This is a genomic window from Romboutsia timonensis (assembly GCF_900106845.1).
Lineage (GTDB): Bacteria > Bacillota > Clostridia > Peptostreptococcales > Peptostreptococcaceae > Romboutsia > Romboutsia timonensis.
On record NZ_LT629849.1, the window covers coordinates 1 to 115,343 of the forward strand.

Below are 115,343 nucleotides of genomic sequence, written 5' to 3' on the forward strand. Positions count from 1 at the left end.
GGTTATTATAGCAAAGAGGATACACCTGTTCCCATACCGAACACAGAAGTTAAGCTCTTTAGCGGCAATGGTACTTGGTGGGCGACCGCCTGGGAGAGTAGCACGTAGCCACGTAATCTTTTTTTATTTTATCTTATAATATTGTATGTGTATAACTTGTAATTTTATAACTGTTTTGAGCAATCCATGTACCCGTAGTGGTAATAAGGATATACAATTAACAAAACAAAATAATTCATTTATACCAGCTTTAAGTGAAGAGAATTTTTTTAAATTAATGTATATAATTCAGGGGATTGGAAATAATTATATTGTAAAACTTAATAATAAATTACTCAATCTCCCCCATTTAAAAGACCTCTATAAAATAGAGGTCTTTAATTTTATGTTCAAATTTATATTATTAATAAAAAAATATAATAAGGTTCAAAGTAACTTATATTGGGTAAAATATGTAAAAACATTTATATAGATAAAGAATTAAAAAATATTGAGGATAATATAAGTAGAATATATTTTATGATATAATTACATTTATTGGAATAGTGTTCGGATGAAGGAGTGATATATTTGGATTTTGAATTAAAGTCAGATTTTAAACCTACGGGAGATCAGCCAGAAGCTATAAAATCTATAGTAAGTGCTATAAATAATAATGAAAAATATTCAACATTATTAGGTGTTACAGGATCAGGAAAAACATTTACAATGGCAAATATAATACAAGAGGTAAAAATGCCAACTTTAATACTTGCTCATAACAAAACCTTAGCAGCTCAACTTTATAGTGAGTTTAAGGAATTCTTTCCAAATAATGCAGTTGAATATTTTGTAAGTTACTATGATTATTATCAACCAGAAGCATATGTTGCTCATAGTGATACATATATAGAAAAAGATGCAAGCATAAATGATGAAATTGATAAACTACGTCATTCAGCAACTGCAGCAATACTAGAAAGAGATGATGTAATAATAATATCATCTGTGTCTTGTATATACGGCTTAGGGGATCCAGAGGATTATAGAAAGCTTATGTTATCATTAAGACCAGGAATGGAAAGAGATAGAGATGATATTATAAAGAAATTAATAGAAATACAATATGAAAGAAATGATATAAACTTTACACGTGGTACTTTCAGAGTAAGAGGAGATATATTAGAGATATTTCCAGCTAGTAATGATGAAAGAGCTATAAGAATTGAATTTTTTGGTGATGAAATAGATAGAATAACTGAGATAGATTATGTAACGGGAAAAATTGTAGGGACTAGAAATCATGTTGTTATTTTCCCTGCATCTCATTATGTAACAACGCCAGAGAGAGTTGAAAAAGCTGTTATTGAAATAGAAAAAGAGCTAGAGGAGAGAGTAAAATCATTTAAAGATGATGATAAATTATTAGAAGCTCAAAGAATAGAGCAAAGAACTAAATATGATATAGAAATGCTTAAAGAAATAGGCTTCTGTCAAGGTATAGAAAACTACTCAAGACATATAACAGGAAGAAAACCAGGAGAAAAGCCATATACATTAATGGATTTTTTCCCAAATGATTATTTAATAATAGTAGATGAATCACATGTAACGGTTCCTCAAGTTAGAGGTATGTATGCAGGAGATAGATCAAGAAAAACATCACTTATAGATAATGGATTTAGATTGCCTTCTGCTTATGATAATAGACCATTAAACTTTGATGAATTTGAAGAGAATATTAATCAAATACTATTTGTAACAGCTACACCAGGATCTTATGAATTAGAGCATTCAACGACTATAGCAGAGCAAATAATAAGACCAACAGGGCTACTTGATCCTATTGTTGAGGTTAGACCTATAAATAATCAAATAGATGATTTAGTAGTTGAGATAAATAAGGTAATAGAAAAAGATGAAAGAGTTTTAATAACTACTCTTACTAAAAAGATGAGTGAAGACTTAACTAACTATTTAAAAGAAATAGGAATTAAGGTTAAGTATTTACATTCAGATATAGATACTTTAGAAAGAGTAGAAATAATAAGAGATTTAAGACTTGGAAAGTTTGATGTACTAGTTGGTATAAACTTACTTAGAGAAGGTCTAGACATACCAGAGGTTTCATTAGTTGCAATACTTGATGCAGATAAAGAAGGATTTTTACGTTCTGAGACATCTTTAATACAAACAATAGGTAGAGCAGCAAGAAACTCAGAAGGTAAGGTTATAATGTATGCAGATAAGATAACTAGATCGATGGAAAGTGCTATAGCGGAGACAAAGAGAAGAAGAGAAATACAAATGTTATATAATGAAGAGCATAATATAACACCTACAACTATCAAGAAAAAAGTAAGAGATGCTATAGAAGCTACTGTAGTAGCGGATGAAGAAACTATTTATGGAATTAAAGAGACAGATAATGTAGAAGAAATTAAAGAAAATATAGCTGCACTGCAAGCTGAAATGATGGAAGCTGCACAAAATCTACAATTTGAGAGAGCAGCAGAGCTTAGAGATAAAATAAAACAACTAGAGGAAAGGATAAATGGTTAAATGGAAGATAAAATCATAATAAAAGGTGCAAAAGAGCATAACCTAAAAAACGTAGACTTAGAACTTCCAAGAAATAAATTTATAGTATTTACCGGATTATCAGGTTCTGGTAAGTCATCATTAGCATTTGATACTATATATGCAGAAGGACAAAGAAGATATGTAGAAAGTCTATCTGCATATGCTAGACAATTTTTAGGACAAATGGAGAAACCTAATGTGGAATATATAGAAGGATTATCTCCAGCTATATCTATAGACCAAAAAACTACATCTAAAAATCCACGTTCAACGGTGGGGACTGTTACAGAGATTTATGATTACTTAAGGCTACTATTTGCTAGAGTAGGAGAAGTACACTGTTCTGTATGTGGAGCTAAAATAAGTCAAATGACTATACAAGAAATCGTAGACAAGATGATGGAGTTTCCTGAAAGAACGAAGTTACAAATATTATCGCCAGTAGTTAGAGGACAAAAAGGTACTCATAAAAAACTAATTGAAAATATTAAAAAAGAGGGCTTCGTCAGAATAAGAGTAAATGGAGAAAATTACGAAGTTACTGATGAGATAGATTTAAGTAAAAACAAAAAGCATAATATAGAAGTTGTTGTAGATAGAATAGTAATAAAAGATGGTATAGAGTCTAGACTTACAGATTCTATAGAAACTGCAGTAAAATTATCTGATGGGCTTGTTATAGCTCAAATAATAGATGGAGAAGAAATACTTTATTCAACTAAATTTGCATGTCCAGAGCATGGAGTAGGAATAGAAGAATTATCTCCAAGAATGTTCTCGTTCAATGCCCCATTTGGAGCTTGTGAGACTTGTAATGGACTTGGTGAAAGTAAAGAGGTTGATCCTGATTTAGTAATACCAAACAAAGACCTATCTATAAAACAAGGTGCAATAGCAGCATGGGGTTCAGTAGGAGTAAATGATGATACATATTATAGTAAAATGGTTCAAAGTTTAGCAAATCATTTTGGTGTATCAATAGAAACTCCAGTAAAGGATTTACCTGAAGAATTTGTACATGAGTTACTTTATGGAACTAATAATGTTATGGTGCAATTTATATATGAATCAAAATATGGTGGTAGAAGAGAATATCAAGCTTATTTTGAAGGTGTTATACCAAATCTAGAAAGAAGATATAGAGAGACAAACTCAGAATACTCTAGAGATAAAATTGAAGAATATATGGCTGAAACTCCATGTCCAAAGTGTAAGGGAGCAAGGCTTAAAAAAGAAGTATTATCAGTTTTAGTAGATGGAAAAAATATAATGGAGGTTACAGATTTCTCTGTTAACGAGCTTGTAGAATATATAGAAAATATAAACTTAAGTGAAAAGCAAAAGTTTATAGCACATGAAATATTAAAAGAAATAAGAGGAAGAGCAATTTTCCTAAGAGATGTTGGTTTAGATTACTTAAACTTATCAAGAAAGGCTGGAACATTATCAGGAGGAGAAGCACAGCGTATAAGACTTGCTACTCAAATTGGTTCGGCTCTTGTTGGAGTTTTATATGTACTTGATGAGCCGAGTATAGGTCTTCATCAAAGAGATAATGACAGGCTTATAAAAACATTAAGACATTTAACTGATATTGGGAATACTCTTATAGTTGTAGAACATGATGAAGATACAATGAGAGAATGTGATTATATAGTTGATATTGGGCCAGGTGCGGGAGTTCATGGAGGACAAATAGTTGCTCAAGGAACTTTAGAGGAAATACTAGATAATCCAAATTCTATAACAGGTCAGTATTTAAGTGGTAAAAAAGAAATACAAATACCAGAGATAACTAGAGAAGGAAATGGAAACTTTATAGAAATAGTTAAAGCTAATGAAAATAACCTAAAAAATATAAATGTAAAATTCCCTCTAGGTAAATTTACTTGTATAACTGGAGTATCAGGTTCAGGAAAAAGTACATTAATAAATGATATATTATATAAAGGGATAGCAAGTAAAATAAATAAGCTTAGAGATAGACCAGGAAAGCATAAAGAAATAAAAGGAATCGAGAATATAGATAAAATAATTAATATTGACCAAAGTCCAATAGGAAGAACTCCTCGTTCAAATCCAGCGACTTATACTGGTGTATTTGATATGATAAGGGATTTATTTGCATCAACTAATGAAGCAAAAGCTAGAGGATATCAAAAAGGTAGATTTAGCTTTAATATAAAAGGTGGTAGATGTGAAGCTTGTAAAGGTGATGGTATAATAAAAATAGAAATGCACTTCTTGCCAGATGTTTATGTACCTTGCGAGGTATGTAAAGGAGAAAGATATAATAGAGAAACTTTACAAGTTAAATATAAAGATAAGACTATAGCTGATGTATTAGATATGAATGTAGAAGAAGCTCTTAAGTTCTTTGAAAATATACCTAATATAAAGAGAAAATTAGAAACATTAATGGATGTTGGACTTTCATATATTAAGTTAGGACAACCATCAACTCAATTATCTGGTGGAGAAGCTCAAAGAATAAAGCTAGCTACAGAGCTTAGTAAAAGACCAACAGGAAAGACTTTATATATACTAGATGAACCAACTACAGGTCTTCATATGGCTGATGTAGATAAGTTAATTCAAGTTCTTCAAAAATTAGCTGATACAGGAAATAGTATAGTAGTTATAGAACATAACTTAGATGTAATAAAGACTTGTGACTATATAATTGATTTAGGTCCAGAGGGTGGAGATAAAGGTGGTAAGATTGTTGCTACTGGAACTCCAGAAGAAGTTTCTAAGGTTGAAGGTTCTTATACAGGAAAGTTCTTAAAGAAATATTTTGAATAAATTCAAAAAGCCATATCTACTAATTAGATATGGCTTTTTATTTATATACATTAAGCATTTGATTCTTTAGCACTTAACTCTTTTTCATAATTAGCTAATTCTGATTTAGAGCCATATATAAAGTGGCCAGGTCTTATTTCAACCCATTCAGGACTTTCAGTAGAATAGTCGTGAATGCTAGGGTCATACTTTATACGTTCTCTAGTTTTCTCATAATCAGGGTCAGGAAGAGGTATAGCTGATAAAAGTGATTTAGTATAAGGATGAAGTGGATTTTCATATAAATCATCTGAAGATGCTAACTCAACTAATTTACCTTTATGCATAACACCTATTCTATCGCTTATATATTTAACCATTGAAAGGTCATGTGCTATAAATAAGTATGTAAGACCATTTTCTTTTTGTAGTTTTCTAAGAAGATTAACAACTTGAGCTTGTATAGAAACATCAAGCGCTGAAATCGGCTCATCGGCAATTATAAACTTTGGCTCAACAGCTAATGCACGTGCAATACCAATACGTTGTCTTTGACCTCCAGAGAATTCATGTGGATATCTATTAGCATGTTGTTCATTAAGCCCAACAGTTCTTAATAACTCATAGACTCTTTGAGTTCTTTCTTCTTTACTTTTACATAGACCATGTATATCTAAACCTTCAGCTATTATATCCATAACAGTCATACGTGGATTTAAACATGCCATTGGGTCTTGGAATATCATTTGCATATGTTTATTAACATATATTTTATCATCTTTAGGAAGCTTTTTATCAGATATTACTTTATCATCAAATATAACCTCTCCACCAGTTGGGTCATATAAACGGATTATAGTTCTTCCAGTAGTAGATTTACCTGAACCTGATTCACCAACTAATCCAAATGTTTCACCTTCATATATATGAAAAGATACATCATCTACTGCTTTTACAACACTTTTTCTTCTTAAAGGGAAGTATTGTTTTAAATTTTTAACCTCTAATAAAATTTTTCTACTCATTTATATTCACCTTCTTTCTTCCTACATTTACAGGTCTTTCAATATTTGGAGCTAATGGATGTAAAAGCCATGTAGCAGCATAGTGAGTATCACTAACTTTAAACATAGGAGGCTCGGCTAAATGGTCTATTTTCATTGCATATGCACTACGAAGTGCAAATGCATCTCCTTTAGGAGGATCCATTAAGTCTGGAGGGGTTCCAGGTATATTATATAAATCATTATCTCCGATATCTAATGTAGGCATTGAGCCTAAAAGTCCCCAAGTATAAGGATGTTTAGGGTCATAGAATATATCATCAGAAGTTCCGTATTCTATGATTTTTCCAGCATACATAACTGCAACTCTATCTGCCATATTAGCAACGACTCCAAGGTCATGAGTTATGAATATAACTGCTACACCAGTTTTTTCTTGCAAATCTTTTATAAGCTCTAATATTTGAGCTTGTATTGTAACATCAAGAGCAGTAGTCGGCTCATCAGCAATTAGAACTTTAGGATTACAAGCTAAAGATATAGCTATTACAATACGTTGTCTCATACCACCAGAAAATTGATGAGGATATTGCTTAAATCTTTTTTCTGCATCAGATATTCCAACTAATTCAATAAGCTCTATTGCTCTTTTTCTAGCATCTTCTTTACTAAATCCTTGATGCTTTATAATAGGTTCCATTATTTGTTTACCTATAGTCATAGTAGGATTTAGAGAAGTCATAGGATCTTGAAATATCATTGCAATATCTTTACCTCTAACTTTTTCCATGTCTTTTTCGCTTATTTTAGTTAAATCTTTACCGTCAAATAAAATTTGACCGTCTTTTATATAGCCGTTTGATGAAAGGATTCTCATTATAGTTTTACAAGCAACAGATTTACCAGAACCTGATTCACCAACTATAGCTAATGTTTCTCCTTTATGTAAATCGAATGTAACTCCTCTTACAGCTTTAACTTCTCCACCGTAAGTACCAAAATTAACACATAAATTTTTTACTTCTAGTAATTTTTCCAATAAACTCTCCCCCTTACTTATTATTGATTACGCATTTTAGGGTCAACAGCATCTCTTAGACCATCTGCTAGTAAGTTTAAGCTGAATATTAATAAACAAACTACAATAGATGGTATAAACATCATATATGGATAGTTTTGTAATGCCTGGAATCCTTCATTTATAAGAACACCAAGAGATGCATAAGGTGGTTGAAGACCTAAACCTATAAAACTTAAGAATGCTTCATAGAATATTGCGCTAGGTAATGAGAACATTATTGCAACAACTATGTTTCCAATAATATTAGGGAAAAGATGCTTTAGTATAAGTCTAACATCAGAAGAACCTAAAGTTTTTGAAGCTAAAACGAATTCTTGATTTTTAAGTCTTAATACATGAGAACGTACAATTCTAGCCATTCCAGTCCAGCCAGATACTGCCATAGCCATAGATATAGACATGATACCAGGCTCAAACACCATTATAAACAGTGTAACAACAACAAGGCTTGGTACACCTGAAATTATTTCTATAATACGCTGCATGATAATATCGACTCTACCGCCATAGTAAGCAGATACACCACCATATGTAACCCCTATTAGAAGATCAAATACAGCAGCAAGTAAAGCTATAAATAAAGAAACTCTTGCACCAGTCCAAGTACGAGTCCATATATCACGACCTAGAGCATCAGTACCAAATAAATAAGTTTCTTCAATTCCTTTTTCTTCATATACATCAACACCATATGAATTTTTACCATCCATAATACCTAGAGAAGAGACTATAGGCATTTTTGGTGGAACTTTTGTATGTCTTATATTTTGAGTTTTATAATCAAATTTAGAAAACATAGGTGCAAATATTGCCATTAAAATAATACAACATAATATTACTAATCCAGTAACAGCACCAGGATTTTTAAATAATCTTTTTCTTGCATCTTGCCAGAAAGTTAAACTTGGTCTAGATATAGCTTCATTATCTCCAAAATTTGCAGGAGCCATTTCAAACATATCTTTAGTTAATTCAACTTGCTGACCATCAATCATAACTTTATCAATCATCTTAATTACCTCCTGCTAAACGTATTCTAGGGTCTATAACTCCATAAAGTACATCTACAATCAATATAACTGTTATATAGAATGCACTATAGATTATAGCTACACCTGAAATTATAAATAAGTCATTAGTATTTATTGCGTTAACCAATAAATCACCTATACCAGGAACGGCAAAAACTTTTTCTACAACTAGCGAACCTGTAAGAAGACCTGCAGCTAATGGACCTAAAACTGTTATAACAGGTATTAAAGCATTTCTAAGAGCATGCTTTAATATTACTGTAGATTTAGATAAACCTTTTGCCTTAGCTGTAATTATGTATTCTGAATTTAAAACTTCAACTAACTCAGTTCTAGTAAAACGAGCAACATTTGCAATTGTAAAGAATGATAATGCTATTGATGGTAAGATTGTCCATATATATCTGAAATCAGAACCTAATGGAACACCCCATGTTATTGGGAAAAGACGAAATTTAGCTCCTAAGTATAACTGTAATGTTGCAGCAACTACGAATGATGGAACTGATACACCTAGTACACATAATATAGTACATAAATAGTCCCAAATTGAATTTCTATTAAGCGCGGCGACTATGCCCAATATAAGCCCAACTACAGAACCTAGTACTAAAGCTTGAGTTCCAAGCATAGCAGATGGTCCTATACGAAGTTTTATAATACCTTCGACAGTTTGACCTGCTTGTTTAAATGAAATACCTAATTTACCTTGAAATACTCCAGTTAAATATCTTACATATTGAACAGGAACTGGATCATCTAATCCATATTGAGCTTGAAGTTGAGCGATTTGCTCTGCATTTAATTTTTCTTCATTAAATGGCGTACCTGGAAGAAGTCTAACTAAAAAGAATACTACTGAGATGACAATAAATAAAGTTATAAACATATAACCAATACGTTTCATTATATAGCGAAACACGCTATCCCCCCCTTTTTTAATTTATTTATATGTATAAAAAACTTATCATAATACACAAACTTGATATAAACCCACCACAGCTTAACAAGTTACTAGTTAAGAAAAATTTATTTTTTCTATATACGTAATCCTTCAAAGTAACATTGTCGTCGTCTGTTAATAAACCCTTTCTTTTTTGTATTTCATTATTTATTTTCTTAAATGAAAACAAAGTTATATTAAAAAAACCTTTTTCCCACACATAACATAAGGAACCTGCTAGAAAATAGAACATTCCTATAATAAAAGCACAATTTATGAATGCGAAATTATTAGAATTTTTTGATATTATATCATAAAAAAAACTAATTAGTAAATCAATTGCAAGTAGCAGTGAAAAATTCTTCAATTTTCTTTCCCCCTTTAAAACGAGTTTATTAAATTATTGTAATAGTATATATTAGTATTTTCAATAAAAAATAAATAATTTAATAAAAATTTTTTATATGTGAGAAAAAATTCAGAAAATTTAAAAAAACAAATAATTTTTTTGAAGTAGTGTTATATAATTAATTTTAAATAAATATTTTAGAAATATAAAATCGATTAAGAGGGGGGAGTTTTGTTATGTTTTTAAGAAGAAAATTAACAGTAATGGCAACAGTTGCATTATTAAGCACAAGTTTACTTGCTGGATGTAGTAGTTCAGGGGAGAACTCAAATGGAGGAAGTAATGGTGGAGGAACTGCAACTGCAGCAAAAGTACTTGCCAATAAAAATGCAAGAGCGGCTATATCTATGATAATAGATAAGCAAGCTTATTGTGATGTTATATTAAATAATGGTTCAATACCAACATCTACATTTACACCAAAGGGGTTAGCATTTGACAACGGAAAAGATTATACAGATTTAACTGAAGGTATGGGTTATGAGTATAATGAAGAACAAGCTAAAGAACTTTGGGAAAAGGCTAAAGAAGAAGTAGGGTTTGATACTGTTGAAATGGAATTATTAACATTTGATCATGATACAGGTAAGAGGACAGGAGAATATATACAGTCAGAATTAAGTGACTTAGAAGGCTTAACTGTAAAAGTTTCTAATTTACCATTTAAACAAAAATTAGAAAGGGAAACTAATGGGGAATTTGATTTGGCATTCTCTGGATGGGGAGCAGATTATCCAGATCCATTAACATATCTATCAACAATGCAAACTGGAAATCAATTTTCTAACCAAGTTGGATATAACAGTGAAGAATATAATAAATTAATAGAAGAAGCTATGAAGCTTCCAATAACAGAAGGTTATGCTAAATATGCAGAAGCAGAAAAGTTAATGCTTGAAGATGGATATTTAGCACCTATATATCAAAAGGCATCTGCATACTTAGAAAAAGATTATGTATCAGGAATAGTAAATAACTCTTGGGGTGCTGATTATACATACACTTATGCGGATGTAGATAAGGATGATAAAGTACTAAACTTGGCAACATCATCAGATATACCAACTTTAGATTTAAGTAAAGCAACAGATCAACAATCTTTTCAAACAGCTAATACAACTATGGAAGGTTTAACTAGAGTAGATGCAGAGGGAAAAGTTCAACCTGGGGTAGCTGAAAGTTGGGAAACTTCAGAAGATGGATTAACTTGGACTTTCAAATTAAGAAAGAACTCAACTTGGTCAAATGGAACACCTGTAACAGCACATGACTTTGAGTATTCTTGGAAGAGAACTTTAACTCCAGAAACAGCATCAGAATATTCATATATAATGGCTGATATAGCTGGATCTAGTACAAAAGAAATAGAAGCTAATGGTGTTGATGGAGTAGGAGTTAAGGCTTTAGATGACTATACTTTAGAAGTTAAATTAAATAGACCAGTTGCATATTTCGCAGAATTAGTGTCATTCCAAGTATTCTTCACACAAAACCAAGCGTTTGTTGAATCTTGTGGAGATGCATATGGTTCAGCTGCAGATAAGCAATTATATAATGGACCATTCACTTTAACTAGTTGGAAGATGGAAGATCAATTTACAATGGAAAAGAACCCTAACTATTGGGATGCAGCTAATGTTAAATTAAATAAAATAAATACTAAAGTTGTTAAAGATACAGGTGCAGAAGTTAGCTTATATGAAGCTGGTCAAATAGATAGAGCTATATTAAGTTCTGATTATGTTGATAAATATAAAGATAGTAAAGAATTAAAAACTAGAGAAGTAGCAAGTGTATTCATGTTACAAGTAAATGGTGGAAATAATAAATAATAACTAGATAAAAGAGATACTTCAAATACAATAATTATATTTGAAGTATCTCTTTTTTAGCTTTGTAAAATTATATTTTATAAATTATAGATAATTATGGGTATAATTAAGATATAACTATAATATTGGAGGTAAAATAATTGTTTGACATACAGGAACACTTAAAACAACTACCAGCAGAGCCTGGTGTTTATCTAATGAAAGATAAATTTGATAATATAATATATGTAGGGAAAGCAAAAATACTAAAAAATAGAGTTAGACAATACTTTCAATCTTCAAAAAATCATTCATCTAAAGTAAAATCTATGGTAAAAAATATTGATAAATTTGAATATATAATTACAGACTCAGAATTAGAAGCATTGATATTAGAATGTAACTTAATAAAAAAATATAAGCCTAAATATAATGTTTTACTACGAGATGATAAAACTTACCCATATATAAAAGTTACTACTAACGAAGATTTCCCAAGAGTATTAAAAGTTAGAAAAGTTATAAAAGATAAAGCTAAATATTTTGGTCCATATACTAATACCACGGCAGTTAATGATACATTAGATATAATAAAAAATATATATCCAATAAGAACTTGTAACATAGACATAGAAAGAGCTATAAAAACTAATATGAGACCTTGTTTAAATTTACATATAAAAAGATGTGTAGGGCCATGTACAGGTAATGTTACTAAAGAAGAGTATAATAAAATGATAGAAGAAATAATACTATTTCTATCTGGAAAAGAAGAAAAGTTAATTGATATATTAAAAGAAAAAATGAATAAATGTGCGATGGACTTTAATTTTGAAGAAGCTGCAATATATAGGGATAAGATAAAGAGTTTAGAAGATATGATGGAAAAACAAAAAATAGATACATCTACATCAGACTTAAATCAAGATGTTATTGCAATGGCAAGAGCACATGATGAAGCTTGTGTTCAAGTTTTCTTTGTAAGAAATGGAAAAATAGTAGGAAGAGAACATTTTATACTAGAAGGAGTTATGGATAGCACAAGAGAATCAATATTAGGATCATTTGTTAAGCAATTTTATATGGAACAAGAATATGTACCTAAGGAAATAATAATAGAGGATGAAATAGAAGATAGCTTTATATTATCAGAATGGCTATCATCTAAAAAAGGTCAAAAGGTAACTATAAGAGTACCTCAAAAAGGAGAAAAGAAAAGTTTAATTGAATTGGTAAGAAAAAATGCAATAGAATACCTGGAGAAATTTTCTGATATGAATAAAAGAAAATATGAAAAGAGTATAGGTGCATTAGAAGAGTTAAAGCAAATATTAAATCTAGATAATATACCAAAAAGGATAGAATCATTTGATATATCAAATATTCAAGGGGTAGACTCTATTGGATCTATGGTTGTATTTACAAATGGTAAAAAAGATAAAAAGGAGTATAGAAGGTATAAAATCAAAACTGTCATAGGTCCTAATGATTATGATTCTATGGCTGAGATAGTTGAAAGAAGATTAAAATATGGTGATTTCCCAGATTTAATGTTATTAGATGGAGGAAAAGGTCAGGTTAGTGCTGTAAAAAAGGTTTTAAATAAGTATAATGTAGAAATACCTCTATGGGGAATGTATAAAGACGATAAACATAGAACAAAGGGACTTATTTCCCAGGAAAAGGAGATAGAGCTAGATAGAACTTCTAATTTGTATAGATTTGTCGCAAGTATTCAAGAAGAAGTACATAACTATGCTATATCTTATCATAGAAGCCTTAGGAACAAATCTTTGACAAAATCTGAATTAGATGATATACAAGGTATAGGGGAAAAAAGAAAAAAGGCACTATTAAATCATTTTAAGGATATAGAAGCTATAAAAAAAGCAACCTTTGAAGAGTTATTAGAAGTAGAAGGTATGAATAAGACATCTAGTGAAAGTGTATATAATTATTTTAGAAAGGGATGTTAAAGTAAATTATGGAATCAGTTGAAAAAGTATCAATAAGGGATATAGTAAAAGATCTAGATTTAAAAATAGTACATATGCCAAAAAATAAAGATTACTATGTATATTCACAAGATATAAATAGACCAGGGCTACAATTTGCTGGGTATTTTGAAGATTTTGCATATGAGAGAATACAAATAGTAGGTAAGACAGAGTACAATTATTTTGGATATATAGACGATGCAACTAGAAGAGATGTTTTAGATAAATTCTTTTCTCATGAAATTCCTGTTCTTATTGTATCGAGAGATTTAGAAGTAAAACCTGATGTTATAGAATTTGCAAAGAAATATGATAGAATCGTCGTAAGTACAAAGAGAAATACAACAAGACTTATAAATAGATTATCAAATTACTTAGATGATAAGTTAGCTCCACGTACAACGATACATGGAGTATTAGTTGATATATATGGGATAGGAGTTCTTATAAAAGGTGAGAGTAGTATAGGTAAATCTGAGACTGCTTTAGAGCTAATCCAAAGAGGTCATAGACTTGTAGCTGATGATGCTGTAGAAATTAAAAAATTAGATGATAGTCTTTTAGTAGGACAAGCTCCAGAAGTACTAAGACACTTTATGGAAATAAGAGGTCTGGGTATAATAGATGTTAAAAGCTTATATGGAGTAGGAGCTACTAAAACATCTAAAATGATAGATTTGGTAATCCATCTAGAAGGTTGGGATGAAAATAAATATTATGATAGACTAGGATTAGACAAAGAATATGAGCAAATATTAGGAGTAAGTACAGAAAAGCTTGTGGTACCTGTAAAGCCAGGTAGAAATACAGCAATGGTTTTAGAGGTTGCAGCTATGAATTATAGACAAAGAGGAATGGGCTATGATTCTGCACATGAATTTACTAAAAAGTTATCTCAGTTAATAGATAATAAATAAAAGTTGTTTTGCGCATATCGCCAAGGATATATCCTTGCTTAAAACTCGCTCTACTTGAGACAATTATCAGTTAAATACTGAATTATATATGGAATAAATAAAGCCTCTAAAATTGAATTATCAATTTAGAGGCTTTTATATTAATTTATATATTATAGTTATAAAATAATATATAAAGATATTAATTATTCATTAGTAGTTAAACTTTCTTCGTTTTTATAAATTTTACTCTTATTAAAATAATGAGTATGAAGGTATTTGTGAGCAATGTTGCTACATGGTTTATCTAAGAACTCATTATATAAAGTAATTATAGATGGATTTTCATGAGATTTACGAAGTTTTTTGATTTCATCTATATTATAAAGACCTTGAGCACGTTTTTTAATAATATCATAGTCGCCATGATGATATGGTTGCCCTCCACCAGCTACGCATCCACCAGGACAAGCCATTACCTCTATAATATGATATTTAGATTTACCTGAAATTACTTCATCCATAATCTTTCTAGCATTTCCTAATGTACTAACTACACAAACGTTAACTATAGTACCATCAACATCAATACTAGCTTCTTTTATTCCTTCAAATCCTCTTATGGAAGAAAAATTTACATCTTTTAATTCTTTATTAGTTATCCATTCATATGCAGTACGAAGAGCTGCTTCTAAAACACCACCAGTAGTACCGAATATATCAGCTGCACCTGTGGATTCTCCAAGAGGGATATCAAAAGGTTCTTCATCTAAATTAGCTAAATCTATGCCAGCTTCTTTAATCATCTTAGCTAATTCTCTAGTAGTTATAGATATATCTACATCTGGAATATTATCTTGACCTAATTCATTTCTTGAACATTCATATTTTTTAGCAACGCAAGGCATTACTGAAACAACATACATATTTTTAGGCTCTATATTTAAAACTTTTGGAGCGAGATAATTTTTAGCTATGGCACCGAACATTCCTTGAGGTGATTTACATGTAGAAGTAAGGTTTAGATGTTCAGGATACTTCTTTTCAATGAAGTTAATCCATGCAGGACAACAGCTTGTTAATAACGGTAGGTTTTTATTTTCCTTGAATCTGTTTATAAATTCAGCAGCCTCTTCCATTATTGTAAGGTCTGCACCAAAGTTTGTATCAAACACATATTTAAATCCTAAAGACTTTAATGCAGCGACCATCTTGCCTGTAGATATAGTACCTGCTTCTAATCCAAATTCTTCGCCTATTGCAACCCTAACAGAAGGAGCAACTTGAACAATTACAGTTTTCTCATTTTGATGTAGGGCATCCCATACAAGTGGTATATTATTTACTTCGGTTAAGGCACCAGTAGGGCATACTGAAATACATTGACCACAGAATGTGCACTCTGTATCACATAAATTAGTATTAAAGAAAGTACCAACTTTAGTGTTAAAACCTCTATTAACTCCAGATAAAGCACCTACAGTTTGGATATCATTGCACATTGTTTCACATCTTCTACAAAGTATACATTTATCATAATTTTTTATGATTGATTTAGTAGAAGTGTCTGTTTTAGCAAATGATTGCTCTCCTTTAAATCTAATTTCTCTAATTCCTAAATTAGCAGCAATAGATTGTAATTCACAATTACCGTTTTTATCGCAAATTAAACAATCCTGAGGATGGTCTGATAACAATAATTCAACAACACGTTTACGTGCATTTATAGCATCCTTAGTATTAGTTTGAACATTCATACCTTCTTTTGCCAGAGTTCCACAAGCTGGAACTAATCCTTTACCAACGCTAACCATACATACACGACAAGATGAACATTGGTTAACAATATTTACTTCACTCATATTAAGATGACAAAGGGTAGGAATTTTTATATTTAATTTTTTGGCTGCATCTAGTATAGTAGATCCTTTAGGTACAGATACAGATTTATTATTTATAGTTAAATTAACTAAATTCATTAATATACCTCCTAAAATGAATTATACCTTGATAATTGCATTAAATTTACAATTACTCATACAAGTACCACATTTTAAGCATTTTTTAGTATCTATTTCATGTTTTTCCTTAGGTTTTCCTGTTATACATTTAGCAGGGCATACTCTAGCACATTTTGTACAACCCTTACAAGCATCTGTTATAATATAGTTTAATAAAGATTGGCATTTACCTGCTGGACATTTCTTATCTACAACATGAGAAAGATATTCATCATAGAAGTTATTAAGTGTACTTAAAATTGGATTAGGAGCGCATTTTCCAAGACCGCATAGAGAAGTGTTTTTTATAGTTGTAGCAAGTTCTTTTAAATTATCTAAATCTTTTAAAGTAGCTTTTCCATCAGTTATCTTAGTAAGTAGTTCTAGTAAACGCTTATTTCCTATACGGCAAGGGGTACATTTACCACAAGATTCATCTACAGTGAATTCAAGAAAGAACTTACAGATATCAACCATACAATCAGAATAATCAAGAACAAGCATACCACCTGAGCCCATCATAGACCCTATTGAACTTAATGATTTAAAATCTATAGGAGTATCTAAATTATTAGATGTGATACACCCACCGGATGGGCCGCCAGTTTGAACTGCTTTAAACTTACGTCCATTAGGTATACCTCCACCTATTTCATAAATTATTTCTCTTAAAGTAGTTCCCATTGGAACCTCTACAAGACCAGTATTATTTATTTTGCCACCAAGAGCAAATACTTTAGTTCCAGGTGAGTCCTCAGTACCGTATTTTCTAAACCAACTAGCGCCGTTATTTATTATTGCAGGTATATTAGCAAATGTTTCAACATTGTTCAAGCAAGTTGGAGAATTCCATAGACCACGCTTTGAAGGAATATATGTTTTCATTCTAGGTTCACCGCGTTTACCTTCTATAGAATTTATAAGAGCAGTCTCTTCTCCACATACGAAAGCTCCAGCACCATATTTTAGCTCTATTTTAAAATTAAAGTTAGACCCAAGTATATTGTTACCTAATAATCCAGCATCTTCAGCTTGAGAAATTGCAATTTTTAATCTTTTTATAGCAAGGGGATATTCAGCTCTTATATATATATACCCAGTGTCGGATCCTATAGCATAACCACATATAGCCATTGCTTCTAGCACACTATGAGGATTACCCTCAAGTATAGATCTATCCATAAATGCACCAGGGTCACCTTCATCAGCATTGCATACAACATATTTTTGACCTGGAGGAGTTTGAGATGCAGACTCCAACTTTATACCTGTAGGAAAACCCGCACCACCTCTTCCTCTAAGTCCAGATGCTTTTATTTCTTCTACAACTTCAATAGGAGATAACTCAGATATACATTTACCTAAAGCTATATATCCGTTACATCCTATATATTCAAAAATATTTTCTGGATTTATATGACCACAATATCTAAGGGCAACACGAGATTGCTTTTTATAGAATGACATATCATTATGTTTTTCTACCTTTTTATGATCTAGAGTAGGTTCTTCGAATAGTAATCTTTCTACAACTTTATGATTTATTAAGTGGCTTTGCACAATTTCACTAGCATCTTCAGGTTTTACCTGTGTATAAAATATATCATCTGGATAAACTTTAACTATTGGTCCTTTTGCACAAAATCCAAAGCATCCTGTTAAAAGAACCTCAACACTACCTTCAAGGTCTGCTTTTTTTATTTCATTTCTTAAATTTTCAATAATTTGTATACTATCTGAAGAAGTGCATCCAGTACCACCACAAACTAAAATTTCTCTTTTTTCAGGATTTTCTTTAGTATGATTTTCTCTCATATAAAGAATAGGTTTTAACTTATCAGCAAAATCTTTTAATTCATTAAATGACTTTATTTTACTCATGATTTATCCCCCTTAGTAACCTAAATATTTAATAAAGATTTAAACTTATACAGTAGTATTTTCTAAGGATTTATAATAATCTAAAAGTTCACCAACTTGATCTAGCTTAAACTGACCATATACTTTACCATTTACAACGACAACAGGTGCAAGGCCACATGCTCCAACACACCTTAATCCATCTAATGAGAATAAAAGGTCCTTAGAAGTCTGCCCAGCTTTTATTCCAAGTTGTTTTTCGAACTCAGATAATATTTTATCTGATCCTTTAACGAAGCAAACTGTACCTAAGCATACGCTTATTTTATATTTTCCTCTGGGTTCAGTAGTAAAATAAGAATAAAAGCTCACAACACCATAAACTTTAGCAGGAGCAATATTTAATTTTTCAGATATATATAGTTGAACTTCTTTAGGAAGATATCCAAATATACCTTGTGCATGATGTAGTACTTGAATTAAAGAACCATCTTTAGTTTCCAGCGAATCAATAAAAGTATCTAGTTGTTCGAATAATTTTTTGTTACGTAAGTAGAAATCGCACATACAAATCCTCCTTTTAATTTTAGAATTAATTTTAATAACTATTTAGTAAAATAAAAGCATATTAAAATTTTATGAATGCATAAAAATTTAAGACTAAAAATATGAAAAAAATAAGAAATGTTCTATGATAAAGTGGGGATGTTTATTGTTGTGTTCGAGGAACCATTTTTGATTAAATATATTATAGTATATAAAAAGTTGAATATGGAAATTCAAAAAAACTAATATAAAAATAAATAGTAATAAAGGGAGAACTTAAAAATAATAATGCTTTAAAAGTAAACCCTTTATTATTGATTTTACAATATAGGAGAAAGTAATCTAGATATAGACTCTTTGAGTCTCATATAACGAGATCTAGAATTATACATATCTAATGTTATTTCTTTAGATTTTAAAATATCATTTTCAAATATAGCTCTTTGTTTTTTTGCAACTTCTGAAGAATACATAAAAGCATTTATTTCAAAGTTAAGTTCAAAACTTCTAATATCCATATTTGCAGTTCCTATAGAGCATACACAGTCATCAACTACTATAGTCTTAGCATGTAGAAAAGCATTGTGGTCATAATTGTAAAGTTTAGCACCATACTTAAGTAGTTCACCTGCATATGAAGAAGATGCCCAATAAACAAAAGGATGGTCAGGTTTAGACGGAATCATTATTCTTACATCCACACCTGAGAAACAAGCTATTTTCAATGTGTCTGTAAGGGTTTTATCTAAGATAAAGTAAGGTGTTTGTATATAAATATATTTTTTTGCTTTTTGTATCATTTTTATATAACCGTACTTAATCTCATCTAATTCAGTACTATCAGGACCACTAGAAACTATTTGAATACCGATATCTTTACATGCTTTAGAATTAGATAGCCTTAGAGTTTCATTTCCAAAGTATTTATCTAAAACTAAGTCTTCTTTAGTCGTATATCTCCAATCTAGTATAAATCTTATATTAAGATCTTTAACAGAATCACCAGTAATTTTTAAGTGAGTATCTCTCCAATATCCGAATTTAGGATCTTTACCTAGATACTCATCTCCAATATTATTTCCACCTATAAATCCAACCTTACCATCTATTACAACTATCTTTCTATGATTTCTGTAGTTAAGATTAAAGTTTATAACTTTCATAAAAGAAGGGAAAAACGCACCAACTTTTACTCCAGATTTTTTTAGTTTGTGGATAGATTTATCACTGAATAATCTGCTACCTACAGCATCATATAATAGTCTTACTTCAACACCATTTTGAGCTTTATCTATTAAAATATCTATTATTTTATTTCCTATTTCATCATCTTTAAAAATATAAAATTGTATATTTATATGATGTTTAGCTTTTTTTAATTCTTCTAATAAAGACTCAAAGAAATCATTTGGTTCAGGAAAAATTTCTACATCATTATTAGTTGTAAAATGAGAATTATTTGAATTAGCTAAAGCATATATCATATCTTTATACCCAATTAAATTTGGTTCAAAATTATCATTACGATCTAATTTAATTTGAGTATCTATTATATTTTCCTTTAAAATCTTATCTTCAGCTTCTTTAATTTTGAACATGTTATTTTTAGAAATGCCTCTACCGACTGCTATATATAAAATACAACCTATAGCTGGAGCAGTAGTTAATACAAGAACCCATGCCACAGTAGCTTCAATACTTCTTTTTTCTCTAAAAATTAAGTTTATAATTGCTAAGAAGTTGATTATATATATGGTAGTAACTAATATTTCATACCAAGACTCTTTAATAAGGCTGTGCATAATTAAAACCTCCTTTTATTTAATATATAAATATATTTTGTATATAATAGTATAAATATTAATGCGATATAAATAAAGAGATTGAACTAAACTTATAGAACAACCTCTTTTAAAAAATATATTACTAAAGACTATGCTGTTTTCTTTTCAGCGATAGAATTTTCTTTTTTATTAACAAATAGGAAGTAGTAAATTCCTGCAACAAATATTGCACCACCTAATATATTACCTATAGTAACAGGTATTAAGTTATTCATAAATATATTAGGTATGTTTATAGCAGCAGCATCAGCAGCTGTTTTGTGAGCCGCTTCTAAATATGCAGGGTTTGCTTTACTAAATAATCCAGCGAATAAGTATGCCATGTTTGCAACACAGTGTTCAAATCCAGTACATACGAATAAGAATATACCAAAGAATCCAGTTAAAACTTTTCCAGTTACATCTTTAGCTCCGTAAGTCATCCAAACAGTAGCACAAACTATCCAGTTACATAATATACCAGAAGCTATTGCAGCAACCCAAGTAAATCCAAGTTTACCCATAGAAGTTTTAACGATAACTCCACCATATAAACCATTACTCCAATCAAATACGCCAGATAAACTTACAAGATACGCTACTAAAGCTCCTCCTAGTAAGTTACCAATCCAAACTAAAGCCCAGTTTTTGAAAGCTTGTCCCCAAGTTACTCTTTTCTTTAGAGCAGCAAGAGTTATTAATATGTTACCTGTAAATAAGTCTGCACCAGCTATTAGTACAAACATAAGACCTGCAGGGAACATAAGACCTGCAACCATTTTACCTAAACCGTAAGTATCAGGATTTGCTAATAAGTTGTAAGCTGCACCAACTGATCCTAATGCACCGAATGCTATATATGCACCAGCTAAGAATGCAGATGCTAGAACTTTTTTATTTGGTGTAGTAGCTTTTTTTACACCAGCTTCAATAGTATACTCAGCTATTTCAGCAGGCATAAGCATTTTTTTATCTGCCATTTATAATTCCTCCTTAAAAAATTGTTAATTAAATATAAAATATTGACATATAATTTTAAAAATAATAGCAGCTAGTAATTTAGCAGCATTAACAATTATACACTAAAATATATACTTTGTATACATTAAACAAAAAAAGACAAAAACTTATATAGAATAATATTTTTATGTATGAAGTGTACATAAAAATATTATTCTATAGAGTATAAACATTTGAAATGAAAGGCATTAATTTTCTTGAAAGCTTATTAATATTAGGGGGTAGACTTATGGACAAAAGATTCTTAACACCCGAAGAAGTAGCAAATGCTACTATAAATGCAAGTATTAAAAAAGCTAGCCTAGATACAGCTAGTTGTATATGGTTGGGTATACTTGCAGGAATTTTTATAGGCTTAGGAGGAGCAGGAAATATATTAGCATCTCAAACACTATCTAATATAGATGCTGGTTTAGCTAGATTAGTTGGAGCTACTGTGTTTCCTGTAGGACTTATGTTAGTAGTTATATGTGGTGCTGAGCTATTTACTGGTAATAACTTAATGACATTAGCTGTTATGAATAAAAAGATAACATTAAGAGAACTTTTTAGGAATTGGTCACTAGTGTATATTGCAAACTTTATAGGTTCAACGCTTTTAGCAGTAGCAATTTTCTACGCAGGTACATTTAATGGTGATGCATCAAATAAAGTAATATCAATTGCACAGTCAAAATCAACGCTTACCATTTTAGAGGCTCTTATAAGGGGTATATTGTGTAACATGATAGTTGTTTTAGCCGTATGGATGGCAACAGCAGCACAAGATATAATATCTAAAATTTTTGCTTGTTGGTTTCCGATAATGCTATTTGTACTATGTGGATTTGAGCATAGTGTTGCAAATATGTTTTTTATACCAATGGGTATGCTATTAGGTGCTAATGTAACTATAGGACAATTAATAACTAATTTAATAGTTGTAACAATAGGTAATATGATAGGTGGTGCTATTTTAATTCCATATATGTATAATAAAATATTTATACGAAACCAAAGTAGTGAGAAAGCGGCACATAATAAGTAAAATTATATATTATAGAAAATAGTGCGTTGATATAGTAATATCAACGCTTTTTTAATACTTTTAAGACCTTTTTATATTGTTATTTTTTTTTTAATACATTATTATATTAATTATATAAAAATAATATAGTGTAAATGTAAGCGATAAATTAATAAATATTTTAATTATGGAGGAAATTTAATGAATAAGAAATATATATATGAATGTTTGTTAAATATAATAGATAAAGAAAATATAAAATTAGATGAGCCTATGAAAAAGCATATTTCTTTTAGAGTAGGTGGACCGGCAGATATATTAGTTAAACCTAGAACAGAAGAACAAATAGCGAAAGTTGTAAAGCTTTTAAAAGAAGAAAATGTACCTTATATTGTAATAGGTAATGGATCTAACCTTTTAGTGAAAGATGGTGGAGTTAGAGGAGTAGTAATAGAAATATCAGATAACTTCAATGATTTTAATATCGATGGAAATATAGTAAATATACAATCTGGTGCATTACTTTCGTTTGTAGGAAAATCTGTATTAAGAGCTGAACTAAAAGGATTTGAATTCGCGGCTGGTATACCAGGAACTCTAGGAGGAGCATTAGCTATGAATGCAGGTGCTTATGGCGGAGAAATGAAGGATATAGTTAAGTCTGTCAGACTTATGGATACAGATGGAAATATACTTGACTTTACAAATGAACAAATGGAGTTTTCTTATAGAAGAAGTATACTTTCAAGAACAGATTATATAGTATTATCTGCTCAGATAGAGTTAGAAAATGGAAGTTATGATGAAATAAAAGCAACAATGGCTGATTTTACTCAAAGAAGAGTTACAAAGCAACCTTTAAGCTTACCAAGTGCAGGAAGTACATTTAAAAGACCAGAAGGTCATTTCGCAGCTAAATTAATAGATGATAGTGGATTAAGAGGACTTACACTAAGAGGTGCACAAGTTTCTGAAAAGCACTGTGGATTTGTTGTAAATTTAGGGAATGCTAAAGCTAAGGATATTTTAGATTTAATGTATATAGTTAAAAGTACAGTAAAAGCAAAATATGGAATAACTTTAGAGGAAGAAGTCAAAATACTTGGAGAGGATTAATAAATGCAAATACTAGCAGATTATCATACTCATACTAAATATAGCCATGGGAAAGGAACTATAGAAGAGAATGTATTAGAAGCTATTTCTAAAGGTATTAAAACAATAGGAATATCAGACCATGGATATAAACATTTAGCATATGGAATAAAATTAAATGATATTTATAAGATGAGAGAAGAAATAGATAAATTAAATGAAAAATATTCAAATATAGAAATTCTTCTTGGTATGGAATGTAATATTTTAGATAGTTACGGAAATATAGACATAAATGATAAAATTATTGAAAACTGTGACTATATTATGGCTGGATATCATTTTGCATCTACGCCGACATCTTTAAAAAGTATGTTTAATCATTGTAATAACTACATGATAAAAAATGAAAAATCTAAAGAGTACAATACTAAGGCTATAATAAATGCTATGAAAAATAATGACATATTCATAATAACTCATCCTGGAGATAAGGGTGATGTGTATATAGAAGAAATAGCGAAGGTAGCAAAAAATACAGATACAAGATTAGAAATAAATAGTAGTCATGGATTTTTAAATAGTAGTCAATTAGTTAAAATAAAAGGCATAGGAAATAAATTTATCATAGGGTCAGATGCTCATATACCTCAGAATGTAGGTAACTTCGATTTAGCTATGAAAATTGTAAAAGAAGCAAGTGTAGATTTATCATTAATAGAAAATATAAAAATATAGGTGAAAAGGGGGAATATTATGAAATTTGTAATTGTAACAGGACTATCAGGTTCAGGAAAAAGTGAAGCTATGAGAGCTTTAGAAGACATGGGTTTTTACTGTGTAGATAACTTACCTCCTGCCTTAATAACTAAATTTGCAGAGTTATGCTATCAACCTAATTCTAGTATAGATAAGGTTGCTTTAGGTATAGATATAAGAGGAAGAAAGTTCTTTGAAACGCTTTACGAAAGTTTAGCATATTTGGAAAAAGAAAATTATCAATATGAAATACTTTATCTAGATTGTTCAGACGATGTTTTATTAAAAAGATATAAGATGACAAGAAGAAATCATCCATTATCTAAGAATATACAAATACCAGAAGGTATAAAAATGGAAAGAAAGATATTAGAGCCTTTAAGGGAAAAGGCAAGTTGTATAATAGATACAACAAATATGAAGCCTAAAGATTTAAAAGAGGAAATTGGAAAAATATACTCTATAGGTGAGAATAATCCTAAGCTAACAATATCAGTAGTATCTTTTGGATTTAAGCATGGAATACCATCTGACTGTGATCTTGTATTTGATGTTAGATTCTTACCTAATCCATATTATATTGAAGATTTAAGACCTAAGACTGGTGATGATAAAGAAGTTAGAGATTATGTTATGAACTCTAAGATTAGTGAAGAGTTTTATGCAAAACTTACTGATATGATACAGTTTTTAGTTCCTCAATATATTGAGGAAGGAAAACAACATCTAGTAATAGGAATTGGATGTACAGGAGGAAGACACAGATCAGTTACTATATCAAATCTTATATACGATGATTTAGTTAATAGAGGTTATAGAGTGGTTAAAAAGCATAGAGACTCTATGTTAAGATAGTATGGAGGCAAAAATGACAAGTATATTTATGGTCATAGGAATTGTAGGATGGATTGCTTTATTAACATCTATATATGTATATAAGAAGGCGAAAGATGAAAGATTAAAATCGATTACGATAGATGATAAAGAAAGTACGGATCCTAATGTAGTAGTTATCGGAGGAGGAACGGGTCAATCTGTTTTTTTAAGAGGATTGAAAAAGAGAACTCGTAATATAACTGCAATTGTTACTGTTGCAGATGATGGTGGAGGATCTGGTGTACTTAGGGAAGACTTGGGTATGTTACCTCCTGGAGATATAAGAAACTGCTTACTAGCTTTAGCTAATATAGAACCAACTATGAAAGAAGTTATGCAATATAGATTTACAGAAGGCGCTTTAAAAGGTCAGAGTTTTGGGAATTTATTTTTAGCTGCTATGAATGGATTATACGGAAACTTTGAAGTTGCGTTATATAAAATGAGTCAAATATTTGCCATAACAGGAAAAGTTCTACCAGTAACTTTAAATGATATAAACTTGATAGCAAAGCTAAAAAATGGGAAAATAGTAAAAGGTGAATCTAGAATACCAAAAGAGGTTAAAGATGACAAAACCTATATAGAAAGAGTATATTTAGATGAACAAGATGCAGTACCTTTAGATGAAGTAATTAACTCTATAGAAAATGCTGATATAATTATTATGGGTCCAGGAAGTTTATATACGAGCATAATACCGAATTTATTAGTAAATGGAGTGGTCGATGCAATTGAAAAATCTAAAGCTCCTAAAGTGTATATATGTAATATAATGACTCAACCAGGAGAAACAGATGACCATAATGTTTTAGATCATGTCAATGCTATAGTAAAGCATACCAATAAAAATATAATAGATTATGTAATATCTAATAATGAAGTTTTGCCTAAAGAAATGATTGATAGATATCAAAAAGATGGTGCAAAACAAGTTATATTAGATGATAAACAAAGAAAAATATTAAAAACTATGGGAGCAAAAACTATAGAAGAAAATCTAATTGAAATAAAAAATAATTATATTAGACACGATGCAGGTCATATTTCAGATATAGTAATTAATTTGGCACTACGTCATGATAATGACAAAGATAAGTAAAAAAGGATTTTAAAGATTTATGTAGAAATTCTTATTATTATGTTAGTTTTAAGGAGTGAACATCTATGAGAGAAGAGGTTAGTGCCGGTGGTGTAGTGCTTTTTGGCAATGCTATACTTTTACTTAGAAAATTCAATGGAGATTGGGTTTTACCAAAGGGAAAGGTAGAAGAAGGAGAGAATAGACAAGAAGCAGCACTTAGAGAAGTACTAGAGGAAACAGGAGTAAAAGCAGATATATTAAAGTACTTAGGAGAAATTCATTACACATTTAAAGAAAACTGGGATGAAAATAGAGCTGTTCATAAAACGGTTTTTTGGTACTTAATGCAAGCAAGAAATATGAATACAGTTCCACAAAAAGAAGAAGGATTCATTGATGCTAAATTTATACACTTAGATAGAGTTGTTGATTTGGCTAGATATGATGACGAAAAAGAAATAATAAAAGTAGCCTTGCAAGAAATAAAAAAAAGGCTAAAAAAGAACTAGTAAAATAGGTGATAGATATGTCTTTTTCAGCTGAAACTAAAAATGAATTAGCAAGGGTTATATCTAATGATGATTATTGTAATATGACTGAATTAGCTGCAATAGTTAGATTAGCAGGAAGTATACAGATTGCAGGTTATAGAAAATTGAATTTAAAGATTACTACAGAATTAAATTCTGTAGCAAGAAAAGTATTTAAATTACTTAAACAAAATTTTGGTATAAATACGACTATATCTGTAAATAAGAATCAAATGTTAAAAAGAAATAATAGTTATGTTCTTATAGTAACAAGTGAAATGGGATCAGAAAATTTATTAAGAGAGCTTGGAATATTAGAACCAGGGGATGGATTTTATACTGTAAATAAAGTTCCTGAAAACTTATTACAAAATGAAGAGTGTATAAGGTCATTTATAAGGGGCGCATTCATAGGAGGCGGGTCTATAAGTGATCCTGGAAAAAACTATCATATGGAATTTGTAACTAATAATGAGGATTTTGCTAAATCTTTAAAAGATTTAATAAATAAATTAGGATTCAACTGTAAGGTTGTTTCAAGAAAAAATAACTTTGTAGTATACTTAAAAGAAAGTGAACAAATATCAGATTTACTTAGTATAATAGGAGCACACAATGCCCTTTTAAGCCTACAAAATACGAAAATAGTGAAGGCTATGAGAAATAATGTAAATCGTATAGTTAATTGTGAAACTGCAAATCTTTCAAAAACTGTAAATGCATCTGTTAGACAGATAGAAAATATAAAGCTTATCCAAGATACGATAGGTATAAGTAGTCTACCAGAAAATTTACAAGAGATAGCTAGAATTAGGTTAGAGTGTGAAGACATGACCCTAAAGGAATTAGGAGAAATGTTAGAACCTCCAATAGGAAAATCTGGAGTTAACCATAGACTAAGGAAAATAGAAGAAATAGCGAATGACTTAAGAAGTAAGCAAGAATAAATAAAAAGGGGATATATTTTGATATATCTCCTTTTATTTTGGGTAATTACACTTTAACTAACTAATTAGATTAAGATTATTTAATCATATAATCAATAAAATATATTAATCATATTTGATTGGTATATTAATATCATATCGATAGTAATATGATGTATTTTATTGATACATCGCTCAAGATAAATAAATTTTATGGTAAAATTAAAGAATAATCTAGGAGGTGATAGGATGAGTAAAGATTTTGCACATCTTCATGTTCATACTGAATATAGCTTACTAGACGGTTTTTCTAGAGTAAAGAACCTTATAAGTAGAGCAAAAGAATTAAATATGAGTTCTGTTGCCATAACAGACCATGGATGTATGTTTGGTGTAATAGATTTCTATAAAGAAGCTAAAAAACAAGGAATAAAACCAATTATAGGTTGTGAAGTATATACAGCTCCACGTAGCTTGAGAGATAAAGATCCTAACTATGATAAAAGACAAGGACACTTAATTCTTTTAGCTAAAAATATGGATGGATATAAAAACTTAATTAAAATGGTATCTACTTCATATGTAGAAGGATTTTATTATAAGCCTAGAGTAGATATAGATGAGTTAAAAAAATATAGTGATGGAATAATAGCACTATCTGCTTGTTTAGCAGGAGATATTTCTCAGGCTCTAATGGATAGGAATTATGAAAAGGCTAAAAATATAGCCTTACAATATAGAGATATATTTGGAGAGGGAAATTTTTATTTAGAAATACAGGATCACGGTTTACCGGAACAAAAAGAAGTCAATGCAGCTTTAGTAAAATTATCTAAGGAAATTAATATACCATTAGTTGCAACTAATGATATCCATTATGTAAACAAAGAAGATTCTAAAATACATGATGTACTAATGTGTATACAAATGGGAAAAACAGTTAATGACCCAAATAGAATGAGATTTGGTAGTGATGAGTTTTATTTAAAATCAAGAGAAGAAATGGAGGAATTATTTCCATATGCACCAGAGGCTATAGATAATACAGTTAAGATAGCTGAAATGTGTAACATAGAATTTGATTTTAATACAATACATCTTCCTAAATATGATGTACCAGAAGGATATACACCAGATACTTATCTAAGAGAGTTATGTTTTAAAGGTCTTGAAGAGAGGTATGATAATCCAAGCCAAGAAATTATAGATAGACTTAACTATGAGTTAGGTGTAATTGAGAAGATGGGTTATGTAGAATATTTTTTAATAACTTGGGATTTTATAAACTTCTCAAAAGAAAATAATATAATGGTTGGTCCTGGAAGAGGTAGTGCTGCAGGTTCTATAGTTGCATACACATTAAAGATAACGGATATAGACCCTATAAAATATTCTCTTCTATTTGAGCGTTTCCTTAATCCTGAGCGTGTATCTATGCCAGATATAGATATAGACTTCTGTTATGAAAGAAGAGAAGAAGTTATAGATTATGTTAAAAGAAAATATGGAGAAGACCATGTTGCTCAGATAATAACATTTGGAACAATGGGAGCAAAAGCGGCTATAAGAGATGTAGGAAGAGTTTTAGACATACCATATAATAAAGTTGATAAAATAGCAAAGGAAATACCTTTTGCACTTGGTATGACTATTGATAAGGCACTAGAAACTAATCCAACACTAAGAGATTTATATCAACAAGATAGAGAAACTAGAGAAGTTATAGATATATCAAAGAGAATAGAAGGTATGTTAAGACATGCATCTACTCATGCAGCAGGTGTAGTTATATCTAAAAATCCAGTAGATGAATATGTTCCACTTTATAAACATCAAGATGCTATAACAACTCAATTTACAATGACTACACTAGAAGAACTTGGTCTGCTAAAGATGGATTTCTTAGGACTTAGAACTCTTACAGTAATAAGAGATGCACTTAACTTAATAGAAAAGAATCATAATAGAAAAATAGATTTTTCAAAGATGGATTATGATGACCCCAAGGTATTTGAACTTTTATCTTCAGGAAATACATTAGGTGTATTCCAGTTAGAAAGTGCTGGTATGAGGGTATTCATGAAACAATTAAAGCCAGATAATTTTGAAGATATAGTAGCGGGAATATCTTTATATAGACCAGGTCCTATGGATTCCATACCAACTTACATTGAAAATAAAACTAATCCACAAAATGTAACATACTTACATGAAAATCTAAAACCTATCATGGAAGTTACCTATGGATGTTTAGTTTATCAAGAACAAGTTATGCAAGTTGTTAGAGAATTAGGCGGATATACGTATGGACGTAGTGACTTAGTTAGAAGAGCTATGGGTAAGAAAAAAATGGACGTAATGGAAGAGGAAAGAAGATACTTCGTTTACGGAAAAGAAGATGAGAATGGAAATATAGAGATAGCTGGGTGTATAAGAAATGGTGTACCAGAAGATATAGCTAATAAGATATTTGATGATATGATAGACTTTGCAAAGTATGCATTTAATAAATCGCATGCTGCGGCATACGGTGTTTTATCGTATCAAACAGCATATTTAAAAGCATATTATCCAGTTGAATTTATGGCTGCTTTAATAACTAGTGTAATGGGAAATACAGATAAGGTTGTAGAATATATAAGAGAATGTAATGCATTAGGTATAGAAGTATTAAAGCCAGATATAAATAAAAGTTTTTCTAAATTCTCGGTTGAAGGAAATAATATAAGATTTGGACTAGCAGCAGTTAAAAATGTTGGTGTAAATATTATAGAAAATATAATTAATGAAAGAAATCTTAATGGTGAATTTGTAGATTTCTCAGATTTAGCTAAAAGATTAGATTCAAAAGATACTAATAAGAGAGTTATAGAAAGTTTAATTAAATGTGGTGCTTTTGATGAAATAAGTGAAAATAGAGCAAGTCTAATGGCTGGATATGAAAATGTCTTAGATAGTATATCTATGGATAGAAAGAAAAATGTACAAGGTCAAATATCATTATTTGATGTTTTTGGAGCTAGTGAAGAAAATAACTTACAAGAGACTAATACAATACCTAAATTACCTGAATATCAAGAAAGAGAAAAACTTAGTTTAGAAAAAGAGGTTTTAGGAATGTATGTAAGTGGACATCCACTATCAGAGTTCAAGGAAATTTTAACTAAGAATACATCGATAGATAATGGAAAATTAAATTCCTTAAAAGAAGATGAAGAATCATACTTAAGTCTAGATGAAAGAGATGTAATAATGGGCGGTATGATAGCAAATAAAACTATAAAAACTACGAAACGTAATGATATAATGGCATTTTTAGACTTAGAAGACTTGTATGGAAATATAGAAGTTATAGTATTCCCTCAAACCTTAAAAAAATATAACCAAATTCTAAATGAAGATAGTATAATCTTTATAAGAGGAGTATTAAATATAAAAGAAGGGGAAGAACCTAAGATTGTAGCAAGAGATATTGTAGATATAGATAATGTATATCAACTAAATAGAGGAATATATGATTCAAAAAAACATATTAATAATACAGAAAACCATAGAAAAAACTCGAAAAATGGTTTATATTTAAAAGTAGATTCATATAATAATGTAAATATGATGGAGAATATATCTAATATATTAAAGAGATATCCAGGAGAAGAAAATATATTTTTATATGCAGAGGATACTAAAAAATTATATAAATATAATGGATTTAGTGTAACTATTTCTGATAGATTAATTACTGAATTAAATAATATACTTCCAAAAGAAAATATAAAGATAAGATAGTTAATAAATATAAAAAAATTAGGATATTAAAATAAAAATTTTATTATATAATATTAATATAAAAAAATTGGAAAAATTATGTTATAATATCATAAAATGGACATTTTAGTAGACCTAATTTTTTTACTCATAATGGGATAAAAAAACATAATAGGGACTAAAAATGTCCCTAAGGGTGTTAATATAGAGAATATAGGAGGTAAAGCCATGAAAACTATAGGAATATTGACAAGTGGAGGAGATGCTCCAGGAATGAATGCAGCTATAAGAGCTGTTGTTAGGTCAGCAATATACTATGGATGTAAGGTTTATGGTATCAACAGAGGATATAAAGGATTAATAGAAGAAGATATACAAGAAATGAATCTATCTTCTGTTGGAGATATTATACATAGAGGTGGAACAATATTAAAATCTTCTAGATGTGAAGAATTCAAAACTGAAGAAGGAAGAGCAATAGGAGTAAAAGTTCTTAAAAAGTATGGTATTGATTGTCTAGTTGTTATAGGTGGAGATGGATCATTTAATGGTGCTCAGAAACTTAGTGATCTAGGATTTCCAGCTATAGGTATTCCAGGAACTATTGATAATGATTTAGCTTATACTGATTATACTATAGGATTTGATACAACTCAAAATACAATAATAGATGCTATAGGTAAAATAAGAGACACATCTTCTTCTCATGAAAGGGTTAACATAATAGAAGTAATGGGAAGACACTGTGGAGACTTAGCTTTATATGCAGGTCTTGCAGGGGGGGCAGAAACTGTAATAGTTCCAGAAGTAGACTTTAAAGTAGAAGATGTATGTAATAAATTAAAGACTACTCAAAAAAGAGGAAAAAGACACAGTATAATAGTTTTAGCTGAAGGTGTTGGAAATGCTCAAGACTTAGGAAAAGAAATAATAAAAGAGACAGGAGCAGACTTAAGGGTAACTGTACTTGGACATGTCCAAAGAGGTGGTAGCCCAACAGCATTTGATAGAATATTAGCAAGTAGAATGGGAGTAAGAGCAGTAGAGCTATTATTAGATGGTAAAGCTGCTAGAGTAGTAGGTATAAGAGACAATAAAATCATAGACATGGACATACATGAAGCTTTATCAATGACTAAAGAATTTGATAAGGATACTTATGAAATGGTAAAAATACTATCTATATAATTTAGGAGGAATATATATATGTTAAAAAACACTAAGAGGACTAAAATAGTTTGTACATTAGGACCTGCATCAGAGAAGGAAGAAGTACTAACTGCATTAATTGAAAATGGATTAAATGTAACTAGAATGAATTTCTCTCATGGTTCACATGAAGAACATAAAGGAAGAATGGATTTAGTAAAGAAGGTTAGAGAAAAGTTAAATAAGCCAGTGGCTCTATTACTAGATACAAAAGGACCAGAAATAAGAACTGGGAATTTTGATCAACCAGAAGTACTATTAGAAGAAGGTCAAAAGTTCACTATAACAATGAAAGATGTTATGGGAACAAAAGAAATATGTACAGTAAGTTATAAAGGACTTGCAAATGATGTAGTTGCTGGGGATACTATATTAATAGATGACGGATTAGTTGGTCTTAGAGTTGAAGAAGTAAATGGTGATGACATACTTTGTATAGTTGAAAACTCAGGAATAGTTAAAAACCACAAAGGTGTAAACGTACCAGGAGTAAAAATAAACTTGCCAGCATTAACTGATAAGGATATAAGTGATATAGAATTTGGTATATCTCAAGGAATAGATTTTATAGCTGCATCTTTCGTTAGAAAAGTTTCTGACGTATTAGCTATAAGAGAAGTTTTAGAAAGAAACAATGCAACAGATATACAAATAATATCTAAGATAGAAAACCAAGAAGGTGTAGATAACTTAGATGATATAATAGCTGTATCTGATGGTATAATGGTTGCTAGAGGGGACCTTGGAGTTGAAATACCAACAGAAGAAATACCTGTAGTTCAAAAAATGATGATAGCAAAATGTAATAAAGCAGGAAAGCCAGTAATAACAGCTACTCAAATGTTAGATTCTATGATGAGAAATCCTAGACCAACAAGAGCAGAAGTTACAGACGTTGCAAATGCTATATACGATGGAACAGATGCAATAATGCTATCAGGAGAAACTGCTGCTGGTAAATATCCAGTAGAAGCAGTAAAAATTATGGCTACTATAGCAAAGAGAACTGAAGAAACTTTAAATTATGATAACTTATTAGAAAAGAATTCTAGAAATAACGAAACTGTTACAGATGCTATAAGTCATGCTACTTGTACAACAGCAGTTAATTTAAATGCTTCAGCTATAATAACTTCAACTTCATCAGGACATACTGCTAGAATGGTATCTAAGTGCAGACCTAAGTGTCCAATAATAGCTACTACAAATGATGATAAGGTAATGAGAAGACTTGCTCTTACTTGGGGTGTTTATCCAGTTAAAGCTGAAGTAGCAGGAAATACAGATGAGGTTATAGAAAACTCTATAGAAACATCTAAAAATGCAGGATACATAAATAATGGTGAATTAGTAGTTATAACTGCTGGAGTTCCAGTTGGAATAAGCGGAACTACAAACTTAATAAAAGTTCATGTTATAAGTGAAGAAATAGTAAAAGGTATAGGTGTAGGATCTAAAACTGTAGAAGGTAAAGTTCGTATTATAAAAGGTAACGAAGATTGTGTAGAATTTAATGAAGGTGATATATTAGTTACAACTATGACTGATATAGAAATGAACTCTCATATAGAAAAATGTGCTGCTATAATAACTGAAGAAGGTGGAATGACATCTCATGCAGCTATAGTAGGTATAAGCTTAAATAAACCAGTTATAGTATCTGCAACAAATATATTAGAATCTGTTAAAGATGGAGAAATAGTAACTGTAGATGCATCTAGAGGAGTAATATACAGAGGATCTACAAGAGTTTTATAAGAAATACAAATATAAATTAAGATTTTAATTTATATTAAAAAATATTGAAAAACAATATAATATTGTGATACTATTCTTTTAAGAATATTAAGTTAGCCACTAAGTTTATCAAATAAACATAGTGGCTATTTCATAAAATAAAATTTTCGGAAAATTCCATATAGACTGAAAATTGAAGTAATAAATATGTTAAAAATAGTATACATATAAAATAAAGGGGGAATACAAAATGGATGAAAGTAGAGGGAATTGGGGATCTAAAGTAGGTCTTATACTAGCAATGGCAGGTAATGCTGTTGGTCTTGGGAACTTTTGGAGATTTCCATATGTAGCTGCTTCAAATGGTGGAGGAGCATTTATGATACCATATTTCTTTGCATTAATAGTGATAGGTATGCCGTTAATGATGGTTGAATGGAGTATAGGGAGATATGGAGGAAAATATGGACATGGAACTATGGGTCCAATAATGTATTTGCAAGCAAAACAGGCTATGACTCCTAAAAAAGCAATTATAGTAGGTTCTTTATCTGGTATGATAGCATTTGGTGTTACTATATTAGTTAACTCTTATTATAATCAACTTATAGGATGGTCATTGGGATATGGATTTAATTCTTTAACTGGTGGTTATATGGATTCAAGTATATCAACAGGAGAATTTTTTGCATCTTACATACAAAATCCATCAAATTTAATATTTTGGATAATATCATTATTAGTATTAGCTTTTGCAGTAATGAAGGGAATAGAGAAGGGAATAGAGTCTTGGGCAAAGATTATGATGCCTGTTTTATATGCATTTGGAATCATATTATGTATTAGATCATTAACTTTAGGAGCACCAGTAAATCCAGATTGGAGTTCATTAAAAGGGTTAAACTTTATATGGAATCCAGATTTTAGTCAATTATCTTGGGGATCAGCAATAGCAGCGTCTGGTCAAATATTCTTTACATTGTCTTTAGGTATGGGGATAATTCAAAATTATGCATCTTATCTTAAACCAGATGAAGATATAATAACTGCTTCAGTAGCAACAATATCATTAAATGAATTTGCAGAAGTTATATTAGGTGGTACAGCAGTTATACCTATAGCATATGCATTTTTAGGTGAAGAAGGTATAAAAGGAAGTATAGGCCTTGCTTATATGGCATTGCCTAACGTATTTAGAACTATGACAGGCGGAGGAATATTTGGAGCAGTTTGGTTCTTATTATTATTCTTTGCGGGTATAACATCTGCAATAGCGATGTATAACTATTTAGTTGCATTATTAGAAGAAGATGCAGGAATAAATAGAAAAAAAGGTGCTTGGATAGTATTCTTTGGATATATAATAGTAGGTCTTCCTGTTGCGTTAGAGCCAATACTAACAAAAACAGCAGAGTTAATATACTTTATGGAAGTCGATAACTGGATAGGTAACTATTTATTAATAGTATTAGGATTAATAGAAATAGTTATAATTGGGTGGTGTGTAAAAGATAGAGCACTTGAAGAAATGAATAAAGGTGGTTTATGGAAGGTTCCAAAGTGGTACTTTAGACTATTCCATCAATTCTTGACTCCTATAACAATAATAACATTTTTAATATTCTTTACATTAGATTATGCTAAAGCTGGAAACTTTAATTTGGTACCATCTTACGTTGCCAATATGCCAAGTCTAGTTATATGGGTTAATCTAGGTAGAATAGCCGTTATAGGTGTTTTAATAGTAGGATATATTCAATCATATAAGGCAATTAAAAATAAATATAAATATGAAATAGATGGTATTGTTGAATTTTCATAAAAGGGGGCGATGTAATGACTAGTGCAGCATGGATGTTCTTGGGTTGTATATGGACTATTATATTTGTGACTATAGGTATTTCTATGAGAAAGATAGTGAAAAATCAATAGAATATAAATATACATTAATGAAGAGTTTTATATAATGTGAATATAAACTGATAAGGGGACAATAGGAATGAAAGGAAAATTAGCTGCAGCTAATATAACTCAGATAATAAATGAGTTAAAAAAAATAAGTAGTTTAAATAAAAGAAAGAAAGATAAATATATAAGTAAGCTAGAAGAATTACATAAGTTATATATTAATATAGAAATCGATGAAAAATTTAAAATACAATATAATCGAATGAATGAAAAAGGGAAAGAAGTTATAAAAGAATTAAAATCGACTAAGGAAAAAAATAAAATAGAGTCAGTAATAGAAGTTTACACAAGATATCTAACAGCATCATTATGTGACTTTCAAGGTAAAACTATAAACCTTAGAAAGTATATAACTAGCTTCTTATTTTGTGCAATGCTATTTTTAGCTTTAACTCCTCAATTCTTTGGATTCTTTTTACCTATATTATTTTTTATACCGATATATATAGGATTAAAGGGAGTTAAACAAAGAACGATAACAGGGTTTTACATGACCATGAGTGTAATACCAGTTGCATTTATGACTGCTGTAACATGGATAAGATATGGTATAAATGTAAAGCAAGATTATGTAGCTTCATTAAAAATGATAGTTGATAGTGGAATATCTCAAAATTTAGCAGAAATTCTTATAGTGACAGGTCCAGTACTTGGGTTTGTGCTATTTATATTTGCATCAATACAATTATATCAAGGGATTAAAACTAAAGATTTATTTATATAAGGGCTTTAAAAGCTCTTATTTTTTTGGTAAAATAAAATATTGGATTTAAAAAAATAAATGTACGGAGGACTAACCTATGTTATCAAAAAATAAAGAGTATGTTGTAGATATAGTTGATATAGGTCAAGGTGGAGTAGGAATAGGAAAATATGAAGGTTTTACTGTTTTTGTAGAGGGCGGATTAATACAAGATAAAGTAAAAGTAAGAATAAACAAGTCTAAAAAGAACTATGCAGTAGGAGATATAGTTGAAATAATTGAAAAATCACCATTTAGAGTTGATAGAATCTGTAGTGATGATTTAAAAGACTGCGGTGGATGTCAAATACAAGAGTTAGATTACAATAAGCAACTTGAGTTAAAAACAAATGAGGTTAAGCAAGTTATATCTAGAATAGGAAAATTAGAAAATGTTGAAATACATGAAACGATAGGTATGCAAAGTCCTTGTAGATATAGAAATAAGGCTCAATTTCCAATACAAAATATAAATGGTTCAACTGCTATAGGTTTTTACAAAAAGAAGAGCCATGATGTTATACCTACTGATATGTGCGTAATACAACATGATATAAATGATAAAATAATAAAGATAATAAAAACTTATATTCAAGCTTATAATGTAAGTATTTATAATGAAACTACTCATACAGGAGTTTTAAGACACTTAGTGACAAAGGTTGGTTTTACAACTAATGAGGTAATGGTAGTTTTAGTTGCTAATGGAACTAATTTACCACATCTAAATGAGTTAGCTTCTGTATTAAAAGAAAATATACTAGGATTTAAGACTTTAGTTCTTAATGTTAATAAAGCTAAAACTAATGTAATATTAGGAAAAGAAAATAAAGTTATATATGGAAATGGAAAGATAAATGACTACATCGGAGATTTAGTATTTGAAATATCTCCATTATCATTCTTCCAAGTTAATCCTGTTCAAACTGAAGTTTTATATAATAAAGCATTAGAATATGCAGAGTTAAAGGAAAATGATACTGTATTTGATATATACTGTGGAATAGGATCAATATCTCTATTTTTAGCACAAAAAGCTACTAAGGTATATGGTATTGAAATAGTTGAAGATGCTATAAAAGACGCTAAAATTAATGCTAAATTAAACAACTTAAATAATGTGGAATTCTATGTTGGAAAAGCTGAAGAAGTCGTTCCTAAAATGTACAGTGAAGGAAAAACTGCAAATGTAGTTGTAGTAGACCCTCCTAGAAAAGGATGCGATGAAAAGGTATTAGATACGATAGTATCAATGAAACCAGATAGAGTAGTGTATGTTTCATGTAATCCATCTACTTTAGCTAGAGATTTAGCATACTTAGATGAAAGAGGGTATAAGTGTGTAGAAATACAACCTGTAGATATGTTCCCTCACACAATGCACGTTGAATGCTGTGCGAAGATAGTTAAGAAGTCTGATTTATAAAATCAGATAAACATATAGATGATTCCGAGAATCGGTAATAGATTCTCGGAGTACCATCTTCAGACACTTCAATTTTATCTATTAATCGATTTACTACATCGGGTGTTAAATCATTTATATTAGAAGCTATACTTTTAAAATAGCACATACCACTACTTAGGTTAGAATTTAAATTAGTACTCATAGTACTTTCAAGCAACAGTTTTTCACTTTTTAATTCATTTAGTTCTGAGTTAATACTTTCTACAAGATTATCGTAATCATCTTTACTGATACAATCATCGATGAATTTATTAAGAGCATTATTTTTCCTTGTAGTTAGCTTTGAAATTTTAGTTTCTATGCTATCTAATTTATTTTTACTAGATTTAGATTCTTTATTTAAATTTGAACTAATATTATCTAAAAATGATTTATTAGATATAGTGGTTAAGATAAAATCTATATCAGATAGAATTATATCTTTCAGATTTTGTTCACGTATTATATGAGAGCTACAAGCTTTAATACCATGCTTATTGAAGCTACCACAGATATATCCTTTTCTATTCTTTTTAAAATGCATACCATGACTACAATCTGCACATATAAGAATATTACTAAATATATGAGTACTTTGAGCAGGTCTTTTTCTTCTACGAGAAGATATTAGTTGTTGAACTGCATTAAACTCATCCTTAGAGATTATAGCTTCATGGGTATTTTCAATAATAATTAAATCTTCATTAGAAGCAGTATTTCTTTTAGTAGAAGTAACACTTTTAGTTGTAGTCCTTCCTTGAACTAAATTACCTATAAAATGAGGATTTTCTAGAATACATCTTACAGATGAGCCATTCCATTTAGATGAGGCACTTTTAATACAAGCAACTTGACTAGGAGTAGGTATATCATCATTGTAAAGATTTCTAGCTATAGCATCAAAACCTATACCACTTAGATATTCTCTAAATATTCTTCGTACAATACTAGGTGTGAAATCATCTTTTACAAATAATTTCCCATTCTCACAGTAATAAGCTTTAAGAATGAACTACATGAAAAGTATTATAAATATAGACTTGGTAAAATAAATGAAGATGATAAATATATTTGTTCTGCATACTATATTCTTTCGTCGATGGAGATGTTTTATAATACAGATTTACTATTAAACAATAATTTAAATAGAGATATGATATTAAAAAGATTTGAAAAGTCATCTAAATCTGAAAAAACTCTAATAAGGATAGCTATGAATCTATATAGAGGTTGTATAGATGAAGATTTTAATATGGCAAGGATTTTAAATTATATATTAGATGAGGAAAATACAGATATAGTTTTAAATGCATATAAGGCATTTAGTGCATAAAATGATTTAACATATAACTATAATAAAGCAAGATAATGTATCATGAGCTTAAAAAACTAAATTGAACAAGTATAACAATATTTAATAGGAAGTCTTTTATGACTTTCTTTTTAATTACACAAAACTATAAATATAGTGCTTAGATAATGAGAAATGCTATAATAACCATAAGGCATAATTATTGGTTAATTTATAATTGAAATAAACCTAACATAATAGAATAAAATATGTGAGGAGATGGAGAAAAAGAATGTTTACTATAATGATAATAGAAGATAATGAACTAATAAGAAATGAGATTCATAATTTATTAGATTTAAATAAATATAAAACAATAAAAATACATGATTTCAATAACATTACAAATCAAGTAAAAGAGTATAATCCAGATTTAATACTGTTGGACATAAATTTACCAAATGATGATGGATTTAAAATATGTACAGAAATAAGGAGTTTTTCAAAAACACCTATAATATTTGTAACAAGTAGAAGTACAAATATTGATGAACTTATGGGAATAACTTTAGGAGCAGATGATTTTATAACAAAGCCATATAATACACAGATACTTTTAGCAAGAGTAGCTTCAGTTTTGAAAAGAGCATATCCTAATGAAAAAATTACAGATAATATCGAACATAATGGTATAACTTTAAATATATTAACAAACACAATACAGTACAATGATAAATCAGTAGAACTTACTAAAAATGAATTTAAAATACTACATTACTTACTGATAAATAGAGGAAAGATAGTTTCGAGGGTAGATATATTAGACTACTTATGGGATAGTGCATTATTTGTAAATGATAATACACTTACAGTTAATATTACAAGAATAAGGAATAAGATGGAAGAATTAGGGATAAAGGATTATATAAAAACTAAAAGAGGACAAGGTTATATGATATGAGTATACAAGAGTATCTAAATAAAAGGATTGGAGTAATTAGTTTAAATATTATATCTTTAATAGTATTGTCTGTATTTCTATTTAGTTCAGGAAATACATTTGAAGTCATAAAGATTATATGGATTACATGGGGAATGGTATTATCGATGTATCTCTTACATGAATATAAGACCATAGAGAAGCATTTCTATAAACTAAATAAGTATATTGAAAATACAGATAAAAAGTATCTATTAAGTGAAATAATAGAGCAACCTAAATACATAGAAGCAATACCATATTACTATATTTTGAAAAAAGCTAGTAAGTCTATGAGAGAAGAAATAAATACAATAAAAAATCAAAAAAAGGATTATAAAGAGTACATAGAAAAATGGATACATGAGGTAAAAACACCTATTTCAGCTATTAAGTTAATAGAAGAGAACAACAAAACATCTACATCAAGGTTAGTATTACAAGAATTAGAAGAAATTGATAGATATGTAGAGCAAGCATTATTCTATGCTCGAAGTGAAGATGTTGAAAAAGACTATTTAGTAAAAGAAATCTCTTTAGAAAAATGTATAAATAGTGTCATCACTCGAAATAAGCAAGTACTTATACTTAATAGTATTGATATAGAGATATATGATATTTGCGAAAGTGTATATAGTGATAGTAAATGGCTAGAGTTCATATTAAATCAAATTATAGTCAATTGTATAAAATATAGAAAAGAGAATGAAAGTACTATAAAAATATATACTAAAGAAATAAAAAATGCAGTTGATTTAACTATTTATGATAATGGAATAGGGATACCTAGTGATGAGATAAGTAGGGTATTTAATAAAGGGTTTACAGGAAATAAAGGTCGTGTAAATTATAAATCAACAGGCATAGGATTGTACTTGTGCAAAAAACTGTGTGATAAGTTAGGTTTATTAATAAAAATTGAATCAGAAGAAAATGAGTATACAAAGATTAATATTATTTTTCCAAAGGGGAACTTTTCTAAGGTTTAGGAAAATACATCTCTATGTTACAATATCGTAACATTAATGAAAGGTTAAATCGAATCAAAGTAGAGATAAATCATATAAAATAACCTTGAGGTGATAAATATGGGTGAAATATTAAAGATTGATAGTATAGAAAAATACTATGGAAATAAGGGTAATATATTAAAAGCAATTGATGATGTAAGCTTCGAGGTACAAAAAGGTGAATTCGTAGGGGTTATGGGACCATCTGGTTCAGGAAAAACAACTTTGCTAAATGTTATAGCAACGATTGATGAGGTAAGTTCTGGTCACATTTATTTAAATGGAAAAGATTTAACGGAAATAAATAAAAAGGAAATAGGTAGATTTAGAAGAGAAAATTTAGGATTTATATTTCAGGATTTTAACTTGATAGATACTTTGACAATACATGAAAATATAGCTTTAGCACTAACCATAAATAAAACTAATAAAAATGAAATAGATGGTAAGGTAAATTCAGTAGCAAAAGAACTCGGTATAGAAGAAATACTTACAAAATACCCATATGAAGTATCAGGAGGACAAAAACAAAGAACAGCTTGTGCAAGAGCGTTAATAACAAATCCAAAGTTGATACTTGCAGATGAGCCAACAGGAGCATTAGACTCAAGGTCAGCTCAAATGTTGATAGAGATGATATCAAGTTTAAATAAAGACTTTAAAGCTACAATACTAATGGTAACTCATGATTCTTTTACGGCGAGTTATTGTGATAGGATTTTATTTATTAAAGATGGAAAGATATTTACAGAATTAGTAAGAGGTAATAATACACGAAAACAATTTTTTAATCAGATACTAGATGTAGTTGCATTGTTAGGTGGTGATGTAAGGGATGTACGTTAAACTAGCCATAAATAATGCAAAGAAATCTATTAAAGATTATTTGATATATTTTATAACTATAACAATGTGTGTAAGTTTATTTTATGCTTTTACATCTTTATCAAGTTCTAGTTATGAACTGATAACAGAGGATTCTTATAATTTTGAACAATTAAAGAAGATGTTAAAGTATTCGACTTATGTAATCACAGCTTTACTTGCAATACTTGTTGCTTATGTAAGTAAGTATATGATTAGAAGGAGACAAAAAGAGTTTGCAACATATATCTTATTAGGGGCTGAGCAAAAAAGTATAGCACTTATGTTTTTTGTAGAGATGTTAATAGTAGGTATACTATCTGTAGTTTGTGGAATATTTGTTGGAACACTTTTTTCACAACTTGTTACAGCATTAGTTTATATAAGTGCTAAACAGGAAGTTGTATTTTCGTTCAAGCTTTACTTTGATACTATTTTTATAACATTTGCATTCTTCATTAGTATGTTTTGTATAGTAGGTATACATAATATAAAAGTTTTAAATAAATCAAAACTTATAGATATGATGAATAATAGCAAGATAAGTGAGTTTAAATTTAAGAAAAGTAAGAACGTTTATACGGTAATATTTTTAGCATCATTAATATTATATAGTATATTTGCATATTCAGCTAAATTCATATTAGACACTAAAAAGAATATGAGTATTAGCAATTATGTAGTGAGTACTCAACAAATGGTATTAGCAGAAGTAGTTTCGCTGGTTTCATTTATATTGGCTACGTATGCTTTATTTTATTCTATATCCTATATTGCTATAAGGATAAAAGAGAAATACGTGAATTTCAAATATAAAGGGACGAATTTATTTTTGTTAGGAGGTATATTATCTAAAATAAATACAACTCCTACTCTGATGGCGACTATATCATTGACATTTTTAGGAGCTTCAATAAGTTTTATAGTTACATTATTAATGTCTCAATGGTCTTTAGGATATTTAGATTATAGAGTTCCATTTGATATAGAGTTAAGAAGTGGGTACTTGGATAAAAATAACGATGAAAAATATAGTATAAATAAAATAGAAGAAATTCCTAAATTCCAATATTCAGATATAATAAATTATATAAAAGATTATGGTGTGGATATAGATGAGTATGAAGAAGTTGAAAAGTATTTCTTAAATGAAGAAGATTTTTATAAAAGGGATGATATGAGCATACCACCATTAGCTATAAGTTTAAGTGACTTCAATAAATTAAGAAATATGCAAGGGTATGAACAAATAAATCTAGCAAATTACGAATACACAACTCAGTGGGATGGTAATACTGAAGATAGTGAAATAGAGAACTATATAAATCAAAATAAATTTTTAAATGTAAGTGGAAGTGATATGAAGATTAGTAAAGATGGATATTATAAGGAAACATTAGGTGAAGGAATTTATAATTATCCTGCTAAAAATATCATTATACTTCCTGATGAAATATGCAAAGGTCTTGTAGGAGCAGGAGTAGACTTATTTATTACAACAAATAATGAAATGAAGTATGAAGATGCTCTTGAATTTGAGTATGAATATATACCTACATGGTTTGAAAACAATAACAAAGATTTGATGAAAAAATATGATTCATCTTATCAATTTATTGTTGGAAGGATTAAGTCAGCGGAAACTAGTGAAATATTAAATGCCAGCTTAGGAATGAGGATATTGGGATTATATTTAGGTACAGTTTTACTTATGATAAGTTTAACAGTGCTTGCGCTTCAACAACTCACAGATTCCATTGAACATAAACAAAGATTTAATATTTTACGAAAGCTTGGAATAGAAGAAGGTGAAATCAATAAAATTGTATTAAAGCAAATAGGAATCTACTTTGCAATTCCTGTGACAATAGGTGTAATAGGGTTTGTAGTATTTATATATAACTACTACCATATATTTGAAACTCAGATGAGTTCATATGTGGGTGATAAAATGTTTATATTAAATATGATTATAGGAATAGTGCTTATGATTATAGTATATGTAAGTTACTTCTTAGGAACATACTATACGTTTAAAAGAAATATAAAAAATTAGCTATAATCTTTACGTTATATCAATAGAAGTACTGATTTAGACACAAATTTGATGTAATATTAGTTTTAAAAGGTAAATAATACTACATACATTTTTAAAATAATGTCTACGCTCAGCACTCAAGGCACGTTGAGACTGTAGCTAAACTAAGAAGAGTAGTATAATTAATATAAGAACCAACTTAACTATTGAGTTTAATAGTAAAGTTGGTTTTTAGATATATTTTATATAAGTAAACACTCAATATAATAAAACTTTTAATAATTTAATATCTTAATAAATATTATTGTACTAAATTATAATTAAAAGTCCCAAATGTTGAAAAATATGGTATATTTATATATATTATAAAACACTAAATAATAAGGAGATTATAAAAATGGCTGGAGATAAAATAATTTGTCATTGTAAACAAGTAAGTTACATAGATATAAGAAAGGCAATGATAGCAGGTGCTCGTACAGTACAAGAGATAAAAGATATGACTGGAGCAGCTACTGGATGTGGAAGATGTGTAGGAGAAATAGAAAAAATATTAGCATCAGTATGTGGATGTAAGGGAGTTTCTCTTGAAGATGTAGTAAATGCAGTTAAAAATGGTGCAGAAACTACAGAAAAAGTGGCTGAAATAACAGGAGCAGGTTCAGCTTGTGGAAGATGTAAAGCTCTTGTTCAAAATGTAATAGATATAAAAAGATAGTATTTAATCTAAACAATTGGATAAAATACTATTAAATAAATGTATCTTACACCTCAGATTAATATCATCATAGTTTGCATACATTTATCTTAAATAGATTAAGTCCTTCAATTTTGAAGGACTTTTTACTTTTATAGTAATAATAGCATTATTAAAAATATATCCTTATATAGGGGTGAAGTTATGAAGGTTTTATTTACTAAGGATTATGGAAAAGAAAAGTTTGATAAAATAAGGGAATTAGGATATGAAATTATGTATTATAATGAAAATATTGTAACTAATAATGAGGATGTAGATAGTGCTGATATATTAGTTACGTATAATCCATTTAGGACTCTAGATATAAATAAAATGGAAAATTTAAAATATATACAGACAACTAGCATAGGTATAGATCAGATACCCGTAGATAAAATTTTAAATAGAGATATTGTCATAGCTAATAACAAGGGTGGTTATAGTATACCAATAGGCGAATGGATAGTTATGTCTATATTAGAAATATATAAAAATAGTAAAAAGTTCCACGAACAACAAATAAATAAGAAGTGGAAAATGAATTTTTCTATAACTGAATTAAGTGGTAAGAAAATTGGATTTATAGGAACAGGGACATTAGCTACAGAAGCAGCTAAAAGGTTACAAGGGTTTGATGTTGAAGTTTGGGGAGTTAATACAACTGGTCACAATAGAGAATATTTTGATAAGTGTTTTGCAAGTGATAAAATGGATGAAGTATTTAAAAATTGTGATGTAGTTGTAGTTACGATACCGGCAACAAAAGATACTTTAGGAATTATAAACAAAGATAAATTTGAAATTATGAAAGATGATTCTGTATTTATAAATGTTGGAAGAGGAAATATTATTAATGAAAAAGATTTAATAAAATACATGAATAAGTTTAGGGGAGTTGCCTTAGATGTATTTGAAAATGAGCCATTAGATAAAAATAGTGAGCTATGGGAATTTGATAATATAATTATAACACCTCATAATTCATGGGCATCTGATAAGAATGAGGAGAGAACTTTTAATATGATTTATGATAATTTAAAAAATTATATTGAAAATAAGCCTTTAAAAAATACAGTTGATATACTCAAAGGATATTAAGTAATAAAAAAACTACTCACACGGGTGAGTAGTTTTTTTATTTATATTAAGCAGCTTTTTCTGTTGCTTCAGAATTAGCTTTATTCTTATTCATGTAAGAGTAAACTGGTAAACCTAGAAGAGTTATAACTAATCCTCCTAAAGATATCATAGTATTAGTCATTCCAGATAAGAATAATTGGTTTACTACAACAAATACACCACATGCTATAGCTATCATTGGAACTATAGGATATAGAGGTACTCTGTATGGTCTGTGTAAGTTTGGTTGATCTTTTCTAAGTTTTATAACACCTATGAATGTTAATGTATAGAATGCCCAAACAGCGAATATAGCTAAATCAGTTAATAAGTTGAATTGTCCTGATAATGCATATAAGCATGATAATACTGCCATTGCTAATGTTGCATTAGCTGGAACACCATTTTTACTTAATTTACCTAATGCTGCAGGTAAATTCTTTTGTTCACCTAAAGTGTAAACTATTCTTGGTCCAGTTAATAAGTAACCATTAAGAGCACCAAATAAAGATATTAATATACCAACAGTTATAAATTTACCACCCATTGGTCCGAATAAGTGCTCAGCAACTGCTGAAGCAGGAGAAGCTACGTTAGCTAATTCACTAGCTGGTAATACCCAAAGGTAAGCTAAGTTTATAACTACGTATACTGCCATAACTAAAGATAAACCACCAATTATTGCTTTTGGTAAATCTTTTCCTGGATCTTTCATTTCACCAGCTATAGCACCAACGTTTATCCATCCATCGTAAGCGAATAATACAGCTATTAATAATTGTCCTATTATGCTCATTGGGTTTACACCTTCAGCAACCATAGGTTGTACTATAGGGTTATTTCCTTCACCTTTTATAAATCCGAATATCATTATTAATATAAGAGGAAGTAATTTACCTACAGTTGATACAGTTTGTATCATACCACCAGCTTTAGAACTAATATTGTTTAATACAGATATTAATAATATGATTCCTAATGCTATAGGCATTGATAAAGATTCGTTTCCTAATAATCCAGCAGATTGTTGTCCGAACATAACTGCTAAAGCAGCTATTGTAGCAGGGAAGAATAATACAGATTGCATCCATCCTGTTAAGAAACCAAGTTTCTTACCGTAGATTTCTTCTATATATACCATCATTCCACCTGTTTTAGGTATTGCAGCTGAAACTTCTGCTGCAGTAAGTCCAGCAGCTATTGTTACTATACCTGCTAAAACCCATACTAACATTCCAAGTCCTGGTGCACCACCAGTTAAAGTGTAAACAGCTTGAGGTTTAAAGAATACTCCACCACCGATAACCATACCAACAACAGTTGATAAAGCAGCAGCAACACCTAAGCTTTTTTCAAGTTGCTTGTTCTCCATTTTTAGATTCCTTTCTTCTGTTAAAATTTTAGTTATAATAAGTACATTAACTATTATAACGCTTTCCAGATAAATTTCAATACTTTTTTCTGTATTTTACGACAAAAAAACACATCAAAAAAATATTTTGCTAAAAATAATAAGTTAACAATAAGTTAAAGTAGCTTTTAAACTATAGTTTTAAAAGTTTTTAAAACTATGAAATGTAAAAAATTTCTACAAATATAAATCTATAATGATATACTAAAAATATAATAAAACAATGAAATGGCAATACTAAAAGAGATTTATAACTAAGAGGTGATATAGGATGAATATAGAAAAAATAATAAATGAATTAATAGATAAAATAAACTATCATAACGAAAAATACTACAATGAAGATAGTCCAGAAATATCAGATATGGAATATGATAATTTAGTAAAAGAGTTAATTAGGTTAGAAGAAGAAAATCCACAATTTAAGAGGATTGATTCTCCAAGCAATAGAGTTGGAGGAAAGCCATTAGAAAAATTTAATCAAATAACACATAAAATACCAATGTTAAGTTTATCTAATGCATATTCTGATTCAGACTTGAAAGACTTTGATAAAAGAGTAAAAGATATGGTAAATGAAGATGTCGAATATGTAGTTGAATTTAAGATAGATGGCTTATCAGTAGGTATTACATACGATAATGGAGAATTTCAATATGGAGCAACTAGAGGTAATGGGGTTATAGGAGAGGATATATCTAAAAACTTAATGACTATTAAAAGTATACCTCTTAAAATAAATGACAATGATGAGATAGTTGTAAGAGGAGAAGTATACATATCAAAGGAAGATTTTAAAAAGGTAAATGAGCAACAAGAAGAACAAGAACTTCAAGTATTTGCAAATCCAAGAAATTTAGCAGCAGGATCTCTTAGACAATTAGATCCAAAGTTAACAGCTAAAAGACCTTTAGATATATTTATATTCAACTTAGAGTATTCACAAAATAATCAATTTAAAAGCCATAGTGAGTCTCTAGAATTTTTAAATGGATTAGGATTTTCTGTAAGTCCAAATTATAAGGTATGTAAGAATATAGACGAGGTAATAGAACATATTGAATATTGGACAGAAAATAGAGATAAATTAGCATTTGAGATAGATGGAATGGTAATAAAAGTAAATAACTTAAAGCAAAGAGAAGCGATGGGATACACAGCAAAAAGTCCAAGATGGGCTATTGCATATAAATTCCCAGCAGAAAAGAAAAAAACAAAAATAATAGATATTATAGTAGAAGTAGGAAGAACGGGAACAATAACTCCTACAGCTGTTTTAGAGCCTGTAAGATTAGCTGGAACAAGTGTAAGCAGAGCTACATTACACAATGAAGATTATATAAAGGAAAAAGATATAAGAATTAATGATACAGTGTTAGTTCAAAAGGCTGGAGATATAATACCTCAAGTACTTGAAGTTGTAAAAGAAGAACGTACAGGTGAAGAAGTAGAGTTTAATATGCCAGATAAATGTCCGGTTTGTTCAGAGCCAACAGTAAGGATAGAAGGTGAAGCTGCTGTAAAATGTATAAATATATCTTGTCCAGCTCAAATAAGAAGAGGAATAATACACTTTGCGTCTAGAGATGCTATGAATATAGATGGGCTAGGAGAGTCTATAATAAGTTTATTATTAAATGAAAATATAATAAATGATATATCAGACTTATATAAGATAAAGAAAGAAGATATAGTAAGTTTAGAAAGAATGGGTGAAAAATCAGCTACTAATCTTATAAATGCAATTAATAAATCAAAAGAAAATGATTTATGGAGATTAATTAATGGATTAGGTATAAAATTTATAGGAACAAAGGGAGCAAAAATACTTGCTAATAGTTATAAAGATTTAGATAAAATAATGAATGCTACAGCAAGTGAACTTGTAAATTTAGAAGAGTTCGGTGAGACTATGGCAAATAGTGTAGTTGAATTCTTTAAAGAAGACAAAAATATAAAAGTAGTAGAAAAATTAAAAGAATATGGACTAAATACTAAAGCTATAGAAAGTGAAAATGATGATATAAATAAAGTATTTGAAGGTATGAAAATTGTTTTAACTGGTACACTTCCTACATTAAAAAGAAATGATGCAAAAGAGATGATAGAGTCAAGAGGTGGAAAGTCAACATCAAGTGTGAGTAAGTCAACTACTTTTGTACTGGCTGGAGAAGAAGCAGGATCAAAATTAACAAAGGCCAATGAACTAGGGATAAAGGTAATAGATGAAGACACATTTATAGAACTTTGTAAATTATCATCTAAAGAAGATGTAGAAAGTAGACTTATATAGTATTTAGAAAATATATATATGTTAAACTCGAAATATTAAGGATATTAAAAATAGATATATATGCTTAAATATGGAAAAATCCTAACTACTTATGATAATATTATAACTATAATGTTAATTAAATTTATAAAGTAGTTATATAAAAATATATAAAGTTAATATATAAAAGTATTAGATGAATTTAAGTGAGGTATTATAAATGGCAAGAATTGATAACAGAAAGAATGATCAAATTAGAGATATAAAAATTACTAGAAATTATACAAAGTACGCAGAAGGATCTGTACTTATAGAAATGGGATCAACAAAGGTTATATGTACAGCATCTATTGAAGATAAAGTACCTCCATTTTTAAGAAATACGGGAACAGGTTGGATAAATGCTGAATATTCAATGCTTCCAAGATCAACGCATCAAAGGAAAGTAAGGGAATCATCAAGAGGGAAAGTTGATGGTAGAACACAAGAGATACAAAGATTAATTGGTAGAGCAATAAGATCCGTAGTAGATTTAAGTAAAATAGGGGAAAGAACTATATGGGTAGACTGCGATGTAATACAAGCGGATGGAGGAACAAGAACTGCCTCTATAACAGGAGCTTTTGTAGCTGTAGTAGATGCTATAAATAAGTTACATAAATCAAAAGCAATAAAACATATGCCAATAACAAACTTTGTATCGGCAATAAGTGTTGGTATAGTTGAAAAAGAACACTTACTTGACTTATGCTACGAGGAAGATTCAAATGCACAAGTAGATATGAACGTAATAATGACTGATAAAGGTGAATTTGTTGAAGTTCAAGGTACAGGAGAGGAAAGACCATTTTCTAGAGAAGATTTAAATAAATTATTAGAACTTGGAGAAAAAGGGAATAAAGAATTAATAAAAGCTCAAAGAGAAGCATTAGGTGAAATAGCAGATGAAATACTTGGAGTAGAATATGGAGATGAAGTAGTTATAGCTACGAATAATGCGCACAAGTTGAAAGAAATAGGGGATATATTAAGTGACCTAGATTATAAAATATACTCTCTAAAAGACGTAAACTTAGATGGAATTGAAATTGTTGAAGATGGAAAAACTTTTGAACATAATGCGTTAATAAAGGCTAGAATAATAGCTAAGAAAACTAATATGATAGCAATATCAGATGATTCAGGTTTAGAAGTTGATGCTATAGGAAAAAAACCAGGAATATACTCTGCTAGATTTGCAGGAGAGAATGCTACTGATGAAGAAAATAGACAAAAGCTAATTAAGTCTTTAAAAAATATACCAATGAGCCAAAGAAGTGCAAGATTTGTATCTGCTATAGCGGTTGTTTTCCCTGATGGAAAAGAATTTGTAGTAAGAGGAACTTGCGAAGGAAATATAGGATTTGAAGAAAAAGGCAAAAATGGATTTGGGTATGATTCATTATTTATAGTTGATGGATATAATAAGACATTTGCAGAGATACCATCTTCTGTTAAAAATGCTATAAGCCATAGAGCTAATGCTTTAAAACTAATGAAGGTAGAGTTTAAAAAAAGGGTAGGTAAGTAATGAAAATAGGTATACTAAGTGATACACATATGATTAAGGAGTGTATTGACAAAACGATACCCTACTTAAAAGATTGTGATTTAATAATACATGCAGGTGATAACTTCTCCGACTCTAAGTATATACATAATATGACTAAAGTCGGAATTATGGCAGTAAAGGGTAATTGTGATTTTGATAATGTAGAAGATGAACTTATATTTGATATAGAAGATAAAGTAATATTTTTATGTCATGGTGATAAATATAATGTAAAGTATGGCCTTGATGAAATAGAAGCTAAGGCTAAAAGTATAGATGCTGACATTGTTATATTTGGTCATACACATACTCCACTAAACTTTAAGAAAGATAATATTATATATCTAAATCCTGGAAGTGTATCTTTACCAAGGGGAGTAGATTATAAAAGTTTTTCTATAATGAACCTTGAAAATGACAATATAAAAATAGAGCAAATAAGATTATAGAAACTATTGAATTGTCTATGTTTATGAAATTAACCCAACACTTGTAAATAAAAAAACTTATGTGCTATAATTAAAGAGTTAAGCTATATAAATCATTACATAACAATATAGGAGGAATAAACTAATGAAAGCAGAATTAGTAAAAAAGGAAGGTAACAAGGTTACTTTAAAAATAACTGTAGATAATAATAAATTTGAAGCAGCAGTAAATAAAGCATATAACAAAACTAAAGGTAAATATAATATACCAGGATTCAGAAAAGGTAAAGCTCCAAAAGTAGTTATAGAAACTCAATATGGAAAGGGAGTATTCTACAACGATGCTATAGATATGTTATTCCCAGAAGTATATCCAGAGGCTATAAAAGAATTAAACATAGATCCAATAGATAGACCAGACTTAGACATAGAAGAAATAAGCAAAGATAACGGATTAGTTATGGTTGTAAATGTTGAAGTTAAGCCAGAATTCGAATTAGGAGCTTACAAAGGTATAGAAATATCTAAAGTAGACAATACTGTAAGTGAAGAAGATGTAGAAGCAAGATTAAACGAAATGGTAAACAGAAATGCTAGATTAACATCTGTTGAAGATAAAGCTTTAGAAAATGGAGATACAGCTGTTATAGACTTCGAAGGATTTGAAAATGGAGTAGCTTTCGAAGGTGGAAAAGGTGAAAACTACAACTTAGTTATAGGTTCAAATACTTTCATACCAGGATTTGAAGATCAATTAGTTGGTAAAAAAGCTGGAGAAGAAGTAGAAGTTAACGTTACTTTCCCAGAAACTTACCATGCAGAAAACTTAGCTGGAAAGCCAGTAGTATTCAATGTTAAAGTAAATGATGTAAAGGTTAAAGAAGTTCCAGCTTTAGATGATGAATTCGCTAAAGATACTACTGAATTCGAAACTTTAGCAGAGTTAAGAGCTGACGTAAAAGCTAAGTTAGAAGAACAAGCTAAAAATGCAGCAGATGCTGAAATGAGAAATGCTTTAGTTGAAAAAGTTTCTGCAAATACAGAAGTAGAAGTACCAGAAGCTATGGTTCAACATCAAATAGACAATATGTTAATGGAACTTAACTACCAATTACAATACCAAGGATTAAACTTAGAACAGTTATTACAAATGACTGGAAGAGGTTTAGATGAGTTAAGAGAAGAAAGAAGAGCTGATGCAGAAAGATTAGTTAAATCTTCTTTAGTATTAGAAGCTATAGCTGAAAAAGAAAATGTAGAAGCAAATGATGCAGATGTAGATGCTGAATTAGAAAAAATGGCTGCTATGTACAACATGGAAGTTGAAAAAATAAAATCTTCATTAAGAGAAACTGATATAGAAGATATAAAAGGTCAAATAAAAATAAGAAAAACACTAGACTTATTAGTTGAAAATGCAACAATAGCTTAATCTTACAGTAGCCTATTAGGCTACTGTAAATTATATATAGAATAAATAAGAGATTTAGGGGGTATAGCAGATGGCATTAGTACCTGTAGTTGTTGAGCAAACAGGAAGAGGAGAAAGATCTTACGATATATATTCAAAACTTTTAAAGGATAGAATTATATTTTTAGGTGATGAAGTAAATGATGCTACAGCTGGACTTATAGTAGCACAGTTATTATTTTTAGAATCAGAAGACCCAGATAAAGATATACATTTATATATAAACTCACCAGGAGGAAGTATAACAGCAGGTATGGCTATTTATGATACTATGCAATACATTAAACCTGATGTAAGTACTATATGTATAGGAATGGCAGCATCTATGGGAGCATTCTTATTAGCAGCAGGAGCAAAAGGTAAAAGACTTGCTTTACCAAACAGCGAAATAATGATACACCAACCTTTAGGTGGAACAAGAGGTCAGGCGACTGATATAGAAATACATGCTAAAAGAATCTTAAAGATGAAAGATACTTTAAATCAAATACTATCAGAAAGAACAGGTCAACCATTAGAAAAAATTCAAATGGATACTGAGCGTGATAACTTCATGTCATCAATTGAAGCTAAAGAATATGGTTTAATAGATGAAGTAATTACAAATAGACCGTAGATAGAAAGAGGTGCTTAATATGTCAAAAAATGAAGACAAAAGACAGTTAAAATGTTCATTCTGCGGCAAGAACCAAGAACAAGTCAAAAGGTTAATTGCGGGTCCAAATGTTTATATATGCGATGAGTGTGTTGAACTTTGCGATGAGATAATACAAGAAGAAATAGAGGAAGTAGTTGAAGAGGATACTGCATCTTTACCTAAGCCAAAGGAAATGATGGAGATATTAAATGATTATGTTATAGGGCAAGATAAAGCTAAAAAAGCATTGTCAGTAGCTGTGTATAATCATTATAAGAGAATCTACAATAAAAAAGCTAGCACTAAGGATATAGAGATACAAAAGAGTAATATATTATTATTAGGTCCAACTGGTTCAGGTAAAACTTTATTAGCTCAAACTCTAGCAAAAACATTAAATGTACCTTTTGCTATGGCAGACGCTACATCATTAACAGAAGCTGGATACGTGGGAGAAGATGTTGAAAATATTCTTTTAAAACTTATTCAAGCTGCTGATTTTGATATAGAAAAAGCTGAAAGAGGAATAATATATATAGATGAGATAGATAAAATTGCTAGAAAATCAGAAAATCCATCAATAACAAGAGATGTTAGTGGAGAAGGTGTTCAGCAAGCTCTACTAAAGATATTAGAAGGAACTGTTGCTAATGTTCCACCTCAAGGTGGAAGAAAACATCCACATCAAGAATTCTTAAAAATAGATACTACTAATGTATTATTTATATTAGGTGGAGCTTTTGATGGAATAGAAAAAATAATCCAAAAACGTGGTGGTGAGAAAACACTTGGTTTTGGAGCTAAAATAGAGAGCAAAAAAGACATAGATTTAGGAAAAATATATGCACAAGTTCTTCCTGAAGATTTATTAAAGTTTGGTATAATACCAGAATTTATAGGAAGGATACCAGTTGTAGCAACATTAGACTTACTAGACGAAGAAGCATTAATGCAAATTCTTAAGGAGCCTAAAAATGCTTTAGTAAAACAATATCAAAAGTTATTAGAACTTGATGATGTTGAATTAGAATTTAGAGATGATGCTCTTAGAGCAATTGCTAAAAAGGCTATAGAAAGAAATACTGGTGCAAGAGGTCTTAGAAGTATAGTTGAAAATACTATGATGGAGTGTATGTATGAAGTACCTTCTAGAGATGATGTTAAAAAAGTTATAGTAACAAAAGAAGCAGTAGAAGGAACAGAACAACCTATTTTAGTATCTAAGGATGAAGAAGAATCTGCATAATAATTATTTAAAAACAGCCTAAAAATTAGGCTGTTTTTTATTATAATATAATTTAAAATAAATGACAAAATAGATATATATATACTATAAATAAGTCCCTTAAGTGCTTATTAATTTGTGTAAATTAAAATATAGTGTATAATAAATATTAAAGAGTTTATACATTATGAAATAAGGGCAAAATATATTATAGATTATTATTAATGTTGAAAATTAAGGATTGTAAATATATAATATATAAAGCAATAAAATCTAGCACTTTAATAAGGAGTGATATTGGTGGAACAGAATTATACTAAGATTGAACATGAATTACCGTTAATTCCACTTAGAGGATTAGCGATATTTCCATATATGATATTAAACTTTGATGTAGGTAGAGAAATTTCATTAAAAGCTTTAGATGCTGGGGCTTTAAATGATGATTTAGTATTTTTAACTTCTCAAAAAGAAGCTGAGACAGATGAACCTACTACGGATGATTTCTATCATGTAGGAACAATATGTAAAATAAAACAAATGATTAAATTACCAGGAAATACAGTGCGTGTATTAGTAGAAGGTATTTCAAGAGGTAAAATAAAAGAAGTAGGAATGGATGAAGAAGAAGGCTACTTTAAAGCAATTATAGAAGAAGTTGCATATGATGCGGAAAATGCAGATGAAGATGCTGAGGTTGAAGCGTTTGTAAGAAATGTTTTTGATGCTTTTGAAGAGTACATAAATATAGGAAATAGAGTTTCTCCAGAAATATTAATATCTTTAGCAGATATAGATAATGTAGATCGTTTTATAGATACTATAGCTGCAAACATATACTTAAAACCAGATCAAAAGCAATCAATACTAGAAGAGTTTGATGTTAAGAAAAGATTAGAGTTAATATATACTATATTATTAGAAGAAATAGAAATATTAAAAATAGAAAAGAAAATAACTCTAAGAGTTAAAAAGCAAATGAATAAAGTTCAAAAGGAATATTATTTAAGAGAACAACTAAAGGCTATACAAAAAGAGTTAGGAGATGACGAAGATATAAACTCTGAGGCTGATGAATATAGAGAAAAGCTTAATAAAATAAAAGCTCCTAAGGAAACAAAAGAAAAAATAGCAAAAGAAATAAATAAATTCTCTAAAATATCTCCTATGTCGCCAGATGTTTCTGTTAGTAGAACATATTTAGACACAGTATTCTCATTACCTTGGAATAAAGAAACTAGAGATAAGATTGATTTAGAAAAAGCTAAAGAAATACTAGATGATGAACATTATGGTTTAGAAAAAGTTAAAGAAAGAATATTAGAATATTTAGCTATAAGAAAATTATCTAAATCATTAAAAAGTCCTATTATATGTTTAGTTGGACCTCCAGGTGTTGGTAAAACATCGATAGCTAAATCAATAGCAGATTCTTTAGGAAGAAAATTTGTAAGAATCTCTTTAGGTGGAGTTAGAGATGAAGCTGAAATAAGAGGACATAGAAGAACTTATGTTGGAGCAATACCAGGTAGAATAATAAATGGATTAAAAGAAGCTCAAACTAAAAATCCAGTATTTTTATTAGATGAAATAGATAAAATGTCTTCCGATTATAAAGGGGATCCAGCTTCTGCAATGCTAGAAGTATTAGATCCAGGGCAAAATAAGGACTTTGTAGATCATTATGTAGAAGTGCCTTTCGATTTATCTAAAATATTATTTGTTACTACTGCAAATAGTTTAAGTACTATACCGAGACCACTGTTAGATAGAATGGAAATAATAGAGGTATCTGGATATATAGAAGAGGAAAAACTAAATATAGTTAAAAAGTATTTACTTCCAAAGCAATTAAAAGAACATGCTTTAGAAGCAGATTTTATAAAAATGGATGATGAAGTTATAAGAGATATAATAGACTCATATACAAGAGAAGCTGGTGTAAGAAATTTAGAAAGAACTATAGGTAAAATATGCAGAAAAGTAGCTAAAAAATATGTAGAAAATCCTTCTTTAGAGGGTGTAGTTATTACTAAAGCGGACTTAGATGAATATTTAGGTAAAAATAGATATAGACATCAATTAGCCGGTACTAAACCAGAAGTTGGTATTGTAACAGGACTTGCATGGACAGCTGTTGGTGGAGAAACTTTAACTGCAGAGGTTAATGTTTTAAAAGGAAAAGGACAAGTTGTTTTAACAGGTAAGTTAGGAACTGTTATGAAGGAGTCTGCTCAAACTGGTATATCATACATAAGATCTATAGCAGATAGATTTGATATAGACCCTGATTTCTATACTAAAAATGATATACATATACATCTTCCAGAAGGTGCAGTACCAAAAGATGGACCATCAGCAGGTATAACTATGGCCTTAGCAGTGCTTTCAGCATTAACTAACATACCAGTAAGAAATAATGTTGCAATGACTGGAGAAATAACTTTAAGAGGAAGAGTATTAGCAGTTGGTGGTATAAAAGAAAAATTATTAGCTGCTCATAGAGCAGGAATAACAAAAGTATTACTTCCTAAAGAATGTGAAGCAGATTTAGAAGAAATACCTCAAAATGTAAAAGAACAAATGGAATTTGTGCTTGTTGAACATATGGATGAAGTGTTAGAACATGCATTATTAAGGAATGGTGAACAATAATGAAAATAAGAAGCTCGGAAATAACAATGAGTGCAATAAATAGATCTCAATATCCAGCTGATGGAATACCTGAAATAGCGTTAGTTGGAAGATCTAATGTAGGAAAATCATCTACAGTAAATACACTACTAAATAGAAGAAACTTTGCAAGAACAAGTCAAACTCCAGGTAAGACTAGAACTATAAACTTCTATCTTATAAATAAAGAATTTTTCTTTGTAGACCTTCCTGGTTATGGATATGCAAAAATAGCCAAGTCTGAAAAAGATAAATGGGGAGTTATAATGGAAAGATATTTACAAGATAGACCAGAATTATGTGCAATATTCTTACTTGTAGATATAAGACACGAGCCAACTAATGATGATGTTATGATGTATGAATGGATTAAACACTTTGGATATAACTGTGTTGTAATAGCGACTAAAGCAGATAAAATATCTAGAGGGCAGTATCAAAAGCACTTTAACATCATAAGAAAAAAATTACAATTAGAAAAAGATGAAAAAATAATACCTATATCTTCTTTAAAGAAAACTGGAGTGGAAGAAGTATGGGATGAAATAATAAGACAATATAGAGAACATGGTTATGAAATAACTGTAGATTAATAAAAAGAGTAGCAATTTGCTACTCTTTTGTTAATTTATGCTATTTAATTATAAAATATATATAAAATTTTTTATAAATTAGTCGTAAATAGAAAATATGGAATAATCATAAATAAATATAATTAAATTTAATTTATTAAAAAAATTAAAAAATCTATTCGTTATATTGAAAAATTATTAATATAATAGTAAAATATGAAAAAATAAGTCAATTAAAGCAATTTATATAAATTTATAGGAGGTGTATTTAATGAGTGGAAATTCAAATCAACAACTAAGAAAAACTATAGGTTTTAATGCGGCACTTTCTACAGTAGTTGGTATATTAATAGGCTCAGGTGTGTTTTTCAAACCACAAGCTATATATAGTGCAACTAATGGAGGGCCAGGTTTAGGACTTTTAGCATGGTTAATAGGTGGACTTATAACTATTGCAGCAGGACTTACTGCAGCAGAAGTATCAGCAAGTATAATAAAACCAGGTGGTTTAATGGTATATTTAGAAGAAATATATGGAGAACGAATAGGATTTTTAACAGGTTGGATGCAACTAATATTATTCGTACCAGCAATAGTTGCAGCACTAGGAATTATATTTGCCCAAGAATGTGTTAGCTTATTAGGTTTAAATAATGAATTATATGTTATAGCTATTGCTATAGGAGTAATAGTTTTTATTGTTTCATTAAATTCATTAGGAGCAAAATTTGGTGGGGCAATTCAAACTGCGTCTACTATATGTAAATTATTACCTTTAGCGGTTATAATTATATTTGGATTAATAAAAGGTGACTCAGCAGCACCTATGATGACTCCTTTAGTAGGAGAAGGAGCTAATATTATATCAGTATTATCTCAGATTCTTATAGCAACTTTATTTGCATATGATGGATGGATATATGTTGGAGCATTAGCTGGAGAAATGAAAAATCCATCTAAGCATTTACCAATGGCTATTGTAGGTGGTATATCTTTAGTTATGGCAGTTTACCTTATAATAAACGTAGCGTACTTAAGAGTAGTACCAGCATCTGAGATGGCATTAGTAAGTGCACCAGCAACATTAGTTGCAAGTAAATTATTTGGTCCAGTAGGAGCAAAATTAATAAGTATCGGAATATTAATTTCTGTATTTGGAACATTAAATGGATTTATATTAACAGGAGGAAGAATTCCATATACAATGGCAAGTGAAAATAGAATACCTTTCTCTAATATATTTAGTAAATTAAATAATAATGGAGTACCATTAAATGGAACTTGGTTAATAGTAGGTTTATCAATTTTATACTCATTATCAGGTCAGTTTAATTTATTAACTGATTTAGCTATATTTGTTATATGGATATTCTATACGATGTTATTTGTCGGTGTTATGAAACTTAGAAAAACTAAACCACAAATGGAAAGACCTTATAAGGTTCCATTATATCCTATAATTCCTATAATTGCTATTGTAGGTGGTGTATTTGTAGTTGTAAGTACATTAATAACACAACCTAAGAATTCTATAGTAGGTTTAATAATAACGTTAATAGGATTACCTGTTTATGAATATATGAAGAAAAAGAACTCAAATCAAAATAATAATAAAGTATCAGCATAATAATAAGAGTACCTTATAATATTTTTATATTAGAGGTACTCTTTTAAAGTTAGTCTTTAAATATTGACATTATTATTTCATCGTAATATTTTCCATCTTTAAAAATTTCATTTTTTAATACACCTTCAACTGTAAATCCACATTTCTTATAAGATTTTATAGCTCTTTCATTAAATGAAAAAGTACTTAGTCTTATTTTATTTATATTCATATTATTAAATATAAAAGTTACTAAAGTTTTCATAGCATCAGTACCATATCCTTTACCCCAATAGTCTTTATCTCCAATCATTATTCCTACTAAAGCAACTCTAGATAACCAATTTACATTTTGTATCCCGCATCCACCAATATACTTACCTGTTTCTATATCTTCTATAGCAAAATTATATTGACCATTATCATTTGATTTCTGAGATTTTATCCAAGATTCTTCCTCCCAATTTGTCATAGGAAATGGGATATTTGTAACCAATAATTTTTTTAATTCTCTATCATTAACAAACTTAGTTGCTAGAGGAATATCTTCTTCTTTATAAGCCCTTAAACGAACTTTTTCTCCACAATACATATAATTCACCCCATATTCAAAATTTATATAATTGTATATGAGAGAAAAATAATAGTAAATAATATTAGAAAAATTTTATAAGTTATTTTTTTATTATAGATAAACAATTTAAAATGATTAATAAATATATAATAGGAGTAACAAATTGAGATTATAATTAATATTTTAGAATAGATATAAAATCTAGGAGGTTTATATATGGAAGGTAAAATAAGAAAGATATTTCCAGGTGCAAATACAGCTAACGGATCATTTAATTTCTTTGACAATATAATTCAAGGTGATATAAATAGAATATTTTGCTTTAAAGGGGGACCAGGGGTAGGGAAATCATCATTAATGAAAAAGATTGCTCAAGAATTTATTGATAGGGGATATGATGTTGAATTACACCATTGTCCATCTGATCCAAGTTCGTTAGATGCTTTACTAATAAAAAAATTAGGAGTAGTTTTGTTAGATGGGACTTCACCTCATATTGTAGACCCTAAAAATCCAGGTGCTGTTGATGAAATAGTTAACTTGGGTGAATTTTGGAATGTAGAGAATTTAGAAAAAAATAAAGATGAAATAATAAAAGTAGGAAAGGATATTAGTGCATCCTTTAGAAGAGCATATAAATTTTTAAAAGCTGCGGAACCAATATATTTTGATATAGAAGAAAAATATAGTAATTCTATGAATTTTGGAAAGGTTAATTTATTAGTAGATGAATTTATAGAAAAGTTATTTAAAAAAACATCTAATTCTGGGCAATATAAAAAGGAAAGACATTTATTTGGAACAGCTATAACACCAATTGGTCATATAGACTATACTGATAGTATACTGAGTCAAGTTAAAAAGGTATATTATTTAGATGGGGAAATAGGAACTGGGAAAACTACATTCCTAACAAAGGTATATGAGAAAGCAGTCCAAAAAGGTATGAGTGTAGAAGTATACCACTATCCATTAATTAAAGAAAAAATAGAAACTATAATAATAAAAGATTTAGACATAGCTATAACAGTAAGTCGCATATTTGAAGATAGGGAAAAGATAGATCTTAATCAATTTATAGATAAAGATAAGTTATCTAAATATCAAGAAGAAATAGATTTTGATAAAAAGATTTTTAATGAACTAATAAATTATGCAATATCAAACTTAAAAAGGGCTAAAGCTAAACATGATATAATAGAAGCATGTTATGTACCAAATATGAATTTTGCTGAAATAGAAAAATTAAGAGAAGATCTAGTAAAAAGAATATTAAAATATGAAAATAATTAATAATAAGAATGTAAATTAAAAATATAATACTATTTATAAAAGGCTATGTTAAATAAATTAGTTGCATAGCCTTTTATAAATATAGTTACAATTAAGTAGAATTCAACAGATGAATTTATTTTAATTCTAGGCAATATTTAATACTTAAAAAATAGAATAATAAAAATAAAATGTAAGAGGTAAGTAGTATGAAAAGGAATTATATGTCTATAATATTTATTGTATTTATAATAGGATTATTAAGTGGAATCTTAATTAAAGATTATTATAAACAAGAGTATTTATATATAAATAAGGACAAGCTTATTAAGAAAGAGATAAAAAGTACTCAAAAAAACATCAAGGTTATGAGTAAAGAAAAGAAAAAAATGGAGAAAGAAATAGAAAATTTAAAATCAAAAAATCAAGATTCTAAAGTGGCGAATCAAATAAATACTCTAAAAGAAGTTTTAGGATATGTTGATGTAAAAGGAAGTGGTTTACTAATAAAGATAGATGCAATTAATGATGAAATAGGAAATATAGCAAACTTTGTAGATTACAATAAAATTTTATTAAACATAGTCAATGAAATAAAAGTAAATGGAGGAGAGTACATATCTATAAATAATCAGAGATTGAATCAATATTCAGAAATTTCTTTAGCGGGAAGTCATATAAATATAAATTCTACACCAATAGCACAACCATATAATATTAATGTAATAGGAGATATTGATGAATTAACTGATTATATTAATAAAAAAAATACATATCTAGATAGCATAGGAAAGAATTATCAATTAAAAGTTGAAACTAAAATTGAAAAAAATATAACTATAGAAAAAATGAGTATAATAAATAAATTAGAATATATAGAGGGTGAATAATATTATATTAGAAAAACATACATTACCTGTTTTAAAAAGTGAAAAGTTATTAAAGCGGAACAAATTATTAACTATTCAAAATATTAATAAAGATTTTGAATTAGAAAATAGCAAAGAATATAAAAGTATTACTTCAAACTTACATGAAGATTATGCAAGAATTCAATTTAAAGAAATTTTAACAGAAGCTATTCATAAAGGTGCAAGTGATATACACATAGAACCATTTGAGGACGAGATAGTAATAAGAATTCGAGTTGATGGTCAATTAAGTAAAATATTGACTATAGCTACAGAATCATATTCATTTTTATTAACTGTTATAAAATTGGACTCGGGTATGAATATTGCAGAGAAAAGATTACCCCAAGATGGTAGAATGGAGAAAAAAATAGATGATATTATAGTAGATATTAGATCATCAACTATACCAACAATATATGGAGAAAAGATGGTTCTTAGAATATTAAATAGACAATCCCTTATAAAAGAGAAGTCTGAATTAGGATTTTCAAAACCAGCAATAGAAAAAATAGAAAATATAATAAATAAGAAATCAGGAATATTATTAGTAACTGGATCAACAGGAAGTGGAAAGACGACAACGGTTTATTCAATACTAAATGATCTATTAAATAGCAAGAAAAATATAATGACAATAGAAGATCCAGTAGAGTATAAAATAAAGGGTATAAATCAAATACAAGTGAATGATAAAATAGGTTTAACATTTGATGTAGGTCTTAGATCCATACTTAGACAAGATCCTGATATTATAATGATTGGAGAAATAAGAGATGTAGAAACAGCTAAAATAGCAATAAGAGCTGCTTCAACGGGACATTTAGTAATAAGTACGATGCATACTAATAATGCTATATCATCAATTAATAGGCTTATGGAAATGAAATTACCACCATACTTAATAAGCTCAACTCTAATAGGAGTAATATCACAAAAATTAGTAAGAAAGATATGTAACAATTGTAATCACGGTATTGTTATAAAAAATGACGTAGATGAAGAAATAAATATAAATACGGAACTAGGATGTGATAAATGTGAAGATACCGGATATTATGGAAGGACTGCTATATATGAAATTTTAGAAATAAATGAAAATTTAAAACACTATATAAATAATTGGACTAATAGTTGTAATATAGCAAGTATTGCAATTGGAAATGAAATGATAACCTTTGAAGATAGTGCTAGATATTTAATAGAAAATCATATAACTACACAAGAAGAGTGTGGCCTATTAGAGGGTATATGATATGCAAAAAACTAATTATATAAATAGAGATAATATCAAAAGTAAATCTAATTTAAAAAAATCTAATCAAAAAATAAAATCTAAAGAGCTAAAGGTACTATGTAAACAAATGAGCATATTACTCAAATCAGGATGTGAAATCACAAGAATACTAAATATACTTTATGAACAATCAAATAAAAAATTGAAAAGGGCGATAGAAGAAGTTTCTATAAATATTCAAAATGGTAATAATATAACTGAATCATTTGAAAAAACAAATTTATTTTCAAGTTTTTTTGTAAATATGTTACAAGCAGGAGAGTTAAGTGGAAATCTAGATAAGATTATGAATGATTTAGCCAAATACTACGATAGTGAAGAAAGGCTTAAATCTAAGATTATTAGTATATCTATATATCCAATAATTCTAATAATAATGTCTATGATATCAGGATTTTTTATATTAGTATTTATAATTCCTAATTTTGAAATGATATTTGAAGCTAATGGTATAAATCCACCATTATTAACTAAGATACTTATAGGTACATCAGTTTTTATTAGAGAAAAGTATCTATATATATTTTTTATATCTTTGATTTCAATTCTACTAGTTTGTTATCTAATCAAATACAGTCCAAAAGTAAAATATATTAAGGATAAATTAAAGTTAAAAATTCCATTTATAAATCAAATGATGATACTAGTAATTACAACTAGATTTTGTAGAACATTAAACATATTAGTTGAAAGTGGTGTTCAAATCGTAGATGCCATAGATATATCATCAAGAGCTTTAGACAACATTATAGTATATGAAAAACTTTCAATATCAAGAGAACATATAAGAAGAGGTAATGATATAAGTTACTCCATAAGTAAATCAGAAGTTTTCTCAAATTCATTTATATCAATGTTAAGAATAGGAGAAGAAAGTGGAAGATTAGATGATACTTTAAATGTAACTAATGATTTTTATAGTGAAGAATTAAATATAAAAATTGAAAAAGCTATGAAATCAGTAGAACCTATAGTAACTTTAGTCATAGGATTAATTATAGGATTGTTTATAATTGCTATGGTTATACCCATGTTTGATGCAATAAATTCAATCCAATAATATAAAAATTAAATATTTTAAGGAGAAGTTATATGAAATTTAAAAGTTTACAAAAGAAAAAAAGAGCAGGATTTACGTTAGTAGAGATGGTTATAGTAGTCACTATACTAGGAATCTTATCAGGAATAGGATTTATGAAATTTGGAAATGTACAAGAAACATCAAGAAAAAATGCTGATTATGCAGCTGCGGCTAATCTAGCTACAGCAGCTAATTTATATTTATTAGAAAATCCAAATATAGATGTAAATAATAAAACTATTAGTATAGATGAACTAAAAAAAGAAGGATATATAAATTCTATACCAAAATCTCAAAGTCAAAATAAAGAGTTTGTTATTAAAATTGTTGAGGTAGAAGAAGATGGAAAGAAAAATGAAGAGTTAAGAGTATTATGTGACTTAGGGAACGAAGGTGAGGTTATATTTTATCCTAAACTAAAAAATGAAGAGATATCAAATGACAAAAATGAAGATAGTAGTTTAGAATAATAAATTAGAAATATATCAATAATTAGTGTCAATTAATAAAAAATAATCCGCTAAATATAGTAATTATAAAAAACTATGACAAATTTAATCACAATTTATATTAATTTACTAAAAAAAACAAAGAGGATTATAATATCTTAGCATAGAAAGTTTATAATTGAAGTAGAACGAAACATTATGCCAAAACTTAACACTATACATAAAAATAAGAAAATAATATGATAAATATAGAATCATTTAATAAAAAATGGTATAATAATAAATTGTACTTTTAAATTAAAAACAAAGGAGTGAAACTCACATTGCTAGGGAGAAACGAGTTATGCCCCTGTGGAAGTGGCAAAAAATATAAAAGATGTTGTTTAAATAAAGATGTTGTAGTAGACAGAGCGGGTAGAAAAGTTGGTACAGCTCAAAAACAATATTCAGAATTATATACTAGAATATATGAGTATTCAAGACAAGATAAGTTTAAAGAAGAATATGAAAAAGCTAAAGAAATGTTTTATATAGTGGATGATGAAGCATTAAACTCAAAGTTTGATAGATTCTTCAATACTTACTTTATACAAGATCATATAATGGAAAGTAAAAAAGTTATGACAGTTGCTTTCTATGAAGATAATAGAGATAAAGTTAATACAAATGAAGTTAAAATATTAAGAAACTTATTTGAATCATATGTAAGTGTTTATGAAGTTAAGGAAGTACTAGACGGAAAAATATTATTAAAAGATTGTTTAACTGAAAGAGAAGTTTATACAGAAGATGTAAAACTATTAGCAGATTTCAAAGTAGGAAGCTCTATGATAGCTAGAATAGTAGATGTTGAAGACACTAGCATATTAATAGACATAACTATAAGTATATCAGATGCAGTTAAAGAGGTTATAGTTAATGATATAAAAACTTTATTTGGTCAATATGAAGATTTATATAAAGATATGAAGACTTTCTTAATACATCATACTCATATACTATATAAATACATGCAACAATTATTAGAGCCAAGTATAGCTGATTATTTAAAGAAGCAAAAAGAAGAGAAAATGGATAAATTAGCTGAAGTGGCTGTTACTGAAGATGATTGTAAAGTGTGCACAGTACTTAAACAAAATGTTGAAGCTGAATATTTAAATTCTTGTATAGATTTCTGGAATGACTTCAAGGAAGCTAATGGAGAAGTAAAAGGTTCTGAAAATGGATGGGCTGCAGCTGTAGAATATCATATAAAAAAGGTTGCGGGACAAGTTATAACACAAGCTCAAATATCTAAAAAATATGAAATAAGCCCAAGTACTTTAGGAAAGAGATATAAAGACTTAAAAATATCTTAATATTTAATATGGAATTTAGGAGTTGTATTTTAATATGATTCCTAAATTTTTTTATTTAATCTATTTTTAAATTTTAATAAATTATAGTTTAGAAATAGATTAACCTTAAAGATATTAAATAAAGTAACGTTATTTTGTAATTAAATTTTATAAAATCGTAAAAAAAGGTTTTAATATATGCGAATAATGTATAAAATAGTAGATATATAAAAAGAATAGAAAGAGGTATAGTTATGAGTCTTAGTTTAGGAAATGCAATAGCGGTATCAACAAACTTTATAAAATCTAATCCAGCAGTGCCTGTATACAAAGGAGAAGAAAATCCAAATAACTTATATGCTGTTATATATCATATAGAAATAGGTTATAGTGAAGTAGCATCTCAAAAAACTAAACAATACATAATAATAGATTATAAAGAGTTCAACTTAAATATAGATGAAAAGAATGAATTAATAGATATAGCTAAACAATATTGTGAATCTAAAAACATACCAAATGATGAACAATTAGAAATAGCGCTTTTAGATAATGAAGAAGCTGAGAACTTCTTAGAAAAAGTATTCAATAACATGAAGGTTATAAGAGGTCTTATAACTAAAAAAGACTAATATACAAGTCTTATAGTCATTAAATAACAACGGTATATCAAGGTTTATGTAAACTTAAAATCTATAAGTATAATAAGAAATAGATTTAAGTAAAACATAAATTTGTGATTTATAAAGAAAATTGATTCTAGATATGGAAGTATTAGCTTTAGTCAAAGATATAAATTAAAAAATATATAGTAACTTTCTTTGACTTAAAAATATTTATAGACTAGATTTAGAATGGGTATATAAAAAGAGAATATAGAGCTAATGTTTATAGAAAGCTAGGTTTATATCCTAGCTTTTATGTTGCTAAAAAATAAAAATTATTTATATAAAGGAGAAAAAAATGTTAAGAGTATCAAACTTAAAATTAGGTATAGATGAAGATATTTCTTTATTAAAAAAGCTTATACTAAAAAAACTTAAAATAAAAGAAAATGAACTTATAAAGTACTTTATATATAAAGAATCTATAGATGCAAGAAAAAGAGGAAGAATAGACTTTGTATATACAGTTGATGTAGAAGTTAAAAATGAGAATAAAATTTTAAAAAATTCTATAAAGGATGTTGTAGAAATAAAGCAACGTAATTATATAGGTGTTGAGATGGGAAGTGAAAAGCTAAAACACAGGCCTGTAATAGTAGGAAGTGGTCCAGCTGGTTTATTTGCAGCTTTAGTACTAGCTCAAAGAGGATTTAATCCAATAATGCTTGAAAGAGGACTAGATGTAGATAATAGAACAAATGACATAAATGATTTTTGGAATAATAGAAAGTTTAAAAATAATTCAAATGTACAATTTGGAGAAGGTGGAGCTGGAACTTTCTCTGATGGAAAGCTTACAACTAGAATAAAAGATATTAGATGTAGAAAGGTATTAGATGAGTTAGTTAATTTTGGTTCGCCAGAAGAAATATTATACTCTCATAAACCTCATGTTGGAACAGACATATTAAAAAATGTAGTTAAAAATATAAGAAATGAAATAATTAGACTAGGTGGAGAAGTTAGATTCGATACATTAGTTACAGATATAATAACTGAAAATGGAAGTATAAAGGGAGTAGTTGTAAATAACAATGAGACTATAGAGTCAGAAGTTGTTATACTAGCGATAGGCCATAGTGCTAGAGATACTTATAAAATGCTTTATAATAGAGGAGTTACAATAATTCAAAAACCATTTGCAATAGGTGCTAGAATAGAACATCCTCAAGAGTTAATAAATAAATCTCAATACAAGGAATTTTATAATCATCCAAGACTTGGTGCTGCAGATTATAGGCTAATAGAGCATACATCAAACCTTAGAACAGCATATACTTTTTGTATGTGTCCAGGAGGAAGTGTTATAGCATCTGCATCAAATGAATTTGAGGTTGTAACAAATGGTATGAGCGAGCATGCTAGGGATAAGGTAAATGCAAATAGTGCATTCCTAGTAAATGTTATACCTTCTGACTTTGGAAGTGAAGATCCTCTTGCAGGAGTTTATTTCCAAGAAAAATATGAAAGACTTGCTTATGAATTAGGTGGTAAAAATTACAATGCTCCAGTTCAATTAGTAGGAGATTTCCTAAACGACAAAGTATCTACATCTTTAGGAAATGTAGAACCATCATATAAACCAGGATATACATTTGTTGATTTAAGAGAATGCTTACCTGAATTTGTTACTTCAACTATGAAGGAAGCTTTACAAAAATTAGATAATAAATTAAATGGATTTGCAATGAATGATGCTGTATTAACAGGAGTTGAAACAAGATCATCAGCTCCAATAAGAATAGTTAGAGATGAAGAAACTTTACAATCTATAAATACTAAAAATTTATATCCTTGTGGAGAAGGTGCTGGATATGCAGGTGGAATTGTTACAGCAGCAGTAGATGGAATAAAGTGTGCGGAGAAGATTATAGAGAAATATTCTAGCTTATAAGTATAAATTTAACCTGTGTTTTACATGATTTTAATATATTTATAATATTTAACATAATCTTAACACAAAATTTGTAAAAATTTTGGTAAAATACAATAGGAATAAATATTAATAAGTTAATCATCGCATATCAAGGAGGAATAAGGAAGTTGGATATAGCAATAGGAATTATGGGAGGTCTTGGTCTATTCTTATATGGTATGAACCTTATGGGAGATGGACTTCAAAAGTCAGCAGGGTCTAAACTTAAAAGAATAATAGAACTACTTACTAGTAACGTAATAATGGGTGTTTTAGTTGGTATGGTAGTTACTATGGTAATACAAAGTAGTAGTGCCACTACAGTAATGGTAGTTGGATTTGTTAACGCAGGAATAATGAGTTTAACTCAAGCAATAGGTGTTATAATGGGGGCTAATATAGGTACAACTATAACAGCTCAATTAGTATCACTAGATGTTGATTTCCTTGCACCAGTAGCATTAGGAATAGGTATAGTTATATATATGTTCTCTAATAAACCAAAACATAAGAATATAGCAGAAATACTTATAGGGTTTGGTATATTATTCACTGGTATGGATTTTATGAAAGAAGCTGTTAAGCCATTAGCAGGATATCAAGGATTTACAGATATGTTATTAAGCTTTGGGCACCATCCGATATTAGGAGTACTAATGGGATTTGCTATAACAGCTATAGTACAAAGTTCAAGTGCTTCAATGGGTATGTTAATAGCCCTTGCTTCTCAAGGATTAATACCTATAACAGCAGCTTTACCAATACTATATGGTGAGAATATAGGTACATGTGTAACTTCATTAATTTCTAGTATAGGTGCAAGTAGAAATGCAAGAAGAGCAGCTATAATGCATTTAACTTTTAATGTGTTAGGATCTATGATATTTATGTTTATATTAAGCAAACCTATAGTAGCTATAGTTACTGCTATAGATCCAACAGATGCAGCTAGACAAATAGCAAATGCACATACACTATTCAACATATTAAATGTTATAGTATTATTACCATTTAATAAATTAATAGTTAAATTAGCATTAAAGTTAGTTCCTGAAACTAAAGGTGAGCAAGATGATGATGATAAAGTTGTTAAATATATAGATGATAGAATGATAGAAACTCCATCAATAGCACTAGCTAATATAGTAAAAGAAACTCTAAGAATGGGTGAAAAATCTAAAGAAAGCTTAAATGCAGCAATGGATGGAATTGTAGATAAATCTAAAGAAAAGATAGAATTATCATTTAAAAGAGAAAAACTTATAAATGAATTACAAAAATCAATATTAAACTACTTACTTAAATTATCTAAGGCTTCGTTAAATGAAGACTCAAGAGAGACAGTAGATGCTCTATTCAACACAGTTAATGATATAGAAAGAATAGGAGATCATGCTGAGAATATAGCTGAATTAGCAAAAGATATAGTAGATTTAGAAATATCTTTCTCAGATGTAGGTATAGGTGAGCTTAAAGATATGTATAATAAAGTTGTATCTACTTACACATATGCATTAGAAGCTATGAGAACATCAAATGTTGAGTTAGCTTGTAAGGTTATAAAGATGGAAGAGCAAGTAGATATGATGGAAAAATCATGCAGAGCAAACCATATGAATAGATTAAACAGTAGTTCATGTAGTATAGAAAGTGGAGTTATATATTTAGATATAATATCTAACTTAGAAAGAGTATCAGATCATGCTGTTAATATAGCACAGCAAGTTATTGCAGGAAGAATAGTAAATAAATAGTTATAGAATAAAAAAGTTGTCTTATTTTGGACAACTTTTTTACGCTTAAGGATATTATAATACTTTAAAAAATGTGGATAACTTCTGAATGTAAGTAATATGAATAAATTGTTTTTGAGCGTAAAAAAGATTTTGAGCAACGGACGAAGTCGTTGGCGACATGAGCGAAGCGAATTTTTTATTTATGTTTGATAAATATGTTATTAGTCAAATATAAATAAGAGTATTTGATTTTAAGATAATTAATTTTTTATAAAAGTAATTATTAAACAATAATATACACTTTATAAAAATAAATTAATTAAAGAAATCGATTTAATTTTAGGATTAATTATAATGGAAATTTATGTTATAATTTTCTTATACTTAAAGAAGGAGAGAGGTAGAATTATGGGAAGTGTTAAATTTGATTATAGTAAAGTAATAGGTTTTATAAAACAGCATGAAATAGATTGTATGCAATCTTATGTAGATCAAGCTCATAAAATGATTCATGAAAAAACAGGGTTAGGAAATGATTTTTTAGGATGGGTAGACCTACCAAAGAACTATAATAAAGAAGAGTTTTCTAGAATAAAGAAAGCAGCAGAAAAAGTAAAATCTGATTCAGATGTACTTTTAGTTATAGGTATAGGGGGATCTTACTTAGGTGCAAGAGCTGCTATAGAAATGGCAAGCCATTCATTTAGAAACAACTTATCAAAAGAAGATAGAAAATCTCCAGAAATATACTTTGTAGGACAGAATATAAGCTCTACATATATGATGGATTTATTAGATGTAATAAAAGACAAAGATGTATCTATAAATGTTATATCAAAATCAGGAACAACAACTGAGCCTGCAATTGCATTTAGAATATTTAAAGAATTTTTAGAAAAGAAATATGGAAAAGAAGAAGCAAGTAAAAGAATATATGCAACTACAGATTCATCAAAAGGTGCACTTAGAAAATTAGCAGATGAAGAAGGATATGAAACATTCATAATACCTGATGATGTAGGTGGACGTTTTTCTGTGTTAACACCAGTAGGATTACTACCTATAGCTTGCGCAGGTTTAGATATAGATGCGATGATGCAAGGTGCAGCTGATGCTTGTGAAGAATTTAAATCATCAGATTTAAAGACTAATGATAGTTATCAGTATGCAGTAGTTAGAAATGTATTACATAGAAAAGGAAAAGATATAGAATTATTAGTAAACTATGAACCTCAATTACATTACGTGGGAGAATGGTGGAAGCAGTTATATGGTGAAAGTGAAGGAAAAGATAATAAAGGTATATTCCCAGCAGCTGTAGACTTCTCAACAGATTTACATTCTATGGGTCAATATATACAAGAAGGTAAGAGAATATTATTTGAAACAGTTTTAAATGTAGAAAATGCTAAGAGAGAAATAACAATAGATGAAGTTGATGTGGATTTAGATGGATTAAACTATTTAGCTGGAAAAACTGTAGATTTTGTTAATAAGAAGGCATTCCAAGGAACTTTATTAGCACATACAGATGGTAATGTTCCAAACTTAATAGTTAATATTCCAAAATTAGATGAATATAACTTTGGATACTTAGTATACTTCTTTGAAAAAGCTTGTGCATTAAGTGGATATATATTAGGTGTTAATCCATTTGATCAACCAGGTGTTGAAGCATATAAGAAAAACATGTTTGCTTTATTAGGTAAACCAGGATTTGAAAAGGAAAAAGAAGAATTAGAAAAAAGACTTTAGTAGTTAAGGTTAAGTTAAGAATAACGTAATATAATGAAATCATCAATAAGATAATATATCTAGTTGGTGGTTTCATTTTTTATTTGTGTAATATTTATTATGGCATTATTAATATAAATATAATGCTGAAAGATGAAATTTGATAAAAGTAGAAAAAGAGTTTACTAATAGATTGAGAAATCAGTACTTAAGATATATATCAATATAACTAAAGTTAAATTAAATATCTATTAGTTAAAGAAAAATCATTTAGAATATTTATTGTTATCAAACGATAGATATTGTAAATAATAAGTAATAATATTTAAGTTAATTAAATTTATTAGGAGGGTATTTATGTCAAATAAAAGAGGAATTGGTTTAACAGTGCTTGTATGTATAATAACAAGTGTACTTACTAGTTTACTTACAATAGTAGTTATGAAAAATAATATTGGCGATACTAATCAAAATTCAGTTTCAAAGGAAATTGTAGTAAATGACAGTGGAAAAAGTCAAAATATATATCATGCGGTTAGTGATAAAGCAATGCCTTCTGTTGTAGGGATAACGACAACAACTATAAGTAATAATAATATATTTGCTATACCAACTCAATCAGAAGGTGTAGGAACAGGTGTTATAGTTGATTCAAAAGGTTATATACTTACAAATTCACATGTTGTATCAGATGGTCAAGCTGTAGATGTTAAAGTATTATTCAATGATGGTAGTACTACACAAGGTAAAGTTTTATGGAATGATGCAAAATTAGATTTAGCGATGGTTAAGGTGGATAAAACAGGCCTAACAGCTGCTGAATTAGGTGATAGTGATCAGGTAAGAGTAGGAGATATAGCAATAGCAATAGGAAATCCACTTGGTCTTGAATTCCAAAAATCTGTTACACAAGGTATAATAAGTGGATTAGATAGAACAATTCAAACAGAAAAAGAAACTATGACAGGACTTATGCAAACTGATGCAAGTATAAATCCAGGAAATAGTGGTGGACCACTATTAAATGAAAAAGGTCAAGTAATAGGTATAAACTCAGCTAAGGTATCTTCAGCTGAAGGTATAGGATTTTCTATACCTATAAATACAGCAAAACCCATAATAGAACAAGTTATAAAATCAGGAAACTTTGAAAAAGTTACTTTAGGTATAAAAGGTATAGATGTAACTACATTTGAATCATCAACAGGAACTGATTTAGCAGCAGATGAAGGTGTATATATAGTTGAAGTTGTATCAGATACACCAGCTCAAAAATCAGGTATACAAGCAGGTGATGTAATAGTTAAGGTGGGGAATGATGAAACTCCAACTATGACAGACCTTAATAAAGTTTTATATAAATATAAATCTGGTCAAAGTACTAAGGTAACTGTAAATAGAAGTGGAAAAGAAGTAACAGTAGATATTAAATTTTAATAAATAAAATAAGAGCTCATCTATAAGATTAAAATAATCAATAGATGAGCTCTTTATTTTGTATATCAAGGTTATATATTGCTTAAGTTAGATAATAGTAAAAATTATTATTGTGCATTCTTAGATTTATCTTCTACTTGAATAGAACAATTACCTTTGCTACTACAGCTAGAGCAGCTACTACAACCAGATGATTTTTTATTAAACATTCTTAAAAGTATAATTGTAGAAGCTAATAATATTATACCTGCTATAACAAATTCAGTTAAAGAAGCAGGACTATGAGAGAATATAGCTCCACCTATAATTCTGACTATAAATGCTCCTATCCAAGCAAGAACGAATTGATATATAAGTGATGTAAACATCATTTTATTTCCGTATTCTTTTCTCATAGTAGCAAGTGCTGCTATACATGGAGTATATAATGCACTAAATACTAAGAAACCATACGCTGTAACTCCAGTAAATACTGTTGGTAAAACTTTATCTAAATTACCGTAAAGTACTTCCATAGTAGATATAACTATTTCTTTGGCACCAAGACCAGTTAATATAGAAACTGAAGCTCTCCAGTCACCGAATCCTAAAGGTGCAAATAAAGGTGCTATAAGCTTACCTAAGTATGCTAAGAAACTATCATTCATATTTTCTGTAAAACCGTTAAAGTTAAATGATGATAATAACCATATAGCAACTGACATTGCAAACATTACAGTTACAACTCTTATTAAAAATCCTTTAGACTTATTCCAAGTATTTTTTAGTAATGCACTTAATGTAGGTAATTTATATTCAGGCAATTCTAGTATAAATGGTTCTATATCATTTTTAAATGATGTTCTATTTAAAACTAGAGCAACTAATATAGCTACTACGATTCCAAGTAAATATAAAGATGTAGTAACAAGTGCAGCATTTTTTGGGAAAAATATAGCAACAAAAACTGCATATATAGGTAACTTAGCACCACAAGTCATAAGTGGTGAAATAAGTGCGGTTATTTTTCTATCTTTTTCACTTTCTAAAGTTCTAGTAGCCATTATAGCTGGAGACGAACAACCAAGCCCCATAACCATAGGTATGAATGCTTTACCAGATAGACCTACTTTTCTCATTATATTATCCATTAAGAAAGCAGCTCTAGACATATAACCGCTATCTTCAAATAATGATATACCAAAAAATAATGTGAATATTAATGGGAAAAATGGTAAAGTACCGCAAACACCACCTAATATACCATCAACAATAAGTGATCTAAACCAAGGACTAGAATTTACTAGCATATCATTAATTGGAGATGATATATATGTCTCTATTAAAGTACCTAAACCTTCTTGTAAAGGTCCTCCAACCCAATCAAATGTAAATTTAAATAATAGTAATAGTGCACCTATAAAAATAGGATACGCTAAAATTGGGTTTAAAACTATATTATCTATTTTATCACTTATAGATATTTTTTTATCTGAATTAATCTTTGTGCATCTAGATAATATATCTTCTAATTTTTTATATGTTTGAACTTCATTTCCAAAATTTATATCATAATTTACAGTTTTATTTACTGAATTTTTTATAGCTAAAGATATTTTATCTACTCCATTTTTTTTCTTAGCTATTATAGGAACTACAGTAACTCCAAGTTCCTTTGAAAGATTATCAGAATCGATATATATACCTTTAGATTCTGCTACATCTAACATGTTAAGCAAAATAACAATGGGCTTATTAAATTCCATAAGCTGAGTTGTTAGATAAAGGTTTCTAGATAAATTGGATGCATCTACAATGTTAACTATAACATCCATATCTCCAGTTTCCAAAAATTCTTTTGATACTTTTTCCTCATTAGAGAAAGTATCCATAGCATATATACCAGGTAAGTCGACTATCTTTATGTCCTTACCTAAAAAACCTTCTTTTTTATCGATAGTAACACCAGGCCAGTTACCTACATATTGGTTTGAACCGGTAAGTAAGTTAAAAACTGTAGTTTTACCGACATTTGGGTTACCAAATAAAGCAACATTAATCATTATATAGCCTCCTGTCTTACTTTAGTGATATATTCTTAGCATCAGATTTTCTAAGAGCAAGATCAAAGCCTCTAAATCTAACTACAATTGGATCTCCTAATGGGGCAATTTTCTTAACTTCTATTTCTGTATTACTTATACATCCTAAAGCTAATAATCTCTTAACTAATTTTTCATTTCCATATATATTATCAATGATTCCTTTTTGGCCTACTTTTAAATCACAAACAGTCATGAGTGATACCTCCTAATGAAATTCATTATCAAAAATATTATAGCAATAATAAATTTAACTGTCAATTAAGGACAAGTACTTAACAAATGAGTCAAAGTATATAAATGTATTGGATTTATAAAATAAAATCATATTTTATAAGACTTCATTTTATAGTTAAGATTATTGACATAGTATGTAAAAATTTGTTATTATATAAACAAAGAAAGAGATAAATTGGTGACCGTGGTGATTATATGGTGAATAGTGAATTAGAGATGTTAAAACAAGAAATAGATGCATTGAGGGAACAGATATATGCATATATGGAATATCCAGAAATTTTTAGAGATGAATTATTAGAATCAAGTAGTAAAATCGATATATTAATAAATAAATACATGGCTTTAACGAGTAAATAGTCCACATTAGTGGACTTTTTTTTATTCAAATTACAATTTTAAAATATATTTGCAGGTTTTTAAAAAGTAACTGAGACTAGTCATATATTATTTATTCAAGCATATAAATTTTATATTAAATACTTCTTTACTAAAGAGGATTATATAAATAGATAGGAGGTAATTATTATTATAAGTAATGGTGCTATAATAATAAGATTAATAATTGCTTTAATTATAGGAGGATTGACTGGATTAGAAAGAGAAAAATCACATCAATTTGCAGGATTTAGAACTCATATATTAGTAGCTGTAGGCTCATGTATAACAGCTATAACATCATTATCATTATTTGTTCAGTATAGTTCACAAGCTAGTATTGATCCAGCTAGATTAACAGCCCAGGTATTATCAGGTATTGGTTTTTTAGGAGCTGGAGCAATTTTGAAAACATCAAATGGTATAAGAGGATTAACTACAGCAGCAGGGATTTGGGCTACAGCTTGCATAGGTATAGCAGTAGGATATGGATACTATGTACTAAGTATTTGTGCATGGTCACTGGTAATGATAACTCTTTATATTTTAAAAAAAATTGATAAAATAATTTTTAAGAAAAAGCAAACTATATTTAGTGTAAAGGTAGATAATATAAATGTTATAACTATGTTATATAATATATTTCAAAAATCTCAAATTAGTGTTAAAAATATAGATATAGAAAATGTAGAAGATATATATTGGAAGTTAAGTTTTTTTATAGTATATGATAGAAGAATAATACTAGATGAACTTGTAAATGAACTAAATAATTCAAAAAATATAATAAGTGTAGATTATTTACATTAAAATAATATAAAATAAGATATAGTCATAATTAAAGTAGAGGTGCACAAATGAAAAGACATATAAAAATTATAACAGACGGATCATGTGATTTACCTAAAGAAGTTATTGAAAGGGTAAATCCTGGTATTATAGGTATAAATGTTTGCTTTGGTGAAGAAAGTTATATAGGTGGAGTAGAAATTGATGATAAAACTTTTTATGAAAAAATGAAAGTATCTAAAGAATTACCTAAAACATCAAGTCCCTCACCAGATAGATTTATAGAAGCTTATAAATGTGAAGAAGATGAAATATTAGTATTTACTTTAACATCTAAGCTTTCAGGAACACATAGTAATGCGGTATTAGCTAAAACTATGTATTTAGAAGAACATCCTGAAAAAAGAATTGAAGTAATCGATACACAAAGTGGTTCTATAGGTGTTGCATTAATGATGCTAAAATGTAATGAACTGATAGAACAAGGAAAAACTATGGATGAAATATTAAATGAAATAGAAAAATATAAAAAGGACATTATATTCTTTGGTGCATTAGATACTTTAGAGAATGCAATAAAAGGTGGTAGAGTAAATCCTTTAGCAGGAAAAGTAATGAATGCACTAAACTTAAAAGTAATAATTAGAATAGATGAAGGTTTAGTTAAACCTATAGATAAGGCTAGAGGTGGAGTAAATAGTATAAAGAAAGCTCTAGACTATGTAAAATCTCATGTAAATGATGAGAAAGAAAAAACTATTATAATAGCTCATGCAAATTGTCCTGAAAAAGCACATAAAATAAAATCTATAATAGAAGAAGATTCAAACTTTAAGGAAGTATTAATTGCTAGTATAGGCCCTATAATGGGAACATTTACAGCAGAAGGAGCTATATTAGTAGCTGTATTATAAAATTGTCGATAAGGAGTGAGAATATGGGAATAGATAGAAAAGATATAGATGATAAATATAAATGGAAAATAGATTTAATGTATTCAAGCCAAGAATCTATTGATAAAGATATATCAAAGATAAAATCCTATATAAATGAAATAAAAGAGTACAAGGGTAAATTATCACAAAGTAAAGAAAATATGTATGAAGCGCTTAATATATATGAAAAAGCTTCGCAACTATTACAAAATTTATATGTGTATACACATATGAAACAACATGAAGATACTAGAATAAATGAAAACCAAGCGATGGCAACTAAAACAGATATGTTATCTACAGAGCTATCTACAGCATCATCATATATGGTTCCAGAAATAATAGCCATAGATGAATCTAAACTTAAAGAATATTTAGAAGATGAAAAGCTATCATTCTATAAAAAATATATAGAGGATATATTAAGAGAAAAACCACATACATTATCAGAAAAGGAAGAGGAAATCTTAGCCGCAGTTTCAGATTTAACATCAGTTCCAGAAAATGCTTATGATATGTTATCTTATGCTGATATGGATTTTCCAAAAATAGAAAATGAAGATGGAGAAATGGTTAAACTTACTCACTCTAATTTTTCAACATTCTTAAAAAGTAAAAATAATAAAGTTAGAAAAAATGCTTTTGATGCAATGTATAAAACATATGACAAGTATAAAAATACTTTTGCATCTATGCTATATGGAGGTATAAAGTCAGAAATATTCTATTCTAAAACTAGAAAATATGAATCTGCTTTATACGCATCTTTATTCCAAGATGATATAAGCGTTGATGTTTACAACAACCTTATAAAAGCAGTTGATGAAAATTTAGATACATTAAATAGATATGTAGATATCAAAAAGAAGTTTTTAGGATTAGAGGATATACATATGTATGACTTGTATGTTCCTTTAACTGAAAGCTTTGATATGAAAATACCTTATGAAGAAGCACAAGAAATAGTACTAAATGCATTAAAACCTTTAGGTGAAGAGTATTTAGGATTAATAAAAAGAGCTTTTGAAGAAAATTGGATAGATGTTTATGAAAATGAAGGAAAACAAGGTGGAGCTTATTCTTGGGGAAGTTATGATTCACATCCTTATATATTAATGAATTATAAGGACGACCTAAACTCTTTATTTACATTAATACATGAGTTAGGACATTCTATGCACAGTTATTATTCTAAGAAAACTCAGCCTTATCTATATTCAGGTTATAAAATATTTGTAGCCGAAGTTGCATCTACATTAAATGAATTGCTTTTAATAAATTATTTATTAGAAAAAGCAGATTCAAAAGAAGAAAGAGTATATCTTCTAAATTATTACTTAGAGCAGTTTAGAACAACTGTATATAGACAAACAATGTTTGCTGAGTTTGAAAAATTAACTCATGCTAGTGTAGAGGACAGAAATCCTCTAACAGCTAAAGAATTTAACGATATATACTATGATTTAAATAAAAAATACTATGGAAATTCAACTGTAGTTGATGAACAAATTGCACTAGAATGGGCTAGAATACCTCATTTCTATTCAAATTTCTATGTGTATAAGTATGCTACAGGATTCTCTGCAGCAAGTGCATTAAGTCAAAAGATATTAACAGAAGGTAAAGTAGCTGTTGATAAATATATAGAATTTTTAAAGAGTGGAGGTTCTGATTATCCACTTAATCAATTAAAAGCAGCTGGTGTTGATATGGAAAAGAAAGAATCTGTGGATAAAGCGCTAGAAGTATTTAAAGAATTAGTAGATAAACTAGAAAAAGAATACTAATCAAAAAAATAGCTAAAAGGTTTAAGCATTATACTTGTAGTGACCATTTAAGATTATAAAAAATAGTTGTAAAGTATTATTGAATTTGAAATTTATATATTTATAAAAGCTATAATGACATAAATTTACATGTATGTTATATTAATAATATACATGTAAATTTATGAGTAAAGGTAGGAGATAGGATGGCTACAATGAAAGATGTTGCCAAGAAAGCAGGTGTAGGACTAGGAACTGTATCTAGGGTAATAAATAATCATCCTAGTGTAAAAGATGCAACCAGAGTAAAAGTACAGAAAGCTATAAAAGAGTTAGATTATTCACCTAATATAATCGCTAGAAATCTAAAAGTTTCACAGTCAGAAACTATAGCATTAATAATTCCAACGATATGGCATCCATTTTTTTCCGAATTTGCTTACTATGTTGAAGAGAATGTATCTAAAAGAGGATTTAAGCTAGTGTTATGTAACTCAGATAAAAATTATCAAAAAGAAGTAGAATATCTAGAAATGTTAAAACAAAATAAGGTAGCTGGAATCATAGCTATAACTTACAATGATATTGATAATTATGTTTCTAGTAATCTACCAATAGTAAGTGTAGATAGACATTTTAGTGAAGATGTAGTGTATGTTACATCAGATAACTATAATGGTGGTAAAATGGCAGTGAATAAGTTAATCGAAAATGGATGTAAAAAATTAGCATTTATAGGAACGACGTCTACAAGACCAACGGATGTAAAAAATAGAAAAATTGGATTTAAAGATGAGTGTATCAGACAAAGTATTGAATATACTATATTTGACGAAAAAGAGCCAGTTGAAAATTTAGAAAAAAAGATAGAAAATTATATTGATGAAAATAGGGACATAGATGGTATATTTGCTATAAATGATTTTGTGGGTTTAACTATAATAAAAATACTAGGAAGAAAAGGAATTAAAATTCCAGAGGATATAAAGATTATAGGCTATGATGGTGTAAAAATGTCTACAGAACAAGAGTTTTTGATATCAACCATAAGACAACCAGTTGAGAGAATGGCTAAGTGTGCAGTAGATTCAATATTTGATATACTTGAAAATAATATTGAAAATAAAAGAAGAGTATTACCAGTAACTTATGTAAAAGGAAGCACAACAATTATTTAAAATAAAATAAATAATAAGATTAAAATTTATTGACATCGTTTTCTTGTAGTGTTAACATATAAATATAAATGAAACGTTTCCAGGAAATTGAGCTTATTCTAAATTAGAGTGAGCTTTTATTTAACAATTAAATGGAAACGTTTCAAAAAAGGGGATTAGGGAGGGAATTATGAACAATACAGTAGAGATGAATTCAAACTTGATAGAAGAAAATGACACCAATGAAAAAAAATTAAAGAAAAAATCTAAATATAAGAGTAAGCTTTCAAAAATAAAAGAACAAAGACAACTATATTTGTTACTTTTACCTGCTTTTATTTTAACTATAGTATTTAAATATATACCTATGTATGGAATACTTATAGGTTTTAAAGATTACAACCCGTTATATGGAATTACAGGTAGTGAATGGGTAGGATTTAAACACTTTATGAAGTTTTTAACATCACCAAATTTTATAGATATATTTATGAATACATTAAAGTTAAGTATATTTAGCTTGATAATAAGCTTTCCAATACCAATTATAATTGCAATAATGTTAAATATGGTTAGAAGTAAGACAAATAAGAAAAATATACAACTTATTTTATACGCACCAAACTTTATATCTGTTGTTGTAGTGGTAGGTATGTTATTTATACTATTTTCTCCGACAGGTCCTATAAATCAGTTGGTGACTATATTTACAGGTAAACCAATAATGTTTATGTCTGACCCTAGATATTTCAGAACAATATACATATTAAGTGGAATATGGCAAGGTGCTGGATGGTCTTCTATTATATATGTAGCAGCACTTGCAAATGTAAGTCCTGAACTTGTAGATGCAGCTATGATAGATGGAGCAAACATATTCCAAAGGATAAGACATATAGATATACCAACGTTAAAGCCATTAATGGTAATATCATTCATATTAGCGGCAGGAGGAATAATGAGTATAGGATTTGAGAAAGCATATCTAATGCAAACATCAATGAACATACCAGCATCAGAAATAATTGCTACGTATGTATATAAGCAAGGCTTACAAGCAGGGGACTATGGATACTCAACAGCAATAGGATTATTTAATACAGTAATAAATGTTATATTACTACTTACTGTTAATAAAATAGTTAAATATATAAATGAAGGTGAAGGTTTATAGAAAGGGGGGAGATTATATGAGGATGTACAATAGTAAATTAGATAGAATAGTATATAAGTTAAATGGATTATTGTTATGTGCAGTTGTTATCTCAATTTTATATCCACTTGTATACATACTAATAGCATCTTTTACAGATCCAGTAACACTATTAAATGAAGGTATTAGTTTTAATGTTTCAGAATGGACATTAGAGGGGTATATAACTATACTTTCAGACCCAGCTATGATTAGAGGGTTTATAAATTCATTTATATACTCTACATTATTTGCATTGTTAAGTGTATCAACATCAGTAATGGCAGGATACGCTTTAGCACAAAAAGAACTAGTAGGGAGAAGTTTTATTTCCAATATATTTGTAGTAACAATGTTTTTTGGGGGTGGATTAGTACCAACGTATTTATTGATAAAGAGCTTAGGAATGTTAGATACAATTTGGGCCATAATTTTACCAGGAGCAGTAAATGTGTGGAATATAATTCTTTCTAGAACATATTTCCAAAGTTTACCTAAAGAATTAATAGAGTCATCAAAAATAGATGGTGCAGATGATTTACAAACATTTATAAAAATAATATTACCGCTTGCAAAGCCGATTATATTAGTTTTAGTGTTATATGCATTTGTTGCTCAGTGGAACTCATATTTTGATGCGATGATTTACTTAAAAAGTGATGATTTAGCACCACTTCAATTAGTGTTAAGAAGGATACTTATACAAAATGAACCAATGCCTGGTATGATATCTGATCAATTAGCTCTAGCAGAGTTAAAGAGATTATCAGAAATGATAAAATATGCAGCAATAGTAATATCGAGTTTACCGCTTATGATAATGTATCCATTTTTCCAAAAGTATTTTGAGGAAGGTGTAATGGTAGGATCGATAAAAGGTTAAGTTTTATATATAAATTATTAGGGGAGTGTTAAAAATGAAAAAACCAAAAAGATTGATAGCTTTAGTATTAGCAACAGGATTAGTAGTAGTTTCATTAACAGGATGTTCTTCATCTAAAACAGGAGATGCTGTAGGTCTTGGAAGTCCAGCCTATAATCTTGAAAATGTAGAATTTCCATTAAAAGAACAAGTAACACTAAATATAATGACTCAAAGTTCACCATTAGCACCACAAGACCCAAATGAAAAATTAATATATAAAAGATTACAAGAAAAAACAAACTTAAAAATCAACTGGACAAATTACACTTGGGATGAGTATGGAGAAAAGAGAAATCTAGATATAGCAGCAGGAGATATACCAGATGCTATACTTCATGCAGGTATGAGTGACTATGATTTACTTAAATATGCTGACCAAGGAGTAATAGTTCCCATAGAAGATTTGATAGATAATTATATGCCTAATTTAAAAAAGGTGCTTGATGAAAATCCAGAATATAGGAAAATGATAACAGCTCCAGATGGTCATATATACTCATTTCCATGGATAGAAGAACTTGGAGATGGTAAAGGAAGGATACAAACTGTAGACTGTACTCCGTGGATAAATAAAGCTTGGTTAGATGAATTAGGATTACCAATACCAACTACTACAGAAGAATTACAAACAGCATTAAAAGCATTTAAAGACCAAGATCCTAATAAAAATGGTAAAGCAGATGAGATACCAATGTCATTTATTATAAATGATGGTCAAAATGACCCAGCATATTTATTTGGTTCATTTGGACTTGGAGATAACTGGGATCACACTATAGTTGATAATGATGGAAAGGTAATATTAACAGCAAGAGAAGAAGGATACAAAAATGCTATAAATTATTTACATGGTTTATATAAAGAAGGGTTAATTGATGCTGAAGCATTTGAACAAGATTGGAACACATATCTTGCTAAAGGTAAAGATAATAGATATGGATTGTATTTTACTTGGGATAAAGCAAATATAACAGGTCCAGGAGATGATTATGTATTATTACCACCACTTAAAGGACCAGATGGAACACAAAATGTAGCTAGAACTAATGGTATAGGATTTGATAGAGGTAGAATGGTTATAACAACAGCTAATAAAAACTTAGAATTAACAGCTAAATGGATAGATGAATTATATAATCCAATACAATCAGTTCAAAATAACTGGGGTACATATGGTGATGATAAACAAGCTAATATATTTGAATACGATGAAGAAAACAACATGCTAAAACATTTAGATTTAAATGGAGAAGCTCCACATGAAATTAGACAAAAATCAGAAGTTGGAGGACCTTTAGCTATACTAAATGAGTATTATGGAAAAGTTACTACTATGCCAGATGATGCAGCATGGAGATTAGAACAAATAAATACTTTAGTACCGTATATGTATTCAGAGAATATATATCCTAGTGTATTTTTCTCTAAAGAAGAGTTAGATAAGCTATCAACAATACAAACAGACTTATTTGATTATATAAATAGAATGAGAGCTGAATGGATAGTAAATGGAAAAGCAGATAAAGATTGGGACGCATACTTAAAAGAATTAGATAGACTTGGATATAGTCAATGGTTAGAAATAAAACAAGCAGGGTACGATAGAACAGCTAAATAGATAATAAAAATCTAAATAGATAATAAAAATAAGGTCTGATAATTTAGTTTCAGACTTTATTATTTAGAAATGAGGGGGAGAAAATAGAGTGAGTGTAATAGTTAAAGAAGATAAATTAAAACAAGCTAATTCTTATGTCAAAAATAATAGAGAAAAAGTTGATAATACATACAGACAAAAGTACCACATAATGCCACCAATAGGATGGATGAATGATCCTAATGGATTTTCATATTACAATGGAGAATATCATTTGTTTTATCAATATAATCCATACAGTTCACAATGGGGTCCTATGCACTGGAAACATATAAAAAGTAAAGATTTAGTAAATTGGAAAGACTTAGATATAGCTATAGCACCAGACGAAGAATATGATGTAAGTGGATGTTTTTCAGGAAGTGCTATAGAAAAAGATGGAAAGATGTATTTGATGTATACGGGGCATCAAGACCCAGGCGGATTTGAGAACTTAAGACAAGTTCAATGCATAGCAGTATCAGAAGATGGAATAAACTTCACAAAATATGAAAATAACCCTGTAATCGATAGTACAAAGTTACCTAAAGAAGCAATAATACAAGATTTTAGAGACCCTAAAGTATACAAAAAAGGAGATAAATATTATTCTGTAATAGGGTCTAGAAACCTTGATGACAGTGGACAAATATTATTATATAGTTCTGATGATTTATTAAATTGGAATTATGAAGGTAATATACTTCAAAGTAACAATGAATTTGCAAAGATGTGGGAGTGTCCAGATTTATTTGAATTAGATAATAAAGATATTCTTATTATGTCACCTCAATTTTTAGAACCTAGAGGAAATAAATATTGGAATCTACATTCAAGTTCATATATGATAGGAAATTTAGATTATAAAAATAATAAATATAACTTAGAAAAAGTTGAAGAAATTGATTATGGATTTGATTTTTATGCACCACAAACATTAATTGACAATAAAGGCAGAAGAATAATGATAGCTTGGATGCAAATGTGGGATAGAAAATTCCCTACTAATGAATTAGGTCATAATTGGGCAGGATGTATGACTATACCAAGAGAGTTAAAATTAGTCGATGACAAGTTATATCAATTACCAGTGGAAGAGCTTAAAGTTTTAAGAAAGAATGAAGTAAGTTATAAAGATATAAATATAAAAGATAATAAGAGCTTAGAGGGAATAAAAGGACAATGTATAGAACTAGAATTAGAAGTTGATATGAAGAACTCTAATGAGTTTGAAATACTTTTAATGAAAGGTAATAATCAAGAAACATCAATAAAATATAATAAAATAGATGAATTATTAGTTTTTGATAGAAGTAAAAATGGTAAGGCTTTAGGTGGAGGCGAAAAGGAAGTAAGAACTTACAGACAAACAGAAGCAAATCTTATTGATAATAAATTAAAGTTAAATATATTTATAGATAGAATGTCTGTTGAAATATTTATAAATGATGGAATAAAAACTATGTCGTCGACAGTTTATCCAGATAAAGATAGTGATAATATAGAATTCTATTGTGATAAAGAAGCTATATTAGATATTAAAAAGTGGGATATGGAGGTTAAGTAACATGCCAAAGGTATTTACTATTGGAGAAGCACTTATAGACTTTGTTCCCATTGAAAGTGGAAAAGGATTAAAAGATATATCAGGATTTAAAAAATTACCTGGAGGTGCACCAGCAAATGTATCAGCTTGTGTTGCTAAACTTGGAGGAGAAAGTGCATTTATAGGAATGCTTGGAGATGATGGTTTTGGTGATTTTTTAGTTGAAACACTAGCATCTGAGAATGTAGACACAAGCTATATAAAAAGAACTACTAAAGCTAATACAGGTCTTGCATTTGTAGCATTAAGTAGTGAAGGAGAAAGAGAATTTTCTTTTTACAGAAATCCAAGTGCAGATATGTTACTTAGTGAATATGATATAGAAAAGTCTTGGTTTAAGGATGGAGATATACTACATTTTTGTTCAGTGGATTTAATAGAATCTCCTGTTAAGTATGCTCATAAAAAAGCTATAGAGTATGTAAAGTCAGTAGGTGGACTGATATCTTTTGATCCTAATGTTAGAAAAAATCTATGGAATGATTTAGATGAATGTAGAAAAACTATAAATGAATTTATACCATATGCTAATATATTGAAAATTAGTGATGAGGAACTTGAATTTATAACAGAAATGAATAATGTAGAAGAGGCCATAAAGTCATTGTTTGTTGGTGATGTAGAAATTATATTGTATACAAAAGGAAAAGATGGGGTAGATATATACACTAAAGAAAAATATATAAGTGTAGATGGATTTAAAGTTGAGTGTATAGATACAACTGGTGCAGGTGATTCATTTATAGGAGCTTTTTTATATAAATTATCACGAGAAGAAGTAAATCTAAAAAATGATAATCAATTAAAAGATATAGGTATTTTTTCAAATAAAGTAGCAGCACTTACAACTACAAAATTTGGAGCAATAAGTGCTTTACCGAATATAGAAGATGTGAACAATTCAGAATTAGAAGTTAGTTTCTCTTTAAACTAGATTAATACTAAAAGGCTATTATGAGTAAATTAAATTACTTTATAATAGCCTTTTAGTATTCTTATATTTACACAATCTTAACATTATTTACATTCACTTAACCAATTCATAATATTCATTTAACAAAATAATTGTAATATTAAATTGTAAAGATAAGGAATTAAACAATTTGAAATAAATTTTAAATTTAATGGAGGAATGTAATATGTTAAATAAGAGAGTAGCAACACTTTTAATAGGGACTATATTAATGGGATCATTAGCGGTAGGATGTGGTTCATCAGATAGTTCAAATTCAAACAAGATTACAATATCAGGATCAACCTCAGTAGGACCAGTAGTTGAAATATTAGGAGAAGATTTTGAAGCTAAAAATGAAGGTGTAAGTATAGAAGTTCAACAAATAGGTTCTTCAGCAGGTATAAAAAATGCTATAGATGGAACTTCACAAATAGGTATGGCATCAAGAGATTTAAAAGATGAAGAAAAGGCAGCAGGATTAAAAGAAACTCAAATAGCTATAGATGGAATAGCTGTTATAACTAATAAAAATAATACAGTAAAAGATTTAACTTTAGAGCAAGTAAAAGACATATATACAGGAAAAATAACTAACTGGAAAGAAGTTGGAGGAAATGATGCTCCTATAGTAGTTGTATCTAGAGAAGATGGTTCTGGAACTCGTGATGGATTCCAAGAAAATGTTGGATTCGAATCAGAAGAATTAACTAAGGATGCTCAAATAAGTGATGGTTCAGGAAATATAAAATCAATAGTTGAAGGAAATGAAAATGCAATAGGATATATTTCTTTTGGATATGTTGATGAAAATGTAAATGCATTAACTATAGATGGTGTTGAATTAAATGCTGAAAATGTAAAAAATGATAGCTATGCTATAGCGAGACCATTCTTATTTGTTAATAAAGAAGATGTAATAACTGAACAAGGTAAAAACTTCATAGATTTCATATTAAGTGAAGAAGGACAAAATGTAGTAGAAGAAAATGGATTTATAAGTGTAAACTAATATACATAAAGTACTATGCAATTAATATTGTATAGTACTTTTTTATATTTAAAGTAATTTACATTTTATCGTTTGTAATATACTCATTCAATTGGATTAAAAACTTAACATAAACTTAACTTTATAACATAAATCTAACATAAACCTAATATAGATTTAACTTTTAAAAGTTATTATTTAATTATAGAAAATTAATAGAATTAATTTAAAGGAGAGATTGATTTATGTTGGAAAAAACTCAATCAACAGAAATTGAGAATATATACAATAGGAATAAAAATAAATACATTTTAGAGAAAGTATCAAAGAATATATTCTTTATAAGTTCATTAATAGCAGTTTTAAGCTTACTGTTAATAATCGGATTTGTATTTTATAAAGGATTAACACCATTTATATTCAAGGGATATTCTTTCATAGATTTCTTTACTGGAAGCGATTGGTTGCCAGGAAGTGATAAATTTGGTATAGCAACGATGGTTGTAGCATCAATAGTTGCTACAGTAGGAGCACTTATAATAGGGGTTCCAATTGGAATATTAACAGCAGTATTTATAGCTGAAGTTGCTCCAAAGAAGGTAGCGAAAATTATATCACCAGCAGTTGAATTATTAGCAGGTATACCATCAGTATTATACGGAATATTTGGATTAGCAGTTATAGTGCCTAATATACAAAATATATTTAATTTACCAAAGGGACAAAGTTTACTTGCTGTAATAATAGTTTTATCGATAATGATGTTACCAACAATAATATCAGTATCAGAAACAGCAATAAGAGCAGTTCCAAAGGCTTATAAAGAAGGTTCTTTAGCACTTGGAGCATCTAAGATAGAAACAATATTTAAAGTTGTATTACCAGCAGCTAAGTCAGGAATTTTAGCAGCTGTAGTATTAGGAATTGGTAGGGCTTTAGGTGAAACAATGGCAGTTATACTTGTAGCAGGAAATTCACCAGTTATGCCATCATCATTAATGGATAGTGTAAGACCACTTACGACTAATATAGCGTTAGAGATGGGATACGCATTTGGAATTCATCAAGAAATGCTATTTGCAACAGGTGTTGTGTTATTTACGTTCATACTAATATTAAATTTAGTATTAAATAAACTTTCAAACAAGGCGGGAAATTAATATGAGAAAGTTAAAAGAAAATTTATTAAAGTCATTAATTTATCTATCAGCATTTTTCACTGTATCAATGCTTGTAGTAATTGTAGAGTATATATTTATAAAAGGAATTGGTGGAGTAAATCTATCATTCTTAACTAGTGATTATTCAGCAGATGGAAGTGGAGGAATACTTCCAATGATAGTTACAACCGTATATACAGTTATACTTTCTATAGCAATAGCTACACCTATAGGAATTTTATCTGCTATATACTTACAAGAATATGCTAAAAAAGGAAAAGTAGTAAACGCAATAAGATTTGCTACAGAAAGTTTAGCAGGGATACCATCTATAATATACGGATTGTTTGGTGGAATATTCTTCGTAGTAGTTTTAAATTTAAAATATTCAATATTATCAGGAGCTCTTACCGTAGCGATAATAATATTACCAGTAATAATAAGAACAACAGAAGAAGCTTTAAAAACAGTTCCAGATGGATACAGAGAAGCATCTTTAGCCTTAGGTTCAACTAAATTCCAAACATTATACAAAGTAGTATTACCAAGTGCAATACCAGGAATATTATCGGGTGTAATTTTATCAGTAGGGCGTGTAGTTGGAGAGTCAGCTGCAATATTATTAACAGCTGGTACAGTAGCACAAATGCCAGGAGGTATATTTGATAGTGCTAGAAACTTAACTGTACATGCATATCTTTTAACTAAAGAGAAAGGAGATATAGCATCAGCTGCTAGTATAGGTATTGTTTTAATATTTATAGTGTTATTTTTAAATACAGTTGCTAAGTTTGTAGCAAAGAAATTAAATAAAGCAAATTATTAAAGAAGATTTTACGAGGTGTAAATATGAGTTTAGATAATGTTAAATTAAGTATAAAGAATTTAGATTTATTCTATGGAGATAATCAAGCATTAAAAGATATAAATATAGATATAAAGGAAAATAAAGTTACAGCTTTAATAGGTCCTTCTGGATGTGGAAAGTCAACTTTTTTAAGAACATTAAATAGAATGAATGATTTAATAGAAAATGTAACAATAAAAGGGAAAATTGAGGTTGATGGCGAAGATATATATCAAACTGAAGATGTTATAAAATTACGTACTAAAGTAGGGATGGTATTTCAAAAGCCAAATCCATTTCCAATGAGTATATATGATAATATAGCTTATGGCCCTCGTATACATGGTATAAGAGATAAGAAAATTTTAGATAAAATAGTTGAAGAAAGTCTAAGAGGTGCAGCTATATGGGATGAAGTAAAGGATAGATTAAAAACATCTGCACTTGGATTATCTGGAGGACAACAGCAACGTATATGTATAGCAAGAGCTATAGCTATGAAACCAGAAGTAATATTAATGGATGAACCTACATCTGCTCTAGACCCAATTTCAACATCTAAAGTTGAGGAATTAATAGAAGAGCTAAAAAAAGATTATACTATTGTAATAGTAACTCACAATATGCAACAAGCTGCTCGTATATCTGATGATACTGCATTTTTCCTAAATGGAGTATTAGTAGAATATAGTGAAACAAAAGATATGTTTACTGCTCCTAAGGATAAGAGAACGGAAGATTATATAACAGGAAGATTTGGATAAAATTTGAATGATAACAATTATAAATTAAATGAGTTAAAGGGGGCAATATGCTGAATACAAATTTAGGACTGAGTATAGACACTTTAAAACAATATACTATAAATATGATAGAAGAATGTGTTAGTATACTAGATTTATCAGTTGAGTGTATGTTAAAACAAGACATTGAAGGATGTAAAAAAGTAATAAAACAAGATGATAAAATAGATGAATTAAGAGAATATATAAGAGATAGAAGTATTGAACTATTAGTATTAAAGCAGCCAATGGCTAGAGATTTAAGATATATATATGCATTAGGATTTATAGCACTAGAATTAGAGCGTATAGGTGATTATGCAGTAAATATAGCAGAAGAAACTATAAAGATATGTCAAGACGAATATATAAAAGATTTAATCGATATACCTAAGATGTATGAAGAATGTAAAAAGATGATTTTAGAAGTAAAAGAATCCTTAGAAAATGAAAATGAAGATTTAGCTAGAGAGATAGCTTTACAGGATGATAAAATAGATAGTTTATATAATAGAGTACAAGAGGATTGTTTAAGCGTAATGAATGCGAATCCTCAGACTATAAATCAAGGTGTAAATCTTTTATTTATAGGAAGATATCTTGAAAGAATAGGAGATCATATAACTAATATATGCGAAATGATAATCTTTGCAATTAACGGAGAAATTACAGAAATAGGATAAAGCGTTAGCTTTATCCTATTTTTATATATTTAGAAATTATATAGTATATGAATAATTTTACAATAATTACAATAGAAATAACTATAAATAGAAGAATTACTGAAATAGATATGTTTAAAAAATCTATTTAAATAATAAAAAAATATTTTATATTATGATTAAGTAATATAGGTAAATGCATAAACTAATTATAAGATAAAGTAAATAATACTTATTTAAATAAGGTATTTTTCTCAAAAGATTTATTTAAATATAGAAAAGCTTTGATAGGAAAATTTAAATAAATTTTAATAAAAACATATTAAAAATGTTTTTAAGAAATAATAGAATTTACTTGAAAGGTGCTTTTATATAAAAGGGGGATGTTAAAATGGGATTTGAAAATAAATATGTATTAGGAAACACTATTGAAGCACAAGCTAAAGAAACTATAGAGAAAGTTATAAATCAAGTAAAGGCTAGAAATATAGGTGAGAGCGAATTTCACCAAACAATAGAAGAAGTACTACATTCATTAGAACCTGTATTAGTTAAGCATCCAGAGTATATAAAACAAAATATATTAGGGAGAATAGTTGAACCTGATAGACAAATAATGTTTAGAGTTCCTTGGGTAGATGATAATGGAAATGTTCAAGTTAACAGAGGGTTTCGAGTACAATTTAACAATGCTATAGGACCATACAAAGGTGGACTTAGATTTCATCCATCAGTTAATTTAAGTATAATAAAGTTTCTAGGATTTGAGCAAATATTTAAAAATTCTTTGACAGGTTTACCTATAGGTGGTGGTAAAGGTGGTTCAGATTTTAACCCTAAAGGAAAGTCAGATAATGAAATAATGAGATTCTGTCAAAGTTTTATGACTGAATTATATAGATATATAGGTCCAAATTTAGATGTTCCAGCTGGAGACATAGGTGTTGGAGCAAGAGAAATAGGATATTTATTTGGACAGTATAAAAGATTAAGAAATTCTTATGATGCTGGTGTCTTAACCGGCAAAGGATTAACTTATGGTGGCTCTTTAGCTAGAAAAGAAGCTACAGGATTTGGCGTTATATATTTTGTAAATGAAATGTTAAATTATCATGGCCAAAGTTTTGAAAATAAGAGAGTTGTAATTTCAGGCTCTGGTAATGTTGCAATATATGCAGCTGAGAAAGCTATAGACTATGGAGCTAAAGTAGTTGCAATGTGTGACTCATCTGGATATATAGTAGATGAAAATGGAATAGATTTAAGTATAGTTAAACAAATAAAAGAAGTAGAAAGAAATAGAATAAAAGAATATATAGCTAGAAAAGAGGGAGCTCAGTATTTTGAAGGTCAGAAGGGAATATGGACAGTTAAGTGCGATATAGCTCTTCCATGTGCTACTCAAAATGATATAAACTTAGATGATGCTAAAATATTAGTTGAAAATGGAACTACAGTAATAGGAGAAGGTGCTAACATGCCTTGTACAAACGAAGCTGTAAAATATTTCTTAGAAAAAGGATTATTAGTAGCTCCAGCCAAGGCTGCAAATGCAGGTGGAGTTGCAACTTCAGCACTTGAAATGTCTCAAAATAGTATGAGGTTATCTTGGACGTTTGAAGAAGTAGATGAAAAATTACAGATAATAATGAAAAATATATTTAAATCATCTAAAGATGCAGCTGAAAACTATGGAGCTCCAGGAAATTATGTAATTGGAGCCAATATAGCAGGATTCTTAAAAGTAGCAGATGCTATGGTAAGTCAAGGGATAGTATAGTAGCTTAATTTTATAATTAAGTTAATGCATTAATAAGTATCGCCAACGATATATCCTTGCTGCCGCTGCGGATAAATTCGTTGCTAAAAAGTAGCAGATGCAACAATGATGAGCCAAGGAATAATATAATTAGAATATAAAAATAAAAGAGCGTAGGATTTGCCTACGCTCTGAAAAGAGGAATTATATATGATTTAATCATAATAATAACCTCTTTATTTTTAATTAAATTGATTTAATAGCATTATTACTTAAATTATTTGAATGAGATAAATTATTTTTAATATTGATAAAATTATTTAAAATAAGTTTATTAAAATGACAATCTTTTGTATCTATAAGTTTAACAACATCGTCATTAGATAAATTATTATTTATAATATAATTAAAGTCTTTTTCTAAACTAGCTTTATCAACTGAATTTTCATCATGAGTATAAAGTAAACTTTCGAAAGCTATTACATCATTTATAAAAATATTTTGATTACAAATAAATTCATCTACATCTTTAGAATTTAAAGTAGTATTGTTGTAAGCTATATATTTATTAAGCCATCTATTTTTAATTATTAAAGGTTGTACATTTTTAGCAAATGTTTCAATAGATATATCTTTCTTAGATAATAAATCAACTATTTCTTTATTAGTAGCAATTGATTTATTGATAGCTGATTGAGTATACTTATAAGCATAAGTTGGGAATATAAGTCTATCTGCAATTATAGCAATAATACAACCTATTAATACAAAGATTACTCTTTGAACAGCTATAAAAGGTATATTAGCTCCAACAGATATAGATCCTAATGCAAATAATGTAACACATATTACACTATACGTATAATTAGTAATATAAGTCATAGCATATCCTACTGGAAGTAGAAGTCCCATTCTAACTGAATCATCTTTAACTATAGAGTAAACAACAAAGAATAGTGCACCTCCTAGAAGAGTACCAACCATTCTATCACGAAGTTTTATATTAGCCTTATCTAAATAAGGTTGATTTATAGCTGCTAAAGTAAAGATTATCCACTTACCGTTTTCTATATTAAATAAAGCTACTAAGAATACTCCAATACTTAAAAGTAAAGCACCTCTAAAAGCAAAAGTAAATTTAGCAGATTTAAAAGATAAATCATTTTTTGAGTTAAAGTTTTCAAAGAATTTACTTCTAGAGTATTCATTGATAATTTTATCAGCGTTAGTTTGTTGTAAGTCTCTTTTTAATTTTGCAACATAAGGATATACTACTAAATTTAAATTATTATTGTAGTTTTCTAGATTTTTAGACTCGTATACAGATATATTATCTAAAATACTATCTATATTTGATTCATTATTTACATATAATTTTATGCTATTAAGTAAAGCTGATAAATCTTCTGTATTTGTAAATTTATTAGTTTTATTTAACTCTATATTTAAACTATCTAAAAATTGAGCAATAGATAAATATTTAAGTAAATCTATAGATACTTTAGATTTATTTTGGTTAATAGCAAATGTAAAAGATTCTATTAATTGATTTAAATTTACTTCAGCATCTTTATTTAAGCTTAATCTTTCTGTAGAATTAGTGTTTACTAATTCTATTTGTTTATTAATAGATTCTAAAGCATTGTTTAATTTAGATACAGATTCTTTTTTTAGTCTATCTTTGTTAGCTAATATTTGTAATAACATTATAGCAAGTCCACAAACAATTAAACCTAGGAATCTTTTTGGTAACTGTTGAGCAGTTACAGGATCATAAAGCATATAAATGAATGCTAATGAAAATGGTAGAAAAGCAGGTTTTTTTGTATTGTAAGTGAAAGTATAAAATATATAAAACATCATTAAAAATGTACTTATTATTGCTAAGTAAGGATTTAAAGAAGCTATATATGCAGCTAAACCAATAGTCAATTCAAGAAGTACAAAATATATAGTGTTTTTAACTGGATTTAGACTGAAGTCAATAGTTAAAAGAAATAATACCGCTGCAGTACCTTGAACACCAACTAATACGTTTTCTCCTCCAAATATACCTGAAAATAATAGAACAATAGAAGTTGTAATGAAAAATACTATTGTATTAGATATAATTTTTTTCTTATCCACAATATCATCCTCCTATAAATTATTGTGTTTTAAATTTAACTATATTAAGCAAAATTAAATAAATTTAGACAATATATACATATTATCATACGACGTTATTCGACAACAACTGATGAAATGTGAATCAATTGATATATATTGACTCAACTGATTCAATGTATGTATAAGTATTCAATATTTGGTTTTGTATGAAAGTATGTTATTATACATATATATAAGTTGTATATTCAAATCAAAGGAGTCCAAATATGGTAAACATGGAATTTGGTAAAAATATTGAGAAATTGATACAATTTTCAGGTCAAAAGAATTACTCATTAGCAAAAGAATTAGGATATGACGTATCTTATATAAGTAAGTGGATAAGTGGTGCAATGCTTCCTGCATCAAAGAATATAAAAAATATTTGTGAGAAGACTGCTAAATTTGTAGTAGATAATGCAACAGAAATACATAAGTGTGAAATTTTAGCGTATTATAAACTAGATATAAATAAGTATAGTAGTGATGAAAGTATAATACAGTATATACAAGATATGCTTAATGAATCATATTTATTTAGTAGTCAGAAGAAAGCTAATAAAAATTATATCAAAGTAGGAAAAGAAAATACAGAGCAATGTAATAGTTTATTATATATAAAACCAAGATTATTAAAGAAACATTTAGATGAAGAGATTATGGATTTGACTAAAAAAGAAATAAAAAATGATGTGATCTTATTAGCTGATTTATTTTCTCTAGGAAAAGATGATAAACTTCATATTGCAGGAATAAGAAGTGGTTCTACTATAAAAACAGAAATGAAAAATGTAAGAATTAGATTTTTAATAAGTTTTGATGAAAATGCAGAGGATATAATTTTTAATACAATATTACTTATGAATATGATTAAAATTTATTCAAATATTAACTTTACATTTTATAGTTGTAAACATGCTCAATACTCACTAACATCAGTAATAAAAGAAAATAGCTTTACTTATACTGTATATACAGATACTAAACAATGCTTGTTTACAAATGTTTCACAAGATCCGAAAGTAGTACAAGATATATATGAATCTCTTGAAGAAATTATAGAGACTAGGTCTAGAATTACATTTTTAGAAAAAAATCCAAGAGAGATTATATTAGAAAAGAATTATATAGAATATATGATAGGAAGAGATTTAAGATGGTTGATAGGAAATATGAGTGAATTATTTATGCCATCAGATTTATTCTTAGAAATAGGTAAAATAGTCTTTGGAGAATCAAAAGAAATAGTTGATGAATTAAAAAATATAGATGCTATACTTCAAAATGCTATATATAAATCAGATATACAAATACTTATGTACGAAAATGCTATTAGACAATATATATCTAATGGTATACTAAGTTTCTTTAATACAACCATAACCTTATCTTTAGAACAAAGGCAAAGGCATATAGAGTATATGGAAAAGATTCTTAAAGAAAATGAAGATATTGATATAAAATTGATAAATGGAAATTTAGTAGATGATTTTAAAAATAAGGAAAATCCAACAGCTTATTTATCTAGAAATATTAATATTATAAAAGGAAATTTTGATGAATACTCAGAATATGAAAATAAATATCTAATAATAAGAGATAATAGGTTAGATAATATATTTAAAAGATTCTTTAAGGAAGTATGGGAAAGCGAAAGATATAATATAAGTAAGTTTAAAGAAGAAGCAATAATAAGAATATCAGACTTGTTAAATTATATAAATATATTAAAAAGTACGGTAGAAAAGTAATAAAAATACTATTATAGTACTTTTTTAGCTATATTGTAGATAAATAGCCATTTTTAATTTGCATAAAATGGCTATTTTCTTTTTTATGAAGATTTTTATTTATAATATACTAAATATAGAAGTTAGACTCAACTTACTGGATGTATCTTTATACATCAAATTAGTCAATTTTTTAGGCATATGCATAAGAAAATAAAGCTAACCTTCATATGAATTTTCTATCTGAAAAATATTTAATTGCTTATTTATATTTGCTGTAAACCTCTTATATTAGGATATATAAACATGAAAAAATTGTTAAAGATTAAGATTTAAATGAATTATTTATATTATTATAGTAAAATAAATAGTTGACAAAGTATTTATATCATTAGGAGGAAATAAGGTGAAGTTGCAGAAGATCGGTATGAGAACTGTTAAAACAGGTATAGCTGTTTCTCTTTGTACATTATTGGCACAGTATTTAGTGGAAAATCCAATGTTTGCAGGCGTAGGGTGTGTAGCATCAGTACAAGATACGGTAAAAGGGTCTTTAAAGTTAGGATTTAATAGGGTAAAGGGAACGATGATAGGTGGATTAGTAGGTTTTTTATGCGTACTGATTAGCCCAGGTAACCCTATATTAGCTGGTATTGGAATAATGACTACTATATATAGTTGTACAGCACTTGGGATAAATTCTGGAATAATAGTTTCTAGTGTCACGTTCTTATCTATACATTTAGGCATTATAGATTCAAACCCAGCTTATTATTCTATACAGAGAGTAATGGACACATCTGTAGGCGTTGTTATAGGTGTAATTATAAATTATGTATTAGCAAGACCTGATTACTTAGAAATAACTGATAAAAGCTTAAAAAATGCTAGGAGAATTGTAGGAGAGTGTGTTAAATCTGGAATAATAAATAATGGGGTTTTCGATAGAGAGAGGCTAAGAAAGAAAATTAGTAAATTAGAGATGATATATCAAAAGTTAGTTGATGAAATGAAATATACTAAAAATCAAGTAAATATAGATATAATAGAAAATGAGATTTTACTATATAAATCAATAAATCATCATATTAAATCTATACAGCTTATTGATGAAGAGATATATATAAATAATGATAATTATTTAAAAATTAAAGAAATGTATAATGTAGATATTTTAAATTGGAAGATAGATAATGAAAAAAGTCCAGTATTCAACTATCATTTATCAAAGATATTAGAAGAAATAAATATAATAGATAGATTAAAAAATATAGATTGAAAATACAGTATATCATAAGTCTTAAAAGTATAGATTTATGATGTACTGTATTTTTTATGAGAAATTATATTAGAACATTGTATCAAATCAATAATCATAATGTTAATAACTTAGAAATTAAGAATGTTTAATAAATAATTAGCATAACTATTTTTAAAGAGAATAGAATTTTTATGGGAAAAATAAGTAAAAACAAATTGCTTATATTTTTAATCTATATTTTTAAATATACAAGATGCAATTAGTTTTAGGAGTTAGAGAAGGAGCGTTGGGGGATGAAAGCCAATTTTAAGGGGAATTCAAAATTAATATTTATTTCTTTATTAATAATGGTACTATGTTCATTAGTATTAAAAAAAATTTTTTTAAAAGAAGATGTAAGTTATTATAATAATGAGGTTTATAGGACTATAAAAACTAGGACTATAACTGAAATAATTAATCAAGACTTAGAAAGTTCAGTGAAAAGTAGCAATATAACTTATGATAAAGTAGCTTATATAACTATTGATGATGGACCGTCAAAGTTTACAAATCAAATATTGGATATACTAGATAAAAATGATGTTAAGGCTACTTTTTTTATGATAAATAGAAATATGAATACATATAAAGACGAAGTTAAGAGAATACAACAAGAAGGACATGGAGCTGGATTTCATAGTGTAAGTCATGATGTAAAAACATTATATAAGACACCACAATCTACACTTGAGGAGTTTTCTATATGTAGGAATACATTTGAAGAAATAACGGGTGAAACTTCAAATTTAATAAGAATTCCATATGGAAGTAAACCAAATACTCCAGAAGAATCATATAAAATATTAGTCGAAAATGGATTTTTAGTATGGGATTGGAATTTAGATACAGAAGACTGGAAATCTACAACTGATAATATTGTAAGTAATGTTCTTTTAAATGGAAGAAATAAAGATGAATTAGTCTTATTAGTACATGAGAAAGAGCAAACAGTTGAAGCATTAGATGGTATTATAATGATATTAAAAGAAAGAGGATATAAAATACTTCCGATAACAGAAGAGAAAGAGGCTATGAATTTTTGGAATAAAAACTTATAAATATATATTTTCAAAATAAGATATATTATCATAAATAATTGACAATAATAATGTTAATTAGATATAATTAAGAAATAAATTAAATATAAGACGTTGATGAAGAGGAGTATGTAAATACTACTAAAAGAGAGAAAAATTCGTAGGCTGAAAAATTTTTCAAGTATAGGTTTACAGAAGGTAGCTTCGGAGTTTCTAGACTGAAATAATAGTAAGTTTAGACGGTGAGAATCGATAAAATCTATTGAGAGTCATGATTTTATTATTTATTATATAATAAATATATAAGCATGGAATTAAGGTGGTAACGCGAGCTTTTCGTCCTTATTTATAGGATGAAAAGCTCTTTTTTATGCTCAATATATTTGAGTAAAATAGATTTCACTAATAAATATGAAACAAAGTAATTTATTACATAAAACTAAGGAGGAAATGAAATGGAAAATACTAATTTACCAAAAACGTATAATCCAAAAGACTTTGAATCAAGATTATATTCAAAGTGGGTTGAAGATGGATTATTTAAATCTAAGCCAAATCCAAATAAGAAGCCATTTACAATAATGCTTCCACCGCCAAATATAACTGGACAATTACATATGGGACATGCTCTTGACCATACTTTACAAGATATACTTGTAAGATGGAAGAGAATGGACGGATATGAAACATTATGGCAACCAGGAACTGACCACGCTTCTATAGCAACAGAAGTTAAGGTTGTTGAAAGAATAAAAGAACAAGAAGGAAAAACAAAGTACGAATTAGGAAGAGAAGAATTCTTAAAGAGAGCTATGGACTGGAGAAATGAATTTGGTAGAAAAATAGTAGACCAAATGAAGCAGTTAGGAGATTCTTGTGACTGGGACAGAGAAAGATTTACAATGGATGAAGGATGTAACGAAGCAGTTACTGAGTTCTTTGTGAAACTTTATGAAAAAGGTCAGATATACAGAGGAAATAGAATAATAAACTGGTGTCCAGATTGTAAAACAACTTTATCAGATGCTGAAGTTGAACATGAAGAACATGATGGAAAGTTCTATCATATAAAATACCCAATAGCAGGTAGTGATGAGTTCTTAGAAATAGCTACAACTAGACCAGAGACAATGTTAGGAGATACTGGTATAGCTGTAAACCCAGAAGATGAAAGATATAAGCATTTGGTAGGTAAGCATGCTATACTTCCTCTAATAGGTAGAGAACTTATAATAGTTGCTGATGACTATGTAGATTTAGAATTCGGTACAGGAGCAGTAAAAATGACTCCAGCTCATGACCCTAACGACTTTGAAGTAGGTCAAAGACATAATCTTGAAAAGATAAATGTAATGAACGAAGATGGAACAATGAATAAGTTAGCTGGTAAGTACGAAGGTATGGACAGATATGAGTGCAGAAAGCAACTTATAGCTGACTTAGATGAAGCAGGATACTTAATAGCGATAAAAGACCATAACCACAATGTAGGTTCTTGCTACAGATGTAGAACTGTTGTTGAGCCAAGATTATCAGATCAATGGTTCGTTAAGATGGATGAATTAGCTAAACCAGCTTTAGAAATACTTAGAAATAAGGATTTACAATTCGTTCCTGATAAATTTGATAAAACTTATACTCAATGGTTAGAAAATATAAGAGATTGGTGTATATCGAGACAATTATGGTGGGGTCACCAAATACCAGCTTATTACTGTCAAGAATGTGGTGAAGTAGTAGTAGCTAAAGAAATGCCAAAAGAATGTAAGTGTGGACATACTCACTTCAAACAAGATGAAGATGTACTTGATACATGGTTCTCTTCTGCATTATGGCCTTTCTCAACATTAGGATGGCCACATAATACAGAAGAATTAAATTACTACTATCCAACAAGTGTACTTGTTACTGGATACGATATAATATTCTTCTGGGTAGTAAGAATGGCATTTGCAGGAATGTTCTGTATGGGAGAAACTCCATTCAAGCATGTATTAATACATGGACTTGTTAGAGACTCTGAAGGTAGAAAGATGAGTAAATCTTTAGGAAATGGTATAGATCCATTAGAAGTAATAGACCAATATGGAGCAGATGCATTAAGATTCATGTTAGCTACAGGAAACTCACCAGGAAATGATATGAGATTCTACATGGAAAGAGTTGAAGCTGCTAGAAACTTTGCAAATAAATTATGGAATGCATCAAGATTTGTATTCATGAATATAGATGAAGAGATAATGAATGGTGTAAATAGAGAATTAGTTGAAGCTAATATGACTTTAGCTGATAAGTGGATAATATCAAGAGCAAACAATGTTGTTAAAGAAGTTACAGACAACATGGATAAGTTTGACCTTGGAATAGCTGCTCAAAAGATATACGACTTTGCATGGTCTGAGTACTGTGACTGGTATATAGAAATAGTTAAGCCAAGATTATATTCTGATGACAAGGCTGCTAAGCAAACTGCTTTATATACATTAACATATGTATTAGAAAAGATATTAAAACTTCTTCATCCATATATGCCATTTATAACAGAAGAAATATACACTCACCTTCCAACTGTAGAAGGAAGTATAGTTATAGCTGAGTTCCCTCACTACAACGAAGCTGATAACATGGATAAAGAAGAAGAAATGATGAACTTAACAATGGATGGTATAAGAAACATAAGAAATGTAAGAGCTGAAATGAATGTACCACCATCAAAGAAAGCTAAGGTTATAATAGTTCCTACAGCTGAAAAGAAAGAAGCTATGGAAGCAGGTAAGGATTACTTTGTAACATTAGCATCTGCATCAGTTGTTGAAATAGTTGATAATGAAAACAACATACCTGAAGATGCAGTAAGTGTTGTTATAGAAGGAGTTAAGATATTTATACCACTTGATGAATTAGTTGACTTCTCTAAAGAATTAGATAGATTAAATAAAGAAAAAGCTAAATTAGAAGGTGAAATAAAGAGAGTTAACGGAAAACTTTCAAACCAAGGATTCTTAGCTAAGGCTCCAGAAAGCTTAGTTAATGAAGAAAAAGCTAAAAAAGCTAAATTTGAAGAAATGATGAATTCAGTTCTTGAAAGAATAGCAAACATAGAAGCTAAAATAATTTAGGGTAAAAACATATAAATCTCTAGCTAAAGTATAATAAATATATCTTAGCTAGGGATTTTTTTAATAGTATTAATAAATATAAATAAAAATTTATTATATACATTGGTATTATACTAAGGTATATAATATTATGTATAAATAATAAATATTAGGAGTGATACTTTGCGGTATATAAAAAATGGAACATTGAAAAGCATATTGCTAATAATAATAGGAGCAACAATTTTATCATTTGGGAGTTATAATTTTAATTATCAAAATAATGTTACAGAAGGTGGAGTTTTAGGCTTATTATTATTATTACAGCATGTTTTTAATATATCACCATCAATAACTAGTGTAGTAATAGATTTTTTATTGTTTACAATAGGATCAAAATTCTTTGGAAAGAAATTTTTATTATACTCTATTTTATCTACGATTACGTTCTCATCTACCTATAAGATATGGGAAAAAATAGGCTTTTTAGTCCCGAGTTTTACAAATAACATGTTAATAGCAAGTATATTAGCTGGTATAGGTGTAGGAGTTGGTGTTGGACTTGTAGTTAGAGGAGGAGGAGCCTCTGGAGGCGATGATGTAATAGCTCTTTTAGGTAATAAACTTCTTAAACTAAAAGTTAACCATGTTTATTTAGCAACAGATGCAATAGTTCTTTTAATGTCATTAGTTTACTTAGATATAAAACAAGTATTTTTCTCAATAATAGCAGTTACAATAAGTGGAAAAATTATAAGTATAATTTATAAAGATGATGAGGACAATAAAGATAATATAGAAGAAATAGATGATGAAATTATATATGAATAATATAAAGCTATGAGTTTATACTCATAGCTTTATGCATAAATAAAGGGAGAGAAGAATAATTAACTATGAAAGATTATTATAAAATCGGTGAAATATCAAAAATATATGGTATTGGTAGAGATTCACTTATGTATTATGAAGATATAGGAATACTAAAGCCATTTAGAGATAAAAATGGATATAGAATGTATAAGTTATCTGATATATGGAGACTAAACCTAATAAAAGAGCTTAGAAGTTTAAATTTTCCAATGAAGAAGATAAAGGAATATTTAGATGATAGAAATATTGAGAGTACTAAGGTGATATTAAATACAGAAATAAGTTTAATAGATGAAAAAATAGAAGAGCTCTTAAGTTATAAAGAAAATATTATGAAGAGACTAGATACTATAAGTTATGAGTTAAAAAATCTAAAATTATACGAGATAGAGCTAGTGTATATAAATAAAAGAAAGGCATTAGAATTAAATGCTAATATAACGAAAGATGAAGAGTTTGATTTTCTAATACAAAAACTACAGAAAGATTATGAAAATAGGTTCGCCATATTAGGAAACAATAACATAGGATCTAGCTTCTGCTTAGATAAAATAAAACAAGGTATATATAACGAATTTAAGTCGGTGTTCTGTTTTTTAGAGGATGAAGAAGAAATTTATAATATTATATTTAATGAAGGGTATTACTTAACTTTAACATATAAAGGGAAGTATAAAAATAATAAACATTATATTAATAAGATGTTTAAATATATAGAAGAAAAAGGATACAAAATTATATCTGACCCTATAGAAATATACAAAATTGATATTCATGAAACTGAAGATATAAATGAATTTGTTACAGAAATACAAATTCCAGTTGACATAAACCACAATAAAAATGATTAAATTTATTATGATATAATAAGTTAGAGGTATTAAGTTATTAAAAATAGGAGGAGTAAAATGGCAGGAAATTTATTTGGAAAAATGGCAGCAGATACATTAGGATTATCAGATATAGGAAAAATAATATCGCCTAAGGATTTTGATAAGGTTGATGGTGATGATTACATAATGAATGAAGATGGGGAGAAAATCTATTTCGTAATAAAATCAAAATCAGATGAGTATGTATTCACAAATAGAGGCTTATTACACGTAGATGGGGATAGTGCAGTAAGTAAAAAAAGAGTAGTAAAGAGACATGACTTTTACTATGAAAAAGTACATTCATTAACATTAGAAACAGCAGGCACTATAGATTTAGATATAGAAATAAAATTTAGTTTTGGAAACAATTCATTTAGTATAGATGTTGATAAAAAGCAATTAGAACAATTGAAAGATTTATATAAAGCATTAGTTGAGATAGGAAGAATACAAGGAAAAAATAGTACATCTATTGAAGATGGTATGAATAGTCTTAAGATGGCAAATGAAGCAATATCAAGAAGTTCACTACAAGGAAATGCATCAGAAATAGTAAAGGAGTTAACGAATTTTAACTTTAATTGGATGCAGAATATAAGAAATGAATACAACAACAAAGATTTTGGATATGTTTTTGAAAAATATATAAATAACTAATTAATATATAAAGTACGATTCAAATAAAATTTTAGAGGTAACTATATGGCAAATCATGAATTTGGAATTATGCAAAATCAACCTATGAATAAAGAACGATTTGATGAATATGAACCCAATAAATATGATTGTATTGTAGTTTATGATAACTTTATTGAACCGATTTTAATAGATTTACAAAAATTAGATTGTTATTGGCATACTCTTCAAAATCCAGGTAAAGGTCTTGCATATTGTGGTATTACACTTATACCACCTGAATCAATGGATATATTAATAAAAATCTTATTATTACAAGATAAATTAGAATATACAGATTTGATTTATTTAGCTAATCAAGCGAAAGAAGAAAATAAATATATAATTCATTTTGGAATATAAATTATAATATAGATTTTAATAGTAAATAAGTATTTTATTATTAAACTCAATAAATATATTATTAACTGAAAATAGCAATTACATTAGATGAAAATTTTCTAATGTAATTGCTATTTTTATATAAAAATAAACCAAAATACACGTAATTTATGCAGCAGTTACTTCTGTTTTTTGAGATAATTTACAAAATACATAATTACATGGTTTTTGTAAATATTGAATCATAGGCCCTATTGCTAAAATGATTATAATTGTACCAATTCCAATAGTACCACCTAAAATAAATCCAAGTACAAGTCCGATTGATTCAGATGTAATCTTAGACATCATTAAAGATAAGTTAAGCTTAGACTTTATTGCTAACATAAAGTAATCAAGTGGAGTATTAGGTAGCTTAGATACTAAATATATAGATATACCTATGCTTATTATAGGTAAAGCTAAAATAAATACTGAAAACTTCATTAAAGTTTCAGTTATAACAATATTGCCTAAAAATAACATCCAGAAATCTACAAATAATCCTAAAAATATAGAAGTTATCATAGTGGCTATATTAGGAAATTCTTTTCTAATTATTCCGCCTATAATTATTTGTATAAATGCAACAATATTCATACATAGTCCAATTGATAAGCCTGTTTTCTCACTTAATCCAATATTTACAGCATCCCAAGGTCCATTTCCAAAGTTAGAAATAGCTATAATAGAGATACCAAGAGCCATAATAAGAAGTCCAACTAAGAAAAATACTATTCTAAGTTTTAAATTAGTTTTGTCAAATTTTAAAGTACTTTCCATTAAATCCTCCCAATAAAATATATTCTATATACATTATACATTTTTATATACCAAATGCAAAACTTATAAAAATATACTATAATAAAATGTATAGAAAACTTATAAATTATATAATACATTATCTGAGTAAAACACTTAAGGGAGGAAAAATGGATTATCAAGAATCATTAAAATATATAGAAGAAACTCATAAATTTGGAATTAGGCTAGGTTTAGATAATATGTCTAAACTATTAGAACTTTTAGGAAATCCACAAGATAAATTAAATATAATTCATGTTGCAGGAACTAATGGTAAAGGATCAACATGTTCATTTATAACTAGTATACTAAAAGAAGCTGGATATAAAGTAGGATTATATACATCTCCATATTTAGAAACTTTTACAGAAAGAATAAGAATAAATGGTGAAAATATATCAGAAGAAGATGTGGCTAGAATAGTTACTTTGATAAAAGAAAAAATAGAACAAATGGTATCAGAAGGATATAGCTATCCAACGGAATTTGAAATAGTAACTACAATGGCATTTTACTATTATTATGAACAAGGTGTTGATTTTGTAGCTCTTGAAGTTGGACTAGGTGGTAGATATGATGCTACAAATATAATAAAAAAATCTGATTTAAGTGTTATAACATCTATAAGCTTAGACCATGTAGGAATACTAGGAGACACAGTTGCTAAAATTGCCTATGAAAAGGCTGGAATAATAAAGGAAAATGGAGTAGTTGTAGTTTATGATCAAAGTGATGAAGCTAAAAATGTAATAAAAGACATATGTAAAGAAAAGAATGCAAAATACATAGAAGTAAAATTTGATGATATAAATATAAAGAAATCTAACATAAATTCTCAAGTATTTGACTGTACTATAATAGGACAAAGATACAAAGATTTAGAAATAAAATTAATAGGAGATCATCAAGTAAACAATTCTGTACTAGCTTTAAGTGCAATTGAGATTTTAAACCAATTAAAACACTTAAATATAAATAAAGATGATATAAGACGTGGACTTATAAATACAAGATGGCCAGGTAGAATAGAAAAAATACTAGATAGACCTACATTTATAATAGATGGAGCGCACAATGAAGACGGAGCAAGATCTTTAGCTAAAGCAATAGAAAAAAACTTTAAAGGTAAAAAAGCAACTCTTTTAATAGGGATGTTAGAAGATAAAGACATAGATGCTGTTTTAGAAATACTTATGCCTTATTTTGATAAGGTAATAACAACTACGCCAGATAATGATAGAGCAATGAATTGTGAGATTTTAAAGGAAAAAATATCTAAGTATGTAGATAATGTTATATCTAAAGAAAATATAGAAGAGGCAGTAAACTATACTTTAAAAAATGCAAAAGAAGACGATATAATCATAAGTGCAGGATCTTTATATATGATAGGAACAGTTAGAACATTATTAAATGATATGATAAAGTTGAGTTACTAAAATAAATAGGGTGGTATCAACCACCCTTTTTATTTTAGTATAAAAAATATAAATTTAATAAATAGTATAAATACTCAATTTATATTTTTAATATTAGTGTTTACTTTATGTTTTCGTTTATAGCTTTAGATAATTGATCTGGGCAAGATGTAACCTTTCCACCGCATGGTATATTAGCTAGTTTATTAGCAACATCATGTGCATTTTGACCAATTACTAAACTTTTAAGTCCTAAAAGATTACCAGGACACCCTCCTATAAAATCGATATCAGTTATGATATTATTATCATCAACCTCGAAAGACATTTCTCTACAGCAAACACCACTAGGTTTAAATGTAATTTTCATAAAACAAACTCCTAATTATAATAATATAGTTAACATAATGATACACAAAAGAAATGCATAATACAAGCACTATATCTAATATATTTCTATAGTATATATTGTAGGAGGGAGGGTGATTACTTGAAGGTATATGTTTCTAACTATCTATCAAGAAGCATTAGTATACTAGATTACTCAACTTTGGAATTTGAAAGAGATATAAAGCTAGATGAAAATATATATCCACATAACTTTTGTATAGATAATAGACAGCAATTAGCATATATACCAAGCTCATTAGACGGTGAGTTATATGTACTTGATTTATCTATAGGAAAAATTATAGATAATATATCTATTGGAGGGAAATTGACTAATATAGCGTTATGTAATGACGAATTATTTATATCAAATGAAGATTCAAATAGTATATATATATTAGATGTAAAAACATCGAATCCTATAGGTGTAATTGGTGTAGATAATATGCCACATGGATTTGATATAGATTCTATTAATAATAGGTTGTATGTAGCTTGTATAAATTCTATAATTTGTATAGATACAATAAGTAAAAGTATATGCAAAAAAATTGATACAGATTTTAAATCATGGCATATAAAATTAGATAGAAATAAAAAGGAAATATATACGTCAACACTAGATGGAAAAGTTGTAGTAATAGATGAAGAAAGTTTAAAAATAATAAAGATAATAGATGAGTTCCTATTGCCTGTTCAAATTTGTTTTAATTATGAAGCTAAAAAAATATATGTAGCAGATATGGGTTATAAAAAAGTGATGATATTAGATTATGACACTGGAAAAGTATTAGATTATATAAATATAGATGGAGATCCTCAAGGAATTCAGATATCAAATGATTATAAATTATTATTTATATCAGATACTAAAAATAATTTAATAAAGGTATATAACACATCAGAAAATACATTGATAAAAAATATAGAAGTAGGAAAAGAGCCTACAACAATACTTTGTATGTAGGCTTAGTGATTTTCCTTTATTAATAAGTCTATAATTTCTGCATACATATAAGATGCATTCTTTTTCCAATTATTACAGATTTGTTGAGCTTGTTTCTCTGAAGAAACATTTAAGTTTAAATCTATTAAGTTAGATTGATTTTCTATAACTCTTAAGTTAACAATAAACTCATTATTATTTTGTTGAATAAAACTGGATTTTACTTCTGTATCAGATAGTAAACTTTGTTTATTAAGAGCAACATACTCATCTATTTTCTTAGTAAGATCTTCTGGAATTCTAGATAAAAAGTATTCTAAAATTTCAAGTCCTTTTTGAGTAAGAGAGTAGTATTCTCTATCAGATTCTTTATATGTAGTTAAAAATTTAGATTCCATAAGCTGAGATAAAAACTGTTGAAGAGAAAAATAATTCATCATTTCAGTTTCTAGAACAACTTGCGTTATTTGAGAATTAGTTAAATCCATATTAATTTTATCTAAAATATATAAAATTAAAAGCTTATGAGAAGCTAATTCTTCAGATGAGTTTTCAAACATAATATCATCCTCCGTAAACTATTTCTATATAATATATTAAACTAAAATATATAAAAATAAAAGTAGAATTTATATATTATTATAAGTATATTTTATGTAATAATTATTCTAAATAATTAAGTTTAATTTTTTATTTTGATTAAAAATTTATATAAAAATTTATTCGATAGTAATTAAGATACGTGAAATTTTATTTATTTTAGAAACAAAAAGGCTACCAATTGGTAGCCTTTTTTACTTAGGTGTCAAAATCTACTATACTACTTACCAGCCATTTGTTGTTCAGCTAATTCAACTAATTTTTTAGTCATATAACCGCCAACATATCCATTTTGTCTAGCTGTTAAGTTTCCTTTGTCAACAGTATCGTAGTTTGCTAATCCTATTTCGTTAGCTATTTCTAACTTCATTTGGTTTAAAGCAGCCTTAGCTTCTGGAACTACAGTTCTATTATTGTTTGACATAGTAAATTTCCTCCTTAGATGATAGTTAACAACATCTTGTGTTGTTGTTTATAATGTTCCCTTAAATTCTAGAAAATATACATAAGTTTAAAAAACTATTAATATTTTTTATCCATTTTTAATTTTTTATCCTTACGTATCCCATCTTGTATTCCATGGGCTTCTCTATAATAGTGTCTATTCTCAAATTTTAGAGTTTTCCTTGCAGTTTCTACTTGATGACCTTTAAGATTACCAAATTCACTTCTAATATTTGACATAAAATACACCACCTTTATTTAAGATTACTTTTAAGTTGCCCAAATAAATAATTTATTTTTATAGTAATTTTTTGAAATTAAAAAAATAAATTTTAGTATATGATTTTTTAAAGGGGGTGTAATATGAAATTTAAACTGGGTAGAACTAAATCTTTATTTTCAAGTGTATTTTTTTTAATGTTAACCATGGTATTGCTATTTGGAATGGTTTATGGAATAAGATACGTTTGTTATAAGCAGGGAGATACAAATATGCCTATATACAAGGTAGATACAGATGATAAAAAAATAAGCCTAAGTTTTGACGTTGCTTGGGGTTCAAATAATATAGATGATATTTTAGAAATATTAGATAAACATAATGTAAAATCAACTTTCTTTTTAGTAGGAAGTTGGGTAGATGACAATGAAGAATTAGTAAAAAAGATACATAGTAAAGGTCATGAGTTAGGAAATCATTCCAATACCCATTCAAATACTACAGTTTTATCAGATAAGGATATAGTAGAAGAAATTCAGTTAACTACAGATAAAATATCAAAGTTAGTTGGAGAAGAAGTAAGTTTATATAGACCACCATTTGGTGAGGTAGATGATAAAACTATGGAAATATGTAAGTCATTGGGTTATCAAGTTGTGAAGTGGGATATAGACTCATTAGATTGGAAGGAAATAGGATCACACCATATAATAGATAGAGTTGTTAGAAGTTCACAGCCAGGATCTATAGTATTATTTCATGCAAATGTAAATGGTGTGAAATATTATTTAGATGATATATTGACTAAATTAGAAGAAGAGAATTATGAAATGGTACCAGTATCAGAATTAATATATCAAGATAATTATACTGTAGATAGTAATGGTGTTCAAAAAATAAAAAAGTAAGTTGTAATAAAAAATATTATATATAAATATATTTATTATATAGATTTAAAAATTCTGATAAAAAGATATTAATTAACAATTTTGGGGGGATAAAAATGATAGCTGTAAAAGAAGATACTAACATAGTTAATTTAAAAGGGACGATAGAAAATAATTTACAATTTAGTCATGAAATATTTGGAGAAAAATTTTATACTACAAAAATAAAAATAAATAGACTTAGTGAATCATATGATGTTTTACCTATAACTATATCAGAGAGATTATTAGAAGAAGTAGATTTAAATGAGAATAAATTGGTTAAAGTTACAGGACAATTAAGGTCTTACAATAAAAATATAGATAATAAAAATAGACTAGTATTAACTATATTCGTAAGAGATATAAAGCAAGAAGAAGAAGATAATAAAGATCCTAATAGCATATTTTTAGATGGATATGTATGTAAAGAACCAATATATAGAAAAACTCCACTGGGAAGAGAAATAACTGATTTATTAGTAGCTATAAATAGACCATATAACAAATCTGATTATATACCATCAATAGTATGGGGGAGAAATGCAAAATTTGCTAAGAGCTTAAAAGTTGGTGATAGAATACAAATATGGGGAAGAGTACAAAGTAGAGAGTATGAAAAGAAACGTGAAGATGGAGAACCAATTAAGAAGGTTGCGTATGAAGTTTCTATTTCAAAGATTAAAAAAATGTCAGAAAATAATAATGATTAAAATTTCTTTACCTTAGAATTTACCTATTGAATAGTTACCTCCAATTTATTATAATTTATTTTATGAAATGATAAAATAAAGAGGGGGAGAACTGTGAAAAGCATACTATATCACAATTATGAGCCTAATGCGGATTTAACAGATACTTCTGATGATATAACTTGTTTTTTAGATAAGATAAAGTATACTATAGGTAATAATATATTACTTGTTGGAGATATAGGTAACTTAGGTAACAGATTAAGAATGCTCGGAGTTTCTGTTACAATACTAGAAAATACTTGTTATGAGGATATATGTTATTCTTTAATAAAAAATGTTAATTGTAATGTTGTAAAAGGTAGCTTAGAGTTTTTACCATTTGAAGATAAATACTTTGATAAAGTAATTATATTAGATCATTTTAATCATACAACTGACAGTGAGAGAGTAATAAGTGAAATAAATAGAGTATTAAAAGTAAACGGAGAAGTTATACTAGAAGATTTAAATTTAAAGAACATAAAAGTTAAATTAAAGAATCTAAAGCATAAACTTTGTGGTGAAAATATAAATTATCACTACCCTAATGAGATCATTGATTTATTTTCAAAGGTCAACATTAAAGGAATAATGAAGGAAATAGAGAACGAAAGATATATTTATATAGGTAAGAGAAATAGATAGTAATATAGTATATAAAGACTAGGTTTTACCTGGTCTTTTATATTTAAAATAATAAAATAGGAGAAAATATACTTATGACAATAAATTATAATTTAGTAATAGTAGTTATGCTTTTTATAGTACTTATGTCTATTCAATTTACATTAAATAAAATATATGTATTATTAAAAGAAATTAAAGAAATACTTAACCTAAAAAAAATTAAGGATAAATAACTATGATAACTCTAAAATATATAAAAGATGAAATACAAAAGATAGCAGAAGCTATAGAGGCTGTTTTAGAAATAGATGTAACTATAGTTGATGAGAATTTAGTAAGAGTTGCTGGAACTGGTATATATGTAGAAAAAATCGGAAAAAAGGTTAATGGATACTCAGCCTTTAAAAAATCAATAATTGAACAATCAAATATATTAATAACTGACCCAAGTTGCAATGAAATATGTAAAGAATGTTACTCAAGATCAGACTGTAGAGAGTTTTCGGAAATGTGTTGCCCAATAGTATGTGAAGGAAAATCATATGGAGTAATAGGTCTTATAGCTTTTGATAGTAAGCAAGCAGATAGAATAAATAAAGATCATGAAAATCTTATCAACTTCTTGGGGAAAATGGCAGACTTAATATCTAATAAATTAAAAGCTCAGATTAAAGCTTATGAATTAGAGCTAGAAAAGAAAAAGCTAGAAACATTATTAGACAGTATGGATAAGGCTATAGTATCTATTGACGTGAAAGGAAACATAGATAGATATAATTCGAAGTTTAAAGAAATATTTAAATTAAGTAATCCAGTATGTAGTGAAAATATTTTTAACATATTAGATTTTATGGGAGCAACACCGATTAATAAATTTGAAAAAGAGAAATCCTATAGTTTTTATTATAAAAAAGGAAAGTATACTTTAAGAGGAATATATAATATAAATAAGATAGTATTAAATAATGAACTTAAGGGATATGTTATAGACTTTATAGATAAAAAGGATGCTAT

At 28.3% G+C, this 115,343-nt stretch carries 97 protein-coding genes, 1 rRNA gene and 1 other annotated feature (1 of these 99 running past the window's edge); of the genes, 77 read left to right on the forward strand and 21 right to left on the reverse strand.

Annotated features, from left to right (window positions below; all coding sequences use genetic code 11):
- From rrf to uvrA, 3 genes are all read left to right on the forward strand, one after another.
- Nucleotides 1–114: ribosomal RNA gene (gene rrf / locus BN7997_RS01230) — 5S ribosomal RNA — on the forward strand; the annotation flags it as partial.
- A gap of 456 nt (nt 115–570) precedes the next feature.
- Nucleotides 571–2,541 carry an excinuclease ABC subunit UvrB gene (uvrB, locus tag BN7997_RS01240; protein WP_071119073.1) on the forward strand — a complete coding sequence of 657 codons (1,971 nt, stop codon included), beginning with the start codon at nt 571–573 and terminating at the stop codon, nt 2,539–2,541.
- Entirely contained in the window at nt 2,542–5,367 is a 2,826-nt protein-coding gene (gene uvrA / locus BN7997_RS01245; protein WP_071119074.1) for an excinuclease ABC subunit UvrA, read from the forward strand.
- Nucleotides 5,368–5,417: 50 nt separating this feature from the next.
- On the opposite strand, the gene BN7997_RS01250 is transcribed toward uvrA, so the two are convergent.
- From BN7997_RS01250 to BN7997_RS16390, 5 genes are read right to left on the reverse strand one after another with little or no spacing between them, the layout of a single operon-like run.
- Complete coding sequence (locus tag BN7997_RS01250) at nt 5,418–6,371, reverse strand: ABC transporter ATP-binding protein (RefSeq protein ID WP_071119075.1); 954 nt, start codon at nt 6,369–6,371, stop codon at nt 5,418–5,420.
- Complete coding sequence (locus tag BN7997_RS01255) at nt 6,364–7,389, reverse strand: ABC transporter ATP-binding protein (protein ID WP_071119076.1); 1,026 nt, start codon at nt 7,387–7,389, stop codon at nt 6,364–6,366. The genes BN7997_RS01250 and BN7997_RS01255 overlap by 8 nt, the downstream gene beginning before the upstream one ends.
- 20 nt (nt 7,390–7,409) lie before the next feature.
- Nucleotides 7,410–8,441: an oligopeptide ABC transporter permease gene (opp3C, locus tag BN7997_RS01260; RefSeq protein WP_242873367.1), complete on the reverse strand. Its 1,032-nt coding sequence runs from the start codon at nt 8,439–8,441 to the stop codon at nt 7,410–7,412.
- A gap of 1 nt (nt 8,442) precedes the next feature.
- Nucleotides 8,443–9,384, reverse strand: a complete 942-nt coding sequence (locus BN7997_RS01265; RefSeq protein ID WP_071119077.1) for an ABC transporter permease — start codon at nt 9,382–9,384, stop codon at nt 8,443–8,445.
- Between the two features lie 25 nt (nt 9,385–9,409).
- Nucleotides 9,410–9,772, reverse strand: a complete 363-nt coding sequence (locus tag BN7997_RS16390; RefSeq protein WP_071119078.1) for a DUF3899 domain-containing protein — start codon at nt 9,770–9,772, stop codon at nt 9,410–9,412.
- A 218-nt stretch (nt 9,773–9,990) separates the two neighbouring features.
- Here BN7997_RS16390 and BN7997_RS01275 point away from each other — a divergent pair, with 218 nt between their 5' ends.
- The 3 genes from BN7997_RS01275 to hprK all read left to right on the forward strand — a co-directional run bounded on the left by BN7997_RS01275 (nt 9,991) and on the right by hprK (nt 14,539).
- A complete protein-coding gene (locus tag BN7997_RS01275; RefSeq protein WP_071119079.1) occupies nt 9,991–11,646 on the forward strand; it encodes an ABC transporter substrate-binding protein in 1,656 nt (551 codons plus the stop codon).
- 140 nt (nt 11,647–11,786) lie between these two features.
- A complete protein-coding gene (gene uvrC / locus BN7997_RS01280) occupies nt 11,787–13,601 on the forward strand; it encodes an excinuclease ABC subunit UvrC (RefSeq protein ID WP_071119080.1) in 1,815 nt (604 codons plus the stop codon).
- Nucleotides 13,602–13,609: 8 nt separating this feature from the next.
- Nucleotides 13,610–14,539, forward strand: coding sequence for an HPr(Ser) kinase/phosphatase (gene hprK / locus BN7997_RS01285; RefSeq protein ID WP_071119081.1), 930 nt, complete (start codon nt 13,610–13,612; stop codon nt 14,537–14,539).
- Between the two features lie 185 nt (nt 14,540–14,724).
- Here the strand turns inward: hprK and BN7997_RS01290 are convergent, their stop codons facing one another.
- From BN7997_RS01290 to BN7997_RS01310, 5 genes are all read right to left on the reverse strand, one after another.
- Entirely contained in the window at nt 14,725–16,497 is a 1,773-nt protein-coding gene (locus BN7997_RS01290; RefSeq protein WP_071119082.1) for an NADH-dependent [FeFe] hydrogenase, group A6, read from the reverse strand.
- Nucleotides 16,498–16,518: 21 nt separating this feature from the next.
- A complete protein-coding gene (locus BN7997_RS01295; protein ID WP_071119083.1) occupies nt 16,519–18,399 on the reverse strand; it encodes an NADH-quinone oxidoreductase subunit NuoF in 1,881 nt (626 codons plus the stop codon).
- A 45-nt stretch (nt 18,400–18,444) separates the two neighbouring features.
- Nucleotides 18,445–18,945, reverse strand: coding sequence for an NADH-quinone oxidoreductase subunit NuoE family protein (locus tag BN7997_RS01300; protein ID WP_071119084.1), 501 nt, complete (start codon nt 18,943–18,945; stop codon nt 18,445–18,447).
- Nucleotides 18,946–19,244: 299 nt separating this feature from the next.
- A complete protein-coding gene (cls, locus tag BN7997_RS01305) occupies nt 19,245–20,726 on the reverse strand; it encodes a cardiolipin synthase (protein ID WP_071119085.1) in 1,482 nt (493 codons plus the stop codon).
- 131 nt (nt 20,727–20,857) lie between these two features.
- Complete coding sequence (locus BN7997_RS01310; RefSeq protein ID WP_071119086.1) at nt 20,858–21,727, reverse strand: formate/nitrite transporter family protein; 870 nt, start codon at nt 21,725–21,727, stop codon at nt 20,858–20,860.
- Between the two features lie 269 nt (nt 21,728–21,996).
- Between BN7997_RS01310 and BN7997_RS01315 the strand changes: the two genes are divergently transcribed.
- From BN7997_RS01315 to rlmD, 13 genes are all read left to right on the forward strand, one after another.
- The gene (locus tag BN7997_RS01315) at nt 21,997–22,794 is read left to right on the forward strand and encodes a formate/nitrite transporter family protein (protein WP_071119087.1); all 798 of its coding nucleotides are present in this window, start codon (nt 21,997–21,999) and stop codon (nt 22,792–22,794) included.
- Between the two features lie 180 nt (nt 22,795–22,974).
- A complete protein-coding gene (gene murB / locus BN7997_RS01320; protein ID WP_071119088.1) occupies nt 22,975–23,889 on the forward strand; it encodes a UDP-N-acetylmuramate dehydrogenase in 915 nt (304 codons plus the stop codon).
- Between the two features lie 3 nt (nt 23,890–23,892).
- Nucleotides 23,893–24,606: a PHP domain-containing protein gene (locus BN7997_RS01325; protein WP_071119089.1), complete on the forward strand. Its 714-nt coding sequence runs from the start codon at nt 23,893–23,895 to the stop codon at nt 24,604–24,606.
- Between the two features lie 18 nt (nt 24,607–24,624).
- Nucleotides 24,625–25,482: an RNase adapter RapZ gene (gene rapZ, locus BN7997_RS01330; RefSeq protein ID WP_071119090.1), complete on the forward strand. Its 858-nt coding sequence runs from the start codon at nt 24,625–24,627 to the stop codon at nt 25,480–25,482.
- Between the two features lie 13 nt (nt 25,483–25,495).
- A complete protein-coding gene (locus tag BN7997_RS01335; protein ID WP_083334973.1) occupies nt 25,496–26,605 on the forward strand; it encodes a gluconeogenesis factor YvcK family protein in 1,110 nt (369 codons plus the stop codon).
- Between the two features lie 65 nt (nt 26,606–26,670).
- A complete protein-coding gene (locus tag BN7997_RS01340; RefSeq protein WP_071119092.1) occupies nt 26,671–27,096 on the forward strand; it encodes an NUDIX hydrolase in 426 nt (141 codons plus the stop codon).
- A 17-nt stretch (nt 27,097–27,113) separates the two neighbouring features.
- Complete coding sequence (gene whiA / locus BN7997_RS01345; protein WP_071119093.1) at nt 27,114–28,064, forward strand: DNA-binding protein WhiA; 951 nt, start codon at nt 27,114–27,116, stop codon at nt 28,062–28,064.
- 228 nt (nt 28,065–28,292) lie between these two features.
- Nucleotides 28,293–31,829: a DNA polymerase III subunit alpha gene (locus BN7997_RS01350; RefSeq protein WP_071119094.1), complete on the forward strand. Its 3,537-nt coding sequence runs from the start codon at nt 28,293–28,295 to the stop codon at nt 31,827–31,829.
- Nucleotides 31,830–32,036: 207 nt separating this feature from the next.
- A complete protein-coding gene (gene pfkA / locus BN7997_RS01355; protein ID WP_071119095.1) occupies nt 32,037–32,996 on the forward strand; it encodes a 6-phosphofructokinase in 960 nt (319 codons plus the stop codon).
- 18 nt (nt 32,997–33,014) lie between these two features.
- Complete coding sequence (gene pyk / locus BN7997_RS01360) at nt 33,015–34,775, forward strand: pyruvate kinase (RefSeq protein WP_071119096.1); 1,761 nt, start codon at nt 33,015–33,017, stop codon at nt 34,773–34,775.
- 229 nt (nt 34,776–35,004) lie between these two features.
- The gene (locus BN7997_RS01365; RefSeq protein WP_071119097.1) at nt 35,005–36,576 is read left to right on the forward strand and encodes a sodium:neurotransmitter symporter family protein; all 1,572 of its coding nucleotides are present in this window, start codon (nt 35,005–35,007) and stop codon (nt 36,574–36,576) included.
- Between the two features lie 177 nt (nt 36,577–36,753).
- Nucleotides 36,754–37,446, forward strand: a complete 693-nt coding sequence (locus BN7997_RS01370) for a hypothetical protein (protein ID WP_071119098.1) — start codon at nt 36,754–36,756, stop codon at nt 37,444–37,446.
- Nucleotides 37,447–37,522: 76 nt separating this feature from the next.
- Nucleotides 37,523–38,890: a 23S rRNA (uracil(1939)-C(5))-methyltransferase RlmD gene (rlmD, locus tag BN7997_RS01375; protein WP_071119099.1), complete on the forward strand. Its 1,368-nt coding sequence runs from the start codon at nt 37,523–37,525 to the stop codon at nt 38,888–38,890.
- On the opposite strand, the gene BN7997_RS16275 is transcribed toward rlmD, so the two are convergent.
- Nucleotides 38,871–39,920 carry a recombinase family protein gene (locus tag BN7997_RS16275; protein ID WP_330385854.1) on the reverse strand — a complete coding sequence of 350 codons (1,050 nt, stop codon included), beginning with the start codon at nt 39,918–39,920 and terminating at the stop codon, nt 38,871–38,873. The two genes, rlmD and BN7997_RS16275, sit on opposite strands and share 20 nt — an antisense overlap.
- Here BN7997_RS16275 and BN7997_RS01385 point away from each other — a divergent pair.
- From BN7997_RS01385 to BN7997_RS01415, 7 genes are all read left to right on the forward strand, one after another.
- Nucleotides 39,906–40,244, forward strand: a complete 339-nt coding sequence (locus tag BN7997_RS01385; RefSeq protein WP_278335229.1) for a DUF6075 family protein — start codon at nt 39,906–39,908, stop codon at nt 40,242–40,244. The two genes, BN7997_RS16275 and BN7997_RS01385, sit on opposite strands and share 15 nt — an antisense overlap.
- Before the next feature lie 250 nt (nt 40,245–40,494).
- On the forward strand, nt 40,495–41,163 hold the full coding sequence (locus BN7997_RS01390) for a response regulator transcription factor (protein ID WP_071119102.1): 669 nt from the start codon (nt 40,495–40,497) through the stop codon (nt 41,161–41,163).
- Complete coding sequence (locus tag BN7997_RS01395; RefSeq protein WP_071119103.1) at nt 41,160–42,170, forward strand: sensor histidine kinase; 1,011 nt, start codon at nt 41,160–41,162, stop codon at nt 42,168–42,170. The genes BN7997_RS01390 and BN7997_RS01395 overlap by 4 nt, the downstream gene beginning before the upstream one ends.
- A 99-nt stretch (nt 42,171–42,269) precedes the next feature.
- Entirely contained in the window at nt 42,270–43,037 is a 768-nt protein-coding gene (locus BN7997_RS01400; protein WP_071119104.1) for an ABC transporter ATP-binding protein, read from the forward strand.
- A complete protein-coding gene (locus BN7997_RS01405) occupies nt 43,027–45,111 on the forward strand; it encodes an FtsX-like permease family protein (protein ID WP_071119105.1) in 2,085 nt (694 codons plus the stop codon). The genes BN7997_RS01400 and BN7997_RS01405 overlap by 11 nt, the downstream gene beginning before the upstream one ends.
- Nucleotides 45,112–45,490: 379 nt before the next feature.
- Nucleotides 45,491–45,811 (forward strand): (2Fe-2S)-binding protein, encoded by a 321-nt coding sequence (locus tag BN7997_RS01410; RefSeq protein WP_071119106.1) that lies wholly within the window; start codon nt 45,491–45,493, stop codon nt 45,809–45,811.
- 183 nt (nt 45,812–45,994) lie between these two features.
- The gene (locus BN7997_RS01415; RefSeq protein ID WP_071119107.1) at nt 45,995–46,930 is read left to right on the forward strand and encodes a phosphoglycerate dehydrogenase; all 936 of its coding nucleotides are present in this window, start codon (nt 45,995–45,997) and stop codon (nt 46,928–46,930) included.
- 46 nt (nt 46,931–46,976) lie between these two features.
- Here the strand turns inward: BN7997_RS01415 and BN7997_RS01420 are convergent, their stop codons facing one another.
- Nucleotides 46,977–48,323: an APC family permease gene (locus tag BN7997_RS01420; RefSeq protein ID WP_071119108.1), complete on the reverse strand. Its 1,347-nt coding sequence runs from the start codon at nt 48,321–48,323 to the stop codon at nt 46,977–46,979.
- Nucleotides 48,324–48,633: 310 nt separating this feature from the next.
- On the opposite strand from BN7997_RS01420, the gene ligA reads away from it, so the two are divergent.
- From ligA to BN7997_RS01465, 9 genes are all read left to right on the forward strand, one after another.
- Nucleotides 48,634–50,655, forward strand: a complete 2,022-nt coding sequence (gene ligA / locus BN7997_RS01425; RefSeq protein ID WP_071119109.1) for an NAD-dependent DNA ligase LigA — start codon at nt 48,634–48,636, stop codon at nt 50,653–50,655.
- 199 nt (nt 50,656–50,854) lie between these two features.
- Nucleotides 50,855–52,204 carry a ribonuclease PH gene (gene rph / locus BN7997_RS01430; protein ID WP_071119110.1) on the forward strand — a complete coding sequence of 450 codons (1,350 nt, stop codon included), beginning with the start codon at nt 50,855–50,857 and terminating at the stop codon, nt 52,202–52,204.
- The gene (locus BN7997_RS01435; RefSeq protein WP_071119111.1) at nt 52,204–52,674 is read left to right on the forward strand and encodes a metallophosphoesterase; all 471 of its coding nucleotides are present in this window, start codon (nt 52,204–52,206) and stop codon (nt 52,672–52,674) included. Before rph ends, BN7997_RS01435 begins: the two co-directional genes overlap by 1 nt.
- A gap of 124 nt (nt 52,675–52,798) precedes the next feature.
- A complete protein-coding gene (gene tig / locus BN7997_RS01440) occupies nt 52,799–54,085 on the forward strand; it encodes a trigger factor (protein ID WP_071119112.1) in 1,287 nt (428 codons plus the stop codon).
- A gap of 70 nt (nt 54,086–54,155) precedes the next feature.
- Nucleotides 54,156–54,740 (forward strand): ATP-dependent Clp endopeptidase proteolytic subunit ClpP, encoded by a 585-nt coding sequence (gene clpP, locus BN7997_RS01445; RefSeq protein WP_071119113.1) that lies wholly within the window; start codon nt 54,156–54,158, stop codon nt 54,738–54,740.
- 19 nt (nt 54,741–54,759) lie between these two features.
- On the forward strand, nt 54,760–56,007 hold the full coding sequence (gene clpX, locus BN7997_RS01450; protein ID WP_071119114.1) for an ATP-dependent Clp protease ATP-binding subunit ClpX: 1,248 nt from the start codon (nt 54,760–54,762) through the stop codon (nt 56,005–56,007).
- A 279-nt stretch (nt 56,008–56,286) separates the two neighbouring features.
- Nucleotides 56,287–58,641, forward strand: a complete 2,355-nt coding sequence (gene lon, locus BN7997_RS01455; protein ID WP_071119115.1) for an endopeptidase La — start codon at nt 56,287–56,289, stop codon at nt 58,639–58,641.
- Nucleotides 58,641–59,252: a ribosome biogenesis GTP-binding protein YihA/YsxC gene (yihA, locus tag BN7997_RS01460; protein WP_071119116.1), complete on the forward strand. Its 612-nt coding sequence runs from the start codon at nt 58,641–58,643 to the stop codon at nt 59,250–59,252. The genes lon and yihA overlap by 1 nt, the downstream gene beginning before the upstream one ends.
- Before the next feature lie 250 nt (nt 59,253–59,502).
- On the forward strand, nt 59,503–60,858 hold the full coding sequence (locus BN7997_RS01465; protein ID WP_071119117.1) for an APC family permease: 1,356 nt from the start codon (nt 59,503–59,505) through the stop codon (nt 60,856–60,858).
- A 49-nt stretch (nt 60,859–60,907) separates the two neighbouring features.
- Here the strand turns inward: BN7997_RS01465 and BN7997_RS01470 are convergent, their stop codons facing one another.
- Nucleotides 60,908–61,429 carry a GNAT family N-acetyltransferase gene (locus BN7997_RS01470; protein WP_071119118.1) on the reverse strand — a complete coding sequence of 174 codons (522 nt, stop codon included), beginning with the start codon at nt 61,427–61,429 and terminating at the stop codon, nt 60,908–60,910.
- 198 nt (nt 61,430–61,627) lie between these two features.
- Between BN7997_RS01470 and BN7997_RS01475 the strand changes: the two genes are divergently transcribed.
- From BN7997_RS01475 to htrA, 11 genes are all read left to right on the forward strand, one after another.
- The gene (locus tag BN7997_RS01475) at nt 61,628–62,704 is read left to right on the forward strand and encodes an ATP-binding protein (protein ID WP_071119119.1); all 1,077 of its coding nucleotides are present in this window, start codon (nt 61,628–61,630) and stop codon (nt 62,702–62,704) included.
- A gap of 188 nt (nt 62,705–62,892) precedes the next feature.
- Complete coding sequence (locus BN7997_RS01480) at nt 62,893–63,573, forward strand: DUF881 domain-containing protein (protein WP_071119120.1); 681 nt, start codon at nt 62,893–62,895, stop codon at nt 63,571–63,573.
- The gene (locus BN7997_RS01485; protein WP_071119121.1) at nt 63,566–64,849 is read left to right on the forward strand and encodes a GspE/PulE family protein; all 1,284 of its coding nucleotides are present in this window, start codon (nt 63,566–63,568) and stop codon (nt 64,847–64,849) included. The genes BN7997_RS01480 and BN7997_RS01485 overlap by 8 nt, the downstream gene beginning before the upstream one ends.
- Before the next feature lies 1 nt (nt 64,850).
- A complete protein-coding gene (locus tag BN7997_RS01490) occupies nt 64,851–65,951 on the forward strand; it encodes a type II secretion system F family protein (protein WP_083334974.1) in 1,101 nt (366 codons plus the stop codon).
- A gap of 32 nt (nt 65,952–65,983) precedes the next feature.
- Nucleotides 65,984–66,442: a type II secretion system protein gene (locus BN7997_RS01495; RefSeq protein WP_071119122.1), complete on the forward strand. Its 459-nt coding sequence runs from the start codon at nt 65,984–65,986 to the stop codon at nt 66,440–66,442.
- A 302-nt stretch (nt 66,443–66,744) separates the two neighbouring features.
- Complete coding sequence (locus BN7997_RS01500) at nt 66,745–67,779, forward strand: YecA family protein (protein WP_071119123.1); 1,035 nt, start codon at nt 66,745–66,747, stop codon at nt 67,777–67,779.
- 233 nt (nt 67,780–68,012) lie between these two features.
- Nucleotides 68,013–68,390 (forward strand): hypothetical protein, encoded by a 378-nt coding sequence (locus BN7997_RS01505; RefSeq protein WP_071119124.1) that lies wholly within the window; start codon nt 68,013–68,015, stop codon nt 68,388–68,390.
- A gap of 331 nt (nt 68,391–68,721) precedes the next feature.
- Complete coding sequence (locus BN7997_RS01510) at nt 68,722–70,317, forward strand: NAD(P)/FAD-dependent oxidoreductase (protein WP_071119125.1); 1,596 nt, start codon at nt 68,722–68,724, stop codon at nt 70,315–70,317.
- A gap of 170 nt (nt 70,318–70,487) precedes the next feature.
- Nucleotides 70,488–72,092: a Na/Pi cotransporter family protein gene (locus BN7997_RS01515; RefSeq protein ID WP_408638329.1), complete on the forward strand. Its 1,605-nt coding sequence runs from the start codon at nt 70,488–70,490 to the stop codon at nt 72,090–72,092.
- Nucleotides 72,093–72,482: 390 nt separating this feature from the next.
- Entirely contained in the window at nt 72,483–73,829 is a 1,347-nt protein-coding gene (locus BN7997_RS01520) for a glucose-6-phosphate isomerase (protein WP_071119127.1), read from the forward strand.
- Between the two features lie 336 nt (nt 73,830–74,165).
- Nucleotides 74,166–75,245, forward strand: coding sequence for a serine protease HtrA (gene htrA, locus BN7997_RS01525; protein WP_071119128.1), 1,080 nt, complete (start codon nt 74,166–74,168; stop codon nt 75,243–75,245).
- 107 nt (nt 75,246–75,352) lie between these two features.
- On the opposite strand, the gene feoB is transcribed toward htrA, so the two are convergent.
- Together feoB and BN7997_RS01535 are read right to left on the reverse strand one after the other, a co-directional pair.
- Nucleotides 75,353–77,287 carry a ferrous iron transport protein B gene (gene feoB / locus BN7997_RS01530; RefSeq protein WP_071119129.1) on the reverse strand — a complete coding sequence of 645 codons (1,935 nt, stop codon included), beginning with the start codon at nt 77,285–77,287 and terminating at the stop codon, nt 75,353–75,355.
- Nucleotides 77,288–77,303: 16 nt separating this feature from the next.
- On the reverse strand, nt 77,304–77,522 hold the full coding sequence (locus tag BN7997_RS01535) for a FeoA family protein (protein WP_071119130.1): 219 nt from the start codon (nt 77,520–77,522) through the stop codon (nt 77,304–77,306).
- A 236-nt stretch (nt 77,523–77,758) separates the two neighbouring features.
- On the opposite strand from BN7997_RS01535, the gene BN7997_RS15005 reads away from it, so the two are divergent.
- From BN7997_RS15005 to gdhA, 16 genes are all read left to right on the forward strand, one after another.
- On the forward strand, nt 77,759–77,923 hold the full coding sequence (locus BN7997_RS15005; protein WP_074010945.1) for an aspartyl-phosphate phosphatase Spo0E family protein: 165 nt from the start codon (nt 77,759–77,761) through the stop codon (nt 77,921–77,923).
- Between the two features lie 204 nt (nt 77,924–78,127).
- Entirely contained in the window at nt 78,128–78,751 is a 624-nt protein-coding gene (locus BN7997_RS01540; RefSeq protein WP_278335230.1) for an MgtC/SapB family protein, read from the forward strand.
- A gap of 47 nt (nt 78,752–78,798) precedes the next feature.
- On the forward strand, nt 78,799–79,644 hold the full coding sequence (locus BN7997_RS01545; RefSeq protein WP_071119132.1) for a DegV family protein: 846 nt from the start codon (nt 78,799–78,801) through the stop codon (nt 79,642–79,644).
- A 23-nt stretch (nt 79,645–79,667) separates the two neighbouring features.
- Nucleotides 79,668–81,452 (forward strand): oligoendopeptidase F, encoded by a 1,785-nt coding sequence (gene pepF / locus BN7997_RS01550; RefSeq protein ID WP_071119133.1) that lies wholly within the window; start codon nt 79,668–79,670, stop codon nt 81,450–81,452.
- A 185-nt stretch (nt 81,453–81,637) separates the two neighbouring features.
- A complete protein-coding gene (locus BN7997_RS01555; RefSeq protein WP_071119134.1) occupies nt 81,638–82,609 on the forward strand; it encodes a LacI family DNA-binding transcriptional regulator in 972 nt (323 codons plus the stop codon).
- A 169-nt stretch (nt 82,610–82,778) separates the two neighbouring features.
- A complete protein-coding gene (locus BN7997_RS01560; RefSeq protein ID WP_288247408.1) occupies nt 82,779–83,762 on the forward strand; it encodes an ABC transporter permease in 984 nt (327 codons plus the stop codon).
- 16 nt (nt 83,763–83,778) lie between these two features.
- Entirely contained in the window at nt 83,779–84,663 is an 885-nt protein-coding gene (locus BN7997_RS01565; RefSeq protein WP_071119135.1) for a carbohydrate ABC transporter permease, read from the forward strand.
- Between the two features lie 34 nt (nt 84,664–84,697).
- Nucleotides 84,698–86,323 (forward strand): ABC transporter substrate-binding protein, encoded by a 1,626-nt coding sequence (locus BN7997_RS01570; RefSeq protein WP_071119136.1) that lies wholly within the window; start codon nt 84,698–84,700, stop codon nt 86,321–86,323.
- 88 nt (nt 86,324–86,411) lie between these two features.
- A complete protein-coding gene (locus BN7997_RS01575; RefSeq protein WP_207645578.1) occupies nt 86,412–87,908 on the forward strand; it encodes a glycoside hydrolase family 32 protein in 1,497 nt (498 codons plus the stop codon).
- A 1-nt stretch (nt 87,909) separates the two neighbouring features.
- Nucleotides 87,910–88,881: a carbohydrate kinase family protein gene (locus BN7997_RS01580; RefSeq protein ID WP_071119137.1), complete on the forward strand. Its 972-nt coding sequence runs from the start codon at nt 87,910–87,912 to the stop codon at nt 88,879–88,881.
- A gap of 205 nt (nt 88,882–89,086) precedes the next feature.
- Complete coding sequence (locus tag BN7997_RS01585; protein WP_071119138.1) at nt 89,087–89,911, forward strand: phosphate ABC transporter substrate-binding protein; 825 nt, start codon at nt 89,087–89,089, stop codon at nt 89,909–89,911.
- A gap of 224 nt (nt 89,912–90,135) precedes the next feature.
- On the forward strand, nt 90,136–91,050 hold the full coding sequence (gene pstC, locus BN7997_RS01590; RefSeq protein ID WP_071119139.1) for a phosphate ABC transporter permease subunit PstC: 915 nt from the start codon (nt 90,136–90,138) through the stop codon (nt 91,048–91,050).
- A gap of 1 nt (nt 91,051) precedes the next feature.
- Nucleotides 91,052–91,876: a phosphate ABC transporter permease PstA gene (pstA, locus tag BN7997_RS01595; protein WP_071119140.1), complete on the forward strand. Its 825-nt coding sequence runs from the start codon at nt 91,052–91,054 to the stop codon at nt 91,874–91,876.
- Between the two features lie 23 nt (nt 91,877–91,899).
- Nucleotides 91,900–92,661: a phosphate ABC transporter ATP-binding protein PstB gene (gene pstB / locus BN7997_RS01600; protein ID WP_071119141.1), complete on the forward strand. Its 762-nt coding sequence runs from the start codon at nt 91,900–91,902 to the stop codon at nt 92,659–92,661.
- A gap of 47 nt (nt 92,662–92,708) precedes the next feature.
- Entirely contained in the window at nt 92,709–93,362 is a 654-nt protein-coding gene (gene phoU / locus BN7997_RS01605; RefSeq protein ID WP_071119142.1) for a phosphate signaling complex protein PhoU, read from the forward strand.
- A 370-nt stretch (nt 93,363–93,732) separates the two neighbouring features.
- Nucleotides 93,733–95,121, forward strand: coding sequence for an NADP-specific glutamate dehydrogenase (gene gdhA, locus BN7997_RS01610; protein WP_071119143.1), 1,389 nt, complete (start codon nt 93,733–93,735; stop codon nt 95,119–95,121).
- 225 nt (nt 95,122–95,346) lie between these two features.
- On the opposite strand, the gene BN7997_RS01615 is transcribed toward gdhA, so the two are convergent.
- Complete coding sequence (locus BN7997_RS01615) at nt 95,347–97,227, reverse strand: FUSC family protein (RefSeq protein WP_071119144.1); 1,881 nt, start codon at nt 97,225–97,227, stop codon at nt 95,347–95,349.
- 248 nt (nt 97,228–97,475) lie between these two features.
- On the opposite strand from BN7997_RS01615, the gene BN7997_RS01620 reads away from it, so the two are divergent.
- The 8 genes from BN7997_RS01620 (at nt 97,476) to BN7997_RS01655 (ending at nt 107,202) form a co-directional block, all read left to right on the forward strand.
- Nucleotides 97,476–98,999, forward strand: coding sequence for a hypothetical protein (locus BN7997_RS01620; RefSeq protein ID WP_071119145.1), 1,524 nt, complete (start codon nt 97,476–97,478; stop codon nt 98,997–98,999).
- Nucleotides 99,000–99,384: 385 nt separating this feature from the next.
- Nucleotides 99,385–100,257 (forward strand): FUSC family protein, encoded by an 873-nt coding sequence (locus BN7997_RS01625; protein WP_071119146.1) that lies wholly within the window; start codon nt 99,385–99,387, stop codon nt 100,255–100,257.
- 275 nt (nt 100,258–100,532) lie between these two features.
- The gene (locus tag BN7997_RS01630; RefSeq protein ID WP_071119147.1) at nt 100,533–101,339 is read left to right on the forward strand and encodes a polysaccharide deacetylase family protein; all 807 of its coding nucleotides are present in this window, start codon (nt 100,533–100,535) and stop codon (nt 101,337–101,339) included.
- An 84-nt stretch (nt 101,340–101,423) separates the two neighbouring features.
- Nucleotides 101,424–101,665 (forward strand) — a binding site (T-box leader).
- 108 nt (nt 101,666–101,773) lie between these two features.
- Nucleotides 101,774–104,437 (forward strand): valine--tRNA ligase, encoded by a 2,664-nt coding sequence (locus BN7997_RS01635; protein WP_071119148.1) that lies wholly within the window; start codon nt 101,774–101,776, stop codon nt 104,435–104,437.
- A gap of 162 nt (nt 104,438–104,599) precedes the next feature.
- Nucleotides 104,600–105,247, forward strand: coding sequence for a YitT family protein (locus BN7997_RS01640; RefSeq protein WP_242873369.1), 648 nt, complete (start codon nt 104,600–104,602; stop codon nt 105,245–105,247).
- Nucleotides 105,248–105,312: 65 nt separating this feature from the next.
- Nucleotides 105,313–106,140 carry a MerR family transcriptional regulator gene (locus BN7997_RS01645; RefSeq protein WP_071119149.1) on the forward strand — a complete coding sequence of 276 codons (828 nt, stop codon included), beginning with the start codon at nt 105,313–105,315 and terminating at the stop codon, nt 106,138–106,140.
- A 57-nt stretch (nt 106,141–106,197) separates the two neighbouring features.
- Nucleotides 106,198–106,821 (forward strand): PH domain-containing protein, encoded by a 624-nt coding sequence (locus tag BN7997_RS01650; RefSeq protein ID WP_071119150.1) that lies wholly within the window; start codon nt 106,198–106,200, stop codon nt 106,819–106,821.
- A 45-nt stretch (nt 106,822–106,866) separates the two neighbouring features.
- The gene (locus BN7997_RS01655) at nt 106,867–107,202 is read left to right on the forward strand and encodes a hypothetical protein (protein ID WP_071119151.1); all 336 of its coding nucleotides are present in this window, start codon (nt 106,867–106,869) and stop codon (nt 107,200–107,202) included.
- A gap of 147 nt (nt 107,203–107,349) precedes the next feature.
- Here the strand turns inward: BN7997_RS01655 and BN7997_RS01660 are convergent, their stop codons facing one another.
- A complete protein-coding gene (locus BN7997_RS01660; protein ID WP_071119152.1) occupies nt 107,350–108,003 on the reverse strand; it encodes a YczE/YyaS/YitT family protein in 654 nt (217 codons plus the stop codon).
- A gap of 149 nt (nt 108,004–108,152) precedes the next feature.
- Here BN7997_RS01660 and BN7997_RS01665 point away from each other — a divergent pair, with 149 nt between their 5' ends.
- On the forward strand, nt 108,153–109,463 hold the full coding sequence (locus tag BN7997_RS01665) for a bifunctional folylpolyglutamate synthase/dihydrofolate synthase (RefSeq protein ID WP_071119153.1): 1,311 nt from the start codon (nt 108,153–108,155) through the stop codon (nt 109,461–109,463).
- Nucleotides 109,464–109,563: 100 nt separating this feature from the next.
- Here the strand turns inward: BN7997_RS01665 and BN7997_RS01670 are convergent, their stop codons facing one another.
- Nucleotides 109,564–109,812 carry a TIGR03905 family TSCPD domain-containing protein gene (locus BN7997_RS01670; protein WP_071119154.1) on the reverse strand — a complete coding sequence of 83 codons (249 nt, stop codon included), beginning with the start codon at nt 109,810–109,812 and terminating at the stop codon, nt 109,564–109,566.
- 120 nt (nt 109,813–109,932) lie between these two features.
- Here BN7997_RS01670 and BN7997_RS01675 point away from each other — a divergent pair, with 120 nt between their 5' ends.
- On the forward strand, nt 109,933–110,799 hold the full coding sequence (locus BN7997_RS01675; RefSeq protein WP_071119155.1) for a YncE family protein: 867 nt from the start codon (nt 109,933–109,935) through the stop codon (nt 110,797–110,799).
- A 2-nt stretch (nt 110,800–110,801) separates the two neighbouring features.
- Here the strand turns inward: BN7997_RS01675 and BN7997_RS01680 are convergent, their stop codons facing one another.
- The 3 genes from BN7997_RS01680 to BN7997_RS15520 form a co-directional block, all read right to left on the reverse strand.
- Nucleotides 110,802–111,338 carry a DUF4364 family protein gene (locus BN7997_RS01680; RefSeq protein WP_071119156.1) on the reverse strand — a complete coding sequence of 179 codons (537 nt, stop codon included), beginning with the start codon at nt 111,336–111,338 and terminating at the stop codon, nt 110,802–110,804.
- Nucleotides 111,339–111,598: 260 nt separating this feature from the next.
- Nucleotides 111,599–111,802, reverse strand: coding sequence for an alpha/beta-type small acid-soluble spore protein (locus BN7997_RS01685; RefSeq protein ID WP_071119157.1), 204 nt, complete (start codon nt 111,800–111,802; stop codon nt 111,599–111,601).
- 98 nt (nt 111,803–111,900) lie between these two features.
- Nucleotides 111,901–112,062 carry a hypothetical protein gene (locus BN7997_RS15520; RefSeq protein ID WP_154665231.1) on the reverse strand — a complete coding sequence of 54 codons (162 nt, stop codon included), beginning with the start codon at nt 112,060–112,062 and terminating at the stop codon, nt 111,901–111,903.
- 123 nt (nt 112,063–112,185) lie between these two features.
- Here BN7997_RS15520 and BN7997_RS01690 point away from each other — a divergent pair, with 123 nt between their 5' ends.
- From BN7997_RS01690 to BN7997_RS01705, 5 genes are all read left to right on the forward strand, one after another.
- On the forward strand, nt 112,186–112,950 hold the full coding sequence (locus BN7997_RS01690) for a polysaccharide deacetylase family protein (protein ID WP_071119158.1): 765 nt from the start codon (nt 112,186–112,188) through the stop codon (nt 112,948–112,950).
- Between the two features lie 95 nt (nt 112,951–113,045).
- Nucleotides 113,046–113,681 (forward strand): single-stranded DNA-binding protein, encoded by a 636-nt coding sequence (locus BN7997_RS01695; protein WP_071119159.1) that lies wholly within the window; start codon nt 113,046–113,048, stop codon nt 113,679–113,681.
- Nucleotides 113,682–113,774: 93 nt separating this feature from the next.
- A complete protein-coding gene (locus tag BN7997_RS01700; RefSeq protein WP_071119160.1) occupies nt 113,775–114,347 on the forward strand; it encodes a class I SAM-dependent methyltransferase in 573 nt (190 codons plus the stop codon).
- A gap of 74 nt (nt 114,348–114,421) precedes the next feature.
- Nucleotides 114,422–114,562, forward strand: coding sequence for a hypothetical protein (locus BN7997_RS15710; protein ID WP_195906787.1), 141 nt, complete (start codon nt 114,422–114,424; stop codon nt 114,560–114,562).
- Between the two features lie 2 nt (nt 114,563–114,564).
- Nucleotides 114,565–115,343 carry the 5' end (the start) of a sigma-54-dependent Fis family transcriptional regulator gene (locus BN7997_RS01705; RefSeq protein ID WP_071119161.1) on the forward strand. The gene runs 991 nt beyond the window's last position, so only the first 779 of its 1,770 coding nucleotides appear in the window; the start codon lies at nt 114,565–114,567; its stop codon lies off the right edge, out of view.

What these genes read in the sequence shown, in the direction of transcription:
- BN7997_RS01635 (WP_071119148.1), top strand. Translation starts at nt 101,774, where the DNA reads ATGGAAAATACTAATTTACCAAAAACGTATAATCCAAAAGACTTTGAA.
- BN7997_RS01505 (WP_071119124.1), top strand. Translation starts at nt 68,013, where the DNA reads ATGAGTCTTAGTTTAGGAAATGCAATAGCGGTATCAACAAACTTTATA.
- BN7997_RS01555 (WP_071119134.1), top strand. Translation starts at nt 81,638, where the DNA reads ATGGCTACAATGAAAGATGTTGCCAAGAAAGCAGGTGTAGGACTAGGA.
- BN7997_RS01340 (WP_071119092.1), top strand. Translation starts at nt 26,671, where the DNA reads ATGAGAGAAGAGGTTAGTGCCGGTGGTGTAGTGCTTTTTGGCAATGCT.
- pfkA (WP_071119095.1), top strand. Translation starts at nt 32,037, where the DNA reads ATGAAAACTATAGGAATATTGACAAGTGGAGGAGATGCTCCAGGAATG.
- yihA (WP_071119116.1), top strand. Translation starts at nt 58,641, where the DNA reads ATGAAAATAAGAAGCTCGGAAATAACAATGAGTGCAATAAATAGATCT.
- BN7997_RS01690 (WP_071119158.1), top strand. Translation starts at nt 112,186, where the DNA reads ATGAAATTTAAACTGGGTAGAACTAAATCTTTATTTTCAAGTGTATTT.
- BN7997_RS01420 (WP_071119108.1), bottom strand. Translation starts at nt 48,323, where the DNA reads ATGGAGAACAAGCAACTTGAAAAAAGCTTAGGTGTTGCTGCTGCTTTA.
- BN7997_RS01695 (WP_071119159.1), top strand. Translation starts at nt 113,046, where the DNA reads ATGATAGCTGTAAAAGAAGATACTAACATAGTTAATTTAAAAGGGACG.
- BN7997_RS01630 (WP_071119147.1), top strand. Translation starts at nt 100,533, where the DNA reads ATGAAAGCCAATTTTAAGGGGAATTCAAAATTAATATTTATTTCTTTA.
- whiA (WP_071119093.1), top strand. Translation starts at nt 27,114, where the DNA reads ATGTCTTTTTCAGCTGAAACTAAAAATGAATTAGCAAGGGTTATATCT.
- pyk (WP_071119096.1), top strand. Translation starts at nt 33,015, where the DNA reads ATGTTAAAAAACACTAAGAGGACTAAAATAGTTTGTACATTAGGACCT.
- BN7997_RS01370 (WP_071119098.1), top strand. Translation starts at nt 36,754, where the DNA reads ATGAAAGGAAAATTAGCTGCAGCTAATATAACTCAGATAATAAATGAG.
- rph (WP_071119110.1), top strand. Translation starts at nt 50,855, where the DNA reads ATGGCAAGAATTGATAACAGAAAGAATGATCAAATTAGAGATATAAAA.
- BN7997_RS01655 (WP_071119151.1), top strand. Translation starts at nt 106,867, where the DNA reads ATGGCAAATCATGAATTTGGAATTATGCAAAATCAACCTATGAATAAA.
- BN7997_RS01275 (WP_071119079.1), top strand. Translation starts at nt 9,991, where the DNA reads ATGTTTTTAAGAAGAAAATTAACAGTAATGGCAACAGTTGCATTATTA.
- BN7997_RS01685 (WP_071119157.1), bottom strand. Translation starts at nt 111,802, where the DNA reads ATGTCAAACAATAATAGAACTGTAGTTCCAGAAGCTAAGGCTGCTTTA.
- BN7997_RS01580 (WP_071119137.1), top strand. Translation starts at nt 87,910, where the DNA reads ATGCCAAAGGTATTTACTATTGGAGAAGCACTTATAGACTTTGTTCCC.
- clpP (WP_071119113.1), top strand. Translation starts at nt 54,156, where the DNA reads ATGGCATTAGTACCTGTAGTTGTTGAGCAAACAGGAAGAGGAGAAAGA.
- feoB (WP_071119129.1), bottom strand. Translation starts at nt 77,287, where the DNA reads ATGATTAATGTTGCTTTATTTGGTAACCCAAATGTCGGTAAAACTACA.
- BN7997_RS01560 (WP_288247408.1), top strand. Translation starts at nt 82,779, where the DNA reads ATGAACAATACAGTAGAGATGAATTCAAACTTGATAGAAGAAAATGAC.
- BN7997_RS01565 (WP_071119135.1), top strand. Translation starts at nt 83,779, where the DNA reads ATGAGGATGTACAATAGTAAATTAGATAGAATAGTATATAAGTTAAAT.
- htrA (WP_071119128.1), top strand. Translation starts at nt 74,166, where the DNA reads ATGTCAAATAAAAGAGGAATTGGTTTAACAGTGCTTGTATGTATAATA.
- BN7997_RS01670 (WP_071119154.1), bottom strand. Translation starts at nt 109,812, where the DNA reads ATGAAAATTACATTTAAACCTAGTGGTGTTTGCTGTAGAGAAATGTCT.
- BN7997_RS01470 (WP_071119118.1), bottom strand. Translation starts at nt 61,429, where the DNA reads ATGTATTGTGGAGAAAAAGTTCGTTTAAGGGCTTATAAAGAAGAAGAT.
- BN7997_RS01435 (WP_071119111.1), top strand. Translation starts at nt 52,204, where the DNA reads ATGAAAATAGGTATACTAAGTGATACACATATGATTAAGGAGTGTATT.
- BN7997_RS15710 (WP_195906787.1), top strand. Translation starts at nt 114,422, where the DNA reads ATGACAATAAATTATAATTTAGTAATAGTAGTTATGCTTTTTATAGTA.
- tig (WP_071119112.1), top strand. Translation starts at nt 52,799, where the DNA reads ATGAAAGCAGAATTAGTAAAAAAGGAAGGTAACAAGGTTACTTTAAAA.
- BN7997_RS01650 (WP_071119150.1), top strand. Translation starts at nt 106,198, where the DNA reads ATGGCAGGAAATTTATTTGGAAAAATGGCAGCAGATACATTAGGATTA.
- BN7997_RS01300 (WP_071119084.1), bottom strand. Translation starts at nt 18,945, where the DNA reads ATGTGCGATTTCTACTTACGTAACAAAAAATTATTCGAACAACTAGAT.
- opp3C (WP_242873367.1), bottom strand. Translation starts at nt 8,441, where the DNA reads ATGATTGATAAAGTTATGATTGATGGTCAGCAAGTTGAATTAACTAAA.
- BN7997_RS01310 (WP_071119086.1), bottom strand. Translation starts at nt 21,727, where the DNA reads ATGGCAGATAAAAAAATGCTTATGCCTGCTGAAATAGCTGAGTATACT.
- BN7997_RS01415 (WP_071119107.1), top strand. Translation starts at nt 45,995, where the DNA reads ATGAAGGTTTTATTTACTAAGGATTATGGAAAAGAAAAGTTTGATAAA.
- murB (WP_071119088.1), top strand. Translation starts at nt 22,975, where the DNA reads ATGAATAAGAAATATATATATGAATGTTTGTTAAATATAATAGATAAA.
- BN7997_RS01400 (WP_071119104.1), top strand. Translation starts at nt 42,270, where the DNA reads ATGGGTGAAATATTAAAGATTGATAGTATAGAAAAATACTATGGAAAT.
- BN7997_RS01395 (WP_071119103.1), top strand. Translation starts at nt 41,160, where the DNA reads ATGAGTATACAAGAGTATCTAAATAAAAGGATTGGAGTAATTAGTTTA.
- BN7997_RS01325 (WP_071119089.1), top strand. Translation starts at nt 23,893, where the DNA reads ATGCAAATACTAGCAGATTATCATACTCATACTAAATATAGCCATGGG.
- BN7997_RS01515 (WP_408638329.1), top strand. Translation starts at nt 70,488, where the DNA reads ATGGGAGGTCTTGGTCTATTCTTATATGGTATGAACCTTATGGGAGAT.
- hprK (WP_071119081.1), top strand. Translation starts at nt 13,610, where the DNA reads ATGGAATCAGTTGAAAAAGTATCAATAAGGGATATAGTAAAAGATCTA.
- pstC (WP_071119139.1), top strand. Translation starts at nt 90,136, where the DNA reads ATGTTGGAAAAAACTCAATCAACAGAAATTGAGAATATATACAATAGG.
- ligA (WP_071119109.1), top strand. Translation starts at nt 48,634, where the DNA reads ATGAATATAGAAAAAATAATAAATGAATTAATAGATAAAATAAACTAT.
- BN7997_RS01535 (WP_071119130.1), bottom strand. Translation starts at nt 77,522, where the DNA reads ATGACTGTTTGTGATTTAAAAGTAGGCCAAAAAGGAATCATTGATAAT.
- BN7997_RS01315 (WP_071119087.1), top strand. Translation starts at nt 21,997, where the DNA reads ATGGACAAAAGATTCTTAACACCCGAAGAAGTAGCAAATGCTACTATA.
- BN7997_RS15520 (WP_154665231.1), bottom strand. Translation starts at nt 112,062, where the DNA reads ATGTCAAATATTAGAAGTGAATTTGGTAATCTTAAAGGTCATCAAGTA.
- BN7997_RS01250 (WP_071119075.1), bottom strand. Translation starts at nt 6,371, where the DNA reads ATGAGTAGAAAAATTTTATTAGAGGTTAAAAATTTAAAACAATACTTC.
- pstB (WP_071119141.1), top strand. Translation starts at nt 91,900, where the DNA reads ATGAGTTTAGATAATGTTAAATTAAGTATAAAGAATTTAGATTTATTC.
- BN7997_RS01680 (WP_071119156.1), bottom strand. Translation starts at nt 111,338, where the DNA reads ATGTTTGAAAACTCATCTGAAGAATTAGCTTCTCATAAGCTTTTAATT.
- rlmD (WP_071119099.1), top strand. Translation starts at nt 37,523, where the DNA reads ATGTTATCAAAAAATAAAGAGTATGTTGTAGATATAGTTGATATAGGT.
- uvrA (WP_071119074.1), top strand. Translation starts at nt 2,542, where the DNA reads ATGGAAGATAAAATCATAATAAAAGGTGCAAAAGAGCATAACCTAAAA.
- BN7997_RS01335 (WP_083334973.1), top strand. Translation starts at nt 25,496, where the DNA reads ATGACAAGTATATTTATGGTCATAGGAATTGTAGGATGGATTGCTTTA.
- BN7997_RS01410 (WP_071119106.1), top strand. Translation starts at nt 45,491, where the DNA reads ATGGCTGGAGATAAAATAATTTGTCATTGTAAACAAGTAAGTTACATA.
- BN7997_RS01545 (WP_071119132.1), top strand. Translation starts at nt 78,799, where the DNA reads ATGAAAAGACATATAAAAATTATAACAGACGGATCATGTGATTTACCT.
- BN7997_RS01405 (WP_071119105.1), top strand. Translation starts at nt 43,027, where the DNA reads ATGTACGTTAAACTAGCCATAAATAATGCAAAGAAATCTATTAAAGAT.
- BN7997_RS01475 (WP_071119119.1), top strand. Translation starts at nt 61,628, where the DNA reads ATGGAAGGTAAAATAAGAAAGATATTTCCAGGTGCAAATACAGCTAAC.
- BN7997_RS01620 (WP_071119145.1), top strand. Translation starts at nt 97,476, where the DNA reads ATGGTAAACATGGAATTTGGTAAAAATATTGAGAAATTGATACAATTT.
- BN7997_RS01465 (WP_071119117.1), top strand. Translation starts at nt 59,503, where the DNA reads ATGAGTGGAAATTCAAATCAACAACTAAGAAAAACTATAGGTTTTAAT.
- BN7997_RS01290 (WP_071119082.1), bottom strand. Translation starts at nt 16,497, where the DNA reads ATGAATTTAGTTAATTTAACTATAAATAATAAATCTGTATCTGTACCT.
- BN7997_RS01510 (WP_071119125.1), top strand. Translation starts at nt 68,722, where the DNA reads ATGTTAAGAGTATCAAACTTAAAATTAGGTATAGATGAAGATATTTCT.
- BN7997_RS01495 (WP_071119122.1), top strand. Translation starts at nt 65,984, where the DNA reads ATGAAATTTAAAAGTTTACAAAAGAAAAAAAGAGCAGGATTTACGTTA.
- BN7997_RS01480 (WP_071119120.1), top strand. Translation starts at nt 62,893, where the DNA reads ATGAAAAGGAATTATATGTCTATAATATTTATTGTATTTATAATAGGA.
- BN7997_RS01585 (WP_071119138.1), top strand. Translation starts at nt 89,087, where the DNA reads ATGTTAAATAAGAGAGTAGCAACACTTTTAATAGGGACTATATTAATG.
- phoU (WP_071119142.1), top strand. Translation starts at nt 92,709, where the DNA reads ATGCTGAATACAAATTTAGGACTGAGTATAGACACTTTAAAACAATAT.
- BN7997_RS01390 (WP_071119102.1), top strand. Translation starts at nt 40,495, where the DNA reads ATGTTTACTATAATGATAATAGAAGATAATGAACTAATAAGAAATGAG.
- BN7997_RS01490 (WP_083334974.1), top strand. Translation starts at nt 64,851, where the DNA reads ATGCAAAAAACTAATTATATAAATAGAGATAATATCAAAAGTAAATCT.
- BN7997_RS01520 (WP_071119127.1), top strand. Translation starts at nt 72,483, where the DNA reads ATGGGAAGTGTTAAATTTGATTATAGTAAAGTAATAGGTTTTATAAAA.
- BN7997_RS01350 (WP_071119094.1), top strand. Translation starts at nt 28,293, where the DNA reads ATGAGTAAAGATTTTGCACATCTTCATGTTCATACTGAATATAGCTTA.
- BN7997_RS01570 (WP_071119136.1), top strand. Translation starts at nt 84,698, where the DNA reads ATGAAAAAACCAAAAAGATTGATAGCTTTAGTATTAGCAACAGGATTA.
- pepF (WP_071119133.1), top strand. Translation starts at nt 79,668, where the DNA reads ATGGGAATAGATAGAAAAGATATAGATGATAAATATAAATGGAAAATA.
- BN7997_RS01645 (WP_071119149.1), top strand. Translation starts at nt 105,313, where the DNA reads ATGAAAGATTATTATAAAATCGGTGAAATATCAAAAATATATGGTATT.
- gdhA (WP_071119143.1), top strand. Translation starts at nt 93,733, where the DNA reads ATGGGATTTGAAAATAAATATGTATTAGGAAACACTATTGAAGCACAA.
- rapZ (WP_071119090.1), top strand. Translation starts at nt 24,625, where the DNA reads ATGAAATTTGTAATTGTAACAGGACTATCAGGTTCAGGAAAAAGTGAA.
- BN7997_RS01295 (WP_071119083.1), bottom strand. Translation starts at nt 18,399, where the DNA reads ATGAGTAAAATAAAGTCATTTAATGAATTAAAAGATTTTGCTGATAAG.
- BN7997_RS15005 (WP_074010945.1), top strand. Translation starts at nt 77,759, where the DNA reads ATGGTGAATAGTGAATTAGAGATGTTAAAACAAGAAATAGATGCATTG.
- clpX (WP_071119114.1), top strand. Translation starts at nt 54,760, where the DNA reads ATGTCAAAAAATGAAGACAAAAGACAGTTAAAATGTTCATTCTGCGGC.
- BN7997_RS01665 (WP_071119153.1), top strand. Translation starts at nt 108,153, where the DNA reads ATGGATTATCAAGAATCATTAAAATATATAGAAGAAACTCATAAATTT.
- pstA (WP_071119140.1), top strand. Translation starts at nt 91,052, where the DNA reads ATGAGAAAGTTAAAAGAAAATTTATTAAAGTCATTAATTTATCTATCA.
- cls (WP_071119085.1), bottom strand. Translation starts at nt 20,726, where the DNA reads ATGCACAGCCTTATTAAAGAGTCTTGGTATGAAATATTAGTTACTACC.
- BN7997_RS01660 (WP_071119152.1), bottom strand. Translation starts at nt 108,003, where the DNA reads ATGGAAAGTACTTTAAAATTTGACAAAACTAATTTAAAACTTAGAATA.
- BN7997_RS01365 (WP_071119097.1), top strand. Translation starts at nt 35,005, where the DNA reads ATGGATGAAAGTAGAGGGAATTGGGGATCTAAAGTAGGTCTTATACTA.